Below are 115,343 nucleotides of genomic sequence, written 5' to 3'. Positions count from 1 at the left end.
ACATTGGTTGTCGGCTTTGCAGATATGTTCCTGCCTTCTGTTATCGGGGCAGATATCGCAAGCCCAATGACAAGATTCATCGTCGCAGCTGTTTCCGTGACACAGCTGATTTATATGTCCGAGGTTGGCGGACTATTGCTTGGATCAAAAATCCCGGTAAGCTTCGGGGAATTATTCATTATTTTCCTTCAGCGTACACTTGTAACATTGCCAATTATCGTATTGGTTGCCCATATGATTTTTTAAGCTAAGTTAAAAGAGAGCTCCTGACGCCAGGGGCTCTCTTTTTGCGTCTATGTTCAGCACTGGAAGGAACGGATTTGTCTTAGGTCAATGCCGTAGTATACCCAGCCTCTTCGGCGGCTCCATCTCCAGCCAGCTACAGAATTCCGGCCGACGAAGACTGGATAGAACCAGAAGCTGCTGCCATTGTTTAGCCAGATATACGTGAATCGGTACATGCATCTTCTGATTCCGCCTGGGTCAACAGCAAACGCTGTAACCTGTTCTTGTGGCGTGTATGGCGGTGGTGCAGTGGTTGGTGCCCCTCCTCCTTGCTGGCCTCCGCCAGGCCCGCCTGGCCCTCCAGGGAATCCACCGGGTCCTCCTGGAAATCCGCCTGGCCCTCCTGGGAAGCCGCCTGGACCACCTGGGAAGCCGCCTGGGCCACCCGGAAAAATCCTTGCATCATACTGCGGATAAAATTCATTTTCATAAAAACCATAATCGTCATCATTTTGCTGGTATGGTCCATATGGGTAGAAGTTATTGTAATACAAACTCATATCCCCTTTCTAGTTGTATTCCATCTAATGTATGCAAAACGCCCAAACAGGTGCTAGTCAGCACTCAGGGTTTCAATTTCCTTTTGGATCTGGCTGGCGAGAGCATCGACCTTTGTGAAATCCATTGCTTCAATATAGATTTTCTCAAGCTGGTCGCGAAGTACTTTTGCATTTGCCAGTGAAGCAATTGCCTCACTCATCTTTGCCTTGTATCTGCCGCCAACATCCTCGATTTCAGAGGCATATTTTTCATCTGTGCCTGGAGTAATCAGTTCGTCATACATATCAATGATTTCATCTGTTTCCCTCTCAGGGAAGTATTCATGCGGCGCCGTACTGTCAAAAATCGCAAAATCGAGCTCGCGGACAATCACCATGTCCAAGCTGTGAGGGTCAAAGCCGCAGTGATAAACCTCTACGTCGTAACCGCGGGACTGTGCTTCCGCAGCCAGCTTCTTCAGCATCGTTGACTTCCCTGAACCAGGACGGCCTTTAATGAAATACCTCTTGCCCACTGTTTCAGTCAGGTTTGGAACAAAATCAACCGCACCAACCGGGGTGGCGGCTCCGAGAAAACGATCGTGCACTCTGCCATCTCCTGTCGAACTTTTGTCGCCAAAGAATCTCTCTATCAATCTGTTCGTCAGATCATTCGCTTTTTCAAAGTCCATGTTTTCGATATAAATTTTTTCCCATTCATCATGAATTCTTAATGCTTCCGCAAATTGGCTGTATGCCGTATTGAAGGCGCTGCTGATTTTTTCGCTAAGCTGCTGGATTGTCACTTTATGCTCTTTTAGCTTGCCAGAATCCCACGCCTCTCCGAGATTCACGTACTCCTCAACCGCACCAGGTGCCTTAGGCTCGATGACATGCGGAGCGGTGCCATCAACGATGCCTGCGTTCAATTTAGGAATGAGTACTCCATCAATCGATTTGTTATCAGATGAGCAGTGCAGGAATTCAATATCATAGCCCTTTTCAAGCCATACATTGCCGATTTTTTTCATAAGCGAGGATTTACCCGTTCCTGGTCCGCCTTTCAATATGAATAAACGGGATAACCCTTGCAGGTTTGAATCATACAAACTGTAAAATCCTCGAGCAGTATTGCCGCCGGCAAAATAATTCAGTATCTTTCCAGACATTTATCGCACTCCCTCCAGCCGTTCGTACAAACGGCATGTTGTCGCTTCCCCATTACTATATGCAGCTTAAATGTACTGGGTGAATGCCCAGCTAAAATCGTTCTGCTTCTATTTCCAGTTTATTTCCCGGGCAAGTGATATTCTTCACAGCTCCACTTTCTGCTTTCACAAATCATTCACAATAAACACTTAAATGTGTGCAGTACATCACACTGCCGATTTGGCTGAGAAGTTAGGATGAAATTGTAAAACAATCAAGGGGGGAAAAAAGTGAATAAACCAGTCATCCATTTCATCATCAGTGCTCTTCTTGGCTTGGGCATAGGATATGTGGCCTTCGATGTCATTCCTGCCGGTGATAACCAGGAAAAAGAAGTTACAGCTGTCAAGGAAGATTCCAAGCCTGTGGAAACAGCCACAGAAGAGAAAGAAACGACTGATACAGCTTCAACTGCTGCTGGCGAAGAAAATATCCTTCAATCGAAAGGCTGCCTTGGCTGCCACTCCGTCGAAGCATTGAACCTTAAAGGCGGAGCTACCGGACCGGATCTTTCCCAGGCGTTTAACAATGTCGAAGGAAAACATGGCAAACCAGTCGCTGAATTCCTTAAAGAACCTACATCAGCAGTCATGTCCGGCGTAATCGGCGGCAACCCGCTGACAGAGGAAGAAATAAATCAAGTTGTCAACGTTTTGAAAGAAGCTTCTGAAAAATAATCCAAAGGTGGTGCAGTGTTAATGAAAAAATGGGTTCCCGCAGCTTCCGGGCTGCTAGCCGGCTTCATGGCTGCGACGGTATTTTTTGCAGATTTTTCAACAGGACCTAAAGGAACGGCAAGCAACGACACCGCAAACAAGTCAAACGCTGAAAAGGTCTATGTTCCTTATGGCGAGCTAGACGAGTATTACATGCTTTCATCAGGCGGCCACTCAGGCCAGCTATTCGTATACGGACTGCCTTCAATGAGAAAGATCCGTACGGTGCCTGTATTCTCCCCAGACCCGGCAACAGGATATGGCTTTGACACAAAAACAAAAGAAATGCTGGGCGGCTATACATGGGGAGATTTCCACCACCCTGCGATTTCAGAGACAAATGCTGAATATGACGGTAAATTCGTGTTCGCCAATGACGTCGCCAATAACCGGATTGCTGCTGTCGACTTAAGCTCCTTCCATACAGCGGATATCATGGAAATGCCAAACATGGGCGGGCCGCACGCAGGGACATTCGTGACACAGAATACGGAATACATCGTCATGCCTACCCGCTTCTCTGTTCCAATCGGGAAGGAATACGCTCCACTGGATGAATTTGAAGATAAATATAAAGGTGTCGTCTCAATGGTCAAATTTGACCAGAAAAAGAAGGAACTCGATTTGGCATACCAAATCATGCTTCCACCTTGGTCCTACGATTTATCCGATGCCGGCAAGAAGGTTTCTGGCGACTGGATCGTCATGACGACCTACAACACTGAATTCGCAACAACGAACAACGAAATCAACGCTTCGCAAAATGACCGTGACTATATTGTCTTGCTTAACTGGAAAGAGCTTGAGAAAAAAGTAGCAGACGGTGAGTATGAGGAAGTCAATGGCGCGAAGATGATCGACCCTCGCAAGCATAAGGGCTCGATCTACGCAGTGCCAGTAGCTAAATCACCGCACGGCGTTGACGTCACTCCGGACGGAACACGCTTTATCGCGTCAGGTAAGCTTGCACCTTTAATGACTGTGTTCTCATTCGAGAAAGCTTTTGAAGCGATCAAAGCTGGCAATTTTGAAACAGAAAAATTCGGTATACCTGTATTGCCTTATGACAAGGTTGTAGAGCGCGAGGTGGATCCTCCAGGAGCATTAGGGCCGCTTCACACTCAATTCGATGACAAGGGCAATGCGTACAATACGATGTTCATTTCATCCGAGATCGTCAAATGGAAAATCGCGACTGGTGAAATTCTTGACCGCACACCTGTCCACTATTCACCAGGACACTCAACTGCCACTGAGGGCGACACAGCATCTCCAGACGGCAAATGGATTGTATCCTTGAACAAAATCGCGAAGGATAACTTCTTATCCGTTGGACCTTCACACCCTGAATCAATGGAATTGATTGATATTTCAGGTGAGAAAATGTCGCTGACCTACACGGCTCCGGTCGATCCTGAACCGCACTACGCGCAGACGATCCACCGCGACAAGATTAAGACAATCAAGATTTACGAGAAAGATGAAAAACGTGAGCACTCCGTTTGGAAACAGGAAGACACGCGCATCGAACGCAAAGGCAATGAAGTCCATGTATATGGTATCGCAATGCGCTCTAAATTCGTGTTTGACGCAAAGGCAAAGCGTCCTGATGAAATCAAAGTCAACCAGGGAGATAAGGTCACTATCCACTTAACGAATATCGACCTTGACCAGGATATCACCCACGGCTTCGGCATCATGGACCACGACCTGAACTACGAAGTCCAGCCTGGCCAAACAAGCACAATTGAATTTACCGCTGAAAAAGCTGGTACTTTCCCAATTTACTGCACAAACTTCTGTTCAGCCCTCCACCAGGAAATGAGCGGCTACCTGTTGGTCGAACCGAAATAACCTGGCAATGCTGATGAGGAAAAGGGTATTGAGCTAAAGCCATACCCTTTTCTCCCTTTATGAAAGGACTTTTATTATTTTTATATACAGCTTCGCCATAGCAATATTTAACCCTTTAAATTAAGTAAACAAAGAAGCTGAAAAAAGATAGTTCAATATGGGACTGCCTGAAAAAATAGGGCTTTTCCTTTAGGAGATGATTCAGATGGCAAAGAAATTTTCTGTTGGTTCCATGGCTAGTCTTATCGGGGCTGCAGCATTCCTATTTGCCTCTATCAAGTTCCCCTGGTGGGGGATGAAGTTTTACGCACCGCAATATATGGAGGGGCTAGATATCATTGTTTATCCTAGCAAGCTTGAAGGAGACATTGATATCGTAAACGGCTTGAATCACTATATCGGCATGGCTCCCTTTAGCAATGAAAGCTTTCCTGAACTGCAATACCTGCCTGGCCTGATTATTGGAATGGCAATCCTTTTCATCATCATTGCGTTATTGAGAAGAAAAGCGCTGCTCTATGTGCCTGCCGTACTGCTAGTAGCTGGCGGGGCCATTGGCATTTATGACATGAACCGCTGGCTTACAAAATTCGGGACCGAGCTTGACCCGAAGGCACCGATTGAGCTTGAACCGTTTGTACCGCCGATTATTGGAGAAAACATCCTCGCGAACTTTGTAACGCACAGTTATTTTACGACAGGTTCATTCCTGTTAGGGGCTGCCTTCCTTCTTACACTTCTGCCCTTCTGGCTGGAGCGGCGGAAATGAATAGGCTATTAATCTTATTTGTTGGGATAGGCGTCTGGATTTTCTCCACCCTGCCTGTCTCGGCAGATGTATCCCTGCAGAAGCTGATTGATGCAACTCCAATAAATGGCGAGCTTAAACTTGATAGTCAGAAATATGAAGGCAACATCGTGATCACAAAGCCAATCGCGATTATCGGAAAGAAAGGCACGACAATCCGAGGCGATGGCAAAGGAAATGTCGTTCTGATCAAAGCTTCAAACGTCACTCTGAAAAATTTAACAATCGAACATGGCAGCCTGAACAGGAGCTCCGATGAAGAATATTCGGGGATTCGCACGATGGGTGAACATAACCAGTTTATTAATCTAGTTATCCACGATGTTTACCATGGTCTCTATATTAATAGTTCAAAACACAATCACGTTAACAATGTAAAAGTCACTGGCCAGGGGACCGGAAAACTGGGAAGCCAGGGGAATGGCATCCAGCTTGTCCGCACCTCCCATAACATCATTGAAAATAGCACGATCGCCAACACTCGCGACGGCATCTACGTTGAATACGCAGATAAAAATGAAATCCGTAATAATCTTGTTAGTGAAACACGGTACGGCCTGCACTATATGTACTCAAACGATAACACCTTTTATAAAAATCGCTTCAATAAAAACACTGGCGGTGCGGCAATCATGCACTCCCAGGGAATCATGCTGAAGGAAAATCAATTTTCCTTTAATCAGGGATCCCGTTCATTCGGGCTGATCATCCAAACAAGCAGCAACAATACTGTGCTGGACAATGAATTTTACCTGAACCAGCGCGGCATATATCTAGAGCAATCAACACAAAACCGGATTGAGGGAAATAAATTTTTCCACAATGATATCGGAATTGAGCTTTGGACCACCTCTACTTCCCAGGTATTCACAAAGAACCATTTCAAGCAGAACGTTGCCAACGTACTGACGATTGGCACCGAATCCTATAACCAATGGAATCAAAACGGGAAAGGAAACTACTGGGGAACAGAGCTTTCTGTTCTTGACTTGGACCAGGATCAAATTGGCGATTCTCCCGTTGAATATAGATCATCCCTTTACAAGCTAGTAGAAGAAAACGAATTAGCATACCTATTTTTGAAAAGCCCAGCCATTAAAATCTATGAAAAAATCAATGAAGTATTAAGCACCCAGAAAGTAATGGTCGTGGATGAATTCCCGCTGATCAAGAAGGATGAACAGCCTCAAGCACCATGGATTCCGGCAGCAATCCCGGCCATCCTGATTGTGGGCTGGATTTTTATCAAGAAGAGAAGGAGTCGTTTATCATGAACTACATTTGGAAGGAATGGCTTGAACAGTCACGCGGGAAAGGTCTCTGGCTCGGCCTGGCCATGGTCATACTGTCTTCCATGTTTCTTATGATGGAAGCTCGTTCTTATCCAGATGAACTCGGATTTGACGCTTTTCTTCTCTCGCTGTATGACATGAATATTTACCTTGTCCCAATTTTTGCGCTCTTCATTTCCTCTTTTTCAATCTTTCAGGAAAAAGAGCTGAAGACATCGATGATCCTGCTGACGAAAAAGGAATCGAACCGCAGCCTGATGATGAAAAAGAGCATTGCCATCCAGACGGTCGTTATTGGTGCCTTTGTCGGCTGGTACTTCATCTTAGCTCTGTTGATGAAATGGTTTCTGCAATTCCAGCTTTCAAGCTTTCTCTATTTTGTCGCAACCGTTGTCGTACTGCTGCTAATCTTTAACCAGCTGGGCCTGTTTTTGGGAAACATCACGAACACCAAGATGCAGCTGATTGGCGCAACAATTTTTACCTGGTTCCTGTTCGTGTTCCTGATCGACCTGGCCTTTATCCAGTACGTTCCATCTGTTTCCTATCAAAATGTCAAACTTTTTTCATGGCTCTACTTCCTGGATCCGCTGCACACATTGCGCTTCTATCTTGAGACATCACTCGGCTTATTCTCGCTCAACAACATGTCGAGATTGATGGAGAAGATGATCTGGATGGCCCCATGGAAGTTTCTATTAATCGACCTGGCCTTCTGGATGACCCTGTTTTTCGAGCTTTCCATCCTGTTCCGCAGCAAGGGGGATAAATCATGATTGAGATCAAGGATCTATCGCAATCATATAAAAAAAAGCAAGTCTTGAAGGATATAAATCTAACAGTTGAAAAAAACGAATACTGCGCACTCGTTGGCCGGAACGGTGCTGGAAAGTCGACGCTGATTCGCTCGATCCTTGGCCTCCAGCCTGTTAAAAATGGCAGCATCACTTTAGGCGGCTATTCTAATAATAAAGGTGACTGGAAGAAGATTGTCTCCTACCTGCCGGAAAAATTCCACCTCTACCCTCACCTGACAGGAGAAGAGAATATGAGGTTTTTCGCCTCACTCGGCTCAGGTGAGATAGATGAAAAGAAAATCGAAGAAAAGCTGAAGCTTGTCTCGCTTTGGGATGACCGCCACAATCAGGTGAAGGGCTACTCAAAAGGAATGCTACAGCGGCTTGGGCTCTGCGTTATGCTCTATTACGATACAGAAGTGCTGATTCTCGATGAACCAACGAGCGGACTTGATCCGCTTGGCCGGGAGGAAATCCTGCAGATCCTGAAGTCACTGTCTGGAAAAACGATTTTCATGGCATCGCATCATATGGATGAAATCAAGCAGATCTGCACTCATGTAGCATTTTTGGAAGATGGAAAAATGACAAAGTATACCGTTGATGAATTTCTGAATGAACATTTAAAGGGAGCGGATACAAAATGAAAAAATGGATCGCAGGCTTCATGTTGCTGATGGTTCTCCTCTCAGGCTGCAGCGAAGGTTCGGATTATGAAATTACTTTAAAACAGGCACCTAAATATAAAGCCGGAGAAAGCTACCCGGTAGTAATTGAAATTTCACAGGATGGCCAACCCGCAAGTGGCCTTGAATTCTCAGCTTTCCTTGAGATGGCAAAAATGGACCACGGATCGATTGAGCTGAATTTTGAGGATAAAGGAAACGGCATATACGAATCAAGCGTCGAGCTTCCAATGGCTGGCGAATGGGTTGCCAATATCGAGGGAGAAGCCGATGGCTCAGCTTTTGAACATGTGATTACATTCGAAGTTGAAAAGGAATGATCAGCATGAAACGAAACATAATTTTTATACTTGGCCTGCTGTTGATTGGGTTAGTCCTGACCGGCTGCCAGGAGAAGCAAAAAGATTCCGTGCAGGAAAGCAAGCAAGCTGGAGAGTCAAAAGCAACTGCTGAGAAAAGCAAGCAGGCTGATGAAGCTGGATTCACTTCTGAAGACAAAGTAGTCACAATCAACGGCAAGGTCCTTACCTATGAAGACTTGCAATTTTACCAGCTGATGAACAAGGTCGATATTGAGCTGAACCGCGAGCAGGATCAGCAGAAGCTAAAGGACGCTGAACTTACCGATAAACTGGCCTACTGGGACGAACAGCTCAAGTATCATGATAACTTCAACGTAAATCTTTCAAAAATGATCGAGCAGCATGCGATGTACCTGCTTGCCAGGGAAAAAGGGCTGGATGTTGAAGTTTCTGAGGTTGCGAAAACAATTGAAGAATTCACGGTCAGGCTGGAGCAGAACGAGCCTGCTTCACAGCTAGTCGCAGCTTACCCTGACGATGCTTTTAAGAACAGATTGAACAGCTATTTCACCGAAAAAATGCTCACCAAGCAAATATACGAAACCCTCAAGACCGATGTTCGAAAAGAAAAGCCAAATGCATCTGAAAAAGAGGTCGTATATGATACATCGAAGAATTATGATGGCCTGTATCAGTCACAAATCGCAAGCTTGGAGATAAAAATCAATGCGGCGGAGAAGGAATAGCAAAAAGAATTGCCTTACAATTAAATTTTTGTTGCCTGAATAGCATCTTAAATGACAAAACCGCCTTGATTTAATGATCTTTTGCCCCTTTTGTGCAATTGAAAGACCACAGCCCATGTGTGCTGTGGTCTTTTTCATTTCGTTAATTCTGCGTATTTTCCATCTGCTGCATTGATCAATTGGTCCGGTTCCAGCTCGACCTGAAAGCCGATTTTGCCGGCGCTGACGATAATCCTGTCCATTCCCTCGGCACTTGCATCCAAATACGTTGGATAGTTCTTTTTCATGCCAATCGGTGAGCAGCCGCCGCGGATATAGCCAGTGAATTTCTGGATGTCTTTTACCGGCAGCATCTCCACACTCTTTTCGCCGGCTTCCTTTGCTGCCTTTTTCATGTCCAGCTCATCTTCGACCGGTATGACGAATACATAAAGATTCTTGCTTGCCCCTACTGCTACAAGCGTCTTGTAAACCTGTGCCGGATTTCTTCCAATTTTCCCCGCCACAGCTACTCCGTCTATTTTTCCGTCATTCGCGTCATATGTGAGAATCTCGTACGGCACCTTTTGCGTATCGAGAATACGCATTGCATTTGTTTTAACCTTAGCCATCCTGTTTCCTCCTCAAGTGAAGGTGTTTAGGTTAATTTTACCTTATTCAGGCCGCCACGAGCAATCCTGTCAACGGCCCAGGCTCTCAGAATGATGGCTTGCAATGATCGCCTTCCTGCCAACCGAAATATATGTCAAACCAGCTTTCTCAGCCATATCAAGGTCATAGCAATTCCGCCCGTCAAAAATGACCGGATCGCGCATGAACAAATTGAATTTCTGCAACTCATACTGAACAATTTGCGGCCACTCTGTCATGATGAAGACTACCTCTGCTCCCTTGATTGCAGCATCCACATTATCTGCGTAATATAGCTGACTGCCGAAAAGCACTTTCCCCTTTTCTGACGCAGCCGGATCAAAAACGGAAACATCAGCATTCTCTTCAAGCAGCTGTGCAATCAGTTCAATTGCTGGCGCCTCACGGATATCATCTGTATGCGGCTTGAATGCCAGACCCAGAACCGCCGTCCTCTTCCCTTTCAAGCTCCCAAGCATCTCTTTCGCCTTATGGAACAACTGTTGTTTTTGCCTGCTGTTCACCTCAATGACCGAACGGAGGATTTTAAAATCGTATTGATAGTAATCTGTCAGCTTTTCGAGCGCCTTTGTATCCTTAGGGAAACAGGATCCGCCATAGCCGATTCCCGCCTTTAAAAACTGGCTTCCTATCCGCTGGTCCATTCCCATGCCTTTTGCCACATCCTCAATATTCGCGCCGGTATGCTCGCAAAGATTGGCCACTTCATTAATAAAACTGATTTTTGTCGCAAGGAATGCATTTGATGCATATTTAATCAACTCTGCACTGCGGATATCCGTCTGTAAAATGGGCAGGCCAAACGGTTCATATATTTTTGCGACCGCACCGCCCGCCTCACGGTCATCAGCACCGATGACAATCCTGTCAGCATGAAATGTATCCAGGATTCCCGAACCTTCACGCAGAAATTCAGGATTCGAGACTACTTTTACATTCAGGCGACTCGAAATGATCTGCTGCAGCTTTTGAAAAATCCGTTCGTTTGTCCCTACAGGCACAGTACTTTTAATGACAAGCATCGTATCATTGACGAGATTTGCGCCAATTTCCGCTATTGCGGCATCCAGATAATCAAGATTGGCCGAGCCGTCTTCATTTTCAGGCGTCCCTACTGCTACAAAAATAAAATCAGCCCTTGCGCAGGCACTTTTCGAATCTGCGGAAAAATGAAGCCTTCCTTCCTTGAGGTTCTTTTGCAGCATCTCTTCAAGCCCAGGCTCATAAATCGGGCACTTCCCTTCAGAAAGAGTGTTGATTTTATTTTCATCTATATCAAAACAGGTCACATTGTACCCAACTTCAGCAAAACAAACTCCCGTAACCAGGCCAACATAGCCTGTCCCTACTACTGTAACTTCCATATTGGCCTCCCATTCTGTAATGCTTTCATTTTATCACGCACAAAGTACATTTCTGCTCAATCCGCTCAATTTGGTAAAAAGTTGTCTATGAAAGTTTTCGTCAGGGTAAAGGAAACAAGCATGATTTTCACTTAAGAAGGAAAAATTAGTTAGTATGAAGATTTTTAAGGAGGATTGTTCATGAACGATTATACTTCAAAGCTGCCCCGATTCCCTGAACCTTATTGGCGTAAAACGGCCGACCTGCCAACATTCCCAAAGCTGAAGGAGGATTTGAAGGTTGATGTCGCAGTCGTTGGCGGCGGGATTACCGGTTTGACATCAGCTTACTTACTGGCCAAAGCAGGAGCAAAGGTGGCCGTTATTGAAGCCGGTTCTCTCCTGAATGGCACAACCGGCCATACAACCGCAAAAGTAACCGCACAGCATGGAATGATTTATGATGAGCTGATCAGCCATTTTGGCGAGGCAAAAGCACGCCTCTATTACCAGGCAAATTATGATGCGATGCAATTTGTAAAAAATATCGTCAAAGACCAGCAGATTGATTGCGATTTTACCGAAGAGGATGCCTATATTTACACAAATTCCGATAAGGAAATGGAAAAGCTCCTGAAGGAATTCAAGGCATATGAAAAACTAGGCGTGGCAGGCAGCGAGTATGTTTCAGAGATTCCGATTCCCGTTGAAGCGATGGCCGCGATCGTCATGCGCAACCAGGCCCAGTTCCATCCGCTCAAATTCCTAAAGCATCTGGTAGAGCGTTTCACAGAAATGGGCGGCCAGATTTTTGAAAACACAACTGCAGTCGATATGGAGGAAGGCTCAGAGCCTGTCGTCACCACCAGGGATAATCACAGGGTCCGCTGCAACCAGATGATCATCAGCACTCACTTCCCTTTTTACGATTTAAAAGGCTTCTATTTTTCTCGAATGCAGGTAAACCGCTCGTATGTGCTTGCCGTCAAGACGGAAAAAGAGTTCCCAGGGGGGATGTACATCAATGCCGAGACACCGACACGTTCATTAAGGTATACGGACTGGAATGGCGAGAAACTGGTGCTCTTTGGCGGAGACAGCCATATCACCGGCCAGGAAGAAAATACCCATCAATATTATGAGGCACTCGAGGCATTCGCTGCGCAAACGTTCGGCGTAAAAGAAATTCCCTATCGCTGGTCAGCACAAGACCCGACTACCCTGGATAAAATTCCTTTCGTCGGCAAATATTCTTCGAGCACGGAAAACATCTTTGTTGCCACAGGCTACCGGAAATGGGGAATGAGCAACGGCATCAACGCTGCCATTCTGATGTCTGACCTTGTATTAAAAAAGGATAACCCTTACAAAGAGTTATTTGAGCCGCAAAGATTCCATGCCCAGCCTGACGTAGCGACATTCGTTGCCGATAACGCCCTGGTTGCAAAAGAGCTGGTTAAAGGGAAATTTGACCGCCCATCCACCAAGCCAGAGAGCCTGGAAAATGAAGAAGGTGCCGTAGTTACTGTAAACGGAAAACGTGCCGGAGCATATCGCGATGAAACCGGCCAGCTGCACGTCGTCGATACAACCTGCACCCATATGGGCTGCGAACTGAAATGGAACAATGGCGAGCGCTCATGGGACTGCCCGTGCCATGGCTCAAGATTCTCCTATAAAGGAGATGTCCTCGAAGGACCTGCAGAGCTCCCATTGCAAAAAGTGGATTTAGAATAATAGAAAGCCGCCATTCATATGAGTGGCGGCTTTTAGTATTAAATTTCTGTCCAACAGGGAGAAAAACTCCGCCAACGGGGAAATTATTGAACCCAACGAGGAGAAAGTCTCCGCTTAAGAGGAAATTATTGAAATCAACAGGAAGAAAATCTCCGTTTAGGGGAGGAGAATCATCCCTCAGCCAGGATAAAAATCCCGCTGACTCCCTATTTTCCCCCAGCCAGGAGCGTCTTATGGATCCAGATGCTGGCCTGCATGCCGTCCCCCATCGCAATCGTGACCTGTTCTGAATGGGCGACGACATCCCCGGCGGCCCAAACATTCTCGACATCGGTCATTTTGGTTCGCGGGTCAACTAACACATGCTTGTTTTTATGCAGTTCGACACCAAGCTGCTGGGCAAGCTGCGATTTTACTTCATTGCCGCCGAAGGCGATGAAGCCTCTCTCAGCAAAGAGCTCCTCACCGTTCGCCAAAGCAATGCCCCTGAAGTCAGGACCATCCGCAAGGACCTTTTCGATTGGCCCTTCTGCATACTGGATGCCCTTTCCCTTCATTGCAGCTGCTATCTCCTCGTCTACCTTTGTATTTTCATGATTAACATACGTAATTTCATCGGTAAAATAGTTCAAGGTCAACGCCATGTTCGCCCCTGCATTGCCTGAACCCATTACTATAGTGGACTTGTCCTTCACCTCACGGCCATCGCAATCCGGACAGACGTAGACACTGATCCCAAGCGTCGGCATCAGTTCCGGGAACGGAGGAATGCGGTCCATGATGCCCGTTGCCAAAAGCAATGTCTTCGCTTTATAGGTTTCCCCGCTATCCGACTCGATTTCAAAACCGCTCATGGTCTTTTTCGCATATGCTGCCTTGCCAATCACAAACTCGACGCCGTATTTCCCTGCCTGCTGGCGCCCGATTTCTCTTAATTCAGGTCCGCTGATCCCGTCCGGATAGCCAAGAATATTGTGATAACTATGGCAAATCGCCGAACGCCCGTCCCCCGCATCCAGAACTAATGTTTTATGATTATAACGTCCAAGCTGGATGGCTGCCTGCAGCCCGGCTATCCCGCCGCCAACAATTAAACAATCGTACATACTGCTCCACCGTCCTTTTAAAAAATCCCATAGTAGCATATTTCCCTGTTAAAGGACGGATAATCCGAATAATGATTTTTTCCAAAAAGGAGGGCGACCAACAAGTCTAGATTTTCAACTATTCTTATTAACACTAGTTTTGTCGAAGAGATTTAAATTACTACTTAAGCACTATGAAATCAATTATAATAAAAACGAGGTGGATAATAATGACAAGTTCAGTCGTGAAAAAACCAAGAATACTGCCATATGTAGTTTTAGCCTCTTTAATCCTGCTATCGAATTATATTTTTTATCGGACTTCCGTGTTCGGCCCTGTCCCCGAGGGAGCCGTCATTGGTTCTTTGCTGGACTTATTAATCATCCTGCCTCTCATGACATACTTCCTGATCATCCGTAAAAGATATTCCTTAAAGTACCTTGGCATTGTAATTTTAGCTGGTTTTGCTGCCGCATACTTGATCGTTCCGCAGCAGCATCTATCAAAGTACTCTTTCCTTCCCTATCTCTTGATGATGTCGGAAGGAGCCTTCCTGCTATTTGAGCTTTACATTGCCTTTACTGTCATCACAATGCTCCCAAAACTGCTCAAGGAATATAAAAAGTTAGCTAAAAAAAATTCCATTTTCCTGTTTAATATAAGAACAGTGGTCGATAACAATCTGCCTGGCAATACGGCAGCGAAAGTACTTGTTAGCGAATTTTCGATGTTCCATTACTCGCTATTTTCTTGGAAAAAGAAACTTAATATTGAACACGGACAGCCTTTTACCTATCACAAAAAAACAAGCGTGAACGCGGTCTATATCATGATCATTCATGCGATTGCGATTGAGTCGATTGGGCTCCATTACTTCCTGCATAGCTGGAACTCCAATGTCTCGTACATCCTGCTGTTCCTGAACATTTACGCTATCCTTTTCTTCCTGGCAGAGCTTCAGGCCACACGCCTCACTCCATTTTTGCTGACAGAGGACCACTTGCTATTGCAGACGGGATTCTCGAAATCGATGCATTTGCCATTGAGCAAGATCAATGAAATCAAATATTATGATGGTCCGGAAAAATTCAGCCGCAAGGAGCAAACAGATCTCTATGATGCCAGGGTGCCTGATTTGATTCAGGAAAAACCAATGTTTGAAATTACCATCAATGAACCACATGATGTCCATTTTATGTATGGATTGAAGCGGAAAGTAAACCGAATCGTGCTGAATGTTGATGCACCGGATGTCTTTTACAACGAAATAAAGCGGTCACTCCAGGAGTGATCGCTTTTTTTGATTTTCGAAAAATTGATTTCTCACTGAAGCAGGTATTTCTCGGCTGTCCTCCCTGATTTCTCACCAATTTACTAAAATCTCTCGCAAACACGCTAAACTATATGATTTATTCGGAAATAGAAAAACCCGGCCGAATGCACGACCGAGTTCCACATTTATTAAGCATTATAAACTTCTATGATTTTTTCCAATGAAAGCTCAGCTGTACTTGAGTAAACGAGATCGGCCTTCTCGAAGCTTTCTTTCGGCCCTACTGCAACGGCGAACATGCCGGCTGCTTTAATCGCCTGCACGCCTGCTGCTGCATCCTCGACACCAATGCATGCCTCAGGCTCGACTTCAAGCATTTCCGCTGCGCGCAGGAATACTTCAGGATGCGGCTTGCCGTTCACAACTGTTTTCGCGTCCACGATGATATCAAACTCAGATTTCATTCCTAGCGACTCCATGACTGTGAAGGCATTCTTGCTCGCAGAAGCCATTCCAAGTTTAAGTCCTTTTTCCTTGATATCAGTGATCAGTTCTTTGATTGCCGGCAAAAGATCCGACGGAGTGATATCCTGGATCAGCTTTAAATAATGATCATTTTTCTTGTCAGCGAGCGCATTTTTTTCCTCCGCAGTAAAGTCAGCTGCGCGACCGCCAATCTCGAGGATTTTCTCGAGGGAATCCATACGGGAAACGCCTTTCAGCTCCTCGTTGTCTTCACGTGTAAAAGTGATGCCCAAATCCTCGGCCAGCGCTTTCCACGCTAAGAAATGGTATTCTGCTGTATCAGTGATGACGCCATCAAGATCGAAAATGAATGCTTTAATTGGTCTAGTCATAGATACTCCTTTCATGAATCATTCCTGCAGCTACGGCTGCACATTTTCGTTATATTAGACATTTTGACTTCATCCACACTACAAAATGTCCATTAAATACTGTTTCTTAGGCATTTCGACTCCATCCACACTACAAAATGTCCATTAAAACCCTTGATGCATTTTTGCCTCTTCAAAAGATTCCTCTAATGAGAGAGACCCTCAGGCTGCCCTGAAGATCTCCCGCTTTCTTAATTCAATTTTATCGTATGCTCGCCATCTGCAGGAATCATGACTTCCACGCCGAAAAGCTTCATCGCAAGCTCTGGGCCTTGCTGCGTGAGAACGACGTTTTCCTGGTTCACTTCCACTTTGATATAGTGGTCGCGGTAGATGATGTTGAAGCTGTACTGATTCCAAGCCTTAGGGATGAACGGTGCGAATGACAATGTGCCATCAGCCGTACGCATGCCCGCAAAGCCTTGGACAATCGCAAGCCATGCACCTGTCATGCTTGTGATGTGCAGTCCGTCTTCCGTGTCATTGTTGTAGTTATCAAGGTCAAGGCGCGCCGTGCGGTTGTACATTTCGTATGCCTTCTCTTCCATGCCAAGCTCTGCAGCCAGGACTGCGTGGATGCTTGGAGACAATGAAGATTCATGGACTGTCATCGGCTCATAGAATTCAAAGTTGCGGCGCTTCTCTTCTTCAGTAAATTCGTGATTGAAGAAATATAATCCCTGAAGGACGTCCGCCTGCTTGATGAAGCAGCTGCGAAGAATCTTATCCCAAGACCAGTTCTGGTTGATTGGGCGGTCTTCCGCTGAAAGCTCATCAACAGTCTTCAAATCTTTATCAAGGAATGTATCGTGCTGGACGAAAACACCTTTTTCTTCATCGTAAGGGAAGTACATTCTTTCGATGATATCCTGCCACTTCGCAAGCTCTTCATCTGTAAAGCCAAGACCAGTAAGTCGGTCCTCATGGCCATTCTGCTTCAAGAAGTCGATGACTTCAAGTGTGTAGCGAAGCGTCCAGACTGCGATCCGGTTTGTATACCAGTTGTTGTTGACGTTGTTTTCGTATTCATTTGGACCAGTGACGCCGTGTATCATATAGACATTCTTGGACTTGTTGTAGTGGACGCGGTCTGCCCAGAAGCGGGAAATTCCAGCGAGCACATCAATTCCATATTCATGAAGATAATTTTTATCTCCAGTGTAATTCACATAATTATAGATCCCATATGCAATCGCGCCGTTACGGTGGATCTCTTCAAACGTGATTTCCCATTCATTATGGCACTCAACGCCTGTGAAAGTAACCATTGGGTAAAGCGCGCCCTGCAGTCCCTGCTGCTTCGCGTTGTGGTATGCACCATCAAGCTGGTTGTGTCGGTATATCAACAGATTGCGCGCAACCTCTGACTCTGTAGTAGAAAGGTATAGCGGAATTGCGTACGCCTCTGTATCCCAGTAAGTTGCACCGCCGTATTTTTCGCCTGTGAAGCCTTTAGGTCCGATATTCAAACGGGAGTCTTCACCGTAATAAGTCGCAAACAACTGGAACAAGTTGAAGCGGATTCCTTGCTGCGCCTCGTCATCGCCTGCGATTTCCACGTCAGCAATTTCCCAGCGGCTTAACCAGCCATTTTTGTGCTCTTCCAAAAGCTGTTCAAAGCCTTTTTCAACAGAGCGTTCCAACACTTCGCGGCCTTTTGAAACAAGCTCACCTGCTTCATAATCGCGGTCAGTTGTAACGGCAACATACTTGTAAAGGGTTACAGTTTGTCCCTGCTCAGCTTTTACTTCAATAACATTTTCAACATATTCCTCTTTTTCGTTCACTTCCACTTTCGCAGCTTCGCCATCGACAACCGTTTGCATGGTTGTCGCTACCTGGAAAGTCGGAGTTCCGAATGGATTATCTATCGTCTTCATTACAAGGCTGCCAGCGTATTCAGAAGCATCTCTGCTCACTTCATACCAGAAGTCCTCATCATAGTTAGAGTCTTCATTGCGAACGTCGCCATCCAAATAAGGAATAAAGGTAACGTTTCCATTATAGTTTTTAGCTGTTACGGAATAGCGGATTGCAGCTAGCTCTCGGTCGGCAACTGACAGGAAGCGCACAGCTTCTACTTCCGTTTCCTTGCCATTTTGAACGACTGTGAATTTTCGCGTCAGGACACCATGCTGCATATCAAGCTCACGGTAGTAATCCTTCACTTCTGCCTTATGAAGATCAAGTTCCTCTCCATCAACCAGAACTTTTACGCCGATAAAATTAGTGGAGTTGATGACTTTTCCAAAATAATGAGGATAGCCGTTTTTCCACCAGCCAACACGCGTCTTGTCTGGGAACCATACACCTGCGATATAAGAACCACGGTGATAGTCGCCACTATATGTTTCTTCAAAATTCCCGCGCATGCCCATGTGGCCATTTCCCAGGCTCATGATGCTTTCAGCAAGACGGAAATCTTCTTTATGAAGTTCAGTTTCGATGATTTTCCAGCTATCGATTCCAAATAATCTTTTCATAGATTTATCTCCCTTTAAGAAGTTGTACAAACGTTTGCACTATTATATCATGAATTTCCGCAAAAATGATAAAACCATCCGTGTTATTTTTGTGGCAAAGTGAAATGATTATTATATCACTATTATAACCAAGGAATTTAGGCCTAAAAATCGTACTGTTTTTGCCACAGACTGGAAGCTGTATCAGCCAATAACGGATATATAATATTTTTAATAGAGGAATTTTCTATGCCACATTTACCGAAGGAGAGAATTCATGAAACGCCTCGGACAGATTATTTTAATGAGTTTACTCATATTTGCCGGACTTACTGTTTTCGCTTTCGCAGAGGAAACAGGCATTAAGGATTTTGATTTCAGCAGACCTGACTTTCAGGCAGTCGTTAGCATGCTCTCGATGGAGGGACACGGCACCCATGATGTCAGCAACTGTTCGGTTAAACAAATTTATTACGATGAAATTGCTGAGATGATGCAAAAAGGAATGACAAAGGATGACGTGATTGCCTATTATGTCGATAATCTTGGTGAACAAGTCCTGCAGGCTCCACCGCAAAAAGGCTTCAACCTGACATTATGGATCACCCCTTTTGTGATCTTGCTTTTAGCTGCACTGCTTATTATCCTCTTGATGAAAAAGTGGAAAAAAGGGAGCATGCCGATTGCTGAGGATCCTTTCCTTTCTGGGGCTGCAGAAACGGAGGCTGAAATCGTTTCATCGATGATTGAAGCCGAACGGAAAAAATATTTGTAGAACAAAAAGCGCAAGCGCCTCGTTCAGCCCCGACAAGCGCTGGAGGGCCGACCGGTGAAGTCGTTCTTTGACTTCACCTGAGCGAACCGAAATCGAAATGTATAGCCGACTGTCCAGAAACGCAGAAACTGGAGACTCCACCAAAGAAGCGCTTTTTGCTTCTGCCGGGGGAGTTGAAGTTTCGGAGTTTCTAGGAGGCGACACTAGACAAGCGTCTCGAGGAGTTAGGAGCCGCAGCTGGACAAGCGACTCGAGGGGCTAGGCGCTGGAGCTGGATTAGGAAAACTACATGTGGTTATCCATAACTAAATAATTTTATAATTTCCTAAACAAGACCAAAAGCCTTAGGGCTTTTTTTTTATAAGTAAAATCTATTTTCATAGGAAGTATGTTATATTTCTGAAGATTTTTTATATAATCTAAAAGAACTATTCAGAGAGGAGGAAACAAATGAGTATAAGATTCTTTAAAGTGGCCGCGGTCTATTTTGTTATTGCAATTATACTTGGAATTGTTATGGGGATCATGCATGATTTTTCACTGACTTCAGTCCATGCACATTTGAACTTGCTTGGCTGGGTGTCTATGGCGCTGTTCGGAACAATTTATTACCTTTTTCCTGCGGCAGGGAACAGTAAGCTGGCAAACACTCACTTCTGGCTGCATAACCTGGGTGTACCAGTAATGCAGGGCGGAATCACATTGACAATGCTGACTGAAAATGACTTTTTCACCGTTTTTGCGATTATTGGCTCGCTTGTCGTCGTCCTTGGCGGTATTTTATTCGCGGTGAATGTGTTTAAGCATGTGAAATCTTGAGTTTTCGCCAATAAAAAAGTTCGCCTGATTCATAGGCGAACTTTTTTATGACTATGCAAGCTCTTTTTGTTTAGTTTCAGTACCCCAGAAAAATACCGCGGCTGCTCCAATCAAAATTGAAATGCAGAAAATCGTAAAGATTGTGGTAATCGACAGATTTTGTGCCGATAAATATGGCACCATAAGCGGACCCAGAATTCCGCCGACACGTCCAAATGAAGCGGCCATCCCTGCACCTGATCCACGGATGGTTGTTGGATACTGTTCAGGTGTGTATGCATACAATGCACCCCACGCTCCGAGGTTGAAGAATGACAACAAAATCCCAGCAGTAATTAACAGTGCGAGGGAGTCTGCTGTCCCAAAGAAATACGCGCTGAGAGCTGTTCCAATCAAGTACGTTACAAGGACAAATTTCCTGCCTGCTTTTTCAATCAGCCAAGCCGCTGTAAAATACCCGGGTAACTGCGCGAGCGTCATGATCAATACATATTGGAAACTCTTAATCAGTGTGAAGCCCTTCATGACCATCACGCTTGGCAGCCAGAGGAACATCCCGTAATAGGAAAAGACCACACTGAACCAAAGAACCCAGAGCATCGCGGTTTTTTTGAAATGTTCCCTGGACCATACCTCGGCGATGCTCTCCATGATTGTCAGTCTTTCCTTCTTCTCAACCGCAAGAAAACGCGGGGAATCTGGCAGGTTGATACGGAGATACAGAGCATACAATGCCGGCAGAGCGCTCAGGATCAAGGCCATTTGCCAACCGAACTTCGGGATGATGAAGTAAGAAATCAATGCTGCTACAAGCCAGCCTGCCGCCCAGAAGCTCTCTAGCAATACGACGACGCGGCCCCGCTTCTCAGCAGGTACACTTTCGGACACCAGAGTTGAGGCAACCGGCAGTTCCCCGCCAAGTCCCATTCCAATAAAGAATCGTAATAGTAAAAAGAATGACAAGGTCGTTGCCATCGCGGAAATCCCGCTGCCGACTGAGAAAAGCAATAACGTTATAATAAAGACATTTTTCCGGCCAATCCTGTCAGCGAGCAATCCGAATACAAGTGCCCCGACCGCCATACCAATCGAGTTCACACTTCCGATCCAGCCCATCTCTTTGCCTGTCAAGCCCCAATCAATCTGCAGGGCAGCGATGATAAAGGACAAGATTCCTACATCCATCGCATCGAACATCCAGCCCAGTCCGGCAATTCCAAGCAGCTTCTTTTCTGAAATCTCCTGTGACTTTTTCATAAAACCCTCCTACGACACTGCTGCGATACAAATAGTTTCCCTAAAATGGTTTGTATTAACATATTAATTGTGTTGCTCCTCTATATTACCATTTGTCTTGACACTAGTCATGATATAAATTCACGAAAAAGGGCCCGGTAAATATTTTCAAAGAATTAGCGAATATTATAGCTATATACTTTGAAAAAGCTGGAGTGTTGGATATGAAAAAAAACAAACTCGCAAAAAAGAACGCCCTTCCCTTTCTGCTGCTGGCTGTCGTTCATGTCTTGCTTTTTTTCATATTCACGAAAAGAAGCCGCCAGAAGAATATATGGACCCTGCTGCTCTCCAATATCGGAATGGCCTATTTATTCGAGTACCCGGTCCTTAATTTGTTCAAAGGATATTCCTATAAGCCAAAAATCCTTAAGAAAAAGGCTCATGATCAAATTCTTGGGGCGATTTTATCGCAGGGGTTTTATGTTCCGATCACGGCTACCCTCCTTACTTTGTACCGGAAAAATGGGTACTGGAAGCTCGGCAGCTCGCTGTTTTATTATGGCATTGAACGATATTTCCTGCGCTTGAAAATCTATAAAGCCTACTGGTGGAAACCCTCCTATACAGTATTCTTTATGAATATTTATTTTTACATCAGCGATTGGTTTTATAAAGCGCTGAATGCAGAAAAAAAATGGGCCCTTGTTACCGCCCAATACTTGGCAACTGAGGTCATCGGTGTTACATTGCTCTTTATATCTGCGGTCGGCAGGAAGGTCCGCTTCGGTAGGGGAATCTACCACACATGGCGCGAGCATTTTATCATTGCACCGCTCTATAGTCTGGTCCGGGCGGTTTTCTTCGTCATCAACTCTCCCAGGCAAGGAGTACTTCCCAGGCTGACCATGTTCTTGGGATTGACCGGCATGGATTGGATGCTGGAGAGGACCGGCCTCTTGAAAATGCGATTGAACAAGCTCTGGAATATCTATTTCAATGCAGTGATGGTCCTGCTGTCAAGGTATCTGTATATAAAAATCCGCCAAAAACAGTGAAAGCCCCCCTCTGCATAACAAAGGGGGGTGTTGGTGTTAAGCTAATCGATCAAGGACGACCGTTACCTTGAACAGGTCGCCGTCGACTTCGATGTCAAGCGAGCCTTCGTGCAGGTCGACAATCGATTTGGCGATTGCGAGCCCAAGCCCGGAACCATCTGTATGGCGCGACTGATCACCGCGTTTAAAACGTTCGAACAGTTCATCCAGATCTTCTCCCAGCTCGTATTTAGTGATATTTTTAAAAGTGAGCACCACCTGGTTTTGCTCTTCTTTTACCGAAATATAGACCCTCGTATTCTCCAGCGCATACTTCAGGATATTCCCGATCAGGTTATCGAAAACTCTCCAAAGCTTTTGCCCGTCAACAAAGGCATAAACCGGATGATCCGGCTGGGAAACGCGCAGCTTTAGTGAAGACTGGCTCAGTGCTTCGTTATGCTCGGCCAAAGCCTGCTGCAGCAGCTGGTTGAGGTCGACCTTCTCTTTATGCAGTTCAATATTGCCACTCGCCATTTTCGTTGCCTCGAACAGGTCGTCGATCAGCACTTTGAGCCGCTTCGATTTACGGTCCAGGATTTCAATATAGGAGTCTCGATCCCCGGGTGCCAGGTCAGGCGTTTTGAGAAGCTCCGTATACGTGATAATCGAAGTGAGCGGAGTCCTGAGATCATGGCTTACATTCGTGATCAATTCCGTTTTCAGACGTTCACTTTTAGCCTGTTCCTTGTTTGACACGTTCACCGCAGTCCTCAGGTCATTGATATTAGCTGCATGCATGGCGATTGCAGATTTCCCTTTCACCGGTATGTCCGCACCTAAATGGCCTGCAGTCAGTTCTTCTGTATGCTTCATTACTTTATTCAGATAGCCTGCTTTCCTCATGATCATGATGAAAATTGGAAGACTTATGACTCCAAAGACGAAAGCAATGACGATTATTTGCCCTCCGCCTGCTACAAGGACTGCAACTAACAGCATGCCCATCATAAAGGCGATCCCAAGGATGACAAGCAGTTGGAATCCGATGCTCTTGATTAAAAACGCATTAAGAATGGAGTGATATGCTTTTACTAAAAGGCTGTTATTCACATCCTCTTTCAGATTTGGCCAATCCTTACGGTACTCCGAAAGGAATCTTAGCTGGATCCACCCGAATGCCAGCAAAGAAGCTGCAGCAACCAGGCTGATGATCAGATCGGTAAGGGTAGCGAAGACATTTGAATGATAGTAAACAAATTGTTCGCTGATCAGAGTCATGGACAGCAAAAGGAAAAACATTGTCGTTAAAAGCAGCACAGCTCTTACATCCAGCGGAATCCTCCCATAGAATGGCTTTAGATGTTCAAAAGAGTCAAAAACAGTTGTCGGTTTCCGTTTTGCCAGGAAATAGCTCGCAATCAAGGCAGCGATACTCGCTAAGAGATAACCGAAAAAGAGCTTTTGCCCTTTCTGGTAGTCTTGATAATTTATGATCGCGATGTTTTTTTCTGATGCGTGCTTAGAAAGCCCGATTTGACCGGTCAGATTCCGGTCTTTTTGATTCTCAAGGATGGTTTCAGCCACTTCATTATAGGGCAGGAAGTTTTCATTATAACCAGTGAACATGTAATTTCTCTGCACACCTGCGTAATCCAGAACATAATACATGTCTTTTTTATTCAGGTAGTCAGATGCTGATTCACCTTTTGATAGATTGAGATTCGTAATCACTTCTCCTGTTGTATTGTCTTTTAGATAATATTTAAATGCATTCCCTAGATTGGTGAACTCGTGGCGGTAATTTTCTAGGTTCCGGTAAAATTCATCGATCTTCTTCTCTTTTTCTTTGACGATTTTTGCGCGTACATATTCATCACTATTGAAATTTTCGGTTATATCCTCGATTTTTCCGTCTCTTTCCTTCTTCAGGATCTCTTCAGCCGCCTTGTTTTCCGAATCGATTGCAGCCTGTATTTGATCCTCATATTGCATTCCGATATTGGAAATTTGATCACCGAGATTGCCATACCTCGTACGATGTTCTTCAATTTCCTCATCGGAAACAGTGATCTGCTTTTTCATTTCTTCTTTTGGCATTTTATAGAGCTCAAACATATTCAGCATGGAAACAAATTGGTCCATTTGTGAGTTATATTCATCTGATTCAAAATAATCGCCTTGCATAAACCGGCTGCCATTTGTCAGGACCGAAAACAGTCCGCTAAGGCCGAATGCAATCAAAAGCACCCATACCACAAACAAATACTTACTTTTCGATTTTATATCCAATCCCCCACACCACCTTCAAAAATCTTGGATTCTTCGGATCGATCTCTATTTTTTCGCGGATTTTGCGGATATGGACGGCGACTGTGTTTTCGGCATTGTAGCTCGGCTCCTTCCATACACGTTCATAAATATCATTGATGGAGAACACTCTGCCGGCATTCGTCATCAGCAGTTCGAGGATCTTGTACTCGATTGGCGTCAGTTTTACTGGTTCGCCATGGGCGGTGACTTCCTTCGAGGACTGGTCAAGTGTCAGGCCATTCAGGTCGATCACCTTCGCCTTACCTTCGTATGTACCGAGCGTGACATACCTCCTGAGCTGCGATTTCACCCTCGCGATCAGTTCAAGCGGATTGAACGGCTTCGTCACATAATCATCGGCACCGACCTGAAGCCCGAGGATTTTATCGGTATCCTCCGCCTTGGCGCTCAAAATGATGATCGGGATGTTCTTGTCTTCCCGAATCCGGAAGGTCGTCGTAATCCCGTCCTGACGCGGCATCATTACATCTAGCAGGATCAGGTGGACCGGCTGCTCATTCAGCTTCTCGATCGCCTCGATTCCATCCGCCGCCTTGATGACCTTGATTCCTTCGTTCTTTAAATAAATCTCAATCGCATCTCTTATCTCTTTCTCATCATCCACGACAAGCACATTGTATTGTTCCAAGTTTGAAAACCCCCTTCCCTAACAGGCAAGCTTTGATATTTTCTATTCTAGGCAGTGAACCTTAATATTCACTGAGCATAAATCTTAAGATTTTCTTAATAATGGTAAAAGTGGTGTGTGAATCTATTATATATTTTTATGAAGGTTGAGAGGGAAGGTAATTTTGGTGATGATTTTTATAAAAACGAAGCTTTCCTGCAGAAGAAATCGGCTCAATCTCCTGGATATTGAGCCGATTGGGTGAGTTTCATGCCTGCTTTTTATTCTTGAATCTTTTTATTGGCGGTTTTCACAATTTTATTGGCGATTTTTGAGTTTTATTGGCGAAAAAGTTATTTTATTGGCGATTTCACCCTACTTATTGGCGAAAATCAAATTTTATTGGTGAACTGGAAATTTCGGGCGTTTTTTTCCAGTTTAGGCTCGGTACTTGAGAAACCATTTTTACCTGTATTTTAGGTCTGGTAAATATTCACTCGGTTACTTTCGCAGCGTAGCGATCAACCGCTTCGGATTCAGCAGCAAATCCAAACCATCATTGATATCTTCAATCATCAGATCGCTTTTCAACAATGTTGCCGTTGCGCAGCCTTCTCTTCCGATTATGGCAATGGCGAGGTCGGATTCTGCGAACATCGCTTCATCATTCGCCCCGTTGCCCATACAAATCACGCCATTCAGCCCACGGACAAATTCTCCCTTCTCGTCTGTATGATTTTCTGACTGTAGAATTTGTACGGTGACAGGCAGTCCCTCACACTGCCGGACCACACTTCCGTTTGTATCGGCTGTAATGACATGAATTTCTATTTCCCTGCTAAGCAGCTGGATTCTTTCCTCAACGCCAGAGATCAGCACGCCGCCAAAAGCAATCGTTCCGTTAAAATCCAGTACCAGATGATGCAGGTTGAATTGTCCTCTCCCCGGGATGTTCAATTCAAGCATGTATATGCCCCCTCATTTTTGATAGAATAACGTTATTATACACCTGCATGGAGGATATCAATGGAAAAGAACAAAGTCATTCTGTATATCGCAATGAGCCTGGATGGCTATATCGCCAGGCCGGATGGGGCCGTTGACTGGCTGGATGATGTCGAAGGGGAAGGAGATAATGGTTACGGTGAATTTTACAGCCAGGTTGGAACAGTCATCATGGGGCGGAAAACGTATGAGGAAGTCCTGAAACTGACGGATGAGTTCCCTTATGCCGGTAAAAACTGTTATGTTCTATCGCGGCAGTCCCAGGAAAGCACTTCTCATGTCACATTTACAGATGAAGACCCGGAAAGCCTTGTACCCCGCCTCAAAAAAGACTCAGATGGGTATGTCTGGCTTGTCGGCGGCGGCCAGCTTGTCCAACAATTCCTTGAAAAAAAGCTGATCGACGAATTGGAGCTCTATATCATTCCGAAATTGATTGGTGAAGGAATTCCGCTGTTTCCGGATGGCACACCGCCTTCGGATTGGGAATTAATCAGCACAGGGCGCCGTGGTCAGATTGCGGCACTGAAATTTAAATTGAAAAAAGGCGCTGGATGATGTCCAGCGCCATTCCTTTATAATTCGATTCTGACTGAACCTAGTTCTTCTCCTGATTCCAATACCGGCTGGACTTCAATAAAATCCGAATCAAGTACCATTGGAATTGTGATCCGTCTCTTCTCTATCACTATTCCATTTTCGGTTTTCTTTTCAAGCTTTGCATCCGAAGTTCCGCCGATGATTTGCTTACCCTTACTATCGAAAAGATCAAGCATCACTCTCTGGCCGCCTTCAGGATAGGTCAGTGTATATTCGATTGCCGTCGAGGATTTCCCTGTAATCAGTTTTTCGAGCGTGACTTTATGCGGGCCAAGCTCAGTTGCCAGCCCCAGCGTGATTGTTTCATACGGCAGCTGCAAAATCGGCACGTCGAAATTCCATTTCCCCTGTTCGTCCTTCCAGCTGTCATCGATTTCACCGATTCCGAGGAAGTTCAAGGGCAATTTCATTTCTGCCGGCAACTCGCTCCTCGGGTAGCTCAGCTGGATATGTCCTTTATAGCCCTCTCCATCCGGCACCAATTTCACCAGTTCCATCGTTTCTTCTATATTCGGGTCACGGTCGAAGATTTCATAGAATGCGTAAATCTCGTCCTGATCCCCTTTGACGTCCCCCCTCACATCGAAGGTAACCCCGATAATCGCTCCATCATAGTAGGCTTCTATAACTGTCACATCAATGCCATCATAAGTTGTCTTTTCGTTCAATTCGGTAATTAGCTGTTGAGAGGCCAGGTTCTCAGCTACCTTGTCATGCTCATACAATTTTGCCAGCAAAGGGATCTCAGCCATAACTTTTGCCATTGACGGGAACAAGAATCCTGATGATAGGAAAAGGGCAGCAGCTGCTGCTGATACTGCCGCTGTTTTAAAAAGCGGTTTCCGTTTTGGCTTCATTCTGCTTCCTTTCCGTATACCAGCCTGAATTGCTTTAACGACATCTTCCTCAGGAACTTCAATCTGGCCGACCGATTCATGAAACATTTTCTTTTCCATCTGGCTCGCCTCCCAATCTATTTTTCAATTCCTTCCTGCCTCGCTGCAGATAGGTCTTCAATGTGTTTTCAGGAATATCCATCGTTTTGGCCGCATCACTGATTGTCATGTCATGATAATAGAATAGGATAATCGCTGTCCTTTGCTGCTCTTTTAATTGAGTGATAGCCTCCATCAAATCCAGGGTTTCTTCGGCCTCTCTGTTGCTGCTGGAGGGCAGTTCAACCAGTTTGTCTGCCGGCAATTCTCTTTTCCTTTTTTTCAGTACATCGTACGCACAATGGATCAGGATTCTCGTCAGCCAGGTTAAAAAATACTCCTCATTCTTCAGCTGGCTAATAGCCAGGAATGCTTTATACGATGCTTCCTGTACGATATCAAGAGCATCCTCCCTGTTTCCGGCGTATAAATAAGCGGTTCTGTATAATCGGTCACTATGTAAAATCAGCAGTTCCTCAAATGCCCTGCCATTTCCCTTCATCGCCTTTTTTACAAGCTTTGCTTCTTTCATTTCCTGACCTCCTTTCACTCTTTAGAGATGAATCAGGTAAAAAAAGTTTCAACTTTTTGAGAATTTTTCCTAGTACTAAAGTAATATAGTTATAAATAGTTGTTTTTCCATTTTTAGTATATCGAACGAGGTGAAAATATGGGCTTTTTCTTTCGCAAGCCTGATTTCTACATCCCTGAAGGCGGCATCGATCAAATCGAACCTATTAAAATCGGTGGAATCCAGCAGTCAATCCTCATCCAGTCCTACTCACCAAAGAACCCAGTGCTCCTGTTTTTGCATGGCGGACCGTCGATGCCTCTCCCAGGCGTCTCCTCAAGGGGTAAAAATTATACTGTGGCCACCAATACCAAAGAGCTGGTCAAGCATTTTACCGTTGTATTCTGGGACCAGCGCGGCAGGGAAATCCTATCATAAACATATCCCTCAACATACGATGAACTTTGAACAATTTGTTTCAGACGCAGTTGAATTGACTGATTTTCTACGAAAAACGTTCAAGCAAGAGAGGATTTTTCTCGCGGCCCATTCATTCGGGACGCTGATTGGCATGTATCTCGTTAAAAAACACCCCGAAAAATTCCACTCCTATGTAGGGTTGTCCCAAATCATCAGCTGGGCTGAAAATGACAGGGCTGGCCTAGCCTGGGCAAAAGATGAAGCAAAACGGCGTGGAGATTATAAAGCTCTGAATGAGCTAGAAGAGGTTGGAGAGCCACCCTTTACCGAGGGCTACAAGCAGTGGGGAGTGCTGCGAAAATGGCAAATGAAATACAGCACGATGGTCTATAATGATGACAAAATCAAGCATCCCGGCCTTGCAAAGGTAACGCTGGATATGCTCACCTCGAGGGATTATCGATTAGCAGATGTATTCCATACCTTTTACAGCGGATTCAAGCTTATCTATTCTGACGAATTCATCAGGCAGATCCCGAAGATTAATGTTCAAATGGACGTGCCTGAAGTAAAGATTCCAATCTCCTTCATTTATGGCAGAAAGGATGTTCATGTACATGCCTATCTGGCACAAGACTATCTCGACACAGTAAAAACAAGCCAGGAAAAGAATTTTATATGGGCAGAGAAATCCGCACATCTCTTTCACCCTGATGATGCAGAATTGATTGAGCAGCACCTTATAAAAGAATTAAAACATATAAAGCAAGAGGTAATGAATCTATGAAAACAATCTATAAAAGCCAGGAAGGGAAAGAAAAAATCCTTAGCCAGTATGAAGAGTATCTTGCTCAGTTCGATTCTCTCCTTGAGCGGGAGTATGTCCAGACAAGGTTTGGCAGTACCCACGTCCTGAAAATGGGAAAAGAAGACGGGAAGCCTTTATTTATTTTCCAGGGAGGAAATTGCATCAATCCTGTGACTTTATCATGGTTCAAAGGCTTATTGAAAGAGTACAAGATTTATGCTCCTGACACCATCGGCCACCCAGGATACAGCGATGAAACCAGGATCTCGGCGTCAGACAAAAGCTTTGCTCACTGGATCCACGATTTGATGGATTATTACCAGATTGAAAGATGCGGCTTCATCGGTCCTTCCTACGGTGCCGGCATCATCCTCAGGCTTGCGGCTTTCATGCCGGAGAAAATAGAATGTGCGGTGCTTGTTGCACCTGCTGGAGTAGCCCTTGGCTCGAAGCTTAAAATGATTAAGGATATCCTCGTGCCGCTGCTTATTTACAAAATGAACGGTTCAGCCAAAAGCTTAAAACAGATTGCCAATGTCATGTCCTTTAACACGATGAACAGCCTTGATGAAAGCATCATCGGCAACATTTTCAAATACACCTATCTTGAACAGGAAATGCCCAAGCTGACGTCGGCTGAGGAGTTAAAGAAATATGGTGCTCCTACCCTTGTCATTACCGGGACTGAGGATGTTTTTTTCCCTGAAAAACAAAGTTCCCAGAAAACGGCAGGACTATTCGGCGATCAACTAGAATTAAAGAGATATAGCATGGGACATTTTCCATCAGAAGAATATCTTGAAAAAATCGATACTGATATTAAGACTTTTTTGAAAAAAAACTATAACTAGGGGGTAACAATGAGTTCAAATCCAATCCAAAAAATCGGCCAAATCGGTGTTCCGGTTCAAAATATTGAAAGAGCTATCCCATTTTATGAGGACCTATTAGGGCTGCCCTTATTGTTCAACACGGAAACTATGGCTTTTTTCGACTGTGATGGTGTCCGCCTTCTGCTAAGCCTTCCTGAAAAAGAGCTTTTTGCGCATTCGAGTTCAGTGATTTACTTTCAGGTAGAAGATATCAAGGCAAAGTTTGAGGAGCTGCTCACAAAAGGAGTGAGCTTCGTTGATGAGCCCCACGTCGTGGCTAAAATGGGGACAACTGAAACGTGGATGACATTCTTCAGGGACCCTGAAGACAACATCCATGCGTTCATCAGTGAGATCCAGGCATAATCAAAAGAAAGTAGCAGGTTTATACTTACAAAAAACAAAAAGGATACCGCCACTTCTGCAGTATCCTTTTTATTGAATTGCCTTCAATTCATTCTTTTTCAGGAAAAGCTCGATTTGGTGTGCAGCCATCATTCCCGCGGTGCTGTTCAAATGCATGCCGTCCGTCAATAACAAATAGCCATTCCGATGAGCGATCCGGTCAAGGCTGTATCCGTACACGAAATGGTCGATAATCGCCTTTTCATACAGCTTCGATCCGTTTTTCAACGAACGTCCTCGCGTATGCCCTTTCCCCTTTAAATACGCCTTCAACTTCTCATTAAAAGGCAGGTAGGAGACATTATTCATTTCCGCGATTTTTTTAATGACTTCGTTGTACTGGTCAATCTCTTTATTCGCTTTGGAAAATAGGTTTTCACCCGCGACAGGAAGAGATAATAAAGCAATTTTTGCTGAGGTTTCTGTTTTAAGTCTGATCACAATTTGAGCCAGGTTTTTCTCATAAACTAATAATGATGGTTTCTCGGATTGCTCATCCATATTAATTTTCTTCTTCGCAAGATCCGGAGCAATTTTAGCCGAAGCATCATTTAATCCGACCAATATGACCGCGAAGTCCGGATTGCAGGCAATGACATGATCCAAACGCTGCAAAACATCGTAAGACGTGCTGCCATTTACTCCGTCATTGATGAATTGATACTCAATGCAGCCCTTCCTTTTTGAAGCATCTTCGACAAAATTATAGCTAATATTGCCTTGTACGACATCACCGCCGATAACAGCAACAAGTTTTTTTCCATCCTGACGCATTCCATTCTGAAGAAATGCCTGAGGATTGTTAGAGGGCAGCTGTTTAATCCTACTTTTTCGTTGATGAAATATGGACAAACCTGCCACAGCAAGCAGCAAAACGACAACAGTCTCGCCATATAAAAGATCCATATATGACCCCTCTCTTTTTTATGATTTATCAGTAGGTTAAATTATTAATTAAAAATTCTGAATATATATTACATATTATTCGACAAATGTGCAATATTTCCTTTTAAACATTATTTTCTCATTCGAAAAATTTTTTCTCCCTACATCCATTATAGCCTTTTATGATACGCATCAGACAAAATGAGTGATACAAAAATTTTCACAAATCAAAAAATTACTTTGCAACTAGATTCATATGTAGGATAATATTAAATGGTAGAGTTTGGGAAAGGGGGATTTTTTACCTATGCTGAAGGCTAGGTTATACGATTTTTCATTATTTTTTACTGCTATTGCCGTGGCTTTTGGATTAGGTACCTTTTTCATAGATAAAAAGACATTTTTAATAGCTTTATCGATTTATTTTTTATTTGCCAGCCTGTATAACCACTTAAGAATCACCGCGCAAAATGGAACGCTTAAGTTTGACTATGGAATTAATTATAGTTTATCTTTTGGCATTTTTGCCGGTCCGATGGGTTTGTTCATATACGAATCGCTCTATAGATTCTACGTCTATTTAGAGAGGAAGCGCACCAAAACGGATGATCCGGGGGAGTTCCTGGATATGTTTTATAATATTGGTGCCCATGTGCTGATTTATTCAATCGGCTATTATTTATATAAGTACCTGTATCCTTTATTTGACGGAGTCACTTTTGGATATTGGATCCTTATGTGTCTTCTTGCGGTCGTAACGGTGCTGATTTCCTATACATTCTTGTCGACAGCGTTTTATACGATGGGTGAAATTAACAGCGTTCGTGAGGCAATCCAATTTTTCATTGAGAGCAACAATGTTTTGGACCTCGGTAAAACAGCTTTCACAAATGGCCTGCTGCTGCTTTTCCTGCAGGAAAGGCAGTGGGAGATGATGGTCAGCCTATTCATTCTTAATTATCTGGTCAGCCGCTCCTTCCACTCAAAGTCGCAGAGCATCCAGAACAAGATTGAGCGGGACAAGTTTGAACAAATGGCCTACACAGACTTCCTGACTGGAATTCCAAACCGTGCATTCATGGATAAAAAAATATCTGAACTGAACCAGACTGCTGAAAGACTGGGTATTGTCGTAGCCGATATTGATAAATTCAAACAGATAAACGATTCTTACAACCATGCTGTTGGAGACCGTGTGATCCAGCATTTTGCCAGTACGCTGAAAAGCTACTTATCAGATGACGATTATCTGTTCCGGAGCGGCGGAGAAGAATTCACGCTCATCCTCAGGAATAAGTCCTTGGGGCAAACAATTGATCTGGTGGAAAAAATCCGTCATGGAATTGAGACAAGTTCGGTCTCAGTGGATTATAAATCCAATCATCATTCGGTTTCAATCACATCGTCCTTTGGATTGTACTACTTTAAAGTGAACCAGTATACCTCAATGGAAAAAGGATATATATATGCCGACCAGCTCCTGCTCCAATCGAAAGAATTTGGTAAAAATAAAGTTACCTTCAAGAACGAACTTTCGAAACAGACGGGATTAGCAGCCACTACTTAAAGACAGAGATCATATTCTCTGTCTTTTTTGTTCCCTTTACTTAGCATTGATTATTGCTTATCGATTTTTAAAAAAGTCTGTATTTTGAACCTGTATAGTATGAAAGAATCTGCTTAAAAGTGCATGAACAAATCTGCGGAGGCAGCTTCATTCAGAAGCCACTTAATCGGCACTTGTTCTGCCGGGTAAAGAAACTCAAAGTTATCCTTTATATCCAAATCGACAACATAGAGCTGAGCGCCCATTTCAACCGCGATCCCCAGAAGTTCATGGACAGATGATACCCCGAAATCGTTCAGCGCATTGGATAAGTATTCAAGCTCTTCTGATGGTACGGATACATATCTTTTATCGAGGATATTGACTCCTCTGCGGGAGAACGCCAAAATCACATCTGCTCCTGATGACGCAGCACCTACTGCGACGTTCAAAGGAGGGTATGCAGATTCCAATTCGTCATGAAGAGCCATAACCACCACTTTTTTCTGGTTCATCAGTCTGCCACCTCCATCAATAACTTAATACTGCATCTGCTTCATAGGCAGTCTCTAAAAATGTTGCGACCCCAGATAATTCCGCACCTTCTACCAGTTCAAGACCGTCTGCAATCAGCACATTCATCTGGCAGCCAAAAAATTTAACTCCCATACCCAATGCCTTTTGCATCAAATCCTGCAAATCAATGTTATGGGTCCTCTCCATGATCTTCAAGTAACGTTTATCCAGCACTCGCGCCCCATCAAGGTCAAAGAAAATAGCTGCCTTGTCATCCTGTTCTGCATTCTGAAGCGCTTGTTTTATAACGTATGGCACATTAGAGCTTAAAGAAACAAAGTAAACAAACTTCTTGTTCGCCAATGGCCTTCCCTTCTTTCTTTCCTATTTGCTATACAGCAAGTTATTTTGTCCAAGGAATCATTAAATATGAACATGTTCCATTTTTATTATATACCCATATAGGTATAAGTAAAAACTAATAACTTATGAACGACAAAAAAGGTGTGTGAACGAGTCACACACCTTAAATCTATTATTCAACTTTTTATTTTACCCACTTTTCGAGCAGCGGTCCGCTTTCCCCGAATACTGGGTCAGTTTCGGGCAAGGGCACATTCTTGATTTTTGATAATGCCTGTGTACGTTCTCCCGGGTCTTTTTCCTTTAAGTCTGGTTTGCTTCCATTTGGATAAGCACCAACTACTTCAAAATCCTCACTGCTGTCAATTTTTTTATGGCCAGTCCCTGCTGGCAGGACGATTACGTCACCTGCTTTGAGTACAAGCTTCTCTCCAGCATCACCGCCGATTAGCACTGTTGCCTTGCCTGACTTTACGCCAAGCACCTCATGTGTATTGGTGTGGTAATGGTGATAATCGTACACATCACCTGTCCAGGTGCCTGTCCAATTATGCAGCTGGAATTGTGATTCTATATTGAGATTGTCATTAAATACACCTTGATAAACAATTACCGGCAAATCCGGGTTATTGGGAATATCTCCTGAGTCGTTGATAAAAAAAGATTTTACCTGCGTTTCCATGGTGGAATCTGCTCCTTTCTTTAACAAGGCTCTTTTCGGAAACATTTCTTTCACAACCAAATGTAAAATTCGGCATTTGGTTTTTTACGAGTTTTAGTGCATTAAGGCGCTCTTCTTCATCCGAGAACAGCTTGACGGGTGCAATTCGGTACCTGTTCACAAAATGGCTTGGTCCATAAAAAAGTTTCCATGCCTAACTGTACTCAAAATTCTCTTGTGTTAAACGTATCTCCCTCTTTCAGGTTGCCTGCTTTATAGCCTTTATAGAACCAGCTTTTTCTCTGTTCAGATGTACCATGTGTAAAGCTCTCCGGTACAACATAGCCTTGTGAACGCTTCTGGATCGTATCATCACCGACAGCACTTGCTGCATTCATGGCTTCTTCAAGGTCGCCTTCTTCAACTACACCCATTCCCTGGGCATGGTGGGCCCATACGCCCGCTAAATAATCTGCCTGCAGTTCAAATCGTACTTGATACTTATTAAATTCTGTTTGGTCAAGCTGCTGTCGCTTTGCATTGAGTTTATCTGATGTCCCCAGTAAAGTCTGGACATGGTGACCTACCTCATGAGCAATAACATAAGCCATCGCAAAATCGCCTGGCGCCTGGAACTTTCTTTGAAGTTCATCATAGAAGCTCAAATCAATATAGAGCTTTTGGTCACCAGGACAATAAAATGGACCTACCTGGGAGCCAGCGACACCGCAAGCGGACTGTACACTGCCTGAATATAATACAAGTGTTGGTTCTTTATAAACCATTCCTTCTTTTTTAAATTCTTTCGACCAAACCTCTTCAGTATCAGCGAGGACAACCGAAACAAATTGGGCAAGTTCCTCTTCCTCCGCAGTTTCCTGATATGGCGCAGGGGACTGGTTCCCTCCATTTGTTATGTTCGTTACAACATCGCCCATATCGCCGCCGCCGAGGAATGTCATGACCACCAAGAGGATGATTCCGCCCAGTCCGCCGCCCATAAGCATACCGCCGCCGCCCATCCCTCTTCTATCTTCTACATTACCGCTTGCTCTTCTGCCTTTCCATTGCATGATCGTTCCTCCCTGCATTATATTAAGCAACTGAATAAATTAATTTGAGATATTTCCTTAGTGTTATACCCGCTATTAGTAGATTTATTTGTCCTTCTGCGAATATTTTTTTTTAGCGGCAAAGGTTACGAAAAAATTTCACTCCCTGAAGAACCTCTTTTAGAAGAAAAGCGCAAGCGCCTTGGTCAGCCCCGACAAGCGCTGAAGCCGGACATTTTCCGAAGCGAAATTTATACTTTCTCATAAGAAAAAAGGTCATACCCTTGTATGGTACGACCTGTTTCATCCTTTCATTGCCTAGGAAATATCATCGCTAATCGCCCCGGCAATATCATAATCTTCAAGGTTGATATCGAGAGTTTCATTTGCAGCCAGTTTTGCGAGCTGGCAGCCAAGGTATGGTCCAACAGTCAACCCTGAGGATCCGAGTCCGTTTGCTAAAAACAGATTATCGAAACGTGGAACATTCCCAATGATCGGCAGGAAATTTGGGGCGACGGGACGGAATCCGACCTTTGTCTCTACATATGTTCCTTCAGCCAATCCAGGTGCAACCGTCAAGCCTTTATCGATAATTTCATGCAGACCTCCGAGCGTCACCCTTCGGTCAAATTTCAAATCATCTTCATGCGTCGCTCCAATTACCAGTTCCCCGCCCTCGAAGGCTAAAATGTACTGGTTATTTGGCGGCATCACGACAGGCCACTTGCCTGTTTCCGTGTTTTCAAGCTTAAGATGGACAATTTGTGCTTTTTGCGGTGAAATCAATAGTTTCAATCCAAGTGGTTCTAATAGTTCAGGAGCCCATGCACCTGCCGCCACAATCACGCCGTCGGCAGCATATCTTGTATCCCCTACTGTTACACCAGTCACTAATCCATCGGAATAATCCAGCTGCGCATTTCCGATTACGAGGCTGGCACCATGTTTTAGTGTTGCATTCACAAGAGCCTGCCGCAACGCTCGGCCATTTACGCGCGCCGCGCCGCTGATATGGACCGAAGCATATTCATGGGATAATGGCGGAAATAATTCTCCAGTCTCTGCCTGAGTGAGCTGCGTGATCTCGCCAATCTCAGGAGCATCCTCCCTCCTTAAAATCGCTCTCTCTTCCATTTTCACAAGCTTTTCCGTATCAGTATGGAGACTGACAGCACCTACCTGCCGATAACCCGTTTCAGTTTCTCCATCTTCTTCAAGCTCTTTTATAAGAGATGTATAATACGCTGCGCCATTTTTAGCCAGCCTATACCATGCTTTGTTCCTCCGCTGGCTCAGCCATGGACAAATGATTCCAGCGGCAGCATTAGTCGCCTGACCTGGCTCCTCGCGGTCTATTATGGTAACGCTAGCTCCTGATTTAGCTAAGTGATATGCAGTAGAAGCACCTAAAATGCCTGCCCCTATTATGATGAATTTTTTCATATTAACACCTTTTTCATATTTACTTGTATCCATTCTACATAAGTAAGGAGACAGACTTCAATGGCGAGTGTCCTGATCATATAAGGAAAATAAAATTAACCTGTATTAATCATTAAAAACATCTCATAAAATTAAACACTTGTCCGATGAGAAAAGGAAGCGATGATATGTCTACTGCTGTGCAAAATAAAAAGCTCTATGGGTTAGCGAATCTTCTATTTCTCTACTTAAATGTATTTGTGGCATTCAGTCTGGTCTATTTCTTTCTGGATATGTTCAGATTAGGACCATTACTAGACCCCTTCATCCTGAAGGAAAAACAGATACTGCTATCTGAAAAACTGGGAAATGCGCTCCATTTAAGTGCTGCCGCCCTGCTTTTCGAGGGTTATGGCAACATCATTCCCATTGGCTGGTCAAGAGTGGTCGCCTTTATCGAACAGACGATTGGATTTCTGCTGCCTGCCTTCATAATGGTTAAGTTCATTCCTTCAAAGGATGAATACCGTTCTAGAAAAAGATCATCGGCCTTTAAACTGCTAGTAAAGGCTTTCTTTGTGATTGCCGGAGCTCTTTTTGTTTCATTCAGTCTGGAAATGTTCTTAGTTCCCAATCATATCATTGATGGCGGTATTGTAGGCATCTCCATCATCATGTCCTACTTAACAGGCTTGAAACTGGAATTATATTTATTGCTACTGAATCTTCCATTCCTCTATCTTGGCTACTTAAAAATCGGCAAAAGATTTGTAGTTACCACTCTTTTAGGGATCACTGTACTCTCCCTGGGTACACTGCTTCTATACAATGTCCCTGTCCCGACTGAAAATCCGCTGCTGGCTTCCGTCTTTGGCGGATTCTGTTTAGGAATTGGCGTTGGGCTGGTCATTCGGTATGGCGGCTCACTCGATGGAACTGAAATATTGGGGATTTTATTAACCCGCAGAACTTCATTTTCAGTAGGAAAGGTCATTATGTTCATTAATATTTTTGTATTTTCCTCAGCAGGTTTTATTTTTGGCTGGGACAAAGCGTTGCTGTCATTAGCTGCTTATTACATCGCATCTAATATGATTGATTTTACGATTAAGGTATATGACTGACCTTATTAAAAATAGGCTGTGTTAAACTTGGCTGTTGATTTCCGTTACAGGCGCTTCGCTTTCCGCGGGCGGCCCGGGGAGCCCACAGGAGTCTTCGCGCCCTCCACTGCAATCAACAGAGCTTAAAATCAACAATGATCTTTAACACAGCCTAAAAATAAAAACTGAGAATTACCATTCATCAAGGCTCTTTACGAAAACTCGGCTGCCATCACAACGGAAATTTTCACAACTTTTAATGCACTCCTTTTTCAGATATATCCTCGAAATGTGACCGAATTCAAGAGACATATGAAATGAAAAATCGGACCGAAAAGCAGCAAAACGAAAACAGCCTTCAAAAAAATCGTGCATACAGCCAATACGAAAAAGGATGCTCCACAGCATCCTTTCTGTTAGCTTATTTTACTTTCAGTGTTTCTTTATAGGCAATTTCCTGCCCGTCAACGGTAAAAATACCATGATTATTTGCATTAAGGGTAACCTTAACCTCGTATGACCCCTTCTCTAACTCGCCTAAATTGAAATAGTTTCCATACAGCCGATTCACTTTTTCCCCATTAATATAAATGTGTGCATGGCCCTCAATGTAGCTGATCTCATTTAAACCAGCCTTTTCAGGAGCAAAAGAAAAATTGTCCGTCTTTATGTGCAGCAGCCATGAACCGGAAGGGTCTTTTTTCACAGTTCCCGCAATAGATGGAACTTTTTCTCCTGCTGGTATTGCTACTGCTTCATGTCCATGTCCTTCTCTGTGGTTCATTGCTTGATAATGACTATTTTGATTATGGAAATATAACATTATCGAAACTAATGAGAAAATCACAATAAAGCTTATTAATCTGTACATAATGTTCCTCTCCTGATATTGCTCATTATATTTCTGCCGTATTTTCCGGTTCAGGTCGTTTTTTCCTGACTGCCTCACCTATGATTACCAGCAGCAAACCGATGGCAAGGAACGCAAGGTCGTACATCAATGCGTTAGGATCACCTGGTTTTACACGGTGTATTTGCAAAAGGTGGTGATTGACTATCCCCTCTAGTAAATTAAAAATTCCTGCTCCAGTTAAAAAGCCGCCAATAAGCCGTCTTAACCCTCTGCTTATATCTGTTGGCCTCCCCGCAAGCCATAATAAAACTCCTCCAATGATCAGGGCGATGGTTACCCCAAAATGAAAGACTCCATCGCTCACAATTTGTCCCGGCCGGTCAGTCTGCATGATGACGCTGTGCCATTGCAGCAGCTGATGAAAAATAATCCCATCCATGGCTCCCATAAACCCCAATCCAAGAACAAAACTTCCCGTGCTCAGGAAATTCTTTTTCGTTTTTGAGCTCATAAAAACTCCTCCCCGTATTTTTAACTTTTGAATACTATATCCAAATTAAATAAAGGCTAACCTTTTAGGTAAAAAACATTCATGAAAAATACGATCTGCTATTCCTTGAATTTTTTCAATTCTCCTTTAGGTATACCGTAGGGGTTTCTGATATAATTTTTATTATTGCTGTTTTTCACACAGGTCGTTTTTATCGTGTTGGACTATTTTTCCTTATTCTAATTAGATTCGTACTGTTTGTGAAAAAAGCCAACTACTCAGCTGAAGTAATGGAGTGAACTTATTAATGAATACAAAAAAGGCTCTGCCTATATTATTTTTAGTCATGTTTCTGGTAATGGTCGGTTTTGGGATCATCATTCCGGTCATTCCTTTTTATGCAGAAGAAATTGGCGCGACCCCAACGCAGTTAGGATTATTGATGGCGGTATATTCGTTGATGCAGCTGTTGTTCGCACCAATGTGGGGCCGTGTCTCTGACAGGATTGGCCGTAAGCCTGTCATTATGATTGGCATATTAGGACTATCCCTTTCCTTTTTCTTGATGGCTATATCTACTGAGCTTTGGATGCTTTTTGCCGCAAGAATCATCGGCGGGCTGCTGTCTTCGGCTAATATGCCAACTGTCATGGCATATGTCGCGGACATTACATCAGAAGAAGACCGCGGAAAAGGCATGGGCATTATCGGTGCATCAGTCGGACTCGGCTTCATTTTCGGTCCGGCGATTGGCGGTGTTTTTTCCCAATCAAGTCTGAACACTCCATTTTATCTCGCAGGTGCTACTTCCCTGTTAACCTTTTTACTTGTTACATTTGTATTAAAGGAATCTCTGACGGTGGAACAGCGCAACAGCCATGCAAAGGAAAAGACTTCTTTGCTGAAAGCCTTTAATGGCCCTGTATCTGTATTGTTTGTTTTGCAATTGTTCGTATCCTTGTCATTATCAGGCCTTGAAGCTACCTTCGCATACTTTGCCGCTGAAAAAGCAGATCTGGGGGCGGTTGAATTAGGCTATATTTTCATGATCATGGGACTTGCCGGAGCAATAGTCCAGGGAGGTTTGGTCGGCAGGATGACGAAGAAACTCGGAGAGGGAACTGTTATCCAGCTGGGAATCGTTATTTCGGCAATTGGCTTTGCCCTGATTCTTCTGATAAAAGGCTTTGGAACAGCTGCCCTCTTCCTGACGGTTTTCGGGGTAGGGAATGGACTTATCCGTCCTAGCGTATCATCATTGTTAACGAAGAAGTCAACTGCCGGTCATGGCAGCACGACAGGCTTACTTTCTTCCTTTGATTCGCTTGGCAGGATCATCGGCCCTCCATTAGGCGGGTGGCTATTCTCAATCGCCATAGGCATGCCTTATATTTCAGGAATTTTATTATCAGTGATAGCATTGATTCTTTATCAAATCTATCAGGCACGCACGAAAAATTCCCATTCGTTTACTTCATAAAGAAGGAGGGGTGTCCCAAAAGTGTATAAACTTTTGGGCGCCCTCTTTATTTTTGTCCAGCTATAAAAAAGTCCGTTGATTTCCATTCCAGGCGCTTCGCTTTCCGCGGGGCTGGCGCTGAGCCTCCTCGCCGCCGTTGGCGTCTGCGGGGTCTCACCTGTCCAGCTTGAGCCCGCAGGACATTGATTGAGCTTCCCCGAACCTGCCCACGCACGATGGAAATGCGTTAGCATTTTCGGAGGAGTCTTCGCGCCTTCCACTCCAATCAACTCAGGTTTCTAAATTCACTTTTTTCGCAAAATAAGCGCGTTAAAACAATAAAATGGTTAAACAATAAAAGAGGCGACTCTTAGGTCGAATTTGTTCAACCTTTTGAGTCAGCCTCCTTTTTTTTTACAACCATGACTTATAAAATTTTCTCAGTTGCCAATGGCAAGTTTATTTCAATCAATGTGCCCTCATTCAGCTTGCTGTGGTAAGTTATGGTCCCCTGGTGCTGTTTAATAATTTTATGGCAAATCATTAATCCAAGCCCTGTTCCCTTTTCTTTCAGCGTGTAAAAAGGTTCACCCAAACGAGGAATCAATTCTTCCGGTATTCCACAGCCCTGATCCTGGATAGCAATGATACAATCACCTGCCATGCCATTACGAATGCTTATTTTAATGTCTCCACCCTTTGGCATTGCCTCCATCGCGTTCTTCATAAGATTTAGGAAAACTTGCTTTATTTGGTTTTTCTCACAGGTTATAAAGAAATTAGCGTCATCATAACTCCGGATAAATTGAATATCTTTCATATTTGCCTGTGGAGATAACAGCTCTACCGTATTTTCTATCAATTCCCGTAAATTTGTATGGTTAAGTTGAATTGCCTGAGGCTTTCCGAGTGAAAGCATTTCACTTGTAATGGTTTCAATCCGGTCCAGCTCGCTTAAAAGCAAATCATTAAATTCAATCGAACTATTTTCTTTTTTATAAAGCTGTACAAAGCCCTTGATCGTTGTCAGGGGATTTCGAATCTCATGGGCAACCCCTGCCGCCAATTCGCCTACTATCGATAGCTTCTCAGATTGCAACAGAATTTCTTCCGCTTTTTTGCGCTCGGAAATGTCTCTGCTAATGATAACAATGTACTCTAGCAACCCTTCTCCACCCGTAACCGGCATACATTTGGATTCAAATTCAATCCATTTCCCATCTTTGTGCAGAAATCTAAATTCCATAGAAAGAGATTCCTTGTGTTCCATAATTTTTTTAATCGAAAGACGGAAGGTATTTACATCATTCGGGTGAATCAGCTCGCACAGATCCACGCTTTCCAGCTCTTCAATTGTGAAACCTAAAGCCATCTCGTGAGAAGGCGAGAAATATCTAATACCGTTGGCCTTATCCATTACCATTATGAGATCGGATGTGTTTTCTGCGATAAGCCGGTACTTTGCCTCACTTGCTTCAAGTGTTTTTTCCATCTTCTTTTTTTCGGTAATGATTCTATATAATTTTTCATATGACTCTATTATTAATCCACCCAGGAGCACCCCAATGGCAACAAAAAGTAAATATTGCAAGTGAAATACTGGACTTTCTCTAAATACGTTAAAAATAATCGGTACAGTAATGATATAGGCAACAATGTATGATCCCATTAGAATCAGGCATTTTCTAACAGGTTTAAGGTTTAAAGTGAGTTTGTTCACCAATAGAAAAACAATCATGATGACTATCCAGCCAACTATGGCTGGCGGCCAGTTTTCACTTACCAGTAATCTGGAAACCAAGGCAAAGCTGCCTGTAATTAAGCCTGGCACTGTTCCAAGATAAGCAAAAACCAAAAGAATAACAGAGTAACGGATATCATAGGAATAGCCTTGATCCTGGATTGACAGGCTAACGAGAACAGAGGAAACAATCCCCGCATATACTCCTGCCCAAAGACGCAGCTGCTTAAGCGACTTATGGTTTATGAAGGAACGGATAATTAATGGAGTACTAACCATTAAAGAAAGAATTGATAGATTAACAATGTAGTCTAAAATAATCAATGGGCTCCCACCTGTTTTTGTAAAATTCGTAATATTCCTCCTTATCATAAACCAGAGATTTTAGCTTTTCCATATATTTAATTGTGACAGCTAGTGTTTTTATAATATTTAAATTATTCAACATTTTAACTGCATTTATTTCGCAATTCGTAGTAATATTAAAAGAAAACTATTTTCGCTTTGATTGTTGCTTTGCTAATAAAGCATTCAATCCGCTTTGATCTTGATTTCGAGCTCTTTTTCGAGCTGTTCCTGAAATTCAGAGCTATTTGAGACCGTAAAAAATCCAGAAGCCATTTAGTGCAAAAGCAACAAAGTTACGAATTGAACCTAAAAGAAAGAGGAGATCATGTTGAATAAAACAGTAGAAAAACGTCTTGTTCGCTCGGAAGTGCCTGTTGAGTTGACTTGGAATCTTGATGATTTATTTGTTTCCGATCAGGCTTGGGAGGCTGCGCTTGAAGAAATTGAAGAAGACATTACAAAATTTTCCGGCTATAAAGGCAAATTACATACAGGTTCTAAGGTTTTATTGGAATGCCTTACTGCCCAGGAAGAGCTGACGATGAAACTGGTAAAAGCTCGTACTTACGCAAGCTTAAAGCAATCAGCTGATGGTACCGATTCAATTAATCAGGCTAATTCTGCAAAGATTTCTGCGATTGGCACGAAAGCGCTCACTGCTCTATCTTTTATATCTTCTGAAATTCTTGCATTCGAAGATGGAACGATTGAGAAATTCTTTCAGGAAGAGTCCGAACTGGAGCCTTTCAGGAAGAATCTTTTAGAGCTTTTAGACACAAAAAAGCACAGGTTATCGCCTGAAACAGAAGAAGTTCTTGCTGCTTTGGGTGAAGTCCATACCGCTCCTTATAATATCTATGGAATGGCTAAGCTGGCAGACATGCAGTTTTCCTCAATCAGAGACAAGGAAGAAAATGAGCTACCTGTTAGCTTTGCACTCTTTGAAAGCCGATATGAATTTTCACCGGATACTCATGTGCGCAGAAAGGCATATGAATCATTCGTTTCTACACTTAAACAATATAAAAACACAATTGCTGCCACATATGCCACTGAGGTTAAAAAGCAGGTTACCCTATCAAGGCTTCGGAACTATCAGTCTGTCACACATATGCTGCTTGAACCTCAGCAAGTTACGTTGGAGATGTATAACAACCAAATTGACATCATCTACAAGGAACTGGCCCCACATATGCGCCGATTCGCACAGTTGAAAAAGAAGGTATTAGGCTTAGATAAGATGATGTTCTGCGACTTGAAAGCCCCTTTTGATCCAGACTTCGACCCTGAAATCACCTTTGAGGAAGCTAGCAAGCTCATCACAGATTCCTTAAAGGTAATGGGACCAGAATATACTTCGATGATAGAAAAGGGCTTTGCAGAAAGATGGGTAGACCTTGCTGATAATGTTGGCAAATCAACCGGAGCATTTTGCTCTAGCCCGTATGGTTCACACCCCTACATCCTGGTAACCTGGGCAGACAATATGCGCGGCTGCTTTACGCTGGCCCATGAATTCGGCCATGCAGGACATTTTTACTTGTCGAATAAAAGTCAACGGGTCATGAACGTACGCCCTTCGATGTATTTCATCGAGGCACCATCGACCATGAACGAAATGCTCCTCGCACAGCATTTGCTTAACGAGAATAAAGATGACCAGCAGATGCGCCGCTGGGTCATCCTCCAGCTGTTAGGCACCTATTACCATAACTTTGTCACTCATTTGCTTGAAGCAGAATACCAGCGCCGCGTTTACGCTCATGCTGAGGCTGGTAAAGCCCTTACCGCAAAAACTCTGACGGAAATCAAAGCTGACGTTCTAACAGGTTTCTGGGGTGATACGGTTGAGATTGATGAAGGAGCCAGCCTGACCTGGATGCGCCAGCCACACTACTACATGGGCTTATACCCGTATACTTACTCTGCCGGACTTACTGCATCAACTGCTGTTGCCCAAATGATCCAAGAAGAAGGCCAACCAGCCGTTGAACGCTGGCTCGAGGTGCTCCGCGCGGGCGGTACCATGAAGCCTCTTGAATTGTTGAAGCATGCCGGACTCGACATGTCGACGCCAGAACCAGTACGCAAGGCTGTTACTTATGTTGGCTCGTTGATTGATGAGTTAGAAAATTCTTATAAAGAATAACAAAAAACCCCTGGAAACTTGTAATTTCCAGGGGTTCATCTATTTATTGCCGGACTACTTGTTCATTTTTGCGAGAAAATCTCCCAGAAGATCGTCTAAGTCCTCTTCTATTTCTTCATTTTCTTCCGCATGTTTAATAGATTCCCAGACAAAAGAGTCAAGATCATCATCTGTTGCATCTAACTCAACTGTTGGAGCAGTCTCTTCGGCTGCTATTGAATCACCAGGGTCCTCTAATGCTGCAACACTAGGGTATTCAATATCTTCCTGAAGGTATAAAGCCTCGTCAATTTCCGTGGACTTGCTATTCAATGAGGCCAGCAGCGATGCAGCCCGTACCGGATCGGTCAGCAAGTGATACACGATATTTCCAAGCAAGGCCTCCGAATGCTCATGTTTTATCCAATCCCGTTGCGATTTACTCAAATTCCGAGGAAGAGGAATCGTAATCGTTTCCCGTTCTCTTGAATATGAATTCCCAACACCCTGCATAACATAATCAGCAATCTTGCTAGAGAAATTTCTTCTCTCTGTTTCTTTCAATTTTTGCAGATGCTTTAAAATATGGTCAGGTGCATCAGAAGGTACACGGAACGATAATGCTTGTCCTCTCTTAATCTCGTTTGGGCTGGTTTTTTTCATAAGATCACCTTATTTTAGCTTTTGACAGGTTCAGAAGCAGGTTTACTCTTCTCTGATTTTTTCACATAATCCATGATTAGCTTATAATAAGCATTTGCCATCATCCAGATGCTCTCTTTTTCGTCTTCGAAGAATTCAATATTATAGCCGTCAAGATTATTGTTCAATGTTTTGATATATTCTTTCAGTACTGTCGCGCCACCGCCGACAAAATAGCAGATTTCAGTCTGTGAATTTTTCGCCCATACGTTACGAAGCAAGCGATATTGTTTTTTCGCTAATTCTAGAAGGATACGATCAGTGATATCATGGACGCTTGTACGGCTTCCTTTGACCATAATGTGATTGCGGTCATTTTTGCGAGTGATAATCTCGACAACATCTCTGCGGCTGTCTAATTCCACACCATGCTTGCTGCGGATTTCTTCCCGGATTTGCTCTAATGCTTCTGATACTCCAAGGTTGAAGCCCTGAGCCTTATCGTCATCTACGTTGCGGTTTTTGATTACTGCGATATCTGTCGACAAACCGCCGATATCCTGGATTAAAATCCTTCTATCAATTAGATCTTTGTTGATGATCTTGAGGCTGTTATCCATAACTAGATTGATATAAGCCGCGAAGCCTTCAGGATAGACCTTCACTTCATCAAACTTAATATTAACCTTGATGCCCTGGTACTTTGGAGTAACAAGGAATTCAACCTGGTGAACTGAGCCTACTAATTTAGAGCGGTACCCAGCGTCCTTACCTTCTTTTACTTCACGAAGCGGCAGACCTGTACCAAGTGTATAGTTCGCATCAATTACATTCTTATTTTTAGGGAAAACTTTTGCGTTTTCTTCCTTAACAGCGTCCAAAGCTAGGGTAGCAAACAGCATGATCAATGTCTGGTCTTCCTCTGACTTGCTGCTGCCCGGATCCAATTCCGTTGCATTGTCACTTTTTGTCGCCAAGTTGCCCACCCGGTATATCCCATTATTTTCTTTCAGGGCAGGGGAGTGGACACGAATATGAATTCCATCAAGTGGATCCTTCGTATCCAGCTCTTCAATTCCGATTACAGGACGGTCTTCTGTGTCCCTCGCAACAATATTGGGGATATTTAATTCATTATCAAATTCTCCGAAAATAGCTTTAATAGAATCGTTTCCTACATCAACAGCCGCAATTCTGGATTTTGTCATTCATATCATTCCTTTTCATTATTATAAGTAATTATGTATACTCACTTCCTATTTTAAAGGTAAAGGGAAATAATAGATACTGCAAGAAAAACAGATGAAAAGAAATATATTTGTAAACATGTAAACAGGCTGTAAACCAAACTTGATTTGTATACTTAATTGTACACATTGATTACAAAATTGTATACATGTTGATGTAACTAATTGTTTACGAGTTTGTAGACTTGTAAACAATATTGTATACAGATTGTTTACAAATTGTATACACGTAAACAAATTTGTAAACAAAGATTTTAGAACAGAAAAACTTCCTCGATTTTCCATTAGTCTCCCCTCCCCTCTTAGGAAAGAGCCATAAAAATTTCCTTTATATCTCGCTTTTTAATCGCTGGGAAAAACTTATTAGCCTTAAATATGTAATTCTGCTCCATGCATACCCTTTTAAAGAAAACAGCAGCATTTCCAGAAATCTATTGCTGGTCTTCCCTGCAGAAGGATTCATGATGGATAAAGATAAGAAATGGCTGAACTTTTACATGATTAAAATAAGATCGGAGTTCTTTCAGTGGATTAAGGAGAGGTAGAAGTATTCGTTAAATGTTAATCGGAGGGGCTAAACTGCTAGCTAAAGGGTCCCTTTTCTGTAAGACAGGTAATAATTAAAAAAGCCAGACAAAACGTCTGGCTTTTTAATTATATCTTTTTAACAAACTCTGACTTCAGCTTCATCGCGCCAAAACCATCAATCTTACAATCAATGTCATGGTCGCCATCCACCAATCGGATGCCTTTAACTTTTGTGCCGATTTTAATGACCGATGAAGTTCCTTTAACCTTAAGGTCCTTGATAACAGTTACTGAATCACCGTCGTTGAGCACATTGCCGTTTGAATCTTTATCAATTTTAACGTCCTCATTTTCCTGATTAGTCTCTCCAGGATTCCACTCGTGCGCGCACTCAGGGCAAACCAGCATGCTCCCATCCTCGTACGTGTATTGTGAATTGCATTTTGGGCAATTTGGTAAGTTAGACATGTTCTTTCCTCCTCTTAATTCAAAACTTATTATACGTAAAACGAATGCCTGCTGGCTATTCGCACAGTACTAAAACACAAAAACACCGCTGGATGACTAGTCATCCAGCGATGTTAATTGTTTAATTTTCTTCCGTTTCTCTACGGTTCTTTTTGAATACTTTAGATAGTACTTCATACACGATTGGTACTACAATCAATGTTAATAATGTTGAACTTGTCAATCCGCCGATTACGGTAATGCCGAGACCTTTTGAAATCAGGCCTCCGCCGCCAGAACCGATTGCTAATGGAATGAGAGCACCGACAGTAGCGATTGCTGTCATCAGAATTGGACGAAGACGGGTTGCGCCAGCCTCAAGGACTGCTTCACGCATTGTCATACCTTCACGTTCCATATGGATGATTCGGTCTACAAGTACAATGGCATTCGTCACTACAATACCAATTAGCATCAATAGACCCATCATAACCGAGACCGAGATGGTTTCATCAGCAATTAGCAATCCGGCGAATGAACCTATCACCGCAAAAGGCAGTGAGAACAGGATTGCGAATGGCGCGACACCCTCACGGAAGGTTACTACAAGAATGAAGTAGACAATGGCAATCGCTGCAAGCATAGCGGCACCAAGCTGAGTGAATGTCTCAGTCATATCTGCCTGGACACCGGCAACCCCGACTTCAACACCTTTGGGTAAATCCAACTTATCAATTGCTTTATCTACTTCCGATGTGGCCTTTGAGATATCATCATCGATGACTGTTCCAGAAACGGACGCATAATACTCACCTTTGCTCCGTGCAAGGGTATTCATTGTAGTCCCCTTCTCGACTGTTACAAGCTCAGACAATGGCATTGTAGTACCCAATGCGGTCGGCACTTCTGTAGCCAGGAGATCATCGATAGATTCAGGCTGTTCAGCTTGCTCCTGCTGGACGATCACTTCGAGTGCTTCACCATCTTTTTCAATCGTTGTTAATACATCCTTGGTCTTTGATGGGTTAAGCATCATGACAATTTGTCCAGCAGTGTGCCCATACTGCAGCAGTTCATCCTGCTCTACTTTAAAGGTGTACTCGACATATGCTTTCTCAGCACTAGAAGATACGTCCTTTAACCCCTCATTTTCATTCATTTCTGCTTCTACCATATTCACAGCTTTATTGAGTTTCGTTAAATCTTCACTGTAGAATGTGTAGCTGAGTTCATTTTCAGGCATCGACATTCCGCCGAAATTCTGGCTCTTCCATTCACCGCTTTGTCCTATATTGAATACATATTCTTCAATTTCATCACGGACTTCCGGGAAATTTTCCATTTCCGGGTCAAAGATCAGGTACATTAATGCACCGCCTGAACCTAAGCCCATCATGGCTGACATCTGATCTGCTTCTTCTGTAACAGATATTTGAACGATATCAATTTCATTACGTTTAAGCATTTCCTCTTCGACTTTTTCTACATTCCTTAAGGTTTCATCCTTAAGCTCACCTGCTCCAGGTGTATATGTTAAATACATGACTTTATCTTCTTCGCTGCCCATGAAGCTTAAGCCAATGATTGGTGTCAGTGCAAGGCTGCCAGCCAGTAAAACGACAGCAATGAGTGAAGTGATGATTTTATGGTTAAGGGATTTATTAAGTACGCCTTTATACCAGTTAGCTAATTTTCCAACATCTTTATGGCTGCTTTCTGTCTTTTCACTATATAGCTTTTTCTTGAATAAGAAGTGAGACAATGCGGGTACAATCGTAATCGCCACGATGAGTGATGCACCCAGCGCGAACGTCATCGTTAATGCGAATGGCGCAAAAAGCTCACCTACCATTCCCCCAACAAAAATTAGCGGTGCGAATACAGCTACGGTAACTAAAGTTGATGAAAGAATAGGCTTGAACATTTCGATCGTCGCTTCCCGTACAAGGGCACGGCCTGTCAATCTCTCTTCTCTTAAGTGCAGGCGGCGATAAATATTTTCAACGACGACAATGGAATCATCAATGACTCGGCCAATCGCAACCGTGATGGCACCAAGCGTCATGATATTAAGCGTGATATCCATCCAATTCAATAACAGCAGTGCCATGAAAATCGAAACTGGGATGGAAACAATCGAGATAATCGTAGATTTAAAGTCCCTCAAGAATAAAAGGATAATCAAGACGGCGATTAATCCGCCAAATAATGCTTTTTCAATCATGGTTGAAACGGATTCTTCAATAGGTTTACCCTGGTCAAGAGAGACATCGATGACCAGACCGTCAATCTTCTTTTTCTCTTCCTTGATCAAGCCCTTAACTTCATTCACGACATCAACGGTATTTGCCTGCTGCTCTTTTACGATTTGAATCGCAATGGCATCATCACCGTTTGTACGTGATACAGACTGTACCTTACCTGCCAATTCAACCTCGGCAATGTCGCTAAGCTTCACAAATGGTGAGGGATTGCTTGCAGAAGGCGTAACAGGGATCAACATGTTCTTCAACTCATCTTCGGTCATGAACTTGCCATCCACAGCTACAGCCTGCTCTCCTTCTTTAAACTCATAGAGTCCTAGAGAAACAGCCAGGTTGCTGGCCTTGATCATTTCTTTTACCTTATCCTCAGTCAGGCCGAACTCAGCCATTTTAGCTTCGTTATAAGTAAGATTGACTTCTTCGATATGTTGGCCTGTAATTGTTGCGGAAGCAACACCATCGATTTTTTCAATCTTAGGAACGATGATATCCTCAACTGTTGACGTTAGCTCCACAATATCCTCTTTCGTACTGCTGACACTAAGCGCTGCAACAGGCATCATATTCATGCTGATGGCTGTAATGGCAGGTTCCTGTGCGCCCTCAGGAAGCTTCACTGCATCTAATGCAGATTGCAGAGCACGCTTAGCTTCATCCATATCAATGCCGTATTCATATTCCACTTGGATGCTGGACATATTGGAATACGAATTTGAATAGACGAATTTAACATCCGCTAGTCCTTCCACCGCTTTTTCGATTGGAATGGACACATCCTCCATCACTTTCTCAGGAGTCGCTCCAGGATAAACATCCATAACCATTAAGTAAGGAATCGATATATTCGGGATTGTCTCCATGTTCATACGCGTTCCAGAGTAGATACCCGATACGGTGATGATAATCGTTAAAAGCCAAACTGCCAGTTTATTTCCTAATACAAAATTCACTAAACCCTTCACTAGTACACCTGCCCCATAATGTCTTATCTAATACAATATAATGTTACTGACTGACCGGTCATATGTCAATAATTATACAAAATAAATACAGGAGTCCACGAGATTAAACAAAGAAAAGAGCAAAGACTTTGAATCTTTGCTCAGATAATCACCTTTGCGTGTAATTCCTGCGACTATGGTTATTATGTTGGCATAAATGAAGCATGGCAAGTGAAACTAATAATGCTACTCATCATCCACTTCGCCGTCACCAATTTCATCCTCTTCCTCAACATCCTCTAGCTGTTCGTCCTCTTCCGGCGGTGCATCGTTACCGCAGCCAGTGATAGAGAACATGGAGAACGCCAGCAATAACATTAATAAGAACTTTTTCACTTTGAAAACCTCCTTTTGTTAAAGTTTTTCCCAGCTGTTTTTTTATATGTATCCGTCTGTTAGAGAGATTACAAAGAATTAACCATTCTGTTAGTAATAAATTTTTATTTAAAAGTAACACTATAAGGAAAGGAGTGTGTGGAATGTCTGAGACAACAAACAAGTCCCATCTTGAGTTGACCGCGACAGAAATTTCCAATATATGGGCAGGTTATTTAAAAATCACGATGGAAATGCGTTTTTATGAATATTTTCTTGCAACTGCAGATGATCCAGAGGTGAAAAAAATTGTTGAAAAGTTATTGGATTTCGCTCAAAAAAACCTGCAGGATTTGAAGGAGATTTTTACAAAAGAGAAGATTACGATGCCTTTAGGATTCACTTCTGATGATGTGCGATTGGATGCAGGCAGGGTATTTTCCGATACGTTCATTTTATATATTTGCCATGATATAACGATGCTTTCCATGATTACATACCCAAGTGCATTTTCTGATTCTACCAGAAAGGATATCCGGGCTATTTTTCAAGGGGCTATTGAGTCCGTCCTGCAGATTCAAAATGAGATGACTGAATTGATGCTGTCAAAAGGCGTATACTTGAAGCCGCCTCAGGTTGCCATGGACCACACAATCGATATGGTTGGACACATGAATTATCTGAATGGGCTGTTCGGCGGTTCAAGACCTGTAAATGCTGCAGAAATCGCCAATCTAACCCGAATTATCCATAGAGCACAATTTTCAAAAATGATTCTCGTAACGTTTGGAAAGCTCGCCAAAACTAAAGATCTAAAACAGCATCTCAGCAAAGGGAACCAGTCACTTGAAAAAGTCACCAGTTCCCTTCAAGAGCTTTTTGATAAGGAAAATATTCCGGTTTCATCATCTGGTGATTTCAATATATACGATGCGAAAGAATCTCCGTTTTCCGATAAGCTGATGATGTTCTTTGTGAATACATGCCTCGGAATGTTCTGTTTCATCATGATCAACCAGGCGATGACCTCTAGCTTACGGTCTGATATCGTCACCACGTTCACCAATATCTCTGATGAAATGAAGAAGTTTTACGGTAAAGGATTGATTTTGACGATTACGGAGAAGTGGCTGGAGCAGCCTCCTCAGGCGTTGGACAGGAAAATTTAAGTTTAAGAAACGACGAAGTTGATAGGATAATGGATGTTAGTAATCCATTTTGATCCTTTCCGGGAACTTCGTCTTTTTTATGGGCTGGTATGCATAGAGTGTTGTTTTTCGAATCAAGCTTTCATCCCCTATATCTCTTGGTTTCAAGCGGTTTCTGAAGAATGCATTAAAACTCGTAATACTTTTGGTTGTGAAAGCAACAAAGTATACGAAAAGAGCCTTTTATTTTCACAAGAACAGAACTTCGACCTCAGCAAATAAATCCGCGCTTCAATTTTAATTCTTTTCCTATATGTCCAAGTCCTTTTTTTCAAACTTCATAAACTATATACGAACAGCTACGTTATATAGGAAGGAGAAGTTTTGATTGAAAACTGTTATCCATTTAAACTTGCGAGTCGATCCCACTCAATATATTCCCCAGATACGCGAAGTCCCTGGTTACGATTATATCCATATGATACGCCAGCCAAAGTACATGACTGACCTGTCACTACTGAATGAAAAGGTTCACTATCTTAGTGAAATTTATTCTCCAAAGAAATTCGTTAAGAAAAATAATGTTTCTCTTTTACATGCCCACCACGGTCAGCTGGGCATATTACTGCTCCCTTTCAAAGAAAAGACCAATCTCCCGTTGGTAACAAGTATAAGAGGCCGGGATGCAACCTTAGCCAATCAGCCAGTTGGATATTTGGAACATATGAAAATGCTATTTGAACAAGGAGACCATTTTTATCCAGTTTGCAATTATTTAGCTGACAGTATCAAATCTTGGGGCTGCCCTCCAGAAAAAATCAAAGTGCTTTACGGAGGGGTTAATCTAAACAAATACCATTACAGAGCGCCTGATGTTCAAGGCTCAGGTCAGAATATTCTTTCCGTAGGCAGATTGGTGGAAAAGAAGGGACATCATGTTTTAATGAAGGCTTACAAAAAAATAAAAGATAAATTTCCCAATTCGACTTTGACCATTATTGGAGGAGGCGAACTTCAAGAAGAGCTTATATCGTTAGCCAATCAACTAAATTTAGGTGATTCTTTTCGTTTATTAAATCATCTCCCAAAAGAACAAGTTCAACAGCATATGATGAATGCTGATTTGTTCTGTGCTGCGAGCCTTGAAGCGTCCAATGGAGACCTTGAAGGTATCCCTAACACATTAAAAGAAGCCATGGCGTTAGGAGTACCCGTAATTTCCACCTATCATGCAGGGATTCCTGAATTGATTACCCATAATAAAGAAGGCATCCTGGTACAGGAGAACAATGTTGATGAACTTGCAGCAGCCCTTGAATATATGCTGAACAATAGGAACCATTGGACATCTTATACAAAAGCAGCTCGAAAAAAAGTTGAACGGTTCTTTGATGCTGAGCAGCAACTTCTTTTACAGGCTAAATACTACGATGAATTGTTGGGAGGGAAATGAAATGAAGGATTTTAAATCAATTAAAGTAACAAAAGGTTTAAAAACCTTAATAATCGATAACCCCACTAACTATCCACTAATTGGCATGGGCTCTCAAGGAGCTGTATTTAAGCTATCTGAAGACAAATGTGTGAAAGTCTATACAGACCCACTACAAGCCAAGATGGAGGCAGAAGCTCTTAAAGCAGGACAACAATTATCCTTTTTCCCTAAATTATATGAAACAGGCACCAATTTTGTTGTAATGGAGTTTTTTAACGGCCCCACATTGAAGGAATATCTCAGAAACTGCACCTATATCCCCGAATCGATTACAATAAAACTCCTCTCAATTCTACAAGCAATGAAGGAAGCAAAGTTCACGATGATCGATGCACCATTGCGTCATATTTTTGTCCTTGAAAATGAAGAACTAAAACTAGTTGACCATGTCAATGCGTTTAAAAGGCAACATCCAGTCCCCCTAAAATTATTAAGAGATTTAAATATCATTTTATTAAAAGACTCTTTTTTATCCCGCGTAAAAAGTATAGAGCCACAAACCTATAAAACATGGGAAAAGTACTTTGCCGAAAACAATTTTGACTACAGAAATATTCCGGTCACATCAGGCGGCTCTGGAAACGCAGTCAAGATAGCAAGCTCTGTATCACAGCCACTCATTGGCAAAGGCCACCAGGGTGCTGTCTATCGAATAAGTGAAGACAAATGTGTAAAAATTTATGGAAAACCGGATCATTGCAAACAGGAAAAAGACGTTTTATTATCGAACCAACATTTATCCTTCATTCCCAAGGTTTATGAAACAGGAACGAATTACATTGTAATGGAATATTTAATGGGACCTAATTTAAACCAATACCTGAAAAAACAAAATAAACTCTCAGAGGATATAACCAGGCACCTTTTAGACATATTATCTACAATGAAAAAAGAAGGTTTTACCCAGATTGATGCGCCTTTAAGGCATATTTTCATCACAAGCAAAGGTTTCAAATTAGTGGATCATGTCTATTCTAATTTTCGTGCACAAGATAGGCCCCTGGAGTTATTCCAGGACCTTCACGAAAGAGAGTTCCTCAACTCATTCCTTGATCAGATAAGAGTAATGCATCCTAAAACATATGCTAATTGGACCAGGGAGCCCATTCCGTTTTCCAAGAAGGAAAACGAAGTACTTGAAAGAGTTGAAGTGAAAAAGGAACGACCAGTAAAAAAAGAAAAACAGGTTGTGGGAAAGAGCAGAATGGGCTGGTTTAGAGAAACCTATAGAAACCAGGTAAAGGATAGTAGAAAATGAGTATTGTCGTAACAGGTGCGGCAGGGTTTATTGGGTTTCATCTGTCAAAACGGCTGCTATCAGAAGGTTATGAGGTAATAGGTATAGATAACCTTAATGATTATTATGATGTTCTTTTAAAAACAGAGAGGTTAAAACTGTTAGAAGCAAACTCCAAATTCACTTTCTATAAAATAGATTTGGCAAATCAGGATGAATTACACTCCATCTTTAGGAACCACTCTATCGATATTGTCATCAATTTAGCTGCTCAAGCGGGAGTTCGTTTTAGCCTTAACAACCCACATTCATATATTCATTCAAACCTGTCAGGATTTTTAAATATTTTAGAGGCGTGCAGGCAATATCCTGTTGACCACTTGATTTATGCCTCCTCGAGCTCGGTTTATGGTTCAAATACAAAAACACCCTTCTCCGAAAAAGATCCAGTTGACCACCCGGTAAGCATTTATGCTGCTTCAAAAAAGGCAAATGAATTAATGGCGCATACGTACAGTCATTTATACAGTATTCCCACAACAGGGCTTCGTTTTTTTACCGTGTATGGTCCCTGGGGAAGACCAGATATGGCCTACTACTCATTTACCAGGGATATCATTGAAGGCAATCCTATAAAGGTATTCAATAATGGAGACATGAGCAGAGATTTTACTTTTATTGACGATATTGTTGAAGGAATCGTAAGGCTGCTTCATCGTCCGCCAAAGCCTAATCCTGAATGGGATCGTGAAAATCCAGACCCTGGTTCAAGTTATGCTCCTTTTAAAATCTATAATATCGGCAACAATAATCCAGTAAAGCTCCTCGATTTTATCAAAATCCTTGAAGAGAAAATCGGTACAAAGGCAAATATCGTCTTAGCACCAATGCAGCCTGGAGACGTAAAAATGACCTATGCAGATATTAATGATTTACAAAAGGATACTGGTTTCTCTCCTTCTACACCATTAGAAGCAGGTCTAGGTTCTTTTGTAGATTGGTACAAAGAATTTTATTTAAAACAGTAAAACCAGGCTATGACGGACAATCCGGATTCGGTTCCATCAATGCAGTAAGTGCATTGAAATAACAGTTTACTAACTTTCCATCTAACTTAATATAAAAATAGTGTAAAAAGGATCTGGCGACGGATCCTTTTTACTTTCCTCATCCAAAAACTTTCCTTCCTGGCACATTGATTGCCATTTCTCTATTGTTTGTTCCCTGCAACAAGTGTAGTTTAATAATAGGTGAATTTTCACTTGAAATATTCTTAAAATTTTAAGCAAAGAGGCGGTAAAAGAAGTGAACATATGGAAAAAATATAAGAATTCTTCCTTTATTTTAAAAATGACGTCGGGTTTCATCCTCGGTATTTTAATAGGGATCATTTTTGGACCGGACGCCGCAATAGTAAAACCTCTTGGGACGTTATTAATAAAACTGCTTAACATGATTGCTACTCCTGTTGTATTTTTGACAGTTGTCCTGGCAGTGAACCAAATGAATCCCGCACAGTTGGGCAGGACTGGCGGAAAATTAGTCCTTTATTATGCCGTTACAACGGCTTCAGCTGTTTTAATCGGTCTTGGCATCTCCTTATTGATCAATCCTGGCAAATCACTGTCGTTACCGAAAGCAGAAGTAGCTAAACCGGAAACGCCATTAGCTTCTGATGTAATATTGAGTATTGTTCCAGACAATATCCTTACTGCTTTTACTACAGGCAATTTAATGGCCGTCATGTTTTTAGCTATCATAATCGGGTTTACGATTTCCGGAATGCGATTCTCAACTGATGAAAACATCCAGAAATACGGAGTCCAATTGCAATCATTATTTGATGCGGCAAATGTACTTTTCTTCCGGATCCTTAAAGGAATCCTGCTTTATGCACCAATCGGTATTTTTGCCATTGCAGCAACAGCATTTGGCACGCAAGGATGGGATACCTTCACATCATTATTGAAGTTCACGGCTGTATTTTATATTGGGATTATTATTCTTTGGGTCTTTGTTTATAGCGGTATCCTTAAACTATTTAAAATCCCTGTAAGGAACTTTTTCATGAATACAAAAGATGCCTATACGACAGCGTTTTTCACCTCCAGCAGTCTTGCAACACTTCCTGTCGCAATTGATAGTGCGAAAAAAGCTGGTATTTCTGAGAAGATTACTAATTTCAGTTTACCGTTAGGAGCGGTATTTAATTCTGATGGTGGAGCGTTAAGAATGGGGGCATCAATCGTTTTTGCAGCCAATGTTTCCGGAGCACATTTTTCGACTATGGATTTTCTGACAATTATTCTAGTCGGCACCCTCCTTTCTATTGGTACAGCAGGAATACCCGCTGCAGGTCTTGTAACGCTTGCAGCCGTATTGACGATGTTTGACCTCCCGCTTGAAATAGTGGCCCTGATAGCAGGTGTTGACGCTATTATCGGCATGGCTGGCACTGCTTCAAATGTGATCGGTGACGTGGTTGGTGCCGCGGTAGTCGATCAATCTGAAAAAAAGAGGGAAAGCCAAGAAGTAATTGCCAGTTAAATATTTTTGTACAAAAAACCGCATCCTCTATCAGATGCGGTTTTGGTTTTATATTATAAATCCAGCACTAGTTTGCCCTTTCCCCTTGAAACACAGCTTAGCATGATTCCTTTTGAACACCGCTGTTCCTCAGTCAGGAATGAATCATAGTGGAAAACTTCCCCCTCTGCTACTTTCACTTCACAAGTCCCGCATCCACCGACACGGCAGGAATACGGCACGTTGATTCCATATTTACGAAGCACATCTAGCAGTGAAGTGTTGGCTGGCACTTCAAACTGCCTCCCGCTTCTTTGCAGGTTTACCGAGAACGGTTTATGTTCCCTGTTTACTGGAGGCGCGAATCGTTCCCAGTGGATATTGAAGGAAGGATAGCCATAGCTTTTTGCAGCATTGGTAAAATCCTCGATCATCCTTTCAGGGCCACAAAAATAAACATGTGTCCCGATCCGATGATCCAGAAGCAGTTTCGGCGATAAACGTTTTGTACCTTCACTATTAGAAAAATAAAAGCGGCATCGATCTGGATAGACGGTTCTTAAGTGTTCGTAGAAAGCACACTGCTCTTTTGAATTTGCTGCATAATGAAGTTCAAAGGAATGTTCCTTTTCCGCCAGCTCCGCCATCATTGATAAAAATGGTGTAATCCCAATCCCGGCTGCATAAAAGACATGATGTTTCGCCTGGAAACTCAACGGAAAGTAATTCTTCGGGAAGCTTACAGTTAAAGCATCCCCTGCTTGAACATTTTGGTGCCAAAAGCGGGAGCCGCCAGTTGAATCTTCCGCCAAACGGACAGCTATTTCAAACAGCCCAGGCTCTAAAGTCGTGTTAAACAGAGAATACTGTCTTTCCAATGTACCTGAAGGAAGTGACAAAAAGGTTGTGATATGGGAACCGCCGCTATATGGAGGCAGCTTCGAGTAATCCATTGATTCTAAAGTGAATCTCTTAATTGTGGAAGTCTCGTCTTTAATATTTCTTACACGTACTCTTAAAGTTGAAGTTTGATTCAAGCCAACGCTCCTCCATTATGACCTTTAATTATAGGCTGTTTTCACATAGATGGTTTTTTTAAAGCCAAAAATTCATCCCCTATTCCTTATGGTTTCGGACTCTTTTCGAAAAAGCTCCTGAACAGGGATTGCATTAAAACTCTTAATCCTTTTGGTTGTGAAAGCAACAAAGTTTACGAAAAGAGCCTATTTATATAGATACATAGCCAAGATAGGCTTCCAAACGAGGCGAATAATGGGTTGATGCCTCTAGTTCTGCTCCACAGTTTCTACAAGTTATGTATGCTTCATCCTCGATTGGATTGCCCGCGTGACATGTACAGCAAATCAATTTCTTTTTAAAAGGCCCAGTGACTTTCATTTGCATTTCTTCGTGTGAAAAGCCTGCTGCCAAAGCGATTTTCTTCACTCGATTTACAAAATCCCACCCACCAGAAATGTATAAATAACTGCCCATTTTTTGCTGATTGAACCACATGTCGAGAAAGGAGTCTGGTTCCTCTCCTACTATATGAAAATCAAATTGGATACCTTCCTCCATTGCTTGATGGACGAAATCGTGAAGCGACTTCTCCTCTGTTGAATCGGCACAAAATAAAAATTTCCTCTTCCCTTTACTGAACGAAAGCTCTTTTCGAATCATCGCTTTCTCATTTCCTCTTCTAGGTATTCAAGGACCTGTTTCCGATACAGGGAAATACCTTTGTATCCGGCAATAAAATCAGGAAGTTCATCTAGGATTGAATAAAATTTTTCTAGCCAGGGGGGATGTTGAACGAATTTTTCTAATGGCAGCATATGCGAATGAATCGTAAATAAAATTCCATTGCTCTTTGGCAGACGGAACAGTTTTTGTACTTCTACTCTCAAATGCACCAGTTCTCCGGCATTCTCCTTTGTCACCCGTTTCCGTGCCTGGCCCCAGTCAGCGAAGGTTTCCAGCGATGTGTCCAGCCTGTTTCCTGCCAAGAGCGACCAATTTTTTCTCCACCAAGGTGATCCCGCCTCAATTCTCATTAAAAATTGCAGGATTCGGTCATCAAGAGACTGATCTTTAAAGCCTGGAATAGGTGAATGGATTTCTTTAAAAGACATCCCCGCGTCAAAGTACAACGACCAATTCGCGGGAAAACATAGTTGTCCAGCATCTAAAAACAAGTTGCCATCCCGCTGCATCATCAATAGCAAATCCTCTTGGACATGGCGGCCGATAAAATCCAGTGGTTCTATCTTAAGAGAAGTACTATCACCAAACGTAAAGGTGATGTTTTCATTTGTCTGAACGTTAGAAAACACCCACTCATCATCTTTCTTTTCTAATTCAAATCTATCAGGATAATGGGTTACCAGATTATCAATTATTAAATCTACAACCTCCCACTGCGCATCCAGCGTATGAGGTGCCGAATGATAACATCGTTCTGGATGCTTTGTAAGCAGCTCCCTCTTTAGACTGATTTCGTCAAAGTAAGAATCCGTCAACTCGATAGGATTCGGAGGATCTAAAGGAATCGCATTATTGGAATACCTATAGACATCACTATCCCCAAAAGGATAAGGGAAAGCCCGCAGGTCAGCCATTGAGTTCATACTCTCTCCTCCTTTTTTCGGAATTTTCCATTTAATTAATACTATACAGAAAATCAGGAGTGAATTCACTTTGAATCATTAAAATAAAGTGGCTAACTCCCATGGATTAGCCATTTTTTTGAATAACAGATCATCTAATGGCACACCATAAACCCTTGCAATATCAGCCATAATTTCCAAAGAAACAAACAAAAAAGCTTTAACTTACGTATCAAAAAAAGAACCTTCAATCTAAATAGATCAAAGGTTCTTACTCATTAACTATCATTTATCCTAGTCCAAATAATTAACTATAGACAAATTCTTTTCCGCTTAGGCCAAGCACCTCTGCTGTTGAAGCATGGATTTCCTGGAAAAGCTCTGGGTTATCCACTAGTGACACACCATATGACGGAATCATTTCTTCTATTTTCGGTTTCCACTTAAACATTTGTTCCGGGAAGCATTTTTCTAACACTTCAAGCATTACGTGAACCGCAGTTGATGCTCCAGGAGAAGCTCCGAGCAATGCAGCTACCGAGCCATCAGTGGCACTGACAACTTCTGTGCCAAATTGAAGTGTCCCTTTTCCTGATTCAGTATCTTTGATAACCTGCACACGCTGGCCCGCTACCACCATTCCCCAATCCTCGCTTTTGGCGTTTGGAATAAACTCACGCAGCTCTTCCATTCGCTTTTCATGTGATAACATGACTTGCTCGATCAGGTATTTCGTCAATGCCATTTCCTTCATGCCTGCTGCCAGCATCGTGGTGACATTATTCGGTTTTACGGTACTGATCAAATCTAAATTTGAACCGGTCTTTAAGAACTTCGGCGAGAAGCCCGCAAATGGTCCAAACAACAATGATTTTTTGTTGTCTATAAATCTCGTATCAAGATGCGGAACAGACATAGGAGGAGCACCAACCTTAGCTTTACCGTACACTTTTGCATGGTGCTGCTCTACAACTTCCGGATTATTGCATACCATAAATAATCCGCTTACCGGGAATCCACCAATATGTTTTGATTCAGGTATACCCGTTTTTTGCAATAAAGGCAGACTTCCACCGCCACCGCCGATAAAGACGAATTTCGCATGATGGTCTTCAATTTTACCGCTATCTAGATTTTTCACTTTAACTTCCCACGATCCATCGCTAGCACGTTTGATATCTTTTACACTATGATTATAGTTTATCTCGACATTTTTTCTCTTCAAATGTTCAAACAACATTCGTGTTAAGGCGCCAAAATTGACGTCGGTTCCAGAATCGATTTTCGTTGCAGCGATCGGTTCATTTGATGTACGTCCTTCCATTACAAGCGGAAGCCATTCCTTCAGTTTCTCAGGGTCCTCGGAATACTCCATCCCCTGAAACAGAGGAATAGCTGAAAGCGCTTTAAAACGATTGTTCAAAAACGTTACATTTTTTTCCCCTTCAACCAAACTCATATGAGGAATTGGCATGATAAATTCATGGGGATTACGAATTAGATTGCTCTTAACAAGATAAGACCAAAACTGTCTTGAAAGCTGAAATTGCTCATTCACTTTTATCGCCTTGCTTATATCAATCGATCCATCAGATTTTTCGGGTGTATAGTTAAGCTCGCACAGTGCAGCATGGCCCGTACCTGCATTATTCCATTCGTTAGAGCTTTCTTCTCCTGGAGTTGCGAGTTTCTCGAACACTTTGATTTCCCATTCAGGTGCTAACTCTTTCAGTAATGATCCCAACGTTGCGCTCATGACTCCGGCACCAATTAAGATAACGTCTGTTACTTTCTGTCCGTTGTTCATTATAACCTTCCTTATCACCGTTATTTTCAAAAAGGAGTAAAGACTCCTGCTTAGGTGTAATAAAAAGCAAAGGGCGCTACCTAGGCACACCCTTTCTATCCCAATTAAAACCACATATAATCTATTATAATGATTAATATATTAAAATATCTACTATTATCTGATAATTATAAACTATATTAAGCTGGTTAAAAAGTGATAAGTCCTTCCACAAAACTTTATGAACACACAAAAAAGGCCTTAACTCCGCTTCTTGCAAGGATTAATTAGATTATCCGATATCATGGCACAACATTACGTTCTTGGGGTATGGTTCACCTTAGAGTCTTTAACAGCGATCATCGTCTATTTAATATTTAAAATTCTTCATCCATCGTTCTAATTTCACTTTTCTGCAAAAAACATAGAAATGGCGCCTAAGCCTACATGAGTCCCGACAGACACGCCCATTTGCATAATATGGATGTCCCCAGAAAAATCGGTATCCATTTGAATTTTTGCTTTAAGATTTTCGGCAACTTTCCTATCAGATGTATATCCGATTATAAGAAATTCCGTTATTTCTCTGTCATTTCTTTTCATAAACTCTTGAGTGTAATGCTTAAGAACTCTTTTCAACCCTCTTTCCTTTCCAACTATGGCTCCTTTTCCATCCTTCATAGTCATTATAGGTTTCAGCATTAAGATCTTCCCGATTATGGCACTCGTATTGGTCAGTCTGCCACTTTTAATCAAATGGTCTAAATCATCGACGGAAAGGAAATGTTTTATCTTCTTCTTATAATTCTCATTAAAACTGACTATTTCTTCAAATGAGGCTCCCCTTTCCCTCATCATCGCACTTTTCATGATTAGCCAGCCGCTGCCATGGCTCATGCATTTTGAATCCACTACATGTATCTTTACGGCTGAATCAGGGCTTTCATCATAGAAATAATCTTTTGCCAATACAGCTGATTGATATGCTCCGCTCGTTCCACTAGACATACATATGCATATTATTTCCTTATATCCAGCGTTAACGGCCTCTTTGATTATTTCTAAGTATTCCACTGGACTTGGCATACCTGTGGTCGGAAATTCAGGCAATGCTTCCATCATTCCATAAAAATCATCTGGTTGGATATCTACCCTGTCTTTGTAGATTTTACCCTCTATATTTATTGTCAGCGGGGCTATGCTGATATCGTACAATTCAAGCACTTCATCAGATAAATCACATGTTGAATCAGCCATAATTTTTATCATCAAAATCCTCCAATATGGATTATTTCTTTCTTTTTCAATATCGACCTATTAAGATACATAAACACCTAATAAAAAAAGGTTATGATTCAATTATACATTGGACCTGCCTGAACAGGGAATGCCTTAAAACTCGTAAAAATCCAGAAGTCTAAAAATCCATATTGTTTATTTAGAAAGCCCTATGTATCTCATTTTGATAAAGAATGGTGATGATCTGTTTATAGATTAACCTTCTCTATCTAGAAAAACTAATAATAAAAGGGTCTTATCCTAAGCAGATAAGACCTTTGTTCGTTAATGATTGTAATTATATTGTTCGATAATTTTACTTGTCTTTATTTTTTCTTTTCCCCTTCAGCACCTTGAGGGGATTCCTCTTTAACCTTCTTGGAATTGGTACTATACGGAACATCATCTGGCGCATCGCCATTCGGCCAATCATTTGCTTTTTCAGCAAAATCAGGGCGAGGTTGGGAGAGAATGAAGGCGGCTAAATCCGCTGCCTGTTGTTCAGTAATTTCCCCTTTATTCAGGCCCCCCATTTCTACAGGCGGCATATTTCGTTTAATGTATCCAGCCATTGTCCCCGATCTTGCCATCCCAGCACCATTATTGAATGAGTTGTCTCCCCACAGAGCAGGACCCGTTGTTGCTCCACTGCCTTCTCCATTTTGGCCATGGCAAGTCACGCATGATTGTTTGTAAAGCTTTTCTCCATTGGCGGCATTAGCTTCCGGCAATTTTTCTATTCTATTTTTTTCCATCCACTTTCGTTCTTTGATGCTCGTTGGTACATCTCTTGAAATATAAGTTAAGTAGGAAACCATCGCTCTCATTTCATCGCTGTTATAAGGCAATGGTTTCCCGTTCATGCTTCTATTAAAACAGCCATTGATTCGGTCCTCGATTGTAAATACCTTTCCTGCGCGGGCATTATACTGCGGGTAAACTGCGGTTACGCCGATAAAAGAAGAAGTGGAATCAAGGCCCGCATTACCATGGCAACTTGAACAGGAGAGTTTGTTACCCACATATTCATCTAATAATACAGAAGTATCATTCATTAAATCATAACCTCGTTTAACTGACTTACTATATGGATCATTTTTATCTTTAAGATCATCCATATCGGTTTTGGTGTATCCCAAATTTTCTTCCGTTGGCTTTTCTGTTTTTTCATTTTCTTTATTGCAAGCTGCCAAGAATGAGAGAAAAATGAACAACAATATAAAACGGCGCTTATATCTCATTTCCATCTAACCCCTTTTTTTAAGTTCATTGATTACGGTTTAGTATTTTTTATAGAGTGTTTTTTATACGGATATAATTTTTTAATAAGTTACTACTGGATTTTTCGTTACTTGAAAAAATAAAAAAAGTCCAATCTGACTGGACATCGGAAAGGACCTCATGTACTAATTCAGCATATAGTGGTTCACTTATCTGTAATTTAATGCAGTTTCTTAATTTAGCAGTACAAATGCCTTTTTAATTTTGACCTACTGTAATTTTGCGCAGAGATTATATGGTCGGTAAAATCTAAATCCAATTAGAATTTGACTGTGATGATCTTCCTAAATGGAACACAACTTGGCATTAATTATCTACATTCACTTAAGGTTCATCCGGATTGGGAAAAGAAAAATGCTAAATATTATTTATCTCTCTTACTTTTAAATAAGATGGCTTGTCCTTATTCAGGAACCAAGGTAACCAGCGAAAATTAAATAAACGGAGATTTTTCTGTTAAATGCAGAATGGAGCTCGTTTCGGGGTAGATAAGCGGAGGTTTTCCGGTTATGCAAAGCAAATTCCCTCATTTTCTCAGTTTTCGAGTTAATAGGCGGAATCTCTCCGTCTAAATAAGCTATTTTCAATTCAATTTACTAATTTAGAGGAATTTTTCCTTCTATTTATCAGACCGGATTCTTAACCTCCTCCCCCAACCTATAAGAGCGGATCCTCATTGTCCCAGATGCGGGAATCAACTTCTTTTTATCGACTAGCTGAGAGAGTACTTTTTTTACCGTCTTGTCACTTAAGTTCAGATAATCCTCGACTTCTATAGGGAATATGGCTTCCCCTTTTCGTATCGCTAACCTAAGCACTTCCTTTTCAACAAGTGACAGGGAGGTCTGATCCAGCTCATCACCCAACCATCGGCCAATCACTTGCTGGACAATCTGTTGGCACCGACGAGGTTGCTCTTTAACTTGGTCATAAGAAAAGCGGATTACTGTCCATCCGTCAATGACCAACTGGTTTTGACGTTCCAGGTTGTCGGCAAATTGCCATCTGCTTATGTTTCTCATGTGGGGGCCATATCCGTCGATCTCAAGGCAAATCCGAATGGCGGGACGAATGTAGGCAAAGTCCAAATACCTTTTGCCATCCTTGAAATCATTGACTTCATATTCCGGATGAAGGTAGCGAAAATGATAAAATAAAGGCCACCACACTTGTCTCAAAAACATCCTTTCAGCCTCGTTGTGCCCTTCTTGCAAACGCCGTAACCGTTCACCGTTTCTTTTCTGCAAGTGAGCATTCATAAAGGTCTGGTATTCTTCTTCAAATCCCATCAGTTTTCTCCTCCTATCCAAAGGTAATTCTCCTTTACTAAATGAGCGCTGCATTGGGGTCGAGAAAATAATCATCTACACAACATCTCATACAAGGTGTATTGCTCATGAGTTTTATAAAAATAATATTAAAATGCAGAACTTCCACAACATGATCATTTAATATACAAATCTATTGGTTGCAAGGATGAATCATTTGAACTTCGGATATATTTTTGAAATTAAAAGATTTTAATGTGAAGTAAAAAAAGAGGTTTATTGTGGTCTTGATTGGAGAAAGTACAAGGTTAATTAAGAATAATAATTAAAAAAGAATCTCGGTAGGAAAGAAAAGAAGAATGTGTTGTAGAAGAATTTGAGGATAGAGCTATTTTTAGTTTAAAAGGATTCTTAAGTTTGTCAATCTATTTCCCATAAAAATTTTGAGAATAAAACCCATTTATTATTTTTCGGCTAAGAATCGCTTTTACCTATTAGCCTCCCCAACCATCAGGAGAGGCATTTAGCTAATAATACCTCATTTACTTGTGATACGGTTCACCGCGATTAATCCGAAATGCGCGATACACTTGCTCCACCAAGATCAGCCTCATCAGCTGGTGTGGAAACGTCATCTTTGAAAAGCTCAGCTGTTCGTCAGATCTTTTCAATACTTCGTCACTTAGACCGAGGGAGCCGCCGATGACGAAGGCGATTTTGCTTTTCCCGTATGTGGCCAATTTATCAATGGTGTCAGCTAGCTCTTCGGATGATTTCAGTTTTCCGTTGATGGCCAGGGCGATGACATATGTATCAGGATTGATTTTTGCCAGTATGCGTTCTCCCTCTTTTTGCTTGACCTGGACCATTTCCGTCTCGCTTAATTCCTCCGGTGCTTTTTCATCAGGCACCTCAACTACATCTATTTTTGCATAGCTTCCAAGGCGTTTTAAATACTCTTCAATTCCTTGCTTTAGGTACTTTTCTTTCAATTTGCCAACCGTCACGATTGAGATATGCACAGGTCATCCCCACTTTACAAACAGATTACAAACAGTTTACAAACAAGATATCCACAGTAGTTATCCACATATTCACATCGATATCCACATTTAGTAGGCGATCATTCGTTCGCCACCATATATACAGCTGGTTGTCCACAGTATCCACAAACAAACTCCGACTTATCAACAGCCTCTAACTTCATTAATTGTGGTGCTGTTTCAAACTCATCAACCGCTTCATCCAGCGCCAATTCTACATGTTCACCGCAGCAATACTTCATATATTTCCATCCCTTCATTATCTTTTTTATCATTTTATCTTTTACTTAATTCCATTTTATAATTATCCTCAGAGACCATTTTAACATAAAAAAACAGGAAGCAATCCGCTTCCTGCTGTTGTCCACATGTCTATAAAGTTTCTCCGCCTAATTTCATGGTCGTTTCTGCTAGCTGTCCATTTCGATAATACTTAACCTGCATATCATCGCCGACCTTCTTTTTATTATAAAGATGTTTGCGCAAATCGACTACATCACGAATCTCTTCGCCATCCATTTCAACAATGACGTCAAGTTCCTGCAATCCAGCCTGAGCAGCAGGCGAATCTGGCTGTACACCTCTGATGGCGACGCCATAGTTAATTTCTTTAGGCAGCTTTAATGTATTCTGCTGATGGTTGGATGAAATTTCATTCACAGAAGCTAACTCCACACCCATGAAAGGCCTCTTTACTTCACCGGACTTCTCTAAATCGTCAATGATCGGTGACGCATAATTGATTGGAATCGATAAACCAATTCCTTCAACCGCGTTCTGAGCAATTTTCATGGAGTTGATGCCAATTACCTGTCCCTCTATATTAATTAATGCTCCTCCGCTATTTCCGGGATTAATCGCAGCATCTGTCTGAAGGACTTCCGCCTGCCAGTCTGGTGTTCCATCCTGGTTAATATCTACCGGTATCGCTCGTTCTGTCCCTGAAATAATGCCCTGTGTAACAGAACCTGAAAAAGTAAGTCCTAATGGATTTCCAATCGCAATGACTGGTTCACCTGGCTTAAGCTTATCAGAGTTGCCAAATTCCGCGACAACTTTAATTTGATCGGCCGGCACTTCAAGAACAGCAAGATCAGTCCATATATCGCTTCCCAAGAGCTTTGCAGGAATTTTCGTTCCATCGCTCAGGCTGACCTCCAACTCTGAAGCATCTGCAACAACATGGTGATTCGTGACAATGTAGGCTTTGTCGCCTTCCTTTTTATACACTACCCCGGAACCTGTTCCGCCTGATTCCTGGCTTTGGCCCCAGAAGCTGGTGCTTTCCTGGATATTCGTGATGCCGACTACTGCATCACCAGCTTTGTCGACTGCTTTGGTGATTTGCGAGTATACATCAAGCGATACATTTCTGGTAGCTGTTTTATCGTTATCATCAGAGTCAGATTGTTCTTCTTCGCTTACAGCTGGTTGATTATTCGGTTCAATTTTGTATGGCAGCACATCAAAGTTAGATAACAACGGTATCGAGAATATAACTAATAATCCACCTATGATTGTGCCTGCCAGGCTCGCTAAGAAGTAACCGCCTTTTCTCCCGTTTTGCGGTTTATAACGGCCTTGATAATCCTGATCATAATAACCCAATGTTCACCAATCCTTTCATTGACCAAATAATAACTGTTAATCTTTCTTATACCGCTATTATACTACCAGTTGCTACAATATCTAAATCATAAGTTCTTAAAACAAAAAGGAGTAAAAGCAATCTTTAACAGATGCCTTTACTCCTTTAGCTATAAAACAATTGCCACAAACTATTTAAATTGCTGTCAATGCTGTTGGAGTCTTCGGATCTGTATCAATTAAATCGAATTGTTCACCTGCGATGATGCCCCGGCTTTCCAGCGTCTGGGCCACCGACATCCTTGCAAGCTCCTTCATATTGTTATCGAGGCTCAAGTGCGCAAGGTAAATCCGTTTCGTGTTGTCCCCTGCCACTTCACTCATCGCGACAGCAGCATCTTCATTGGAGACGTGACCATAATCACTCAGGATCCGTCGCTTGACGCTCCACGGATATCTCCCCATCCTCAGCATCTGGACATCATGATTGCTTTCGAATACATAAGCATCCGCGTTCGAGATGATGCCTTTCATCCTGTCGCTGACATAGCCTGTATCTGTGATGAGCACCAATTTCTTGCCTTCTTTATGGAACACATAAAACATCGGCTCAGCTGCATCATGGGACACGCCAAAGGATTCAATATCCAGGCCGCCGAAGGATTTCACGGTTTCCATGTCAAAGCTGAACTTTTGATCAAGCGGGACTTCCCCAATCAGACCATCCATTGCTTTCCACGTCTTTTCATTCGCATAGATTGGCAGCTTATATTTACGGGCAACGATTCCTATGCCTTTTATATGATCGCTATGTTCATGCGTCACTAATATTCCAGAGAGGTCTTTCATATCGCGGCCAATTTGCTTAAATAATGCATCCATTTGCTTACCGCTCAACCCGGCATCAACCAAAAAGGATTGGCCCTCCGTCTCCACATAGATCGCATTTCCCGTACTCCCGCTGGCGAGAACACTAAAATGCAAACTCATATCTCTTCACTCCGTAATCTTATTTTCACCATCGGTCAAAGGAATGACTCGTCCTTCGAATGCGTGCACAAAAAGGTTTTCTTTACCGTTGACTACAAGCCTCCACGTTGGCGTTACAACATGGGATGCTGTCAGTGAAACGAGCGTAGAATATCCCAATTCGACTTCGGTGATTTTGCTCTTTGGCTTCAGCAAACCTTTCTTATAGAGAGTTTCCATCGCTCTTAACGGGGGCAGCAGCTCTTCTGCATCCGAAAGCTCATCGATGATTTCCAGGTACGTTTGCTTATACGAAGTCACTTCATTATTTTCATTGAAATAAAATGTCAATTTCGCGTTGCTGTTGTAGTAGAAAGTTTTATTATCGAACTCTTGGTAATAGGTGATGGTCCTGTTTTCATCATCTTTTTTCCAGAACTCATACTGTTCACCGGCAAAGATATTCATTTTTACAAAAGCTGAAATTTCCGCCGGCTCGAATTTGCTGGACAGTTTGATCGGCTTTTCAAGCTTGGCTTCAATTGATGTCCCATCCCCAAGGCTGACAGATTGTCCCTTGATTTTCTCAAGCTCTTCAGTGGCGAATACTTTCGTCGTGACACTGAGATATTGCTCTTTTTCTTTCGCTTCAGGGAGCTCACCATAGCTTATATCATCATTTTTCAGCATTTCTTCCAGGGTCGCTTCTTTTAGGATTTCATATTGGGCCGCGTCCCTAGTATTCATGAACTGATACACCAGGTAAATATCCAATACGAGGAAGGTCAGAATAAAGATTGTTTTGATTCTACTCCAATCCATTCTTCAATTCCTCCTCCCAGACTAGCTGGCGCCATTCCTGATCATATAAATAAAACCAGCCTGGCTCAAGCAGGATCAATGACACTTCTTCTCCCTGCGCCATATAATAACCCGGCATAAGGTTCTGTAACAATTCCGGTTTAAAGTCCTTCTTTTTCTCCAGTTGTTCCAGCGCTGCATATCCGGATGGCAATATTTCTGTTATAACATCGGGATTCAGCGGCAATTCCAAATGGAAACCGGGACGTATATACCGGCTGATTTCTGTTTGTCTCCACTGTTGGAGAATTTCGGACTTTCCAGTCTGATTGAAGACAGGATAGCCCTCCTTGCTGTAAAGCCTGAATAAAACTTTTTGGTTAAAATCGTCCTTGTAAACATACCGGTATGCTTCAGTCCAGCCTCCGTGCTCATTGACAAACTCGATGCTTCTTTGGAGAACATTGCTGGTACCAATAATCGAATCTTGGTCCCGTACAGGATTTATATAGTAAATCATGTTCGTTTTAGTGTCTACAGTCATTTTTGTGGCATCATCCGTATATTCCTCAATGCCATCGGAAATGCTGCGCTGCACAAAACTCGGGTCCTTGAACAGAGCTCCCTTAAATTGTTCTGAGTCCAGCGGATTTTGGTAATAGGTGTATTTCACCATTTTAGTTTCTTCTGCAGGCAAATAAAACCACTTTATGCCTGACACAGTATGCAAGAAATAGGGTGTCAGCCTTCCTGCTGTCTTATAAAATTTATTTGTAAATTCGTTTATAAAGGAAGGATTGACATTACTCTCGTAAACCTGCTGGTTTCTTTGGGAGTAAAAATAAATAATCCCATCTTGCTTTTGCTGGGTTTCAGTATTGATAATAATGCGGTCAAAATCAAATTTCGGCAAATCTTTATCGTCAATATTCAAAACCCTTTTATAAATTTCAATTGGCACTTCATCCGGGAAGATTATTTCCGTATTTTCACCCTGGGCGATTTTTTCATTGAAGTCGGTAATCCGGCCCGGAAATTTTTTCACATCATAAAACTTCCACTTCGAAATGGCTGAAATAATATCATCTATATAGCCATTGCTTACTGACCCAAACTGCTTGCCTTCAACATGGTAAATAATCTGGTGTGGTTTGACGATCTTCTTCAAATCCCGCTGAGTGGAGATACTGACTTCTTCAACTGTCTTTGGATTATTTTCCACACTTTCGTAGTTTGGCTGATATGTCCAAATATTCCAGGTCAGAATACCACTGAGAAGGACAAGGAACGTTAAAATCGCTGTTTTGATATTTTCATATGTCATGACCAATCATCCTCTGCACTACGGTCATAAGGAAGGGTGAAATGAATTGTCGTTCCCTTACCCTCCACACTTTCTGCCCAGATTCTTCCCCCGTGGGCATTGACCATTTCCTTCGCGATGGCAAGTCCGAGGCCTGTTCCGCCCAGTTTGCGAGTCCTGGCTTTATCTACACGGTAGAAACGATCGAAAATTTTATCTAAATTATCTTTTGGAATACCAACACCTTCGTCGGAAATACTGATGGTGATCCTATCTTCCGATTCCTTTGTCCGGAAAGTGATCGTCCCGCCTTCAGGTGAATACTTCATTGCATTAGATATAATATTGTATAGGACCTGAGTGATCTTGTCCTCGTCTATTTCAACAAATACTGCATCTTCTGGAATCTCCCTGATAAAAGTGACATTCTGATTCTTTGCCAGTTCAAAACGGTCGATGATCAGGTTGAAAAAAACCGGGAAATTCACCCATTCTTTTGAAAGGTGATAATCGACACTGTCCATTTTGGAAAGCTGGAGCAAATCATTAACAAGGCGAATCATCCGCTCTGTTTCAGTTTGGGTGATTTCAAGGAAGTTAGGAGCAATTTCTTCATCTTTCCATGCACCTTCAGCCAATGCCTCCAAATAACTCCTCATTGTCGTCAATGGCGTCCGCAGCTCGTGGGAAACATTCGCAACGAATTCGCGCCTTTCTAGATCGATTTTTTCCTGCTCAGTAATGTCATACAAAACGGCAATCAGTCCGTTCACAAAGCCGCTTTCCTTTTGGATGACTGAGAAGTTCGCGCGAAGAATGAACGGCTTGCTTTTTGTACTGTAATCAAGAACGATTGATTCTTTTTCCTGGAGAAGATCTTCGAAAGTATAATTTTCGTCGAGGCCCAGTAATGATACAAGTGGCTGTGAAAGAATTGTTTCACGTGAAACACCCAGCATCTGTTCCGCAGGTTCATTAATCAAGATGACGCGCCCTTTCCGGTCAGTAGAAATGACTCCATCAGTCATATAGGAAATGACGGAGGACAGCTTTCTTTTCTCACCTTCTGTTGTTGCCTGGGCTTCCTGAAGTTTTTTAGTCAGGTTGTTGAAGGTGATTGCCAGCTGTCCAATTTCATCATAACCATAAACCTTAACCTTTCGCGAAAAGTTCCCCCGGGTCATCGCCAGTGCCTGCTTGCGCATATCTGAAATCGGCCTCGTGATGGTCTGGGCAAGCAGTACACCGAGAATGGCAGTGAAGAGCAGTGCAATTGCTGTACCTGTTGCAAGAATTTTATTGATATCCTTCATCTGGCTGAATATATCCTCAATCGCAGCAACCAGATAAACGGCCCCAATCGCTTCGCCGTTATGCATGATTGGAGTGGAAAGGACCCATGCTCTTTTTCCCGATTTAGTGTCCATCTGTATGACATCTTCATCTTCTTCAAAAATAATCGAGCGTTTGATTTTTAAATCCGTTGTTCTCTGGCCTACGATTCCCTGGTTGCTAATACTCGTGCCAAGAATTTTAAAGCTTCCCCCATCGATGACCCTGATTTCAGATATGTCTTGGGATTTATAGTCTTTTAAAATGTCTTTAATCGCTTCTTCCTTTGTCGGATCTTCCTTGCCCCGCTCCTTGATTAGTTCCTCTTGAATATCATAAACCAGCAAATCCACACGAGATTTTACAGATTCCTGGTAGTTTGTCATCAGGGTGGTCTCGAGTTTACGGACAAAATATACACCTATTATTTGCATTGCAACTAATATAAGCAGTACATATATAAGCACGAATTTAAGATGTATGGATCGAAAAAAACCTACTTTCTTCATTCGCTCTCCTTACTCCTGCTCAGAGTTTCTCAAGTAGTAGCCTACTCCTCGTCTTGTCACGATCCATGTCGGGTGGCTTGGGTTATCTTCAATTTTTTCACGGAGACGCCTTACCGTTACATCAACCGTACGGACGTCACCATAATAGTCATAGCCCCAAACCGTTTGCAGTAAGTGTTCCCTTGTCATGACTTGTCCGATATGTTTCGCGAGGTAGTGGAGAAGTTCGAATTCACGATGCGTTAATTCAATTGTCTCGCCTCTTTTAGAAACAACGTAAGCATCAGGGTGAATCGTCAGGGAGCCGACGCTAATCTCATTGGACTCCTCTTCCTCATCAGCCTTAACTGCATTTTGCTGGTGGCGGCGCAGGTTGGCTTTTACCCTTGCAATCAATTCCCTTGTGCTGAATGGCTTTGTGACATAATCATCCGCCCCAAGCTCAAGTCCCAAAACCTTATCAATTTCAGAGTCTTTAGCCGTCAGCATGATGATTGGCATTTCATGTTTTTTGCGGACTTCACGGCAGACTTCCATGCCATCACGCATCGGCAGCATGATATCCAGCAAAATCAAATCTGGGCGGATTTCCTCTACCATTTCAACTGCCTGGTTCCCATCGTATGCGCAATAAACGTCATACCCTTCTTTTTTCAAATTGAACTGTAGAATATCTGCAATTGGTTTTTCATCGTCTACAACCAAGATTTTTTTCTCCATACCCATTCTCCTTTTTAAAACCAGAATATATATCCTATATAATTTTTTCTTATCTTTATAAAATTCCTATCCTACCTATTTTACTTTAAATCAGTGAAAAACTGAATTTATCTGTTATATAACTTCTATTTCTTCTCTTCCCAATTGTACCAATCCTGCCCATAACAATAAATAAACTGCAAAATTTTATGATGCTCTTTTCGTAAACTTTGTTGCTTTCTCAAACAAAAGTAAAAATCGGCAACTGGAATTTACGAGCTTTAGGGCATTGCAGGTTAAGGAGCAGCAAGAAAAGAGCCCCGATGTCTATCTTATACTGCAAAGAGGTTTTGTACGAAAAGCAACCATCATTGCAAAAACAGCCTTTAATGAAAAAAGTCTCTAGTTCGCCTAGAGACTTAAATTTTATTATTTACGGTTCAGTTTGGACATTGGATCGATCAGTTTGCCATTTTGATAAACTTCAAAATGAAGATGGACGCCAGTTGAATTTCCTGTCCTGCCCATAATTCCAATTTTGGATCCGCGTGATACAGTCTGGCCAACGCTCACAGATATGGATGCAAGGTGTGCATACATTGTGCGATAACCATTTTGATGGTCGATGATGATTTTATTGCCGTATCCGCCATTATCATACCCAGCAGAAACAACTACTCCGTTGTCGGCTGCTTTGATTGTGTAATTGCTAGGTCTTGCGATATCAATGCCTTTATGCATCTTGTTCCAGCGGTATCCCTGCTGGCTGGATACATACCCTCCATTAGTCGGCCATACGAAAGTTCCGTCACCGCGTGAAGGGACAACCTTTGTGCCTTTGACAACGATCTCTTTGACGGGTTCCTGAAGGACTACCTTTTTAAGCGTTTCCTTCTTTACAACCTTGCCATTTTGTTCAGATATTCCATAGATGACACCATTTATGCCAATCTTGCCTTCTTGTTTCTTTTTCGTGTCGCCTTTGAACATGCTGGCGTCAGCAACGACTTCCTTTTGGAAAGCTACTTCTTCTTTTACATATGTCTGGCGGTCAACAATGACCTCCACGAAAGGCTTTAGGACTGTTACGTTCAATTCCTGGCCTGGCTTTAAAACAGAATCTTCTTTAAAGCCTTCGTTCAAGGTAAGTAATTGAGCCAGCTCCAAGTTATGTGAGCTTGCGATGCTGCCCAGAACATCTCCATCTTTAACCTGATATTTCTGTTCTTCTAACGTACCCTTTTTAAGCAGCTGTAGTGCTTCCTCAACTGTTAAAATTTGCTCAGGATTAACTTTTTCAGCAGAAGTTGAAACATTTTGGGTGAAACGAACGTCTAATATACGAGTTTCATTTTCTTTTACTTCGGGTATTGGTAGATTAGGAGATTTCCTTCTGTTCTCCACCTCAGCTAATTCTTCTTCAGTAACGTATTCAAGCATCAATGTTTTAACGACTTTCTTGGAAGCTTCTTCATCTTTCAAGTATGCTACCGGCTTACCATCAATGGCAAGCGCTGATGCTTCCGCCTGAACGGTCATTTGGTTTTTTAGAACATTCAATACTTCTGATGTATTTGCATTGGCGGCTGAGCTGAACACCTGCTCAGGAACAAACGAAACGTCTAAGCCAAGCTCAACATCAAGATCTTTATATTCTTTTTGAACTGATGCTAATTTATCTTCTACAAGCTTTTCAACTTCAGTTTTATCAGCCACAGTCCCTGCGAACTTATCATTTACATATACATAATATACGGTTGTTAATTTAGAATTTGCCGCATGTGCAGCACTTCCTGCACCAAAAGACAATGCAGCTACAGTTACTGCAGCCATTATTGACTTCCTGATTGCCGGCTTCATCTCTCTAGATGTTTTGCCCGCAAGACTGGACAGCTTATTTTTAAAATTTATCATCCTGATCCTCCTACGACGGTCAAACACTATTATATTAATCTAGTACTATATAACTATTATCAGAAAATTGTACCTCTATACTTTACCATAAAATGTATCAATAAAAATACTAGTCTTCATTATGTAACAAAATTGTATAATAGCTGACATTTTATTACGATTTTTGTCAGTAATATGGGAATGATACGTCGTAAAAATTACCTATTTTAATTTTTAAAATAAGCCAAAAACCCAGTAATAATAGGATATTCCCCTACTTTTGGAGGATTATTGACGATCATTGCTGTTATTTATAGCACAATCATGTTAATAATAGGAAAATTATCAGGAATATTACAGGAATGTAACAAAAAAAAGGAGCATGTCAAATGACACGCTCCCTTTTTTAATGGCTCAGGACGGAATCGAACCGCCGACACAAGGATTTTCAGTCCTTTGCTCTACCGACTGAGCTACTGAGCCATGATAAGAAATGTTCCCTAATCCTTGTTTGGTTTAGGTCCTTTGCTCGAATGACCTCTCGGTCTTTCTCGCAGGTTGCCGCTGATGCTTAGTCGATGATGTGAGCAACCTGCTCTACCGACTGAGCTACTGAGCCGTATTAAGATTGTTTTCGATCTGTGCTCAAAAGACCTTCGGCCTTTCTCGCAAGTTGCCTAAGATGATTATGCGAGGAAGCGAGCAACTTACTGAGCCGTATTAATACGGTTTTAGATTTATATGTATAAAAGTGACCCCTACGGGATTCGAACCCGTGTTACCGCCGTGAAAGGGCGGTGTCTTAACCGCTTGACCAAGGGGCCAGATATAGAATGTAAGTTATTTTCGCTTTTTTCGCTATTGAAAAAACCTTGGTGAGCCATGAAGGACTCGAACCTTCGACCCTCTGATTAAAAGTCAGATGCTCTACCGACTGAGCTAATGGCTCGTATAATTAGGATTATTACCTTGTATGGTTTACCCTAAATTGTTTTGTTTTTCGCATCTGCGATGCTCGAACGACCTTACGGTCCTTCTCGCAAGTTGCCGCAGAAGATTATTCAGGGGTGTGAGCAACTTGCTCTACCGACTGAGCTAATGGCTCTTAATGAAATTGATTCCAAACAGAGTTTTGCTTGGATACTGTGCTCAAAAGACCTTCGGCCTTTTTCGCAAGTTGCCGCTAAAGCTGATTCATGGATGCGAGCAACTGACTGAGCTAATGGCTCTTATAAAAACTTATGAAGCTTATCGTTTTTTGTCGAATCAGTGACAACGTTGTTTATATTACCATAGCATTTTACTATTTGTATATGTTTTTTTAAAATTTTTTTTTGATATTTTTTCTTTTCTATAATGAAGCTGTTTTTGCTGCTTTTTTTCTGAAAAATTCTTTATTTAAAATCAATATCGTGCAATTACCTTATACTGACTTTTAAAATAACAATTATAAAAATCCCCCGCTCATTCCAGCGGGGGATTTTTATAAACTATTATTATGATCTCCAAGGGCTGCGCACGACGTTTGTCTGTGTGCGGTCAGGGCCTACTGAGAAGATGGACAATGGGATGCCTGTAAGCTGTGAAATACGCTCCAGGTAATGCCTTGCGTTCGCAGGAAGCTCATCGAGGGTTTTTACTCCTGTGATATCTTCTGTCCAGCCTGGAAGCTCCTCGTAAACTGGCTCGCATTCTGCCAGCATCTTCAGGCTTGCCGGGAACTCTTCGATCAACTCACCTTTGTAACGGTATGCCACACAAATCTTCAGTGTCTCAATTCCAGTCAATACATCGATTGAGTTTAATGAAAGATCAGTGATTCCGCTGACACGGCGGGCATGGCGGACAACGACACTGTCAAACCAGCCGACACGGCGCGGGCGGCCTGTCGTTGTTCCGTATTCACGGCCCACTTCACGGATCTGGTGGCCGATTTCATTATCAAGCTCTGTAGGGAATGGGCCATCGCCTACACGTGTTGTATATGCCTTAGATACTCCTACAATGTGGGTGATTTTCGTCGGCCCTACTCCTGAACCAATCGTTACTCCGCCGGCAACTGGGTTGGATGAAGTAACAAATGGGTATGTCCCCTGGTCAATATCGAGCATGACACCCTGGGCACCTTCGAACAACACGCGGCGTCCTTCATCGAGTGCATCGTTCAAAACAACGGATGTATCGACAACATAATGTTTGATCTGTTGTCCATAGTCAAAATACTCTTCGAGGATATCTTCAATCTTAAAGCCTTCTGTTTCATAAATACGTTCAAATAGGCGGTTTTTTTCCTCAAGGTTGCGTGTGAGCTTTTCTTCAAATGCTTCACGGTCAAGCAGGTCTGCGATTCGAATGCCGATACGCGCTGCTTTATCCATGTAAGCAGGTCCAATTCCTTTTTTAGTCGTGCCAATTTTATTAGCCCCTTTGCTTGCCTCTTCGACTTCATCAAGCTTCAGGTGGTAAGGAAGGATGACATGTGCGCGATTGCTGATGCGCAAATTATCAGTTGAAACACCCTTATCATGTAGATATGCCAGCTCTTTTATGAGCGCTTTTGGGTCAACGACCATGCCGTTGCCGATTACGCTGATTTTCTCTTTATAAAAAATTCCTGATGGAATTAAATGCAGTTTATATGTTTCACCATTGAATTTTATGGTATGGCCAGCGTTATTTCCACCCTGGTAACGGGCAATCACTTCTGCATTTTCAGACAGGAAGTCAGTGATTTTTCCTTTTCCTTCGTCTCCCCATTGTGTCCCTACTACTACTACTGATGACATATAAAAAGCACCTCCAAAGGTATACGGTAAATTCTTTTCCGCTTCAAACATATAAAGTTTACCAGCATCACGGATAAAAAGTCAACTAAACACGAACATTTTAATCTGTATTTAATTTATTTGTTCGTAATATCCTATGCATTTTTTAGGCAAAAAAAAAGAATCAATCCAAAACGGATTAATTCTCATTATGCCCCTGGTGGAGCGTATGATTCATCATACCTTTGCTCGATATTGACGAATTTATTATATTCTTTTACAAAAGCAAGCTGTACTGTACCAGTCGGTCCATTACGCTGTTTAGCGATGATAATTTCAATGATATTCTTGCTTTCTGATTCTTTGTCATAATAGTCATCACGGTATAGGAAAGCAACAATATCGGCATCCTGCTCGATGGATCCGGATTCACGGATATCCGACATCATCGGACGCTTATCCTGCCGTTGTTCCACTCCACGGGATAACTGGGACAAGGCAATAACCGGGACCTGCAGTTCACGAGCCAATTGCTTAAGTGAACGCGAAATCTCAGATACTTCCTGCTGACGGTTTTCTCCAGCACGGCCGCTCCCCAAAATCAGCTGCAAATAGTCAATCATAATCATGCCGAGGCCATGCTCCTGCTTTAAACGACGGCATTTAGACCGGATATCGGTAATTCGGACACCAGGTGTATCATCAATGAAAATCCCTGAGTTTGACAGACTGCCCATTGCCATCGTTAGCTTTCCCCAGTCTTCTTCTGTCAGGGAACCAGTACGAAGCCTTTGTGCATCAATGTTGCCCTCAGCACAAAGCACACGCATAACCAGCTGTTCTGCGCCCATCTCCAAACTGAAAATCGCAACGTTTTCCCCTGTTTTCTTAGCAACATTTTGGGCAATATTCAATGCGAAAGCTGTTTTACCCACGGATGGACGGGCACCAACGATGATAAGATCGTTTCGCTGGAAGCCAGCTGTCATTCGATCCAGCTCGGTAAATCCAGTCTCCAGTCCGGTTATATCGCCTTTGCGGTTATGCATTTCCTCGATATTATCGTAAGTCCTTACAAGGACGTCTTTTATATTATGAAAGGCTCCGGCACCTTTGCGCTGGGCAACCTCCATGATGTTCTTTTCTGCTTCAGCAAGCAATGCTTCCACTTCATCTTCACGCATATAACCGTCTTCGGCAATGCCTGAAGCCGTACGGATCAGCCTTCTCAGCAACGCTTTTTCTTCTACAATTCTAGCATAATACTCTATATTTGCTGCAGTCGGGACCGATGCAGCCAATTCACTTAAATAACTGACGCCGCCAACATCTTCGATCAGTTTGGATGAAGCCAGTTCTTCTGTCACTGTTACCAAGTCGATGGCTTTTCCTTTGTCACTTAAATTCAACATGACATTGAAGATCTTCTGGTGCGCTACACGATAGAAATCTTCAGGAATTAAAATTTCTGAAGCAAGAGTCAAAGCTGATGGCTCTAAGAATATTGCACCAAGTACGGCTTGTTCCGCTTCCATATTTTGCGGCGGAAGTCGATCCGCGAATAATTCACTCATCTGCCTGCCCCCTTACAAAGGAAATCTCTCTTTTAACAGAAAAAAAGTGACCAGCAGTACCGATCACCAATTTTCTTTAACTATATTATTTTATCATGTTTATGATTATATGGAACTGTAAATTATTTACCTTCTTTTACATGTACATTCAAAGTAGCTTGAACTTCTTTATGAAGTTTGACCGGAACCTTAGTGTAGCCAAGGGTACGGATGGCATCCTGAAGTTCGATTTTTCTTTTGTCCAGCTTGATGCCATGTGCTTTTTGAAGCTCATCAGCAATCTGCTTACTCGTGATTGAGCCGAATAAACGGCCGTCTTCTCCAGATTTTGCGGTTAGCTCTACAGTCACTTTTTCAAGAGTTTCCTTTAAAACTTTTGCGTCTTCTATTTCCTGCTGGGCCATTTTTTCTTCTTTTTTCTGCTGTGCAGTTAAAGAGCTTAATGCTCCCTGGTTTGCTTCGACAGCCAGCCCCTGCTTAATTAAGAAGTTATGTGCATATCCGTCTGCAACGTTTTTGATTTCGCCTTTCTTGCCTTTTCCTTTAACATCCTTCAAAAAGATTACTTTCATTGTTTTTGTCCCCCTTCTAAATAATCATCTATCGCACTTTTCAAAAGAGTCTCCGCTTCTTCGATTGTCATATCATACAGCTGGGTGGCTGCATTTGTTAAATGACCGCCGCCTTCCAGGTGTTCCATGACTACCTGGACATTAATCTCGCCAAGAGACCTGGCACTGACTCCAATTGTATGGTCGGTCTTTTTTGATATAACGAATGAAGCTGTCACTCCGTCCATTGTAAGGAGAGTATCTGCAGCCTGCGCAATCAGCACCTGGTCACAGTAAACATCATCCTTGCCCTTCGAGATGACAATTCCACCCCTGTAAAAATAAACATTCTCGATGATTTTGGCTCTTTTAATATACGTATTGATATCCTCTTTTAAGAACTTTTGTACAAGGACCGTATCCGCGCCATGACTGCGCAAGTATGAAGCAGCATCAAATGTACGCGCGCCTGTTCTTAGCGTAAAGCTTTTAGTATCAACAATGATTCCTGCCAATAATGCTGTGGCTTCAAGCATCTGTATTTTGCCGTTCTTCGGCTGGTATTCAAGCAGCTCTGTCACTAGCTCCGCTGTCGATGATGCGTAAGGCTCCATATAGACAAGCAGCGGATTTTTAATGAACTCTTCACCTCTCCGGTGATGGTCGATCACGACGACGTTTTCTATACGGTTCAGCAGCCTTTCATCAATGACAAGAGAAGGCTTGTGAGTATCAACTACAACCAGCAAAGTGTCATCCGAGGCAATTTCATATGCCTGCTCCGGTGAAATAAACCGCGAGTATAATGCCTCATTTTGCTTTATTTCTTCCATCAATCGATGTACGCCAGTATCAATTTCATTTTTATTGTAGACAATGAATCCTTCACGCTTATTCATTTGTGCTACTTTGAGGATTCCGATGGCAGAGCCGATTGAATCCATATCAGGATTCTTATGGCCCATTATTAAAACTTTGTCGCTTTCAATGACTAACTCTTTCAAAGCATGGGAAATGACCCTTGCCCTGACCCTCGTACGCTTTTCAACTGGATTCGTCTTGCCGCCGTAGAACTTCACTTTTCCATTTGGCTGCTTAATAGCCACCTGGTCTCCGCCACGGCCTAAAGCAAGGTCCAGGCTGGACTGTGCCTGTGAACCAAGTTCCGGCAGAGATGAGTATCCGGTACCTACACCAATGCTCAATGTAAGCGGCACATTTTGCTTGGAGGTAGTTTCCCTTACTTCATCAAGAATTGTGAATTTGCCCTTCTCCAGTAATTGCAGAATATGTTCACTAAAAACTGCGATAAATCTTTCCGAAGAAACCCTTTTAAGGAACACACCATTATTCGTTGCCCATTTATTTAAAATGGATGTTACGAGGCTGTTCAGGCTGCTTTTTGTCTGATCATCCATTCCCTGAGTCAGTTCTTCATAGTTATCGAGATAAATAATCGAAATAACTGTACGCTCATCATGATACATTTTCTCTATTTCTGCCTGTTCTGTAACATCAAAGAAATAAAGAAGACGTTCCTCAGGCTTGTGGATGACCCTGAATTTCCGGTCGTGAAGGCTTATGATCTCTGTTTCGACCTCTTGCTTAATAAGCGGAATGACTGCATCTGCGACATCGTACAAAGATCTGCCGACAAGCGTGTCTTCATTAAAACATGAAGCGATGAAAGGGTTGGTCCATTCGATATAATAATCGTCGTTGATCAGCATGATTCCGATGGGCATTTCCATCAGTGCTTCTTCGCCGACTTTTTTCACCCTATAAGATAAGGTTGAGATGTACGCGTCCGTCTCTTGCCTGATTTTATGGTTCACTTGAAAAATAAGATATATCAACAGGCCGGTGAGAATGAAGCCCGCTGCCCCTATAATCCAGTTATAGTAAGACAGCAACCCTATCAGCACCAGTGTTACGGCCATCAATCCATACAATGGATAACGTATTTGCCGCCTCTCTAAATAAGAAGGCATGTGCTCAGCTCCTAAAGCGGTAGTTTCTGATTACTTCTTCTCCCCAAGACGTCTTCTTAAGTCAAACCCTAAATCAATTATACCTAATATCCTAACAATATAAAGAACAAAAGGCAGAAGGAAAATAAGGACAGTCACGACAATTGGCACAGCCTTAGGATAGCCCTTAGCATGAGTAAAATAGAACACCAAGGACAAACCCTGGAGTACCATGAGCATCTGCAAGATGAACGATAGGTTTGAAATCACCCAAAACCAATATGTTCCCTTCTCCGGTTGGATGAGAATTGCAGCAATCATCGTAAAAAGGTAATACCATAAAATACTTTTAGGCAAGGTCAATTCCCTGAATGGCCGCCATTTCGGCACATTTACACCGAAGCGCTTAAGAAATGGAAATGATACAAGCTGAAGAATGAAAACGACCATGAATGATGCCATGACAAACATGCTTGGCATTAAAGTTTCCATCATATCAACCATTTGCTCAAACTGCTTGATCAGCTTTTCATCAGGCGCCTGCCCAAGTTGTTCAAGCATTTTTATCGATTGGTCTACTGAAGAACGGAAAATGCCCAACAATTCTTCAATAAAATTAATTTTAAACAACACAACGGATACGGCATATTGTGCCACAATATTAACAAGAAACACGACTGAACCAGCAATAAAAACAGCCAGTTTACTTTTCCCTTCCCTGACCATATAGCCCATTACTGCACCGGTAGTACCGTATGCAAAAGCAAGGGGCATCGCCAAAAAGGAACCAAGAATCATTGACAGAAGGACAGCAGCAAGGGTAAAAACAGCTGTGCTTTTCCAATCATGTTTTGCACCGAAAAGCAGGAATGGCAGAGACAAAAAGAAATTCACCACTAAGCCAAGTCCAGGGACGTATAAGGTAATCAATAACAAAACAGCGAAAATCGCCAACAGTATGGACCCTTCTGTCAGCTTATATGTATTTTTCATCATCCACCTCTTACTAGAAAAGCACAAGCACCTGGATCAGCCCCGAAAAGCACAAGCCGGCCACGCGGTGAAGTCGTTTCTTTGACCTCATTGAATGGACCGATGCGAACCCGAGGGACTAGGCGCTGGAGCTAGACAAAATAGGTATACTTTAATATAAGTATAAAATAACCGTTAAGAACTATTTTAGCCACAAAACAGTCGACAATCAACCGATGCGCCAAATGCAATAACCCAAATACTAATATAAAAGGCAGCGGGATGCCCCGCTGCCTTTTAAAAACCGATCATTATTCGCCTGAAACGTATGGCAGTAATGCCATTTGACGAGAACGTTTGATTGCAACTGTCAATTTACGCTGATATTTAGCGCTAGTTCCAGTTACACGGCGTGGTAAAATCTTACCGCGCTCAGAGATGAATTTTTTCAAAAGATCAGTATCTTTATAATCGATCTTAGTGATTCCGTTTGCTGTGAAGTAGCAAACTTTACGGCGTTTTGCACGTCCGCCTCTGCGTCCACCCATTGCCATGGTCATTTCCCTCCTTGTTTTTTATAATAAGTCCGAGTTTATATTAGAATGGAAGATCATCATCTGAAATGTCGATCTGGCCGCCACCTGCAAATGGATCCTCATCTACTTTTGTATAACCTTGATTTTGTTGGCGTTGATTCTGATTCCCAAACGGAGAACCCTGATCATTTTGGCGGGAATAGTTATTCCCTCCGTCTGAAGCTTGACCTTGGCCTTTTGGTTCAAGGAACTGAACACTTTCAGCCAAAATTTCAGTAACGTAAACACGCTTGCCATCTTGTCCATCATAGCTGCGAGTTTGTACACGTCCGTCTACACCTGCAAGGCTGCCCTTCTTCAAGAAGTTAGCAACATTTTCAGCAGGACGGCGCCATACTACACAGTTAATGAAATCAGCTTCTCTTTCACCCTGCTGGTTGGTAAATGCACGATTTACCGCAAGAGTAAAAGTAGCAACGGCCACTCCATTTGGTGTGAAACGTAATTCAGGATCCTTAGTCAAACGACCTACAAGAACGACACGATTCATCATCAGAATCAACTCCTTTACTTCAGCACTGTTTCACGTGAAACTTTCAGCTGGAAGTCTATATCAATTTTAATTTATTCTTCTTCTTTAATAACGATGTGGCGAATGATATCTTCGCTGATCTTAGCAAGACGAGAGAATTCCTCAACTGCTGCTGGCTCTGCATTAACTTTTACAAGTTGGTAGTAGCCATCACGAAAATCATTGATTTCATAAGCAAGACGGCGTTTGCCCCATTCTTTAGCTTCTGAAACTTCCGCACCGTTTTCTGTTAAAATTCCACTGAAACGCTCAGTAAGAGCCTTTTTAGCTTCCTCTTCAATATTTGGGCGGATGATGTACATAATTTCGTACTTTCTCATCACTGTCACCTCCTTTTGGTCTGACGGCCCCATTACAGGGCAAGGAATAATTGTTTAATTACTCACAAGTTGAAATTATATCATAGATTTTTCCCAAAAGCAATGCTATGTAAAGTGTTTATACTTTTCATAATTCAAAGCTATTATCAATCTATAATTAAACACTAACATATGTTCGTGTTTTTGTCCAAGCTAATCGTACGATTATATTAAAATTTAAAATTTCAAGCAAAAGCCAAAAAAAATAAAAAACCCTGCATTTTAGCGCAGGGTTCGTGATATTAGACGTTAAAACGGAAGTGAATGATATCTCCGTCTTTCACTTCGTATTCTTTTCCTTCGAGACGGACTTTTCCGGCTTCCTTGGCACCAGTCATAGATCCAGCTGCAAGCAAGTCATCATAATGGACTGTTTCAGCACGGATGAAACCACGTTCAAAGTCAGAGTGGATGACGCCGGCACACTGTGGCGCCTTCATGCCGTGGCGGAATGTCCATGCACGCACTTCCTGTACACCAGCAGTAAAGTAAGTAGCCAGTCCAAGCAGGCTGTATGCCGCACGGATCAATTGATCCAAACCTGACTCTTCAATTCCTAGTTCCTCAAGGAACATCGCTTTCTCTTCGCCTTCAAGCTCAGCGATTTCTTCTTCGATTTTCGCACAGATTACGATGACTTCAGCGTTTTCCTTTGCTGCGAAATCGCGGACCTTCTGGACGTATTCATTGTTGTCTGGATCTGCAACTTCATCTTCACTTACGTTTGCAACATAAAGCATAGGCTTGATTGTCAGCAGATGAAGGTGTTTAACAACTTTCATTTCTTCATCAGTGAATTCAACCGCACGTGCTGGCTGTTCTGCTTCAAATGCTTCACGAAGACGAGTTAAGATAGGGAATTCAATAGCTGCTTCCTTATCTTTTTGCTTAGCTAACTTTTCAACACGGCCAATTCTTTTTTCAACTGATTCAAGATCAGCAAGAATCAATTCAAGATTAATAACCTCTATATCAGAAATAGGATCTACTTTTCCTGCAACGTGAGTGATATTGTCATCTGCAAAGCAGCGCACTACCTGGCAAATTGCATCTACCTGGCGGATATGGGATAGGAACTTGTTGCCTAATCCCTCACCCTTGCTCGCGCCTTTAACGATGCCGGCAATATCAGTGAATTCGAAAGCTGTAGGCACAGTCTTCTTCGGCTGTACAAGCTCAGTCAATTTAGTTAAACGATGGTCAGGAACTTCAACGATTCCTACGTTCGGGTCAATCGTACAAAACGGATAGTTTGCTGATTCAGCACCCGCCTGTGTAATCGCATTAAACAAAGTCGATTTCCCAACGTTAGGAAGTCCAACAATACCTGCTGTTAAGGCCATCCATGTCACTCCTCTATAATAAAAATGTATCTATTCAAGCTAGTATCACCTAAACGATTTTTTCCTCTCACAATTATAGAGATTACCGGGGGAAAAGACAAGCTTGTAAAAAAGAAGCCATAGTTACAATTACTCTCAATATCGGGACCCCTATTGGTGACCTCTTTTTCAGTTTTCTTGTATTTCAGGGTTCCAATAAGCCACATTGGTGACCTCTTTTTCGGTTTTCCTGATTTTTATGGCGCCAATTAGCCACATTGGCGACCTCTTTTTCGATTTTCCTCAATTTTAGGGCGCCAATAAGCCACATTGGCGACCTCTTTTCGATTTTCCTGTATTTTAGGGCTCCAATAAACCCCATTGGTGACCTCTTTTTCGATTTCCCTGTATTTTAGGGCGCCAATAAGCCACATTGGTGACCTCTTTTTCGATTCCCCTTAATTTTAGGGCTCCAATAAGCCACATTGGCGACCTCTTTTTCGACTTTTTCCTGAATTTGAGGGCTCCAATAAGCCACATTGGTGACCTCTTTTTCGTTTCCCCTGAATTTTAGGGCGCTAATAGGCCACATTGGTGACCTCTTTTTCGATTTTCCTCAATTTCAGGGCTCCAATAAGCCACATTGGTGACCTCTTTTTCGATTTTCCTGAATTTGAGGGCTCCATAAGCCACATTGGTGACCTCTTTTTTCAGTTTTTCCCTGAATTTTAGGGCTCCAATGTGCAGAATCCGGTTCACCTCAAAAGAAACGCCGCACTCTCAATAAAGTGCGGCAGTGCTTTCATTAATCTTTTTCAAGTTTTTCAATGTTCACCAGGCAATCGTAGAGTGTGCTGCCGAGGCCGTTATCTGATTCCCTGCTGGAGGTCAGTTGGTTGACGGATCCGCCAAACCGGGCGCTCAATCCTTCGTCAATATTCACGGTTCCCGGGTGGGCAGCCTTTAGGACTGCAACCTTTCCATGGATCTCGCCTCTGTCATTCCACACGCGGACATGGTCCTGCTCCTTCAACCCCTTTTCAGCAGCCACGCTACTAGCTATTTCCACTTTCACATATGGCTCAGGCTGAAACAGGTGAAAATGCTGCGAATGATTGGATCGCAGCGGATGGATCGTCAGCAATGAATAAGGGTACTTTTCAGCAAGCGCTGGATTCGTCCATTTTGATTCTGATGGCAGCGACAGCTTGACTTTTCCGTCAGGAGCAGCTGAAGCTGTGAATTCATACTTGCCGCTTGGCGTTTTAAAGTTTCTGTCTGCCCACGGAATTTTATCTACTGGCAGCTCCGCAAATTTTTCCGTGCGGATTTTCTCCAAAGTAATTCCCTTTTCCGCCAATGAAGACAGACCCATCTTCATGAATTCTTCTCTTGTAAAATTAAATTCCTCGCCAAAGCCCAACCGATTCGCCAGCTCAGCCCAAATCCAGGCATCCGGTTTTGCTTCACCAGGGGGTTCGACGAGCTTTGGACCGTGGTTCACATAGTGATGGTACATCGAGGAATAATACACATCTTCTACTTCGAAAGCCGTTGCAGCTGGCAGGACATAGTCTGCAAGCACAGCTGTATCAGTCATATACTGGTCAATGACCACCAAGGTTTCAAGTGATGAAAAAGCCTCTTTCACCTTATTTGTATCCGGAACCTGGGTCAGCGGATTTCCGCAAGTGACGATTCCCATTTTAATTTCAGGATCAATCGCAGATAAAATCCCTTCCGCCTGCCTCATCATAGTGAATGAACGTGCTGCTGTCTTCCGTTCAGGCAGCGCCATTTCATTATAAGCAAAGCTTTGCCCCACCTGCTTATTTGCATAATTGGCGCCGCCTCCAGGAATACCAATGTTGCCGCTGACTGCTGCTAATGCATCAAGCAGCCGGATCGTATTTCCGCCATTTTCATAGCGCTGCATCCCAAGGCCCATGATTGTTGATACCGGACGGTCAGCGTAGATTTCAGCCAAATGGGTGATGACATCAGCCGATACTTCAGTCACTTCACTGATATATTCTAAAGTAACGCTGTCTAATAACGCCTTTAAATGTTGGAACCCAACTGTGTAATTCGCCAAGAATTCCTCATCCTGCAAATTCAATCTCAGTAATTCCTTCATGATTCCTGCGGCTAAAAGTCCGTCGAACCCTGGTTTGATTGAAATATATTCATTCGCAAGTTTCGCAGTCGCATTATAAATCGGGTCGATGACATAAATTTTTGTTCCATTCTTTTTAACTGCCTGCAGGTTTTGGAAAAGGTGCATATTTGTCCGGGCTACATTCCTGCCCCAAATGACCACATGCTTGCTGTTTGCCAAATCTTCAGGTGCATGACTGTAAGCATCACCGAAATCCCAGTTTTGCGCTTCGATTCCTGCTCCCCAGCAAATTGATCCTGTCAATTCCGTCACTCCGCCATACAGATTGAAAAATCGGCTGTCCAAATTGGAAAGCAGGCCGCTGTTGGCATAGTCATGACTGTGCAAAACCGATGTCGATCCGAGTGATTCTTTATAAAAAGCTAGTTTTTCAGCAATTTCATCGAGCGCCTGTTTCCATGATATTCGCTGAAAACTGCCGCCAATTTTTTTCAGTGGATATAGCAAACGATCTTCTGAATTAGTCCGATTCTCAAGCATCCTGCCGCGGCCGCAAATCTTTCCTTGTGTGATTGGATGCTCAGGGTTGCCCTCGACCTTCGTTACTTTACCATCCTCGACGGTCACTAGGAATCCGCAGCTGTCCCAGCAATTCAACGGACAAGCTGAGTGATGTACTGTTGCCACTGCCTCATCTCCCCATGTTTTATCTATTTGTCTAACTTTTTAAGTGTCGATTGTTTTAATAATAAGAATAATATAAGAAAGATAAAAAAAGAAGCAGGATTAATCTTCCTGCTTCAATAAAAGCTTCTTCACTTTTCGCGTGAATTCTTTTCTTGGAATTAAGACACTGTGCTGGCAGCCTTCACATTTGATTCGGATGTCCATGCCAAGACGGATGATTTTCCACTTGTTGGTTCCGCAAGGATGTGGTTTTTTCATTTCAACAACATCATTAAGTTGAAACTCGTGATCCAAATTCAAAACCCCCTGTTTATTTTCCGAGTTCTTTCTGCCCAGCGCCTTCCTGGCGTGAGTACATGACCATTCTTGGGAATGGAATCTCAATTCCGTGTTCATCAAGGACCAGCTTGATATCCTTGCGAAGCTGTCTTCCAATATACCAATGCTTCATTGGAAGAGTCTCGGCGACAATGCGAAGAACAACCTCAGAAGCACCGAATTGCTGGACACCCAACAGTTCTGGATCCTTTACTAGCTCTGGGTATTTTTCTGTAGTAGTCTCCAGATATTCCTGCAGCACTTTTTCAGCGTATTCAATATTTCCTTCATATGCGATGCCAATATCAAGAACTGCGACACTGTTGTAAAGCGAGAAATTCGTAACTTCTATAATGCTTCCATTTGGCAGAATATTAATTTCTCCCGTAAAGCTTTTAATCTTCGTCGTCCTAAGCCCAATTTCCTCCACAGTTCCTTCAAATGGGCCAATTCTTACATAATCACCTACTGAGAATTGATCTTCAAAAATGATGAAGAACCCGGTAATGATGTCCTTGACCAGGCTTTGCGCCCCGAAACCGACAGCCAGACCCACTATACCAGCCCCGGCAAGCATAGCCTGGACATTTATGGTTAGTGCCGAAAGAATCATCATGATCGAAATAAAGTAAACTGCGTAGGAAAGGATATTTTCCAGCAGCTTCATTAATGTTGCTTCACGACGTTCGGAAATCCTTAAAGGTGCCCTAGTCCTAACCTTGAAAAAGTTATGGATTGCAATCTTGCCGATACGGATCAGCAATCCGGAAATGATCAGGATTGCGATTATTTTAAGAACACTTTCACCAATAGCGAACCAAAGATTTTCATCCATAAGCTTTTGGCTGACTTTATTAAAAAACGCTTCCGTCTTTGTCAAACTTTCTTGTGCCGTGCTCATATTTTTCACCTGCCTGAAGATAATAATGCTGTTTGTTGCCCATTTTAACAAGAGTTATAATAAGTAGAAGACTGCTTCACAGTAAAGAGTCTTAAAGAAATATTAACAGTTAACCATAAAGATTTCATTCATTTACTTCAAAAAACATTTTTTGCTGGCAACCGTGTCTAAAAGCTAACATAACCGTTAAATTACTATATTACAATAACAAATCCATTTTCGAATAGACCCAAAAACAATATTTTTCTTATAGACATATAATAGGTATTTATACCTTGTCCCCAACACCTCTACTCCAAAAGACCCTGTTTAAATCTTTCTGTTAACAGGTATGTATAGATTACAAAAAAAGTCCGTATACTAATAGTACGAATTTTTAAGGAGTGGATCCAATGAATCTCAAAAACCATTTTTTCGAGCGAAAAAACAGCGTGGCAAAGATTAACCACGAAGATGACCTGGCTGCAGAAAAGCTGGCTGGAGAGATCCTGGACCTTTTGCCTAATCTTAGCGCTCGTCCCATCGTTTTTGTCTGTATTGGAACCGACCGCTCCACCGGTGATTCATTGGGTCCGCTGATTGGCACTCTGCTGCAGGAAAAAGATATTGCCCCTTACCATGTGTATGGGACCCTCGATGATCCTATCCATGCAGTAAATATGGAAGAAAAATTAGCAGAAATCAAACAAAAGCACTTCAATCCATTTATCATTGGCATTGATGCGTGCCTGGGCCGTTTAAAAAGCGTTGGTTCCATCCAGGTAGGCAACGGGCCTGTCAAACCAGGTGCCGGGGTAAATAAGGATCTTCCAGAAGTGGGAAATATGCATATTACCGGAATCGTCAATGTCAGTGGCTTTATGGAGTTTTTCGTTTTGCAAAATACAAGGTTGAATCTTGTTTTAAAAATGGCGAAAACCATCGCAAACGGTATTTCAGAAAGCAGCCTGCAATTCCCAAAGAAGCAGGAATGGCCTAAATTGAGCTGGGATTTGGAAACGGAACAACCCACCGTTGCGGAATGATAAAAAGGAAGGATCAATTCAATGATTCCTTCCTTTTTATGTGCCAGTCAAATCACACGCCTATCATGTAATGAGTAATGGTGACAAGTATAGCTGTCACCAGGATCCCTGGAAGAAGGTTCGCAACCCTGATTTTTGTCAATCCAATCAGGTTCAAACCAATAGCTAAAATCATTACGCCCCCTGTAGCGGTCATCTCCAGGATGAAGCTGTCCATCAGTGCTTGTGGAATCAGCTTATCAATTTGTGTCGCAAATAAAGCGATTATTCCCTGATACAGCATGACTGGTATGGCTGAAAAAAGGACACCTATTCCTAGTGTTGTTGTGAGGATCAATGCAGTAAAGCCGTCAATGATCGCCTTCGTATAAAGGACATCATGATCGCCGCGAATACCGCTATCCAAAGCGCCGATAATCGCCATCGCACCGATGACAAAAATAAGCGTAGCCGTAACAAATCCCTGCGATATGCTGCCTTCCCCTTTGGATCCCAGCCTGCGTTCAAGCCAGTCACCAACTGAATTGAGCTTATCTTCCAGCTTCCAGGCTTCTCCCAGGACCGCTCCTATTACAAGGCTTAAAATAACAATCAGGAAATTGGCACTCTTAAAGCCCATTTGCAACCCTAATACAATTACTGATAGGCCAATACCATGCATGACAGTCGCCTTCATGTTTTCAGGAATCCTCGTCAAAAGCCTTCCCAGCAATGTTCCGATGATAATCAATAATCCATTTACAATGGTGCCAAGTAAAAACATTTCTTTCACCTATTTTTTATTATTTATTTGGAAGGGTAGTATTCAATGTTGATTTTAGAGCTTGTGGAGTGGGAATTCTGTTCTACAAAAGCTTTTTTCTGACTTATCCCCACAGCCTTTTTAAGAAGCTTTCAAAATGAAATTCCAACAAAACTATTAAAAAAAGAAGCCATCATATTGATAGCTTAGGAGTTTTGCTGGTCCAAAAGTTCCAGGATCCTATTAAGATCATCTTTTGAGAAAAACTCGATTTCAATTTTCCCTTTATTTTTGGATTGCTTGATATTGACAGTCGTGCCGAACCGCTCGCGAAGCGAGGTTTCCCGTTCACGGATAAACACGTCTTTTGTTTCTTTCGGTTTTGATGTTTCACGTGGAACAATTTCGTTCATTTGCTGGATCAGCTGCTCCAGCTGACGGACATTCAATCCTTCTTTGAGGGTTTTTTCCACAAGGACCGGCAGTTTGTCCTTCTTTCTTAAGCCAAGCAGCGCGCGTCCATGCCCCATTGAAATCTTGCCATCTGAAATGAGCTGCTGGATTTTTGGCGGCAATGACAACAGGCGGATATGGTTCGCTAAATGCGGTCTGCTTTTTCCGAGTCTCTTGGCCAATTCTTCCTGCGTAAGCTTCAGCTTCTCGATCAAAGTCTGATAAGCAATCCCCTCTTCAATTGGGTTCAGGTCTTCTCGCTGCAGGTTTTCAAGTACCGCAAGTTCCATCATCTGCTGCTCGTTAAATTCACGGACAACAGCAGGGACAGTTTCAAGTTTAGCTTCTTTTGCCGCTCGGAAGCGTCTTTCACCAACGACGATTTCAAATCCCTTGATTGTTTTTCTCACAATGATTGGCTGAAGGATTCCGTGTTCCTGGATGGACAGCTTCAATTCTTCTATCGCTTCTTTTTGGAAAACTTTCCGCGGTTGATAAGGATTCGGCCTTATTTCATTAATGCTTATTTCCTGGACCTTCTCTTCTTTATCAGCTTCCATGTTAAAGAAAGCATTCAATCCTTTTCCTAAGCCTTTAGCCATTTGCAACCACTTCCTTTGCAAGATCTAAGTAAACCTCGGCCCCGCGGGACTTCGGATCATAAATGATAATTGGCTCACCATGGCTGGGAGCTTCACTTAGACGGACATTCCGTGGAATTATGGTTTTATAAACCTTGTCTTGGAAGTATTTCTTTACTTCCTCGATTACTTGCAGACCTAAATTCGTACGCGCATCAAGCATGGTCAGCAATACACCTTCTATTTTTAAGTCCTGGTTCAAATGCTTCTGGACTAGGCGAACTGTATTAAGAAGCTGGCTCAGCCCTTCGAGTGCATAGTACTCACACTGGACCGGGATAATGACTGCATCAGAAGCGGTCAAAGCATTCAGCGTCAGTAATCCCAAGGATGGCGGACAATCAATCAATATATAATCAAAGTTATCTTTAACTTCTTCGAGCGCTCGCTTCAAGCGCACTTCCCTTGAGATGGTCGGAACAAGCTCTATTTCTGCCCCTGCGAGCTGGATCGTTGCAGGAATCGTAAACAGGTTCTCAACAGAAGTCGGATGGATCACCTTATTGGCCTCGACATCATCAACGAGGACATCATAAATGCATTGTTCTACGTCAGCTTTATCAATTCCAACACCACTTGTCGCATTTCCCTGAGGATCTGTATCGACGAGAAGCACTTTTTTTCCTATGTATGCAAGGCATGCACCCAGATTAACAGAGGTTGTTGTCTTTCCAACTCCGCCTTTTTGATTCGCAATCGCAATAATTTTTCCCACTTTGTCACCTACTTTCAAACCCATAAAATAACTTATATAGTTTTTCCAAGCAAAAAATACTAATAAAATAGACTTTTCCGCCGTTCAATGAAGGAATTAACTCCTTCGAACCCGAAAAAGCAATCATGTATTCTATTTTATCATGAATTAAGAATGTTGATAGAATTTTTCTGAAAAAGAAATAATGCAGTAATATTTCTCTATTTAACCTTGGTGTCTTCTTTTAAGATACTCGGGAAATTCACTCGTTTTCCGCCGGCTATCCCCCAAAATTTGAAGATTTTCATTTAATAGAAATGCAAAAAAAAAAGCGAAGGACAGCTGTCCTTCACTTTCATTAATGTTATTTCTTTTTCGGTATACGAATCGTGAATTGGTAAAAATCCTCAAACTCTTCTTCTTCAGAAGCGAGATTGATCCCGCTGTCAGATACCATTGTTAAGGATTGGCGAATGGTATTGACCGCAATCCGCATGTCCTTGCTGAACGCCTTCCGCTTCGGTTTAGGCTTTTCATCATTATGGCTCAAAATCTTGACCACACGTTCTTCAGTCTGCTTTACATTCAGTGACTTCTCAATGATCTCTTCCAAAAGCTGTACCTGCAGCTGCGGATTTTTCAATGGAATCAATGAACGCGCATGTCGCTCAGTAATCAGTTTATTCAAAAGTGCATCCTGGACTTCCTGAGGAAGCTTAAGCAATCTAAGCTTATTCGCAACTGTCGATTGACCTTTACCCAATCTTTGCGCAAGCGCCTCCTGGGTAAGATTATGAATTTCCAGCAATTTCCCATACGCCATTGCTTCTTCAATCGGGGATAATTCCTCACGCTGAAGATTCTCGATCAATGCAACTGACGCTGTTTCTGAATCAGATAGATTTTTGACGATTGCCGGAACTTCTTCCCACTCTAGCTTTTTCATTGCCCGCCAGCGGCGTTCCCCGGCAATGATTTCGAATTTATCGTGATCGTATTCACGGACGACGATTGGCTGGATTACTCCATGTATGTGAATGGTACGGGCCAATTCTTCAATTTTTTCATCGTCAAATACAGTTCTTGGCTGGTATCTATTTGGAGTAATATGGTCAATTGGGATTTTCCTTATTTCTTCGTTCTCAACGATGTCAAGATCCTCAACTGTCTGTTCCTCCACTTGGTTCTGTTCTTCCACTTCGTTCCGTTCTTTTTCCTTTTCCTTTTCCCCAAGGCCAAAAAAGCGCGAAAAAGAAGGCTTCATCACCCTACACCACCTTTATGAACTCCCTATTACATATTCTCTATAAAAATGACAAGTTCCTGCCTATAGACTCTATTATAAACTAAAATTAATATTCAAAATAGACCAAAAAGCATAAGCGCATTGGTCAGCCCCGACAGGCATAAGCCGACCTGCGAGGAGGCAGTTCCCCAGCCAGGCTACTTCCCCGAATCTACATCATCGAAAGCCTTGCGACGCGGCGACAGCCGTGGGAGCAGCCAGCTCCTTAGAAAATTCTTCTGAAGGGGCGGCTTATGACCCGAGCTGCTCAAAGCTGACGCTTCTCGCAAGATACTCGAAGTAGCAAAATCACGGATGAAAACTGGCTATGCGCTGAAGCCTGGATTAGGACAAAAAGCGCAAGCACGATATTTTGGACCAGAACTGCCCATACAGCAGCACATCGACCTGCAGGCGCAGAAACTGAATCAGGAGACTCTATTCTATTGGCGTTTTATTTGGAGTTCCCGGTTTTCTAGGATATAGCTTAGGTGTTGGCTTTTGTTTTTTTATGATTAAAATATTCCGTTCGCTTTCTTCCACGGGGAGCTTGAAGGAATGTACTGATTCCAATTCCCCGCCCAGCACCTTGATTGCTTTTTCACCAACCTGAAGCTCCTCGCCAGCCTGGTTTCCTTTCATAGCCACAAATGTCCCGCCTACCTTAACCAATGGCAGACAAAGCTCGCTCAATACGGACATTCTGGCTACTGCTCTGGCAATCACGACTTGATATTTTTCGCGATGAGCAGGATTTTTTCCAAACGTTTCTGCCCGATCATGGATAAATGTCGTATTTTCAAGCCCAAGCTCTTTTGACAGATGCTCCAGGAAAGTAATCCGCTTATTCAAGGAATCAACAATCGTCACTCTTAATTCCGGAAATGCTATTTTTAACGGAATGCTCGGAAAACCCGCTCCAGCCCCAACATCACACAAATTGAGCGGCTTATTGAAATCAAAATAGAAAGCTGCAGAAATGGAATCGTAGAAATGCTTTAAATACACTTCAGGTTTTTCAGTTATTGCAGTTAAATTCATCTTTTCGTTCCACTCGACGAGCAAATGATAGTATTTTTCATACTGCTCCATTTGTTTTGGAGAAAGATCGATCCCCTTCTCGGCAAGCATTAATTTAAATTGATCTGTATTCATAAGCCAACCCTTTCTGTCCTTGCTGCTGGATTAATTGCTGGAAATGCGCGCGATGCGTCCCTGCTCCAAGTAAACGAGCAAAATCGAAATATCCGCTGGATTTACTCCTGAAATCCGGGATGCCTGAGCCAAAGTAAGCGGACGGACATCCTTCAGCTTTTGGCGGGCTTCAGTCGCAAGACTTGAAATCGCATCATAATCGATATTCTCAGGGATTTTTTTATCTTCCATTTTCTTCAGACGTTCTACCTGCTGTAGGGATTTTTCAATATACCCCTCGTACTTGATCTGTATTTCTGTTTGTTCTGCCGTGTCAAAATCCAATTCAACATCCGCAGGAACAAGCTGTTTAATATGCTCATATGAAACTTCCGGACGCTTAAGAAGGTCAGAAGCACGAATTCCATCCTTCAATTCGCTTCCTCCCATCGAACGGATCAATTCCTGAACCCCTGCCGAAGGCTTAATAATGATGGAGCGCAGGCGTTCCTTCTCCGCTTCGACGGCTTCTTTTTTCGCCAAAAACTTCTGGTAGCGCTCTTCAGGAATCAAGCCAAGCTCATATCCCCTGTCTGTCAAACGAAGGTCCGCATTGTCATGACGGAGAAGCAAACGGTATTCTGCACGCGAAGTCAATAAACGGTATGGTTCATTCGTTCCTTTAGTAACAAGGTCATCAATAAGAACACCGATGTAAGCATCTGCCCTGCTGAAGATGACTTCTTCCTTGCCCAATGCCCTTCTTCCTGCATTGATACCGGCCATAAGTCCCTGGCCTGCTGCCTCTTCATAACCTGAAGTACCATTAATTTGGCCTGCCGTATAAAGGTTCTTCACTTTTTTCGTCTCAAGTGTCGGCCAAAGCTGGGTCGGCACGACAGCATCATATTCAATTGCGTAACCTGCCCTCATCATCTGGACTTTTTCAAGGCCAGGGATTGTCTGTAGGATTCTCTGCTGAACATCCTCCGGCAAGCTAGTGGATAGCCCCTGTACATACACTTCCTGAGTATTCCTTCCTTCTGGCTCAAGGAAAATTTGGTGGCGCGGCTTATCGTTAAATCGTACGACTTTATCTTCAATAGACGGGCAATAGCGCGGTCCTGTACCTTTGATCATTCCTGAATACATCGGGGAACGATGCAGATTCTCGTCGATCAATTGATGAGTGCGCTCATTTGTATAAGTCAGCCAGCATGGAAGCTGGTCCGTAATATACTTTGTTGTTTCATAAGAAAACGCACGGTGGACATCGTCACCAGGCTGGATTTCTGTCTTTTCATAATCGATTGTATCGCTATGCACACGCGGAGGCGTTCCTGTTTTAAAACGGACTAAATCAAAGCCAAGCTCCTCAAGGTGCTCCGAAAGCTTGATTGACGGCTGTTGATTATTCGGGCCGCTTGAATATTTCAATTCCCCGAGGATAATTTCACCGCGCAAATATGTGCCAGTCGTAATAACGACTGTTTTTGAGCGGTATGCAGCACCTGTCATTGTGACTACCCCTCTGCATTCGCCGTCTTCTACAATCAATCGTTCAACCATACCCTGTACCATCGTCAGGTTCTTTTCATTTTCAAGTGTTTTCTTCATTTCATGCTGATAATCAAACTTATCAGCCTGCGCCCGCAATGCACGTACTGCAGGGCCCTTTCCGGTATTCAGCATCCTCATCTGGATGTAAGTTTTATCAATATTGCGGCCCATTTCACCGCCAAGGGCATCGATCTCACGTACAACGATTCCCTTTGCAGGTCCGCCGATGGACGGATTACATGGCATAAATGCAACCATATCAAGATTGATCGTGATCACTGCCGTTTTCGCGCCCATACGAGCCGCCGCGAGGGCTGCTTCAACACCTGCATGTCCGGCACCGACTACAACCACATCAAAATTCCCGGCTTCATATTGCATCCTGCTGCCTCCTTTTATTTAGTCCGCTGCCAATCAGCTGACTTTATCACATGATGTATATAGTAAATGATTATTTTCCAAGACAGAATTGCGAGAACAGCTGGTCAATCAGGCTCTCATGGACACTTTCACCGATGATTTCACCAAGCAGCTCCCATGAACGCGTCAAATCGATCTGAACAATATCAATTGGTGTACCCATTTCCACTCCGTTAATCGCTTCCTCAATCGAATTGACCGCCTGGTTAAGAAGCGCAATATGGCGGCTGTTCGAAACGTACGTAAGATCCCCGGATTCAATCGCACCGGAGAAGAACAGGCTGGAAATCGCTTCTTCAAGCTCATCGACACCCTTATCTTCTAATAAAGATGTCGTAACAAGCGAATAATCCTTCCCAAGCTCTCTTACTTCATCCAAATCTATCTTTTGAGGCAGGTCCGTTTTATTGACAATAACAATGACATCCATGCCTTCGACTGCTTTGAAAATGTTTCTGTCCTCTTCCGAAAGCTCATCCGAATAGTTCAGAACCAGTAAAATCAAATCTGCTTCCTTCAGAACCTGGCGTGAACGTTCCACACCAATTCTTTCAACGATATCTTCGGTTTCGCGAATTCCCGCTGTATCGAGGAGTCTTAATGGCACTCCGCGAACATTTACATATTCCTCAATGACATCCCTTGTCGTACCAGGGATATCAGTAACGATCGCTTTATTTTCATGAACAAGACTGTTAAGTAAAGAAGATTTACCGACATTCGGACGGCCTACAATTACGGTAGACAGGCCTTCCCTGAGGATTTTCCCCTGCTGTGAAGTCTGCAGTAACTTTTCTAGCTCGCCTTGTACATACTTCGCTTTTTCCAAAAGCATGTTATGGGTCATTTCTTCGACATCATCATACTCCGGATAATCTATGTTCACTTCCACATGTGCAAGGATCTCGAGGATTTCCTGGCGAAGCTTCTGTATTAGCCTTGATAAACGCCCTTCCATCTGTCCAAGCGCCAGATTCATCGCCCGGTCTGTTTTCGCCCTGATCAAATCGATGACGGCCTCAGCCTGCGAAAGGTCGATTCGTCCATTTAAAAAAGCCCGTTTTGTAAATTCCCCCGGCTCCGCCAGCCTTGCTCCCTGATTGAGTACAAGCTGAAGCACACGGTTTACAGAAACAAGACCCCCATGGCAATTGATTTCGACTACATCTTCCTTCGTAAATGTTTTCGGGCCTCTCATGACAGAAACCATTACTTCCTCAGCAACTTGTCCGCTTTTCGGATCAATAAGATGTCCGTAATGGATGGTATGGGATGCCACCTCGGTAAGCTTCTTGCTTCCCATCCCTTTAAACAAACGGTCTGCTATTTCGAAAGCCTGATCTCCGCTCAACCGGACAATCGCAATCGCTCCTTCACCCATCGGCGTCGAAATCGCCGCAATCGTATCAAATTCCACTTGTTTCACCCCACTTCACTTCAAATTTATTTATATTAATTTTTACGTAAGTTTGTTTTCTACAAATTACTAGAATACCACATCATTTTATTGAAAAAAAGAAACACATACTTATTCTTAAAATTTATCCACAACTTTTTAAATACACTTCTTTAATTTTAACTTATCCACATGTGAATAACAATAAAACCAGATGAGGAAATAATTGAATTCCATGCAGGCTGTGGAAAAGTGAAAATAGTATTTTAAAGAAGGAGTGGATCAATAAACTCGGTGTCGCGGGGACACGGTTTGGAATAGGATTAAAAAGTAGTTTTACAAGATGTTGGTAGAGCCAATTGTGAGTAAGATGAATTGAAGTCTACTTCGAGGTAAAAACAACTTACAGGGTTTCAGAATGGGTAATTAAAGTGAAACCAAACCTAGGAGTGTTGCAAATCAGGAGCTAAACCTTGAAAATTCCGCAACTTTTTGTCGAAATCCCGCAACTTTGCCTCGAATTCCGCGAATAATTAAGCTTATTCCGCAGCATTTTGTCGAAATCCCGCAACCTGGTAATTCTCCTTAATTTTTTCCAGCAGACTCAAGAGTTACATAAAAAAGCTCCGATTCGCAAAGAATCGGAGCTTTTCACTATTATCTCGATGGAGCGATCACGATATGTCTGTGTGGTTCTGTGCCATCTGAGTATGTTTTGATTTTCTTGTTTGACATCAATGCAGTATGAATCACTTTGCGTTCATACGAAGGCATAGGTTCGAGCGCTACGGTCTGTCCCGTTCTCACTGCTTTTTGCGCCAGGCGTTCGGCAAGCTGCACAAGCGTATCATTCCTGCGCTGCCGGTAATCCTCGGCATCAAGCAATACAGTGGAATACTGGTCAGAATAACGGTTCATCACGAGTTGAGTTAAAAATTGCAGAGAATTCAGCGTCTGGCCGCGCTTTCCAATCAACAAAGCGATCTTTTCGCCTGTCATTGTCAAAAGTACGGTCTTCCCTTCTCTCTTCACTTCAACCTCGATTGGAGCACCTAATTGGTCTCCAACTGCTTTCAAATAATTGGCAGCTTCTTCAACAGCATCAATTTTCACTGTCACTTTAACGACAGCTGGTCGTGTGCCGAAAAGTCCAAAAATCCCCTTTTTGCCTTCATCAATTACATCAATCTCTGTGCGGTCTTTGGTTGTCTTTAATTGAGCTAAAGCGGATTCTACTGCTTCGTCGACATTTTGTCCTGTAGCAGTTACCTGTTTCACTTTTTTGCTCCTCCCGCATTGCCGGCAGCCTTTGCTTTTTTAAGATCCGGCCCTTTAATAAAGTACGTTTGACCAATCATAAATAGATTTCCTACTACCCAGTACAATGAAAGAGCTGCTGGGAAGTTGATGGCAAAAACAACGATCATGATCGGCATCAGCCAAAGCATCATTGCCATTTGCGGATTGCCTTCCTGGCCAGCCATCATCATTTTTTGCTGAATGAAAGTAGTGATACCGGCTACAACCGGCAGAATGTAAAATGGATCAGGTGAACCAAGGTCAAACCACATGAAGTTATGCTCGGCAATCTCTCTAGTTCTTGAAATAGCATGGTAGAAACCAATCAAAATCGGCATCTGTACCAATAGCGGGAAACATCCTGCCAGCGGATTAACACCATGCTGCTGAAAAAGAGCCATTGTTTCTTGCTGTAGCTTTTGCTGTGTCTTCTGGTCCTTCGAGCTGTATTTTTCCTTTAATTTAGCCATTTCCGGCTGTAATGCCTGCATCGCTTTTGAGCTTCTCGTTTGCTTGATCATAAGCGGCAGGATTGCAAAACGGATAATCAAGGTAACAGCAATAATGGAAAAACCGAAGCTGCCTCCGAGCCATTCTGCCATCTTCACGATCAGCAGTGATAAAGGATAAACGATATATTCATTCCAAAAGCCCTTGCTATCAGGTGTGATCGGCTGGTTATACTCCGTACATCCAGTCAGTACGGACATCACTAAAAGCAAGCCCATTATCAATAATATTCTTTTTTTCAAGCTTCATTTCCTCCTAACTTCCCGAAACGTTCATTTATTTCAAGTGTTTGTCCCATATTTTTATGTACACTTCGCCTCATAAAACTAGCAATATGCAATCAAGTGTATTTTAACATTTTTTATAGGGAAGCGCTTTTAAAAAATGCAAATCAAGAAATTATTTTTACCTCAACCATTATCTCCAGCTTTCGGCTTCTTCAAAACCTTCCCGACCTTCAAAACATGCTCCAGGCTTTTCTTTATGTCATGCATGCCCATATCTGCGGTTGGCTTACGGGCAATAATGATATAGTCATTTCCGGTATGTACGCGGTCCTCAAACTCATGAAAGGATTGGCGGATATATCTTTTGATCTGGTTGCGCATGACGGCATTGCCGATTTTCTTGCTCACTGAAAGTCCGATACGGAAATTTTCCTGCTCCGGCTTTTTCAGGACATACACGACGAATTGCCGGTTCGCAACAGACTTTCCTTTCTTAAAAGCCTCTTGGAACTCTTTATTCTTTTTAACTCTGAATTCTTTTTTCATCTATTAAACACCTTCAATTCTCTATGGATCGGCTTGTTTTCATTGGGACCAGTGTTAAATGGCCGACAAGGGACCTATTTCTTCATTATTTCCAAAAATAAATCCCCTAAAGCCAATTTGTCAGCATACATAGTTCCCAAAATTAGTATTGCCCAAAGAGAAAAAAGACCACTGACATTTCAGTGGCCTAAGCTGATAATACTTTTCTTCCTTTTTGACGACGACGAGCAAGAACCTTACGGCCATTTGCACTGCTCATGCGAGCACGGAATCCGTGAACTTTGCTGTGTTTACGTTTATTTGGTTGATAAGTGCGTTTCATATATGTTACACCTCCCTGAGGAATAGCTGTTACAGACAGTCTTTGTAATTATAAAGATGAGCAGTGGAAATTGTCAAGTGTCTATTACGAAATCAGGAAGAATACTGTTAGAAAATAAATTCCTCTCCAGCTGATCGATCCTTATGCTTGAACTTTTAACGAACCATCCAATTCGACTGATAAAAAATTTTTTTCGGCATAAAAATCGATCCAGAATCAAATCTGGATAATTTTTAATTGGAAGGAAAAAATAAAAACCTCCTTAAACAAAATTATTTTTGTGCCAAATAAACGCGTATTTAAAGGCCTGTGGACAAAAATCGACAAGGTTTTTATTATCCACAACCCATTTTCACTACTTTTACACAAGTCAAGTGCCTGTGGACAAATTAACTCCACAGCTTTAGCATATTGTGGATAATGTATTAAAAAGCGTTGCGCCATGCTATATTATCTGATATTATATTTGTGTTTTCACTCTTAATAATTCGAAACCGAAAATATACTTATCCACAAAATGTGGATAACCTGTGGATAGGTTATTAAGCGCTGTTGTAAAACTTTGTCCACAGGAAGTGGATATTGTCGAAAAGCTTCTTTACTTCCTTATTATATATTTTTCCACATTAATAGTTTCGTATATTTATGAATTCAAGGGTTGTACAACGTGTATAACCTTCAATTTTTTAAAAAAGAACAGAAAAGGAGGGATACTTGTTGGAGAACATTGCAGATTTATGGAACAACGCTCTCGCCAAAATCGAGAAAAAGATCAGCAAGCCAAGTTATGATACATGGCTGAAATCAACTAAAGCACATACGCTTCAAGGTGATCTACTTACTATTACTGCTCCTAACGAATTTGCCCGCGATTGGCTAGAAGAGCGATATTCCCAGCTGATCAGCGGAATCCTGTATGAAATTACAGGTGAAGAGCTTTCAGTAAAATTCATTATTCCCCAAAACCAGAATGAAGAAGATCTGGACATTCCCTTGCCGCCTAGAAGGGTGAAGAAGGAAGATGAAACACCTGATTTGCCCGTCAGTATGATGAATCCTAAATATACTTTCGATACTTTTGTCATCGGCTCAGGCAACCGTTTCGCCCATGCCGCTTCCCTTGCCGTAGCAGAAGCGCCGGCAAAAGCCTATAATCCTTTATTTATCTATGGGGGCGTAGGACTTGGAAAAACCCACTTAATGCATGCAATCGGGCATTACGTCCAGGATCATAATCCAAATGCAAAAGTGGTTTATTTGTCTTCTGAAAAATTCACAAACGAATTCATTAACTCGATTCGAGACAATAAGGCAGGCGATTTCCGCAACAAATACCGGAATGTCGACGTGCTGCTTATTGATGATATACAGTTCCTTGCAGGGAAAGAACAAACTCAGGAAGAATTTTTCCATACTTTCAATACATTGCACGAGGAAAGCAAGCAGATTGTCATCTCCAGTGACCGTCCGCCAAAAGAAATTCCTACATTGGAAGACAGGCTCAGATCACGTTTTGAATGGGGCTTGATCACGGATATCACTCCGCCTGACCTTGAAACGAGGATTGCCATCCTGCGCAAAAAGGCAAAAGCAGAAGGACTGGATATTCCGAATGAAGTCATGCTTTATATCGCGAATCAAATCGATTCCAACATTCGTGAGCTTGAGGGAGCATTGATCCGTGTCGTGGCTTATTCTTCTTTGATTAATAAAGACATCAATGCAGACCTGGCAGCTGAAGCGCTAAAGGATATTATCCCTAGCTCCAAGCCGAAGGTGATCACGATTCTGGACATCCAGAGGGTTGTCGGACAACATTTCAATGTGAAGCTTGAGGATTTTAAAGCGAAGAAGCGGACGAAATCTGTCGCATACCCTAGGCAAATCGCTATGTACTTATCAAGAGAGCTGACAGATTTTTCGCTGCCTAAAATTGGCGAAGAATTCGGGGGCCGTGACCATACGACGGTCATCCATGCCCATGAAAAAATATCTAAGATGATTTCAGTTGATGCGAACTTGCAAAGGCAGCTGAAAGATATAAATGAACAATTAAGGGTTTAGGAAAGTGTGAATAACTCACCATTGGTTACGCACAGTCTGTCCACATGTGGATAGGCTGTGTTTCCTTTGAATAAATCCACTTATCCACAAATCCACAGGCCCTACTAGTACTTCTACTATTTTTTAAAACATATTAATATATGCATTTAAGATAAAAATATTCCTAAACGGAGGCTTAAAAAATGAGATTTATTATCCAACGCGATTCTTTATTGCAGAGCGTCCAGGACGTTATGAAAGCAGTAACTAGCAGAACAACAATTCCAATTCTGACTGGCATCAAGATTGTTGCTAATGAAGAGGGAGTAACTCTGACAGGCAGCGATTCCGATATTTCCATCGAATCTTTCATCCCTAAAGAAGAAGCCGGGGATGAAATTGTAGAAATTAAACAGCCAGGATCTATTGTTTTGCAGGCGCGTTTCTTTAGTGAAATCGTTAAAAAGCTTCCAACAGACACAGTTGAAATCGAAGTACACAACAATCTGCAGACCGTAATTCGTTCTGGCAGATCTGAATTTAACCTTAATGGCCTGGATGCAGAAGAATATCCACACCTTCCGCAAATTTCGGAAGAACATGTCTTCAGAATCCCGACAGATTTATTAAAAGGCTTAATCCGCCAGACTGTCTTTTCAGTGTCCACCTCAGAAACACGCCCCATCTTGACAGGTGTCAACTGGAAGGTTGAAAACAATGAATTAGTCTGTATTGCAACAGACAGTCACAGGCTTGCGTTGAGAAGAGCAAAGCTTGAAGCTGAAAATACGGGAAATTACAATGTTGTCATTCCCGGAAAAAGTCTTACTGAATTGAGCAAAATCCTTGATGACAGCTCAGATACTGTAGATATCGTCATTACAGAGAACCAAGTTTTATTTAAAGCAAAGCATTTATTGTTCTTCTCAAGACTGCTCGAAGGAAATTATCCTGATACAGCAAGATTGATTCCGAATGAGAGCAAGACAGACGTGGTCGTGAACACGAAGGATTTTCTACATGCGATTGACCGAGCTTCACTTCTTGCAAGAGAGGGCAGAAACAATGTCGTTAAGTTTTCCACAATTGAAGGCGGAGCGATTGAAGTTTCCTCCAATACGCCTGAAATCGGGACTGTAGTCGAAGAACTGCAGAGCCAATCAATCGATGGCGAGGAACTGAAAATTTCATTCAGCGCGAAGTATATGATGGACGCTCTTAAGGCTTTAGAGGGAACAGAAATCCAAATCAGCTTTACTGGAGCGATGAGACCATTCGTCATCCGACCGCTTCACGATGACTCTATCCTGCAGCTGATCCTGCCGGTTAGAACCTACTAATGACCATATCGCCACCAGTTTTATTGCTGGTGGCTTTTTTTATACGAGGATAAACTGAAAAATCCACTTCGAGAATTGTCCAGCTCCAGCGCTTGTCGGGGCTGACCAAGGCGCTTACGCTTTCTTTAATAAGAAAATTTGTTTCTATGGAAAAAATTTAGTAAAATAAAGTATTAAGTCCTTTTGGAAGAAAAGGGTGAGACACGTGAATGAAGAAATAAAAATCGACACTGAATATATAACACTTGGCCAATTCTTGAAATTAGCCGAAGTAATTCAATCAGGCGGAATGGCGAAATGGTTTTTAAGTGAACATGATGTTTTTATCAATGGTGAACAAGATCAGCGAAGAGGAAGAAAGCTTCGTTCCGGAGACCAGGTCAGGATTCCTGGATTTGGCGAGTTCAGCATAACGCAATAATCCAGAGGATGAACTGTTCATGTATATAGAGGAATTGGAATTAAGGAATTACCGCAACTATCAAGGGCTTGAGGCGAGTTTTGAAAACAAGGTCAATGTGATTCTCGGGGAAAATGCCCAGGGAAAGACGAATGTCATGGAATCGATCTATGTGCTCGCGATGGCGAAGTCGCACCGGACGTCCAATGATAAAGATTTGATTCGCTGGGACGAGGAATATGCTAAAATAGAGGGACGGATAAAAAAAAGCAACGGATCTTTGCCGATGCAGCTTGTCATTTCGAAAAAAGGCAAGCGCGCTAAGGTTAACCATCTGGAACAGCGCAAGCTTAGCCAGTATGTTGGCAATATGAATGTCGTGATGTTTGCGCCTGAGGATCTAAATCTTGTAAAAGGGAGTCCTCAAGTAAGGCGCCGTTTTATAGATATGGAAATCGGCCAAGTATCTGCAATTTATTTGCATGATATCAGCCAATACAATAAAATCCTTCAGCAGCGCAACCATTATCTTAAACAGATGCAGATCAAAAAAAGCACAGACCATACCATGCTTGATATCCTGACCGAACAATTCATCCAGGCAGCTGCCAGGATAGTCGTGAAGCGGTTTGAATTCCTCAATCTGCTCGAAGAATGGGCGTTGCCAATTCACCAGGGGATTTCCAGAGGACTTGAAAGCTTAAAAATAGTCTACAAACCCTCTGCAGAGGTATCAGAAGACGATGACTTGTCGAAAATGATAGCTGTGTATGAAGAAAAGTTTGCTAAAATAAAGATGAGAGAGATTGACCGAGGCACCACCATGTTCGGACCGCATCGGGATGATCTGCTATTTTTCGTGAATGGACGGGATGTCCAGACATTCGGATCGCAGGGTCAGCAGCGGACAACGGCACTCTCTGTAAAATTGGCAGAAATAGAGCTTATTAATTCTGAAATCGGCGAATATCCAATTTTGCTGCTGGATGATGTTTTATCTGAACTTGATGATTATCGCCAATCCCATTTATTAAATACCATCCAGGGAAAAGTTCAAACATTCGTCACCACGACAAGTGTGGATGGAATTGACCACCAGACGCTGAGAGAAGCGGCCACATACAAAGTGAAAACAGGCGAGATGTCAAGAATCCAATGAGGTGGACCGATGTATTTGCATGTTGGTGAAGAAGTCCTTGTCAGAACAAGGGATATCATTGCAATTTTAGATGTTGACAGCACAAGCACTTCTCCATTCATGGAGGAGTTCATCGCGCACCAGGAACAGCAGGTTGTCCACTTGGCAAAAGGGACGGTCAAGTCGATTGTGGTAACAGGAAATCATATATATTATTCCCCTCTCGCATCAGGAACATTAAAAAAACGCTCCCAAAAATTATCCGTTCAGGAGTTTTAATAGATCGGCGCATTCGCAAAAAATGTCGAAAAACAGTGTTTTTTGCGAAAGCCCACTGGATAAGAAGTTGTAAAAAGACGATTCAAAATGAAAGTGTAGGTGATCGATATGGCAATGGATCAACAAGCCATGCAGGGACAAGCGTATGATGAAAACCAGATACAGGTGCTCGAAGGCCTGGAGGCAGTACGAAAACGTCCGGGGATGTATATCGGTTCAACGAGTGCAAGGGGCTTACACCATCTCGTATGGGAAATCGTTGATAATAGTATTGATGAAGCGTTGGCCGGCTATTGTGACGAGATTAATGTCATTATCGAAGAAGACAATAGTATCACTGTAAAAGATAATGGCCGCGGAATCCCGGTTGGTATCCATGAGAAAATGGGCAGGCCAGCAGTTGAGGTCATCATGACAGTACTTCATGCCGGCGGAAAATTCGGCGGCGGTGGCTACAAGGTTTCCGGTGGACTTCATGGTGTTGGGGCATCGGTTGTAAATGCCCTTTCCACGTATTTGGAGGTCTTTGTACACCGTGATGGGAAAATCCATTATCAAAAATTCGAACGCGGTGTAGTTGGTCCAGATCTTAAAGTGATCGGTGAAACTGATCTCACTGGAACGACTGTCCACTTCCAGCCCGACCCAGAGATCTTTACAGAAACCCTCGTGTACGATTATGAAACGCTTGCCAACCGTTTGCGTGAGCTTGCATTCTTAAACAGGGGCCTTAAGATCACGATTGAGGATAAGCGTGATGAAGGTAAAAAGAATGAGTATTACTACGAAGGCGGAATTAAATCTTATGTAGAGCATTTAAACCGTACAAGAGAAGTACTTCATGATGAACCGATTTATATTGAAGGTGAAAAAGAAGGCATCACGATCGAGGTCGCCCTTCAGTACAATGACAGTTATACCGGAAATATTTATTCGTTTGCAAATAATATTTCCACCCATGAAGGCGGTACGCATGAATTTGGCTTTAAGACTGCTCTGACAAGGGTGATCAACGATTATTCACGTAAGCATGGGGTTTTTAAAGAGAGTGATGCCAACCTCTCCGGTGATGATGTGCGCGAAGGATTGACAGCAATTATTTCTGTTAAACATCCGGATCCACAATTCGAAGGCCAGACGAAAACAAAACTTGGCAATTCGGAAGTCCGGACAGTTACGGATACACTTTTTTCAGAGCACTTTGAGAAATTCCTGCTCGAAAATCCAACAGTTGCAAAGAAAATCATTGAAAAGGGCCTAATGGCTGCAAGGGCAAGACTTGCCGCGAAGAAAGCACGCGAACTGACAAGGCGCAAAAGTGCTTTGGAGATTTCCAGCCTGCCAGGAAAACTCGCAGACTGCTCTTCCAAAGATCCATCTATCAGCGAACTGTATGTCGTAGAGGGTGACTCTGCCGGTGGTTCTGCTAAGCAAGGCCGTGACCGCCACTTCCAGGCGATTTTGCCTTTAAGAGGTAAAATCCTGAACGTTGAAAAGTCCCGTCTGGATAAAATTTTATCCAACAATGAGGTAAGAGCGATCATCACTGCTATCGGCACAGGTATTGGAGAAGATTTCGACATATCAAAAGCTCGTTACCATAAAATCGTTATCATGACAGATGCCGACGTCGATGGTGCTCACATCCGTACTTTATTATTGACCTTCTTATACAGATATATGAGGCAGATCCTTGAAGCAGGCTATATTTATATTGCTCAGCCGCCTCTGTACAAAATACAGCAGGGAAAACGCATTGAATATGCTTATAACGACAAACAGCTTGACGAGATTCTAGGCCAGCTTTCGCAGCAGCCAAAGCCAGGAATCCAGCGCTATAAGGGTCTTGGTGAGATGAATCCAGAACAGCTATGGGAAACAACGATGAATCCGGAATCAAGGACACTTCTTCAGGTAAGGCTTGAAGATGCGATTGAAGCAGATGAAACCTTCGAGATTTTAATGGGCGACAAAGTAGAGCCTCGCCGTAACTTTATCGAAGAAAATGCAATCTATGTAAAGAACCTAGATATCTAATATATGTCCAGGATAGCAGGTTTTGCCTCTATCCTGCTTTTTCTGATTTGACCAATAGGCTGGCGGAATCGCTCGCCTTTAGATGGTAATGCTGAACAGAGTCCTAAAGGAGGTTTCTCTTAAATGGCTGAGACACCACATTCTAGTGTAAAAGAGATTAATATTAGCCAGGAAATGCGTTCATCTTTCCTGGATTATGCCATGAGCGTTATCGTTGCTCGTGCACTTCCCGATGTGCGTGACGGCTTGAAGCCGGTGCACAGAAGGATTCTATATGCAATGCATGACCTTGGCATGCACTCGGACAAGGCCTATAAAAAATCGGCGAGAATTGTCGGTGAAGTTATCGGTAAGTACCACCCTCACGGTGATTCTGCTGTATACGACACCATGGTGCGTATGGCACAGGACTTTAACTACCGCTACATGCTAGTAGATGGCCATGGCAACTTCGGCTCTGTCGATGGTGATGCAGCTGCAGCGATGCGTTATACAGAAGCCCGCATGTCCAAAATTTCGATGGAACTTTTGCGTGACATCAATAAAGACACGATTGATTATCAGGATAACTATGACGGCTCCGAAAGAGAACCAGTCGTCATGCCAGCAAGATTCCCTAACCTTCTTGTCAACGGAACATCCGGAATTGCCGTTGGGATGGCAACGAACATTCCTCCACATCAGCTAGGTGAGGTTATTGACGGGGTTTTAGCGGTTAGTAAAGATCCTGACATAACGATTCAAGAGCTGATGGAGATCATAACAGGACCAGATTTTCCAACCGCAGCAATGATTCTCGGCCGCAGTGGGATCCGCAAAGCGTATGAGACTGGACGTGGGTCAATTACACTCAGGGCCAAAGTGGAAATAGAGCAAAAAGCTAATGGCAAAGAAGTTATTATCGTTAGAGAACTTCCTTACCAAGTAAACAAAGCTAAGTTAGTAGAAAAAATAGCGGAACTTGTCCGCGATAAGAAAATTGATGGCATTACGGACTTAAGAGATGAATCTGATCGTAAAGGGATGAGGATGGTCATCGAAGTTCGCAAAGATGCCAATGCAAACGTGCTTTTAAATAACCTTTATAAGCAAACTGCATTGCAGACAAGCTTCGGGATCAACTTGCTCGCCCTTGTCGATGGGCAGCCGAAGGTTCTGAACCTGAAGCAATGTTTGAAATATTACCTTGACCACCAGGTTGTCGTCATTCGCCGCAGGACAGAGTTTGAACTGAAGAAGGCGGAAGCTCGTGCCCACATTCTCGAAGGGTTGCGAATCGCACTTGATAACCTGGATGCCGTCATCAGCTTAATCAGAAGCTCACGCACTACAGATATAGCAAGAGAAGGCTTAATGACTCAATTCAACTTATCCGAGAAGCAGGCACAAGCGATTCTTGATATGCGTCTTCAAAGGCTTACTGGTTTAGAACGTGAGAAGATTGAAGAGGAATTCCAAAACCTGATGCAGCTGATTGCAGAATTAAAAGCAATCCTTGCAGATGATGAAAAAGTGCTTGAAATCATCCGTGAAGAGCTTACTGAAATTAAAGAGCGCTTTAACGATACACGCCGGACTGAAATTGTTTCTGGCGGATTAGAAATGATTGAGGATGAGGATCTAATCCCTCGAGAAAATATCGTCATTACCCTAACTCATAATGGCTATGTAAAACGTTTGCCTGTATCTACATACCGGCAACAAAGACGCGGCGGCCGCGGAATCCAGGGAATGGGAACAAATGAAGATGATTTCGTAGAACACCTGATTACAACTTCTACGCATGATACGATACTTTTCTTTACAAACAAAGGAAAGGTGTATCGTTCGAAGGGTTACGAAATCCCGGAATTCAGCCGTACGGCTAAGGGGATCCCAATCATCAATCTTCTTGAAATCGATAAAGGGGAATGGGTAAATGCCATTATTCCTGTTGAAGAATTCGTAGATGATTGGTCCTTGTTCTTTACAACAAAAGAAGGAATTTCAAAGCGTTCACCGCTCACTTCCTTTGCTCATATCAGAAATAACGGATTGATTGCCTTGAACTTGAGAGAAGGCGACGAACTTATTTCTGTACGCTTGACTGATGGAAGCAAAGAGATGATAATCGGTACGAAGAAAGGCCTTTTAATCCGTTTTCCAGAAACCGATGTCCGTTCAATGGGCCGAACTGCCACTGGAGTGAAAGGAATATCCCTGTCAGAAGACGATGAAGTCGTTGGCATGGAAGTCCTTGAGGAAAGTTCAGAAATCCTTGTCGTAACCAAACATGGATATGGAAAGAGAACACCTTCCGAAGAGTACAGGAGGCAAGGGCGCGGAGGTAAAGGAATCAAGACCTGCAATATAACAGAAAAGAACGGGGATCTCGTTACGATGAAGGTCGTAACCGGTGAAGAAGATCTTATGCTGATCACAACTGGCGGAGTACTAATCCGCATTCCTGTCAGCTCCATCTCTATGACTGGCAGAAACACGCAGGGTGTCAAATTAATCAGCCTCAACAAGGCAGAAAATGAATATGTTGCTACAGTTGCAAAAGTCGATAAAGAAGAAGAGAAAATCGACGACCTAGAATTGGATGAAAATGTAGATTCTACAATCGATCCTGAATCCATTGGAACTGAAGAAGCAGGTGAAAGAACAGAATCTACTGAATTGCCTTCTGAAACAAATGACGAAGGAAATGAATAAAAGTTTTGAGAGGAACACAAAATTTGTGTTCCTCTTTTTTGGTAAAATAAAGTAAACTAGATAGTATGAAATTAAATTCTGGGGTGGAGAGCCTTGCGCGTTAATGTAGACAATCTTAAAGAGGGCTGTATCCTTACTGATGATGTTCTAAGTAAAACGAATAGACCAATCATGAGCAAAAAGACAGTGCTGTCAAACCAATTAATCGACATTCTTAAAATTTTCCTTGTAAAAGAAGTAGAAGTAGAGAAAACGCTGGTGAATGGAATGCCATTCAATGCACCTGCAATTGGTGTTGACATAAAAGCTGGGGCAAGTACCAATTCAGCTGATTATAATTTCATCGATCTATTTTTGCGGACCAAACAAGACTTCAAGAAGGAATTTATATCCTGGCAATCAGGGATGCAAATCGATATTGCCAAATTGAGAGGCATCATCGTTCCATTGATTGAACAGACAGATATAAACTCATCAGATATATTCCACCTGCATCATTATTCGACCAAAACCGAATATCTATATGACCATCCACTGGCTGTTGGCATAACCAGTGCGTTCATTGCTAAAAAGTTGAATTACGGTAAGGGAGATGTTACTCAGATTGCTCTCGCAGGCTGTTTATCAGATTGCGGAATGGCGAAAATCAGTCCTAACCTTCTTAATAAAAAGACCACTTTGACTGTAGAAGAATTCGAGGAAATAAAAAAGCATCCTACATATAGCTACCAAATGGTTAAAAATAGCCCATTGCTAAAGGATGGAGCTAAAATAGCAATCCTGCATCATCATGAAAGGCTAGATGGCAGCGGTTATCCTTTTGGTGAAAAAGCGAACAGGATCCATCCGTTTGCAAAAATACTGGCTGTGGCAGATTCTTTCCACGCGATGACGTCAGAACGAATTTATAAACCAAAGCATTCTCCATTTAAGGTACTAGAAATGATTAATGAGGAACTCTTTGGCGAATTCGATATTACTGCCTTAAAGGCATTGAGTTCAGCAATCATGAATTTTTCGATTGGCAGCAAAATCAGGCTATCGGATGGCCAGGCAGCAGAAATCATCTTTGTTGAAGAAAAGAATCCAGCCAGACCTTTAGTAAGATTAGTAGATTCGGATGAAATTCTTGCATTAGAAAAAAACAGGCATTTACATATTGAGGAAATCATCCAGTAGGCCGGCTTAGCAGCCGGTTTTTTTGTTCTTTAAGAAATTATAAAATTATTTATTTGTGGAGAACTATATGTAGTTTTCTTAATCCAGCTCCAGCGCCTAGACCCTCGAGTCGCTTCGGTTGGCACTTCAGCGCATGCGCTTTTTGTTCAGAATGCAATTCTTTTTAGAAAGTGATTGAAAAGTATTGCTTTATAGTAATATGCCTGATATAATCTTCAAAGTCAGTAACGAAAACAACAACTTGAACAAATAGTTTTTCGAAAAAGTTATTGACTTATATAGCTGTAAAATGTTATATTAATAAAGTCGCTTCTGGGCGACAAGCTAACTAAATTGCTCTTTGAAAACTAAACAAACAAGCGTCAACAAACAATAAATAATCATGGCTTCTATTATAGAAGACCATGAGCCAACGTTTTAACTTATGAGCTAACTCATAACTCTTTATTGGAGAGTTTGATCCTGGCTCAGGACGAACGCTGGCGGCGTGCCTAATACATGCAAGTCGAGCGGATCTTCATTAGCTTGCTTTTGAAGATCAGCGGCGGA

General features: G+C 42.5%; 104 protein-coding genes, 3 tRNA genes and 1 rRNA gene (1 of these 108 running past the window's edge). 39 read left to right on the top strand and 69 right to left on the bottom strand.

Annotated features, from left to right (window positions below):
- Window positions 1-246 carry the final stretch of a YjiH family protein gene (locus M3204_RS08905; RefSeq protein ID WP_251480869.1) on the top strand. Its footprint begins 1,116 nt before the window's first position, so 246 of the gene's 1,362 nt are visible here — the last part of the coding sequence; its start codon lies off the left edge, out of view; its stop codon occupies window positions 244-246.
- 53 nt (window positions 247-299) lie between these two features.
- On the opposite strand, the gene M3204_RS08900 is transcribed toward M3204_RS08905, so the two are convergent.
- Together M3204_RS08900 and M3204_RS08895 are read right to left on the bottom strand one after the other, a co-directional pair.
- Window positions 300-779, bottom strand: coding sequence for a collagen-like protein (locus tag M3204_RS08900; protein ID WP_251480868.1), 480 nt, complete (start codon window positions 777-779; stop codon window positions 300-302).
- A gap of 59 nt (window positions 780-838) precedes the next feature.
- The gene (locus M3204_RS08895; protein WP_251480867.1) at window positions 839-1,933 is read right to left on the bottom strand and encodes a PRK06851 family protein; all 1,095 of its coding nucleotides are present in this window, start codon (window positions 1,931-1,933) and stop codon (window positions 839-841) included.
- A gap of 270 nt (window positions 1,934-2,203) precedes the next feature.
- Here M3204_RS08895 and M3204_RS08890 point away from each other — a divergent pair, with 270 nt between their 5' ends.
- From M3204_RS08890 to M3204_RS08855, 8 genes are all read left to right on the top strand, one after another.
- The gene (locus M3204_RS08890) at window positions 2,204-2,650 is read left to right on the top strand and encodes a cytochrome C (RefSeq protein WP_251480866.1); all 447 of its coding nucleotides are present in this window, start codon (window positions 2,204-2,206) and stop codon (window positions 2,648-2,650) included.
- Between the two features lie 21 nt (window positions 2,651-2,671).
- A complete protein-coding gene (gene nosZ / locus M3204_RS08885) occupies window positions 2,672-4,543 on the top strand; it encodes a Sec-dependent nitrous-oxide reductase (protein ID WP_251480865.1) in 1,872 nt (623 codons plus the stop codon).
- Between the two features lie 205 nt (window positions 4,544-4,748).
- Window positions 4,749-5,312, top strand: coding sequence for a hypothetical protein (locus tag M3204_RS08880; protein WP_251480864.1), 564 nt, complete (start codon window positions 4,749-4,751; stop codon window positions 5,310-5,312).
- The gene (gene nosD, locus M3204_RS08875) at window positions 5,309-6,625 is read left to right on the top strand and encodes a nitrous oxide reductase family maturation protein NosD (RefSeq protein ID WP_251480863.1); all 1,317 of its coding nucleotides are present in this window, start codon (window positions 5,309-5,311) and stop codon (window positions 6,623-6,625) included. Before M3204_RS08880 ends, nosD begins: the two co-directional genes overlap by 4 nt.
- Entirely contained in the window at window positions 6,622-7,419 is a 798-nt protein-coding gene (locus M3204_RS08870) for an ABC transporter permease (protein ID WP_251480862.1), read from the top strand. The genes nosD and M3204_RS08870 overlap by 4 nt, the downstream gene beginning before the upstream one ends.
- Complete coding sequence (locus tag M3204_RS08865; protein WP_251480861.1) at window positions 7,416-8,087, top strand: ABC transporter ATP-binding protein; 672 nt, start codon at window positions 7,416-7,418, stop codon at window positions 8,085-8,087. The genes M3204_RS08870 and M3204_RS08865 overlap by 4 nt, the downstream gene beginning before the upstream one ends.
- On the top strand, window positions 8,084-8,446 hold the full coding sequence (locus M3204_RS08860; RefSeq protein ID WP_251480860.1) for a FixH family protein: 363 nt from the start codon (window positions 8,084-8,086) through the stop codon (window positions 8,444-8,446). Before M3204_RS08865 ends, M3204_RS08860 begins: the two co-directional genes overlap by 4 nt.
- A 5-nt stretch (window positions 8,447-8,451) precedes the next feature.
- On the top strand, window positions 8,452-9,174 hold the full coding sequence (locus M3204_RS08855) for a hypothetical protein (protein ID WP_251480859.1): 723 nt from the start codon (window positions 8,452-8,454) through the stop codon (window positions 9,172-9,174).
- A 134-nt stretch (window positions 9,175-9,308) separates the two neighbouring features.
- Here M3204_RS08855 and ybaK read toward each other — a convergent pair whose 3' ends face one another.
- Both ybaK and M3204_RS08845 read right to left on the bottom strand, forming a co-directional pair.
- On the bottom strand, window positions 9,309-9,785 hold the full coding sequence (gene ybaK / locus M3204_RS08850) for a Cys-tRNA(Pro) deacylase (protein ID WP_251480858.1): 477 nt from the start codon (window positions 9,783-9,785) through the stop codon (window positions 9,309-9,311).
- A 69-nt stretch (window positions 9,786-9,854) separates the two neighbouring features.
- Window positions 9,855-11,189, bottom strand: coding sequence for a UDP-glucose dehydrogenase family protein (locus M3204_RS08845; protein WP_251480857.1), 1,335 nt, complete (start codon window positions 11,187-11,189; stop codon window positions 9,855-9,857).
- A gap of 180 nt (window positions 11,190-11,369) precedes the next feature.
- On the opposite strand from M3204_RS08845, the gene M3204_RS08840 reads away from it, so the two are divergent.
- Window positions 11,370-12,905 carry an FAD-dependent oxidoreductase gene (locus M3204_RS08840; RefSeq protein WP_251480856.1) on the top strand — a complete coding sequence of 512 codons (1,536 nt, stop codon included), beginning with the start codon at window positions 11,370-11,372 and terminating at the stop codon, window positions 12,903-12,905.
- Between the two features lie 206 nt (window positions 12,906-13,111).
- On the opposite strand, the gene M3204_RS08835 is transcribed toward M3204_RS08840, so the two are convergent.
- Window positions 13,112-14,011, bottom strand: coding sequence for an NAD(P)/FAD-dependent oxidoreductase (locus tag M3204_RS08835; RefSeq protein ID WP_251480855.1), 900 nt, complete (start codon window positions 14,009-14,011; stop codon window positions 13,112-13,114).
- A 209-nt stretch (window positions 14,012-14,220) separates the two neighbouring features.
- Between M3204_RS08835 and M3204_RS08830 the strand changes: the two genes are divergently transcribed.
- Window positions 14,221-15,282, top strand: a complete 1,062-nt coding sequence (locus M3204_RS08830) for a hypothetical protein (protein WP_251480854.1) — start codon at window positions 14,221-14,223, stop codon at window positions 15,280-15,282.
- Between the two features lie 170 nt (window positions 15,283-15,452).
- On the opposite strand, the gene pgmB is transcribed toward M3204_RS08830, so the two are convergent.
- Window positions 15,453-16,121 carry a beta-phosphoglucomutase gene (pgmB, locus tag M3204_RS08825; RefSeq protein WP_251480853.1) on the bottom strand — a complete coding sequence of 223 codons (669 nt, stop codon included), beginning with the start codon at window positions 16,119-16,121 and terminating at the stop codon, window positions 15,453-15,455.
- 230 nt (window positions 16,122-16,351) lie between these two features.
- Window positions 16,352-18,643, bottom strand: coding sequence for a glycoside hydrolase family 65 protein (locus M3204_RS08820; protein WP_251480852.1), 2,292 nt, complete (start codon window positions 18,641-18,643; stop codon window positions 16,352-16,354).
- Window positions 18,644-18,899: 256 nt separating this feature from the next.
- Here M3204_RS08820 and M3204_RS08815 point away from each other — a divergent pair, with 256 nt between their 5' ends.
- The 3 genes from M3204_RS08815 to M3204_RS08805 all read left to right on the top strand — a co-directional run bounded on the left by M3204_RS08815 (window position 18,900) and on the right by M3204_RS08805 (window position 20,216).
- Window positions 18,900-19,397, top strand: coding sequence for a cytochrome c-type biogenesis protein CcmH (locus M3204_RS08815; RefSeq protein ID WP_251480851.1), 498 nt, complete (start codon window positions 18,900-18,902; stop codon window positions 19,395-19,397).
- 67 nt (window positions 19,398-19,464) lie between these two features.
- A complete protein-coding gene (locus M3204_RS08810; protein WP_251480850.1) occupies window positions 19,465-19,659 on the top strand; it encodes a hypothetical protein in 195 nt (64 codons plus the stop codon).
- A 188-nt stretch (window positions 19,660-19,847) separates the two neighbouring features.
- Window positions 19,848-20,216, top strand: a complete 369-nt coding sequence (locus M3204_RS08805; RefSeq protein WP_251480849.1) for a cytochrome-c oxidase — start codon at window positions 19,848-19,850, stop codon at window positions 20,214-20,216.
- Window positions 20,217-20,267: 51 nt separating this feature from the next.
- Here M3204_RS08805 and M3204_RS08800 read toward each other — a convergent pair whose 3' ends face one another.
- On the bottom strand, window positions 20,268-21,473 hold the full coding sequence (locus tag M3204_RS08800; RefSeq protein WP_251480848.1) for an MFS transporter: 1,206 nt from the start codon (window positions 21,471-21,473) through the stop codon (window positions 20,268-20,270).
- Window positions 21,474-21,676: 203 nt separating this feature from the next.
- Between M3204_RS08800 and M3204_RS08795 the strand changes: the two genes are divergently transcribed.
- Window positions 21,677-22,510, top strand: a complete 834-nt coding sequence (locus tag M3204_RS08795) for a hypothetical protein (protein WP_251480847.1) — start codon at window positions 21,677-21,679, stop codon at window positions 22,508-22,510.
- Window positions 22,511-22,546: 36 nt separating this feature from the next.
- Here M3204_RS08795 and M3204_RS08790 read toward each other — a convergent pair whose 3' ends face one another.
- The 3 genes from M3204_RS08790 to M3204_RS08780 all read right to left on the bottom strand — a co-directional run bounded on the left by M3204_RS08790 (window position 22,547) and on the right by M3204_RS08780 (window position 26,396).
- Window positions 22,547-24,781, bottom strand: a complete 2,235-nt coding sequence (locus M3204_RS08790; protein ID WP_251480846.1) for a sensor histidine kinase — start codon at window positions 24,779-24,781, stop codon at window positions 22,547-22,549.
- Window positions 24,759-25,451 carry a response regulator transcription factor gene (locus tag M3204_RS08785; RefSeq protein WP_251480845.1) on the bottom strand — a complete coding sequence of 231 codons (693 nt, stop codon included), beginning with the start codon at window positions 25,449-25,451 and terminating at the stop codon, window positions 24,759-24,761. The genes M3204_RS08790 and M3204_RS08785 overlap by 23 nt, the downstream gene beginning before the upstream one ends.
- Before the next feature lie 480 nt (window positions 25,452-25,931).
- On the bottom strand, window positions 25,932-26,396 hold the full coding sequence (locus M3204_RS08780) for an HAD family hydrolase (protein ID WP_251480844.1): 465 nt from the start codon (window positions 26,394-26,396) through the stop codon (window positions 25,932-25,934).
- A gap of 60 nt (window positions 26,397-26,456) precedes the next feature.
- Here M3204_RS08780 and M3204_RS08775 point away from each other — a divergent pair, with 60 nt between their 5' ends.
- A complete protein-coding gene (locus tag M3204_RS08775; RefSeq protein ID WP_251480843.1) occupies window positions 26,457-26,993 on the top strand; it encodes a dihydrofolate reductase family protein in 537 nt (178 codons plus the stop codon).
- 17 nt (window positions 26,994-27,010) lie between these two features.
- Here the strand turns inward: M3204_RS08775 and M3204_RS08770 are convergent, their stop codons facing one another.
- Window positions 27,011-27,991, bottom strand: coding sequence for a DUF4179 domain-containing protein (locus M3204_RS08770; RefSeq protein ID WP_251480842.1), 981 nt, complete (start codon window positions 27,989-27,991; stop codon window positions 27,011-27,013).
- Window positions 27,969-28,502: a sigma-70 family RNA polymerase sigma factor gene (locus M3204_RS08765; RefSeq protein WP_251480841.1), complete on the bottom strand. Its 534-nt coding sequence runs from the start codon at window positions 28,500-28,502 to the stop codon at window positions 27,969-27,971. Before M3204_RS08765 ends, M3204_RS08770 begins: the two co-directional genes overlap by 23 nt.
- 138 nt (window positions 28,503-28,640) lie before the next feature.
- Here M3204_RS08765 and M3204_RS08760 point away from each other — a divergent pair, with 138 nt between their 5' ends.
- The 4 genes from M3204_RS08760 to M3204_RS08745 are packed head-to-tail and all read left to right on the top strand — an operon-like array spanning window position 28,641 to window position 30,947.
- Entirely contained in the window at window positions 28,641-28,919 is a 279-nt protein-coding gene (locus M3204_RS08760) for a hypothetical protein (protein WP_251480840.1), read from the top strand.
- Window positions 28,879-29,688 carry an alpha/beta fold hydrolase gene (locus M3204_RS08755; protein WP_251480839.1) on the top strand — a complete coding sequence of 270 codons (810 nt, stop codon included), beginning with the start codon at window positions 28,879-28,881 and terminating at the stop codon, window positions 29,686-29,688. The genes M3204_RS08760 and M3204_RS08755 overlap by 41 nt, the downstream gene beginning before the upstream one ends.
- Window positions 29,685-30,560: an alpha/beta fold hydrolase gene (locus tag M3204_RS08750; RefSeq protein ID WP_251480838.1), complete on the top strand. Its 876-nt coding sequence runs from the start codon at window positions 29,685-29,687 to the stop codon at window positions 30,558-30,560. The genes M3204_RS08755 and M3204_RS08750 overlap by 4 nt, the downstream gene beginning before the upstream one ends.
- A 9-nt stretch (window positions 30,561-30,569) precedes the next feature.
- On the top strand, window positions 30,570-30,947 hold the full coding sequence (locus tag M3204_RS08745) for a VOC family protein (RefSeq protein ID WP_251480837.1): 378 nt from the start codon (window positions 30,570-30,572) through the stop codon (window positions 30,945-30,947).
- 69 nt (window positions 30,948-31,016) lie between these two features.
- Here the strand turns inward: M3204_RS08745 and M3204_RS08740 are convergent, their stop codons facing one another.
- Window positions 31,017-31,892, bottom strand: a complete 876-nt coding sequence (locus tag M3204_RS08740) for an SGNH/GDSL hydrolase family protein (RefSeq protein ID WP_251480836.1) — start codon at window positions 31,890-31,892, stop codon at window positions 31,017-31,019.
- A gap of 286 nt (window positions 31,893-32,178) precedes the next feature.
- Between M3204_RS08740 and M3204_RS08735 the strand changes: the two genes are divergently transcribed.
- Window positions 32,179-33,438, top strand: a complete 1,260-nt coding sequence (locus M3204_RS08735; RefSeq protein ID WP_251480835.1) for a GGDEF domain-containing protein — start codon at window positions 32,179-32,181, stop codon at window positions 33,436-33,438.
- Window positions 33,439-33,551: 113 nt separating this feature from the next.
- Here M3204_RS08735 and M3204_RS08730 read toward each other — a convergent pair whose 3' ends face one another.
- The 5 genes from M3204_RS08730 to M3204_RS08710 form a co-directional block, all read right to left on the bottom strand.
- Window positions 33,552-33,932: a peroxiredoxin family protein gene (locus M3204_RS08730; RefSeq protein ID WP_251480834.1), complete on the bottom strand. Its 381-nt coding sequence runs from the start codon at window positions 33,930-33,932 to the stop codon at window positions 33,552-33,554.
- A gap of 16 nt (window positions 33,933-33,948) precedes the next feature.
- Entirely contained in the window at window positions 33,949-34,296 is a 348-nt protein-coding gene (locus tag M3204_RS08725; protein WP_251480833.1) for a DsrE/DsrF/DrsH-like family protein, read from the bottom strand.
- A gap of 184 nt (window positions 34,297-34,480) precedes the next feature.
- Window positions 34,481-34,978: a cupin domain-containing protein gene (locus M3204_RS08720; RefSeq protein WP_251480832.1), complete on the bottom strand. Its 498-nt coding sequence runs from the start codon at window positions 34,976-34,978 to the stop codon at window positions 34,481-34,483.
- Between the two features lie 203 nt (window positions 34,979-35,181).
- Entirely contained in the window at window positions 35,182-36,030 is an 849-nt protein-coding gene (gene ypfJ, locus M3204_RS08715; protein WP_251480831.1) for a KPN_02809 family neutral zinc metallopeptidase, read from the bottom strand.
- A 297-nt stretch (window positions 36,031-36,327) separates the two neighbouring features.
- Window positions 36,328-37,455, bottom strand: a complete 1,128-nt coding sequence (locus tag M3204_RS08710; RefSeq protein WP_251480830.1) for an NAD(P)/FAD-dependent oxidoreductase — start codon at window positions 37,453-37,455, stop codon at window positions 36,328-36,330.
- Between the two features lie 167 nt (window positions 37,456-37,622).
- On the opposite strand from M3204_RS08710, the gene M3204_RS08705 reads away from it, so the two are divergent.
- Entirely contained in the window at window positions 37,623-38,558 is a 936-nt protein-coding gene (locus M3204_RS08705) for a YitT family protein (protein WP_251480829.1), read from the top strand.
- Window positions 38,559-38,958: 400 nt separating this feature from the next.
- Here M3204_RS08705 and M3204_RS08700 read toward each other — a convergent pair whose 3' ends face one another.
- Complete coding sequence (locus M3204_RS08700) at window positions 38,959-39,408, bottom strand: hypothetical protein (RefSeq protein WP_251480828.1); 450 nt, start codon at window positions 39,406-39,408, stop codon at window positions 38,959-38,961.
- 25 nt (window positions 39,409-39,433) lie between these two features.
- Window positions 39,434-39,901: a DUF2243 domain-containing protein gene (locus M3204_RS08695; RefSeq protein WP_251480827.1), complete on the bottom strand. Its 468-nt coding sequence runs from the start codon at window positions 39,899-39,901 to the stop codon at window positions 39,434-39,436.
- Between the two features lie 286 nt (window positions 39,902-40,187).
- Between M3204_RS08695 and M3204_RS08690 the strand changes: the two genes are divergently transcribed.
- A complete protein-coding gene (locus M3204_RS08690) occupies window positions 40,188-41,360 on the top strand; it encodes an MFS transporter (protein WP_251480826.1) in 1,173 nt (390 codons plus the stop codon).
- A 406-nt stretch (window positions 41,361-41,766) separates the two neighbouring features.
- On the opposite strand, the gene M3204_RS08685 is transcribed toward M3204_RS08690, so the two are convergent.
- Complete coding sequence (locus M3204_RS08685) at window positions 41,767-43,404, bottom strand: ATP-binding protein (RefSeq protein ID WP_251480825.1); 1,638 nt, start codon at window positions 43,402-43,404, stop codon at window positions 41,767-41,769.
- A gap of 349 nt (window positions 43,405-43,753) precedes the next feature.
- Here M3204_RS08685 and pepF point away from each other — a divergent pair, with 349 nt between their 5' ends.
- Complete coding sequence (pepF, locus tag M3204_RS08680; protein WP_435367722.1) at window positions 43,754-45,577, top strand: oligoendopeptidase F; 1,824 nt, start codon at window positions 43,754-43,756, stop codon at window positions 45,575-45,577.
- A 54-nt stretch (window positions 45,578-45,631) separates the two neighbouring features.
- Here the strand turns inward: pepF and M3204_RS08675 are convergent, their stop codons facing one another.
- The 5 genes from M3204_RS08675 to M3204_RS08655 all read right to left on the bottom strand — a co-directional run bounded on the left by M3204_RS08675 (window position 45,632) and on the right by M3204_RS08655 (window position 52,021).
- Window positions 45,632-46,219 carry a hypothetical protein gene (locus M3204_RS08675; protein ID WP_251480824.1) on the bottom strand — a complete coding sequence of 196 codons (588 nt, stop codon included), beginning with the start codon at window positions 46,217-46,219 and terminating at the stop codon, window positions 45,632-45,634.
- Window positions 46,220-46,233: 14 nt separating this feature from the next.
- Entirely contained in the window at window positions 46,234-47,406 is a 1,173-nt protein-coding gene (locus tag M3204_RS08670; RefSeq protein WP_251480823.1) for a ParM/StbA family protein, read from the bottom strand.
- Window positions 47,407-48,099: 693 nt separating this feature from the next.
- On the bottom strand, window positions 48,100-48,441 hold the full coding sequence (locus M3204_RS08665) for a zinc ribbon domain-containing protein YjdM (RefSeq protein ID WP_251480822.1): 342 nt from the start codon (window positions 48,439-48,441) through the stop codon (window positions 48,100-48,102).
- 121 nt (window positions 48,442-48,562) lie between these two features.
- Window positions 48,563-51,646, bottom strand: coding sequence for an efflux RND transporter permease subunit (locus M3204_RS08660; protein WP_251480821.1), 3,084 nt, complete (start codon window positions 51,644-51,646; stop codon window positions 48,563-48,565).
- A 225-nt stretch (window positions 51,647-51,871) separates the two neighbouring features.
- Window positions 51,872-52,021: a hypothetical protein gene (locus M3204_RS08655; RefSeq protein WP_251480820.1), complete on the bottom strand. Its 150-nt coding sequence runs from the start codon at window positions 52,019-52,021 to the stop codon at window positions 51,872-51,874.
- A gap of 143 nt (window positions 52,022-52,164) precedes the next feature.
- Here M3204_RS08655 and M3204_RS08650 point away from each other — a divergent pair, with 143 nt between their 5' ends.
- The 5 genes from M3204_RS08650 (at window position 52,165) to M3204_RS08630 (ending at window position 58,427) form a co-directional block, all read left to right on the top strand.
- Window positions 52,165-53,169 carry a DUF3231 family protein gene (locus tag M3204_RS08650; RefSeq protein WP_251480819.1) on the top strand — a complete coding sequence of 335 codons (1,005 nt, stop codon included), beginning with the start codon at window positions 52,165-52,167 and terminating at the stop codon, window positions 53,167-53,169.
- A gap of 367 nt (window positions 53,170-53,536) precedes the next feature.
- Window positions 53,537-54,601, top strand: coding sequence for a glycosyltransferase (locus tag M3204_RS08645; RefSeq protein ID WP_251480818.1), 1,065 nt, complete (start codon window positions 53,537-53,539; stop codon window positions 54,599-54,601).
- Between the two features lies 1 nt (window position 54,602).
- On the top strand, window positions 54,603-55,901 hold the full coding sequence (locus M3204_RS08640; protein WP_251480817.1) for a hypothetical protein: 1,299 nt from the start codon (window positions 54,603-54,605) through the stop codon (window positions 55,899-55,901).
- Entirely contained in the window at window positions 55,898-56,908 is a 1,011-nt protein-coding gene (locus M3204_RS08635; protein WP_251480816.1) for an NAD-dependent epimerase, read from the top strand. Before M3204_RS08640 ends, M3204_RS08635 begins: the two co-directional genes overlap by 4 nt.
- Window positions 56,909-57,185: 277 nt before the next feature.
- Complete coding sequence (locus M3204_RS08630) at window positions 57,186-58,427, top strand: dicarboxylate/amino acid:cation symporter (RefSeq protein WP_251480815.1); 1,242 nt, start codon at window positions 57,186-57,188, stop codon at window positions 58,425-58,427.
- A gap of 53 nt (window positions 58,428-58,480) precedes the next feature.
- Here M3204_RS08630 and M3204_RS08625 read toward each other — a convergent pair whose 3' ends face one another.
- The 31 genes from M3204_RS08625 to M3204_RS08475 form a co-directional block, all read right to left on the bottom strand.
- Complete coding sequence (locus M3204_RS08625; protein ID WP_251480814.1) at window positions 58,481-59,443, bottom strand: PDR/VanB family oxidoreductase; 963 nt, start codon at window positions 59,441-59,443, stop codon at window positions 58,481-58,483.
- A 190-nt stretch (window positions 59,444-59,633) separates the two neighbouring features.
- Window positions 59,634-60,086 carry a dimethylamine monooxygenase subunit DmmA family protein gene (locus M3204_RS08620; RefSeq protein ID WP_251480813.1) on the bottom strand — a complete coding sequence of 151 codons (453 nt, stop codon included), beginning with the start codon at window positions 60,084-60,086 and terminating at the stop codon, window positions 59,634-59,636.
- A complete protein-coding gene (locus tag M3204_RS08615; RefSeq protein ID WP_251480812.1) occupies window positions 60,083-61,033 on the bottom strand; it encodes a heme-dependent oxidative N-demethylase family protein in 951 nt (316 codons plus the stop codon). The genes M3204_RS08620 and M3204_RS08615 overlap by 4 nt, the downstream gene beginning before the upstream one ends.
- 286 nt (window positions 61,034-61,319) lie before the next feature.
- Window positions 61,320-62,837 carry a malate:quinone oxidoreductase gene (locus M3204_RS08610; protein WP_353056036.1) on the bottom strand — a complete coding sequence of 506 codons (1,518 nt, stop codon included), beginning with the start codon at window positions 62,835-62,837 and terminating at the stop codon, window positions 61,320-61,322.
- A 366-nt stretch (window positions 62,838-63,203) separates the two neighbouring features.
- Entirely contained in the window at window positions 63,204-64,067 is an 864-nt protein-coding gene (locus M3204_RS08605; protein WP_251480810.1) for a DegV family protein, read from the bottom strand.
- A gap of 335 nt (window positions 64,068-64,402) precedes the next feature.
- Window positions 64,403-65,317 (bottom strand): c-type cytochrome, encoded by a 915-nt coding sequence (locus M3204_RS08600; protein ID WP_251480809.1) that lies wholly within the window; start codon window positions 65,315-65,317, stop codon window positions 64,403-64,405.
- Between the two features lie 666 nt (window positions 65,318-65,983).
- Complete coding sequence (locus M3204_RS08595) at window positions 65,984-66,646, bottom strand: DNA-binding response regulator (protein WP_251480808.1); 663 nt, start codon at window positions 66,644-66,646, stop codon at window positions 65,984-65,986.
- A 521-nt stretch (window positions 66,647-67,167) separates the two neighbouring features.
- Window positions 67,168-67,647, bottom strand: a complete 480-nt coding sequence (gene rlmH, locus M3204_RS08590) for a 23S rRNA (pseudouridine(1915)-N(3))-methyltransferase RlmH (protein ID WP_251480807.1) — start codon at window positions 67,645-67,647, stop codon at window positions 67,168-67,170.
- Window positions 67,648-67,748: 101 nt separating this feature from the next.
- A complete protein-coding gene (locus M3204_RS08585; protein ID WP_251480806.1) occupies window positions 67,749-67,910 on the bottom strand; it encodes a CxxH/CxxC protein in 162 nt (53 codons plus the stop codon).
- A gap of 130 nt (window positions 67,911-68,040) precedes the next feature.
- On the bottom strand, window positions 68,041-69,276 hold the full coding sequence (locus M3204_RS08580; protein WP_251480805.1) for a S1C family serine protease: 1,236 nt from the start codon (window positions 69,274-69,276) through the stop codon (window positions 68,041-68,043).
- Window positions 69,277-69,450: 174 nt separating this feature from the next.
- Window positions 69,451-70,245: an MBL fold metallo-hydrolase gene (locus tag M3204_RS08575; RefSeq protein ID WP_251480804.1), complete on the bottom strand. Its 795-nt coding sequence runs from the start codon at window positions 70,243-70,245 to the stop codon at window positions 69,451-69,453.
- Window positions 70,246-70,251: 6 nt separating this feature from the next.
- Complete coding sequence (locus tag M3204_RS08570; RefSeq protein ID WP_251480803.1) at window positions 70,252-71,046, bottom strand: two-component system regulatory protein YycI; 795 nt, start codon at window positions 71,044-71,046, stop codon at window positions 70,252-70,254.
- Complete coding sequence (locus tag M3204_RS08565; protein WP_251480802.1) at window positions 71,033-72,349, bottom strand: YycH family regulatory protein; 1,317 nt, start codon at window positions 72,347-72,349, stop codon at window positions 71,033-71,035. Before M3204_RS08565 ends, M3204_RS08570 begins: the two co-directional genes overlap by 14 nt.
- Complete coding sequence (walK, locus tag M3204_RS08560; RefSeq protein WP_251480801.1) at window positions 72,346-74,169, bottom strand: cell wall metabolism sensor histidine kinase WalK; 1,824 nt, start codon at window positions 74,167-74,169, stop codon at window positions 72,346-72,348. Before walK ends, M3204_RS08565 begins: the two co-directional genes overlap by 4 nt.
- A 9-nt stretch (window positions 74,170-74,178) precedes the next feature.
- A complete protein-coding gene (gene yycF, locus M3204_RS08555) occupies window positions 74,179-74,889 on the bottom strand; it encodes a response regulator YycF (RefSeq protein ID WP_251480800.1) in 711 nt (236 codons plus the stop codon).
- Window positions 74,890-75,297: 408 nt separating this feature from the next.
- Entirely contained in the window at window positions 75,298-76,782 is a 1,485-nt protein-coding gene (locus M3204_RS08550; protein ID WP_251480799.1) for a M23 family metallopeptidase, read from the bottom strand.
- 389 nt (window positions 76,783-77,171) lie between these two features.
- Window positions 77,172-77,244 (bottom strand) — tRNA-Phe (locus M3204_RS08545).
- Window positions 77,245-77,513: 269 nt separating this feature from the next.
- Window positions 77,514-77,585: transfer RNA gene (locus M3204_RS08540), tRNA-Glu, on the bottom strand.
- A 49-nt stretch (window positions 77,586-77,634) separates the two neighbouring features.
- Window positions 77,635-77,710, bottom strand: a tRNA-Lys gene (locus tag M3204_RS08535).
- Window positions 77,711-78,257: 547 nt separating this feature from the next.
- On the bottom strand, window positions 78,258-79,547 hold the full coding sequence (locus M3204_RS08530) for an adenylosuccinate synthase (protein WP_251480798.1): 1,290 nt from the start codon (window positions 79,545-79,547) through the stop codon (window positions 78,258-78,260).
- Between the two features lie 188 nt (window positions 79,548-79,735).
- The gene (gene dnaB / locus M3204_RS08525; protein ID WP_251480797.1) at window positions 79,736-81,100 is read right to left on the bottom strand and encodes a replicative DNA helicase; all 1,365 of its coding nucleotides are present in this window, start codon (window positions 81,098-81,100) and stop codon (window positions 79,736-79,738) included.
- A 122-nt stretch (window positions 81,101-81,222) separates the two neighbouring features.
- Entirely contained in the window at window positions 81,223-81,672 is a 450-nt protein-coding gene (gene rplI, locus M3204_RS08520) for a 50S ribosomal protein L9 (RefSeq protein ID WP_251480796.1), read from the bottom strand.
- Window positions 81,669-83,642: a DHH family phosphoesterase gene (locus tag M3204_RS08515; RefSeq protein WP_251480795.1), complete on the bottom strand. Its 1,974-nt coding sequence runs from the start codon at window positions 83,640-83,642 to the stop codon at window positions 81,669-81,671. Before M3204_RS08515 ends, rplI begins: the two co-directional genes overlap by 4 nt.
- 30 nt (window positions 83,643-83,672) lie before the next feature.
- Complete coding sequence (locus M3204_RS08510; protein ID WP_353056035.1) at window positions 83,673-84,617, bottom strand: YybS family protein; 945 nt, start codon at window positions 84,615-84,617, stop codon at window positions 83,673-83,675.
- A 287-nt stretch (window positions 84,618-84,904) separates the two neighbouring features.
- A complete protein-coding gene (gene rpsR / locus M3204_RS08505; protein ID WP_031307629.1) occupies window positions 84,905-85,141 on the bottom strand; it encodes a 30S ribosomal protein S18 in 237 nt (78 codons plus the stop codon).
- Between the two features lie 49 nt (window positions 85,142-85,190).
- A complete protein-coding gene (gene ssb, locus M3204_RS08500) occupies window positions 85,191-85,682 on the bottom strand; it encodes a single-stranded DNA-binding protein (RefSeq protein ID WP_251480794.1) in 492 nt (163 codons plus the stop codon).
- A 71-nt stretch (window positions 85,683-85,753) separates the two neighbouring features.
- Window positions 85,754-86,041 (bottom strand): 30S ribosomal protein S6, encoded by a 288-nt coding sequence (rpsF, locus tag M3204_RS08495; RefSeq protein WP_251480793.1) that lies wholly within the window; start codon window positions 86,039-86,041, stop codon window positions 85,754-85,756.
- A gap of 281 nt (window positions 86,042-86,322) precedes the next feature.
- Window positions 86,323-87,423, bottom strand: a complete 1,101-nt coding sequence (gene ychF / locus M3204_RS08490; RefSeq protein ID WP_251480792.1) for a redox-regulated ATPase YchF — start codon at window positions 87,421-87,423, stop codon at window positions 86,323-86,325.
- Window positions 87,424-88,207: 784 nt separating this feature from the next.
- Window positions 88,208-90,208, bottom strand: a complete 2,001-nt coding sequence (locus tag M3204_RS08485) for a molybdopterin-dependent oxidoreductase (protein ID WP_251480791.1) — start codon at window positions 90,206-90,208, stop codon at window positions 88,208-88,210.
- Between the two features lie 99 nt (window positions 90,209-90,307).
- Window positions 90,308-90,508 (bottom strand): DUF951 domain-containing protein, encoded by a 201-nt coding sequence (locus tag M3204_RS08480; protein WP_285856928.1) that lies wholly within the window; start codon window positions 90,506-90,508, stop codon window positions 90,308-90,310.
- A 10-nt stretch (window positions 90,509-90,518) separates the two neighbouring features.
- A complete protein-coding gene (locus M3204_RS08475; RefSeq protein ID WP_251480790.1) occupies window positions 90,519-91,427 on the bottom strand; it encodes a mechanosensitive ion channel family protein in 909 nt (302 codons plus the stop codon).
- A 392-nt stretch (window positions 91,428-91,819) separates the two neighbouring features.
- Between M3204_RS08475 and yyaC the strand changes: the two genes are divergently transcribed.
- Window positions 91,820-92,452 (top strand): spore protease YyaC, encoded by a 633-nt coding sequence (gene yyaC, locus M3204_RS08470; protein ID WP_251480789.1) that lies wholly within the window; start codon window positions 91,820-91,822, stop codon window positions 92,450-92,452.
- A 52-nt stretch (window positions 92,453-92,504) separates the two neighbouring features.
- Here yyaC and M3204_RS08465 read toward each other — a convergent pair whose 3' ends face one another.
- From M3204_RS08465 to rpmH, 11 genes are all read right to left on the bottom strand, one after another.
- Window positions 92,505-93,215: a DUF554 domain-containing protein gene (locus M3204_RS08465; protein WP_251480788.1), complete on the bottom strand. Its 711-nt coding sequence runs from the start codon at window positions 93,213-93,215 to the stop codon at window positions 92,505-92,507.
- Window positions 93,216-93,400: 185 nt separating this feature from the next.
- Window positions 93,401-94,249 carry a ParB/RepB/Spo0J family partition protein gene (locus tag M3204_RS08460; protein WP_251480787.1) on the bottom strand — a complete coding sequence of 283 codons (849 nt, stop codon included), beginning with the start codon at window positions 94,247-94,249 and terminating at the stop codon, window positions 93,401-93,403.
- Window positions 94,242-95,003, bottom strand: a complete 762-nt coding sequence (locus M3204_RS08455) for a ParA family protein (protein WP_251480786.1) — start codon at window positions 95,001-95,003, stop codon at window positions 94,242-94,244. Before M3204_RS08455 ends, M3204_RS08460 begins: the two co-directional genes overlap by 8 nt.
- A gap of 343 nt (window positions 95,004-95,346) precedes the next feature.
- Entirely contained in the window at window positions 95,347-96,246 is a 900-nt protein-coding gene (gene noc / locus M3204_RS08450; protein WP_251481040.1) for a nucleoid occlusion protein, read from the bottom strand.
- 459 nt (window positions 96,247-96,705) lie between these two features.
- On the bottom strand, window positions 96,706-97,422 hold the full coding sequence (gene rsmG / locus M3204_RS08445; RefSeq protein WP_251480785.1) for a 16S rRNA (guanine(527)-N(7))-methyltransferase RsmG: 717 nt from the start codon (window positions 97,420-97,422) through the stop codon (window positions 96,706-96,708).
- A 30-nt stretch (window positions 97,423-97,452) separates the two neighbouring features.
- Entirely contained in the window at window positions 97,453-99,342 is a 1,890-nt protein-coding gene (gene mnmG, locus M3204_RS08440) for a tRNA uridine-5-carboxymethylaminomethyl(34) synthesis enzyme MnmG (protein WP_251480784.1), read from the bottom strand.
- Window positions 99,343-99,412: 70 nt separating this feature from the next.
- Complete coding sequence (gene mnmE, locus M3204_RS08435) at window positions 99,413-100,798, bottom strand: tRNA uridine-5-carboxymethylaminomethyl(34) synthesis GTPase MnmE (protein WP_251480783.1); 1,386 nt, start codon at window positions 100,796-100,798, stop codon at window positions 99,413-99,415.
- A gap of 636 nt (window positions 100,799-101,434) precedes the next feature.
- Window positions 101,435-102,055, bottom strand: a complete 621-nt coding sequence (gene jag / locus M3204_RS08430) for an RNA-binding cell elongation regulator Jag/EloR (protein ID WP_251480782.1) — start codon at window positions 102,053-102,055, stop codon at window positions 101,435-101,437.
- On the bottom strand, window positions 102,052-102,828 hold the full coding sequence (gene spoIIIJ, locus M3204_RS08425; protein ID WP_251480781.1) for a YidC family membrane integrase SpoIIIJ: 777 nt from the start codon (window positions 102,826-102,828) through the stop codon (window positions 102,052-102,054). The genes jag and spoIIIJ overlap by 4 nt, the downstream gene beginning before the upstream one ends.
- 168 nt (window positions 102,829-102,996) lie before the next feature.
- A complete protein-coding gene (rnpA, locus tag M3204_RS08420) occupies window positions 102,997-103,359 on the bottom strand; it encodes a ribonuclease P protein component (RefSeq protein ID WP_251480780.1) in 363 nt (120 codons plus the stop codon).
- A gap of 187 nt (window positions 103,360-103,546) precedes the next feature.
- Complete coding sequence (gene rpmH, locus M3204_RS08415; RefSeq protein WP_144479452.1) at window positions 103,547-103,681, bottom strand: 50S ribosomal protein L34; 135 nt, start codon at window positions 103,679-103,681, stop codon at window positions 103,547-103,549.
- Between the two features lie 717 nt (window positions 103,682-104,398).
- Here rpmH and dnaA point away from each other — a divergent pair.
- The 9 genes from dnaA to M3204_RS08370 all read left to right on the top strand — a co-directional run.
- Complete coding sequence (gene dnaA, locus M3204_RS08410) at window positions 104,399-105,745, top strand: chromosomal replication initiator protein DnaA (protein ID WP_251480779.1); 1,347 nt, start codon at window positions 104,399-104,401, stop codon at window positions 105,743-105,745.
- A 182-nt stretch (window positions 105,746-105,927) separates the two neighbouring features.
- Window positions 105,928-107,064 carry a DNA polymerase III subunit beta gene (dnaN, locus tag M3204_RS08405; RefSeq protein ID WP_251480778.1) on the top strand — a complete coding sequence of 379 codons (1,137 nt, stop codon included), beginning with the start codon at window positions 105,928-105,930 and terminating at the stop codon, window positions 107,062-107,064.
- A gap of 205 nt (window positions 107,065-107,269) precedes the next feature.
- A complete protein-coding gene (gene yaaA / locus M3204_RS08400; protein WP_251480777.1) occupies window positions 107,270-107,485 on the top strand; it encodes a S4 domain-containing protein YaaA in 216 nt (71 codons plus the stop codon).
- Between the two features lie 19 nt (window positions 107,486-107,504).
- Window positions 107,505-108,623, top strand: a complete 1,119-nt coding sequence (gene recF / locus M3204_RS08395) for a DNA replication/repair protein RecF (protein ID WP_251480776.1) — start codon at window positions 107,505-107,507, stop codon at window positions 108,621-108,623.
- A gap of 9 nt (window positions 108,624-108,632) precedes the next feature.
- Window positions 108,633-108,881, top strand: coding sequence for an extracellular matrix regulator RemB (remB, locus tag M3204_RS08390; RefSeq protein ID WP_251480775.1), 249 nt, complete (start codon window positions 108,633-108,635; stop codon window positions 108,879-108,881).
- 114 nt (window positions 108,882-108,995) lie between these two features.
- Window positions 108,996-110,918, top strand: coding sequence for a DNA topoisomerase (ATP-hydrolyzing) subunit B (gyrB, locus tag M3204_RS08385; RefSeq protein ID WP_251481039.1), 1,923 nt, complete (start codon window positions 108,996-108,998; stop codon window positions 110,916-110,918).
- Window positions 110,919-111,041: 123 nt separating this feature from the next.
- Window positions 111,042-113,615, top strand: coding sequence for a DNA gyrase subunit A (gyrA, locus tag M3204_RS08380; RefSeq protein WP_251480774.1), 2,574 nt, complete (start codon window positions 111,042-111,044; stop codon window positions 113,613-113,615).
- Between the two features lie 93 nt (window positions 113,616-113,708).
- A complete protein-coding gene (locus tag M3204_RS08375; RefSeq protein ID WP_251480773.1) occupies window positions 113,709-114,794 on the top strand; it encodes an HD-GYP domain-containing protein in 1,086 nt (361 codons plus the stop codon).
- Window positions 114,795-115,238: 444 nt separating this feature from the next.
- Window positions 115,239-115,343, top strand: a 16S ribosomal RNA gene (locus M3204_RS08370); the annotation flags it as partial.

Source organism: Mesobacillus subterraneus, assembly GCF_023715485.1.
GTDB lineage: Bacteria > Bacillota > Bacilli > Bacillales > Cytobacillaceae > Mesobacillus > Mesobacillus subterraneus_B.
Note: the sequence above shows the minus strand (reverse complement) of the source record. Positions and strands in the feature narration are given on the sequence as shown.

Bases quoted from the DNA above. Each gene is read 5' to 3' on its own strand.
- M3204_RS08895 (WP_251480867.1), bottom strand. From the start codon at position 1,933: ATGTCTGGAAAGATACTGAATTATTTTGCCGGCGGCAATACTGCTCGA.
- nosZ (WP_251480865.1), top strand. From the start codon at position 2,672: ATGAAAAAATGGGTTCCCGCAGCTTCCGGGCTGCTAGCCGGCTTCATG.
- M3204_RS08880 (WP_251480864.1), top strand. From the start codon at position 4,749: ATGGCAAAGAAATTTTCTGTTGGTTCCATGGCTAGTCTTATCGGGGCT.
- nosD (WP_251480863.1), top strand. From the start codon at position 5,309: ATGAATAGGCTATTAATCTTATTTGTTGGGATAGGCGTCTGGATTTTC.
- M3204_RS08870 (WP_251480862.1), top strand. From the start codon at position 6,622: ATGAACTACATTTGGAAGGAATGGCTTGAACAGTCACGCGGGAAAGGT.
- M3204_RS08865 (WP_251480861.1), top strand. From the start codon at position 7,416: ATGATTGAGATCAAGGATCTATCGCAATCATATAAAAAAAAGCAAGTC.
- M3204_RS08860 (WP_251480860.1), top strand. From the start codon at position 8,084: ATGAAAAAATGGATCGCAGGCTTCATGTTGCTGATGGTTCTCCTCTCA.
- M3204_RS08855 (WP_251480859.1), top strand. From the start codon at position 8,452: ATGAAACGAAACATAATTTTTATACTTGGCCTGCTGTTGATTGGGTTA.
- ybaK (WP_251480858.1), bottom strand. From the start codon at position 9,785: ATGGCTAAGGTTAAAACAAATGCAATGCGTATTCTCGATACGCAAAAG.
- M3204_RS08845 (WP_251480857.1), bottom strand. From the start codon at position 11,189: ATGGAAGTTACAGTAGTAGGGACAGGCTATGTTGGCCTGGTTACGGGA.
- M3204_RS08840 (WP_251480856.1), top strand. From the start codon at position 11,370: ATGAACGATTATACTTCAAAGCTGCCCCGATTCCCTGAACCTTATTGG.
- M3204_RS08835 (WP_251480855.1), bottom strand. From the start codon at position 14,011: ATGTACGATTGTTTAATTGTTGGCGGCGGGATAGCCGGGCTGCAGGCA.
- M3204_RS08830 (WP_251480854.1), top strand. From the start codon at position 14,221: ATGACAAGTTCAGTCGTGAAAAAACCAAGAATACTGCCATATGTAGTT.
- pgmB (WP_251480853.1), bottom strand. From the start codon at position 16,121: ATGACTAGACCAATTAAAGCATTCATTTTCGATCTTGATGGCGTCATC.
- M3204_RS08820 (WP_251480852.1), bottom strand. From the start codon at position 18,643: ATGAAAAGATTATTTGGAATCGATAGCTGGAAAATCATCGAAACTGAA.
- M3204_RS08815 (WP_251480851.1), top strand. From the start codon at position 18,900: ATGAAACGCCTCGGACAGATTATTTTAATGAGTTTACTCATATTTGCC.
- M3204_RS08805 (WP_251480849.1), top strand. From the start codon at position 19,848: ATGAGTATAAGATTCTTTAAAGTGGCCGCGGTCTATTTTGTTATTGCA.
- M3204_RS08800 (WP_251480848.1), bottom strand. From the start codon at position 21,473: ATGAAAAAGTCACAGGAGATTTCAGAAAAGAAGCTGCTTGGAATTGCC.
- M3204_RS08795 (WP_251480847.1), top strand. From the start codon at position 21,677: ATGAAAAAAAACAAACTCGCAAAAAAGAACGCCCTTCCCTTTCTGCTG.
- M3204_RS08780 (WP_251480844.1), bottom strand. From the start codon at position 26,396: ATGCTTGAATTGAACATCCCGGGGAGAGGACAATTCAACCTGCATCAT.
- M3204_RS08775 (WP_251480843.1), top strand. From the start codon at position 26,457: ATGGAAAAGAACAAAGTCATTCTGTATATCGCAATGAGCCTGGATGGC.
- M3204_RS08770 (WP_251480842.1), bottom strand. From the start codon at position 27,991: ATGGAAAAGAAAATGTTTCATGAATCGGTCGGCCAGATTGAAGTTCCT.
- M3204_RS08765 (WP_251480841.1), bottom strand. From the start codon at position 28,502: ATGAAAGAAGCAAAGCTTGTAAAAAAGGCGATGAAGGGAAATGGCAGG.
- M3204_RS08760 (WP_251480840.1), top strand. From the start codon at position 28,641: ATGGGCTTTTTCTTTCGCAAGCCTGATTTCTACATCCCTGAAGGCGGC.
- M3204_RS08750 (WP_251480838.1), top strand. From the start codon at position 29,685: ATGAAAACAATCTATAAAAGCCAGGAAGGGAAAGAAAAAATCCTTAGC.
- M3204_RS08745 (WP_251480837.1), top strand. From the start codon at position 30,570: ATGAGTTCAAATCCAATCCAAAAAATCGGCCAAATCGGTGTTCCGGTT.
- M3204_RS08740 (WP_251480836.1), bottom strand. From the start codon at position 31,892: ATGGATCTTTTATATGGCGAGACTGTTGTCGTTTTGCTGCTTGCTGTG.
- M3204_RS08735 (WP_251480835.1), top strand. From the start codon at position 32,179: ATGCTGAAGGCTAGGTTATACGATTTTTCATTATTTTTTACTGCTATT.
- M3204_RS08730 (WP_251480834.1), bottom strand. From the start codon at position 33,932: ATGAACCAGAAAAAAGTGGTGGTTATGGCTCTTCATGACGAATTGGAA.
- M3204_RS08720 (WP_251480832.1), bottom strand. From the start codon at position 34,978: ATGGAAACGCAGGTAAAATCTTTTTTTATCAACGACTCAGGAGATATT.
- ypfJ (WP_251480831.1), bottom strand. From the start codon at position 36,030: ATGCAATGGAAAGGCAGAAGAGCAAGCGGTAATGTAGAAGATAGAAGA.
- M3204_RS08710 (WP_251480830.1), bottom strand. From the start codon at position 37,455: ATGAAAAAATTCATCATAATAGGGGCAGGCATTTTAGGTGCTTCTACT.
- M3204_RS08705 (WP_251480829.1), top strand. From the start codon at position 37,623: ATGTCTACTGCTGTGCAAAATAAAAAGCTCTATGGGTTAGCGAATCTT.
- M3204_RS08700 (WP_251480828.1), bottom strand. From the start codon at position 39,408: ATGTACAGATTAATAAGCTTTATTGTGATTTTCTCATTAGTTTCGATA.
- M3204_RS08695 (WP_251480827.1), bottom strand. From the start codon at position 39,901: ATGAGCTCAAAAACGAAAAAGAATTTCCTGAGCACGGGAAGTTTTGTT.
- M3204_RS08690 (WP_251480826.1), top strand. From the start codon at position 40,188: ATGAATACAAAAAAGGCTCTGCCTATATTATTTTTAGTCATGTTTCTG.
- pepF (WP_435367722.1), top strand. From the start codon at position 43,754: ATGTTGAATAAAACAGTAGAAAAACGTCTTGTTCGCTCGGAAGTGCCT.
- M3204_RS08675 (WP_251480824.1), bottom strand. From the start codon at position 46,219: ATGAAAAAAACCAGCCCAAACGAGATTAAGAGAGGACAAGCATTATCG.
- M3204_RS08670 (WP_251480823.1), bottom strand. From the start codon at position 47,406: ATGACAAAATCCAGAATTGCGGCTGTTGATGTAGGAAACGATTCTATT.
- M3204_RS08665 (WP_251480822.1), bottom strand. From the start codon at position 48,441: ATGTCTAACTTACCAAATTGCCCAAAATGCAATTCACAATACACGTAC.
- M3204_RS08650 (WP_251480819.1), top strand. From the start codon at position 52,165: ATGTCTGAGACAACAAACAAGTCCCATCTTGAGTTGACCGCGACAGAA.
- M3204_RS08640 (WP_251480817.1), top strand. From the start codon at position 54,603: ATGAAGGATTTTAAATCAATTAAAGTAACAAAAGGTTTAAAAACCTTA.
- M3204_RS08635 (WP_251480816.1), top strand. From the start codon at position 55,898: ATGAGTATTGTCGTAACAGGTGCGGCAGGGTTTATTGGGTTTCATCTG.
- M3204_RS08620 (WP_251480813.1), bottom strand. From the start codon at position 60,086: ATGATTCGAAAAGAGCTTTCGTTCAGTAAAGGGAAGAGGAAATTTTTA.
- M3204_RS08615 (WP_251480812.1), bottom strand. From the start codon at position 61,033: ATGAACTCAATGGCTGACCTGCGGGCTTTCCCTTATCCTTTTGGGGAT.
- M3204_RS08605 (WP_251480810.1), bottom strand. From the start codon at position 64,067: ATGATAAAAATTATGGCTGATTCAACATGTGATTTATCTGATGAAGTG.
- M3204_RS08600 (WP_251480809.1), bottom strand. From the start codon at position 65,317: ATGAGATATAAGCGCCGTTTTATATTGTTGTTCATTTTTCTCTCATTC.
- M3204_RS08595 (WP_251480808.1), bottom strand. From the start codon at position 66,646: ATGGGATTTGAAGAAGAATACCAGACCTTTATGAATGCTCACTTGCAG.
- M3204_RS08585 (WP_251480806.1), bottom strand. From the start codon at position 67,910: ATGAAGTATTGCTGCGGTGAACATGTAGAATTGGCGCTGGATGAAGCG.
- M3204_RS08575 (WP_251480804.1), bottom strand. From the start codon at position 70,245: ATGAGTTTGCATTTTAGTGTTCTCGCCAGCGGGAGTACGGGAAATGCG.
- M3204_RS08570 (WP_251480803.1), bottom strand. From the start codon at position 71,046: ATGGATTGGAGTAGAATCAAAACAATCTTTATTCTGACCTTCCTCGTA.
- M3204_RS08565 (WP_251480802.1), bottom strand. From the start codon at position 72,349: ATGACATATGAAAATATCAAAACAGCGATTTTAACGTTCCTTGTCCTT.
- walK (WP_251480801.1), bottom strand. From the start codon at position 74,169: ATGAAGAAAGTAGGTTTTTTTCGATCCATACATCTTAAATTCGTGCTT.
- yycF (WP_251480800.1), bottom strand. From the start codon at position 74,889: ATGGAGAAAAAAATCTTGGTTGTAGACGATGAAAAACCAATTGCAGAT.
- M3204_RS08550 (WP_251480799.1), bottom strand. From the start codon at position 76,782: ATGATAAATTTTAAAAATAAGCTGTCCAGTCTTGCGGGCAAAACATCT.
- M3204_RS08530 (WP_251480798.1), bottom strand. From the start codon at position 79,547: ATGTCATCAGTAGTAGTAGTAGGGACACAATGGGGAGACGAAGGAAAA.
- dnaB (WP_251480797.1), bottom strand. From the start codon at position 81,100: ATGAGTGAATTATTCGCGGATCGACTTCCGCCGCAAAATATGGAAGCG.
- rplI (WP_251480796.1), bottom strand. From the start codon at position 81,672: ATGAAAGTAATCTTTTTGAAGGATGTTAAAGGAAAAGGCAAGAAAGGC.
- M3204_RS08515 (WP_251480795.1), bottom strand. From the start codon at position 83,642: ATGCCTTCTTATTTAGAGAGGCGGCAAATACGTTATCCATTGTATGGA.
- M3204_RS08510 (WP_353056035.1), bottom strand. From the start codon at position 84,617: ATGATGAAAAATACATATAAGCTGACAGAAGGGTCCATACTGTTGGCG.
- rpsR (WP_031307629.1), bottom strand. From the start codon at position 85,141: ATGGGTGGACGCAGAGGCGGACGTGCAAAACGCCGTAAAGTTTGCTAC.
- ssb (WP_251480794.1), bottom strand. From the start codon at position 85,682: ATGATGAATCGTGTCGTTCTTGTAGGTCGTTTGACTAAGGATCCTGAA.
- rpsF (WP_251480793.1), bottom strand. From the start codon at position 86,041: ATGAGAAAGTACGAAATTATGTACATCATCCGCCCAAATATTGAAGAG.
- ychF (WP_251480792.1), bottom strand. From the start codon at position 87,423: ATGGCCTTAACAGCAGGTATTGTTGGACTTCCTAACGTTGGGAAATCG.
- M3204_RS08475 (WP_251480790.1), bottom strand. From the start codon at position 91,427: ATGAGCACGGCACAAGAAAGTTTGACAAAGACGGAAGCGTTTTTTAAT.
- yyaC (WP_251480789.1), top strand. From the start codon at position 91,820: ATGAATCTCAAAAACCATTTTTTCGAGCGAAAAAACAGCGTGGCAAAG.
- M3204_RS08465 (WP_251480788.1), bottom strand. From the start codon at position 93,215: ATGTTTTTACTTGGCACCATTGTAAATGGATTATTGATTATCATCGGA.
- M3204_RS08460 (WP_251480787.1), bottom strand. From the start codon at position 94,249: ATGGCTAAAGGCTTAGGAAAAGGATTGAATGCTTTCTTTAACATGGAA.
- noc (WP_251481040.1), bottom strand. From the start codon at position 96,246: ATGAAGCCTTCTTTTTCGCGCTTTTTTGGCCTTGGGGAAAAGGAAAAG.
- rsmG (WP_251480785.1), bottom strand. From the start codon at position 97,422: ATGAATACAGATCAATTTAAATTAATGCTTGCCGAGAAGGGGATCGAT.
- mnmG (WP_251480784.1), bottom strand. From the start codon at position 99,342: ATGCAATATGAAGCCGGGAATTTTGATGTGGTTGTAGTCGGTGCCGGA.
- rnpA (WP_251480780.1), bottom strand. From the start codon at position 103,359: ATGAAAAAAGAATTCAGAGTTAAAAAGAATAAAGAGTTCCAAGAGGCT.
- rpmH (WP_144479452.1), bottom strand. From the start codon at position 103,681: ATGAAACGCACTTATCAACCAAATAAACGTAAACACAGCAAAGTTCAC.
- dnaN (WP_251480778.1), top strand. From the start codon at position 105,928: ATGAGATTTATTATCCAACGCGATTCTTTATTGCAGAGCGTCCAGGAC.
- recF (WP_251480776.1), top strand. From the start codon at position 107,505: ATGTATATAGAGGAATTGGAATTAAGGAATTACCGCAACTATCAAGGG.
- remB (WP_251480775.1), top strand. From the start codon at position 108,633: ATGTATTTGCATGTTGGTGAAGAAGTCCTTGTCAGAACAAGGGATATC.
- gyrB (WP_251481039.1), top strand. From the start codon at position 108,996: ATGGATCAACAAGCCATGCAGGGACAAGCGTATGATGAAAACCAGATA.
- gyrA (WP_251480774.1), top strand. From the start codon at position 111,042: ATGGCTGAGACACCACATTCTAGTGTAAAAGAGATTAATATTAGCCAG.